General features: G+C 45.8%; 111 protein-coding genes, 3 tRNA genes and 3 pseudogenes (2 of these 117 cut by a window edge). 51 read left to right on the forward strand and 66 right to left on the reverse strand.

Going from position 1 to position 115,343, the window contains the following annotated elements; genetic code table 11:
* The 4 genes in view from pdxA to ACRRSY_RS19275 are tightly spaced (at most 15 nt apart) and all read left to right on the forward strand, a layout consistent with a single transcriptional unit that may run on beyond the window.
* Positions 1-594, forward strand: partial view of a 4-hydroxythreonine-4-phosphate dehydrogenase PdxA gene (pdxA, locus tag ACRRSY_RS19260; protein WP_432455952.1) — the 3' portion only. The gene continues 405 nt to the left of window position 1, outside the view; 594 of the gene's 999 nt are visible here — the last part of the coding sequence; the start codon falls outside the window, past its left edge; its stop codon occupies positions 592-594.
* The gene (gene rsmA, locus ACRRSY_RS19265) at positions 587-1,417 is read left to right on the forward strand and encodes a 16S rRNA (adenine(1518)-N(6)/adenine(1519)-N(6))-dimethyltransferase RsmA (protein WP_432455951.1); all 831 of its coding nucleotides are present in this window, start codon (positions 587-589) and stop codon (positions 1,415-1,417) included. Before pdxA ends, rsmA begins: the two co-directional genes overlap by 8 nt.
* Positions 1,410-1,793, forward strand: a complete 384-nt coding sequence (apaG, locus tag ACRRSY_RS19270; protein WP_432455950.1) for a Co2+/Mg2+ efflux protein ApaG — start codon at positions 1,410-1,412, stop codon at positions 1,791-1,793. The genes rsmA and apaG overlap by 8 nt, the downstream gene beginning before the upstream one ends.
* Before the next feature lie 15 nt (positions 1,794-1,808).
* Positions 1,809-2,639: a symmetrical bis(5'-nucleosyl)-tetraphosphatase gene (locus ACRRSY_RS19275; RefSeq protein WP_432455949.1), complete on the forward strand. Its 831-nt coding sequence runs from the start codon at positions 1,809-1,811 to the stop codon at positions 2,637-2,639.
* Here ACRRSY_RS19275 and folA read toward each other — a convergent pair.
* The 6 genes from folA to rplU form a co-directional block, all read right to left on the reverse strand.
* The gene (gene folA / locus ACRRSY_RS19280) at positions 2,636-3,124 is read right to left on the reverse strand and encodes a type 3 dihydrofolate reductase (RefSeq protein WP_432463827.1); all 489 of its coding nucleotides are present in this window, start codon (positions 3,122-3,124) and stop codon (positions 2,636-2,638) included. The genes ACRRSY_RS19275 and folA overlap by 4 nt on opposite strands.
* Positions 3,125-3,155: 31 nt before the next feature.
* The gene (locus tag ACRRSY_RS19285) at positions 3,156-3,623 is read right to left on the reverse strand and encodes a threonine/serine exporter family protein (protein WP_432455947.1); all 468 of its coding nucleotides are present in this window, start codon (positions 3,621-3,623) and stop codon (positions 3,156-3,158) included.
* 1 nt (position 3,624) lies between these two features.
* The gene (locus tag ACRRSY_RS19290) at positions 3,625-4,449 is read right to left on the reverse strand and encodes a threonine/serine ThrE exporter family protein (RefSeq protein ID WP_432455946.1); all 825 of its coding nucleotides are present in this window, start codon (positions 4,447-4,449) and stop codon (positions 3,625-3,627) included.
* 37 nt (positions 4,450-4,486) lie between these two features.
* Positions 4,487-5,653, reverse strand: coding sequence for an Obg family GTPase CgtA (cgtA, locus tag ACRRSY_RS19295; protein ID WP_432455945.1), 1,167 nt, complete (start codon positions 5,651-5,653; stop codon positions 4,487-4,489).
* A 122-nt stretch (positions 5,654-5,775) separates the two neighbouring features.
* Positions 5,776-6,033, reverse strand: a complete 258-nt coding sequence (gene rpmA / locus ACRRSY_RS19300) for a 50S ribosomal protein L27 (protein WP_248712985.1) — start codon at positions 6,031-6,033, stop codon at positions 5,776-5,778.
* 18 nt (positions 6,034-6,051) lie between these two features.
* A complete protein-coding gene (rplU, locus tag ACRRSY_RS19305) occupies positions 6,052-6,363 on the reverse strand; it encodes a 50S ribosomal protein L21 (RefSeq protein WP_248715663.1) in 312 nt (103 codons plus the stop codon).
* Between the two features lie 243 nt (positions 6,364-6,606).
* On the opposite strand from rplU, the gene ispB reads away from it, so the two are divergent.
* The gene (ispB, locus tag ACRRSY_RS19310; protein ID WP_432455944.1) at positions 6,607-7,578 is read left to right on the forward strand and encodes an octaprenyl diphosphate synthase; all 972 of its coding nucleotides are present in this window, start codon (positions 6,607-6,609) and stop codon (positions 7,576-7,578) included.
* A gap of 67 nt (positions 7,579-7,645) precedes the next feature.
* Here ispB and ACRRSY_RS19315 read toward each other — a convergent pair whose 3' ends face one another.
* The 11 genes from ACRRSY_RS19315 to ACRRSY_RS19365 form a co-directional block, all read right to left on the reverse strand.
* Positions 7,646-8,941, reverse strand: coding sequence for an adenylosuccinate synthase (locus tag ACRRSY_RS19315; RefSeq protein ID WP_432455943.1), 1,296 nt, complete (start codon positions 8,939-8,941; stop codon positions 7,646-7,648).
* Positions 8,942-9,028: 87 nt separating this feature from the next.
* Positions 9,029-9,217, reverse strand: coding sequence for a DUF2065 domain-containing protein (locus tag ACRRSY_RS19320; RefSeq protein WP_432455942.1), 189 nt, complete (start codon positions 9,215-9,217; stop codon positions 9,029-9,031).
* 38 nt (positions 9,218-9,255) lie between these two features.
* On the reverse strand, positions 9,256-10,128 hold the full coding sequence (hflC, locus tag ACRRSY_RS19325; protein WP_432455941.1) for a protease modulator HflC: 873 nt from the start codon (positions 10,126-10,128) through the stop codon (positions 9,256-9,258).
* A 3-nt stretch (positions 10,129-10,131) separates the two neighbouring features.
* Entirely contained in the window at positions 10,132-11,319 is a 1,188-nt protein-coding gene (gene hflK, locus ACRRSY_RS19330; RefSeq protein ID WP_432455940.1) for an FtsH protease activity modulator HflK, read from the reverse strand.
* Positions 11,320-11,347: 28 nt separating this feature from the next.
* A complete protein-coding gene (gene hflX, locus ACRRSY_RS19335; RefSeq protein WP_432455939.1) occupies positions 11,348-12,640 on the reverse strand; it encodes a ribosome rescue GTPase HflX in 1,293 nt (430 codons plus the stop codon).
* Between the two features lie 50 nt (positions 12,641-12,690).
* Complete coding sequence (hfq, locus tag ACRRSY_RS19340) at positions 12,691-12,939, reverse strand: RNA chaperone Hfq (RefSeq protein ID WP_432455938.1); 249 nt, start codon at positions 12,937-12,939, stop codon at positions 12,691-12,693.
* A gap of 86 nt (positions 12,940-13,025) precedes the next feature.
* Positions 13,026-13,952 carry a tRNA (adenosine(37)-N6)-dimethylallyltransferase MiaA gene (gene miaA / locus ACRRSY_RS19345; protein WP_432463828.1) on the reverse strand — a complete coding sequence of 309 codons (927 nt, stop codon included), beginning with the start codon at positions 13,950-13,952 and terminating at the stop codon, positions 13,026-13,028.
* Positions 13,945-15,792 (reverse strand): DNA mismatch repair endonuclease MutL, encoded by a 1,848-nt coding sequence (gene mutL / locus ACRRSY_RS19350; protein ID WP_432463829.1) that lies wholly within the window; start codon positions 15,790-15,792, stop codon positions 13,945-13,947. Before mutL ends, miaA begins: the two co-directional genes overlap by 8 nt.
* A 4-nt stretch (positions 15,793-15,796) precedes the next feature.
* Positions 15,797-17,146, reverse strand: a complete 1,350-nt coding sequence (locus tag ACRRSY_RS19355) for an N-acetylmuramoyl-L-alanine amidase (protein ID WP_432463830.1) — start codon at positions 17,144-17,146, stop codon at positions 15,797-15,799.
* Complete coding sequence (tsaE, locus tag ACRRSY_RS19360) at positions 17,136-17,606, reverse strand: tRNA (adenosine(37)-N6)-threonylcarbamoyltransferase complex ATPase subunit type 1 TsaE (protein ID WP_432463831.1); 471 nt, start codon at positions 17,604-17,606, stop codon at positions 17,136-17,138. Before tsaE ends, ACRRSY_RS19355 begins: the two co-directional genes overlap by 11 nt.
* Positions 17,587-19,125 carry an NAD(P)H-hydrate dehydratase gene (locus ACRRSY_RS19365; RefSeq protein ID WP_432463832.1) on the reverse strand — a complete coding sequence of 513 codons (1,539 nt, stop codon included), beginning with the start codon at positions 19,123-19,125 and terminating at the stop codon, positions 17,587-17,589. Before ACRRSY_RS19365 ends, tsaE begins: the two co-directional genes overlap by 20 nt.
* Here ACRRSY_RS19365 and queG point away from each other — a divergent pair.
* Together queG and ppgK are read left to right on the forward strand one after the other, a co-directional pair.
* Positions 19,124-20,257 (forward strand): tRNA epoxyqueuosine(34) reductase QueG, encoded by a 1,134-nt coding sequence (gene queG, locus ACRRSY_RS19370; RefSeq protein ID WP_432455932.1) that lies wholly within the window; start codon positions 19,124-19,126, stop codon positions 20,255-20,257. The two genes, ACRRSY_RS19365 and queG, sit on opposite strands and share 2 nt — an antisense overlap.
* A 58-nt stretch (positions 20,258-20,315) precedes the next feature.
* Entirely contained in the window at positions 20,316-21,053 is a 738-nt protein-coding gene (ppgK, locus tag ACRRSY_RS19375) for a polyphosphate--glucose phosphotransferase (RefSeq protein ID WP_432463833.1), read from the forward strand.
* A gap of 93 nt (positions 21,054-21,146) precedes the next feature.
* Here the strand turns inward: ppgK and ACRRSY_RS19380 are convergent.
* The 4 genes from ACRRSY_RS19380 to orn all read right to left on the reverse strand — a co-directional run bounded on the left by ACRRSY_RS19380 (position 21,147) and on the right by orn (position 22,809).
* Positions 21,147-21,222, reverse strand: a tRNA-Gly gene (locus ACRRSY_RS19380).
* A 217-nt stretch (positions 21,223-21,439) separates the two neighbouring features.
* Positions 21,440-21,515, reverse strand: a tRNA-Gly gene (locus ACRRSY_RS19385).
* A 216-nt stretch (positions 21,516-21,731) separates the two neighbouring features.
* Positions 21,732-21,807, reverse strand: a tRNA-Gly gene (locus ACRRSY_RS19390).
* A 447-nt stretch (positions 21,808-22,254) separates the two neighbouring features.
* Positions 22,255-22,809 carry an oligoribonuclease gene (gene orn / locus ACRRSY_RS19395; RefSeq protein WP_432455930.1) on the reverse strand — a complete coding sequence of 185 codons (555 nt, stop codon included), beginning with the start codon at positions 22,807-22,809 and terminating at the stop codon, positions 22,255-22,257.
* A gap of 90 nt (positions 22,810-22,899) precedes the next feature.
* Between orn and rsgA the strand changes: the two genes are divergently transcribed.
* From rsgA to ACRRSY_RS19415, 4 genes are all read left to right on the forward strand, one after another.
* Positions 22,900-23,949, forward strand: a complete 1,050-nt coding sequence (gene rsgA / locus ACRRSY_RS19400) for a small ribosomal subunit biogenesis GTPase RsgA (protein WP_432455929.1) — start codon at positions 22,900-22,902, stop codon at positions 23,947-23,949.
* Positions 23,950-23,961: 12 nt separating this feature from the next.
* Positions 23,962-24,807 (forward strand): archaetidylserine decarboxylase, encoded by an 846-nt coding sequence (gene asd, locus ACRRSY_RS19405; protein WP_432463834.1) that lies wholly within the window; start codon positions 23,962-23,964, stop codon positions 24,805-24,807.
* A gap of 115 nt (positions 24,808-24,922) precedes the next feature.
* A complete protein-coding gene (gene mscM, locus ACRRSY_RS19410; protein WP_432463835.1) occupies positions 24,923-28,210 on the forward strand; it encodes a miniconductance mechanosensitive channel MscM in 3,288 nt (1,095 codons plus the stop codon).
* A 346-nt stretch (positions 28,211-28,556) separates the two neighbouring features.
* Entirely contained in the window at positions 28,557-29,960 is a 1,404-nt protein-coding gene (locus ACRRSY_RS19415; RefSeq protein WP_432455926.1) for an SLC13 family permease, read from the forward strand.
* A gap of 91 nt (positions 29,961-30,051) precedes the next feature.
* On the opposite strand, the gene ACRRSY_RS19420 is transcribed toward ACRRSY_RS19415, so the two are convergent.
* Both ACRRSY_RS19420 and epmA read right to left on the reverse strand, forming a co-directional pair.
* A complete protein-coding gene (locus ACRRSY_RS19420; protein ID WP_432463836.1) occupies positions 30,052-30,399 on the reverse strand; it encodes a hypothetical protein in 348 nt (115 codons plus the stop codon).
* A gap of 127 nt (positions 30,400-30,526) precedes the next feature.
* Positions 30,527-31,501, reverse strand: a complete 975-nt coding sequence (epmA, locus tag ACRRSY_RS19425; protein ID WP_432463837.1) for an elongation factor P--(R)-beta-lysine ligase — start codon at positions 31,499-31,501, stop codon at positions 30,527-30,529.
* 196 nt (positions 31,502-31,697) lie between these two features.
* Here epmA and frdA point away from each other — a divergent pair, with 196 nt between their 5' ends.
* Genes frdA through frdD form a run of 4 tightly spaced genes read left to right on the forward strand, consistent with a single transcriptional unit; the run spans position 31,698 to position 34,982 of the window.
* Positions 31,698-33,491: a fumarate reductase (quinol) flavoprotein subunit gene (gene frdA, locus ACRRSY_RS19430; protein WP_432455923.1), complete on the forward strand. Its 1,794-nt coding sequence runs from the start codon at positions 31,698-31,700 to the stop codon at positions 33,489-33,491.
* 1 nt (position 33,492) lies between these two features.
* Positions 33,493-34,227 carry a succinate dehydrogenase/fumarate reductase iron-sulfur subunit gene (locus tag ACRRSY_RS19435; protein WP_432455922.1) on the forward strand — a complete coding sequence of 245 codons (735 nt, stop codon included), beginning with the start codon at positions 33,493-33,495 and terminating at the stop codon, positions 34,225-34,227.
* A 2-nt stretch (positions 34,228-34,229) separates the two neighbouring features.
* A complete protein-coding gene (locus tag ACRRSY_RS19440) occupies positions 34,230-34,619 on the forward strand; it encodes a fumarate reductase subunit C (protein ID WP_432463838.1) in 390 nt (129 codons plus the stop codon).
* A gap of 9 nt (positions 34,620-34,628) precedes the next feature.
* On the forward strand, positions 34,629-34,982 hold the full coding sequence (gene frdD / locus ACRRSY_RS19445; protein ID WP_432455920.1) for a fumarate reductase subunit FrdD: 354 nt from the start codon (positions 34,629-34,631) through the stop codon (positions 34,980-34,982).
* 18 nt (positions 34,983-35,000) lie between these two features.
* Here frdD and ACRRSY_RS19450 read toward each other — a convergent pair whose 3' ends face one another.
* Both ACRRSY_RS19450 and efp read right to left on the reverse strand, forming a co-directional pair.
* Entirely contained in the window at positions 35,001-35,219 is a 219-nt protein-coding gene (locus tag ACRRSY_RS19450; RefSeq protein WP_432455919.1) for a hypothetical protein, read from the reverse strand.
* Positions 35,220-35,574: 355 nt separating this feature from the next.
* Entirely contained in the window at positions 35,575-36,141 is a 567-nt protein-coding gene (gene efp, locus ACRRSY_RS19455; RefSeq protein ID WP_432455918.1) for an elongation factor P, read from the reverse strand.
* A gap of 34 nt (positions 36,142-36,175) precedes the next feature.
* On the opposite strand from efp, the gene epmB reads away from it, so the two are divergent.
* Together epmB and ACRRSY_RS19465 are read left to right on the forward strand one after the other, a co-directional pair.
* Positions 36,176-37,198: an EF-P beta-lysylation protein EpmB gene (epmB, locus tag ACRRSY_RS19460; RefSeq protein WP_432463839.1), complete on the forward strand. Its 1,023-nt coding sequence runs from the start codon at positions 36,176-36,178 to the stop codon at positions 37,196-37,198.
* An 86-nt stretch (positions 37,199-37,284) separates the two neighbouring features.
* A complete protein-coding gene (locus ACRRSY_RS19465) occupies positions 37,285-37,599 on the forward strand; it encodes a hypothetical protein (protein WP_432463840.1) in 315 nt (104 codons plus the stop codon).
* Positions 37,600-37,818: 219 nt separating this feature from the next.
* Here ACRRSY_RS19465 and ACRRSY_RS19470 read toward each other — a convergent pair whose 3' ends face one another.
* The 4 genes from ACRRSY_RS19470 to ACRRSY_RS19485 all read right to left on the reverse strand — a co-directional run bounded on the left by ACRRSY_RS19470 (position 37,819) and on the right by ACRRSY_RS19485 (position 43,242).
* The gene (locus ACRRSY_RS19470; RefSeq protein WP_432463841.1) at positions 37,819-39,723 is read right to left on the reverse strand and encodes a putative bifunctional diguanylate cyclase/phosphodiesterase; all 1,905 of its coding nucleotides are present in this window, start codon (positions 39,721-39,723) and stop codon (positions 37,819-37,821) included.
* Positions 39,724-39,734: 11 nt separating this feature from the next.
* Positions 39,735-40,226: a molybdopterin-binding oxidoreductase gene (locus ACRRSY_RS19475; RefSeq protein ID WP_432455914.1), complete on the reverse strand. Its 492-nt coding sequence runs from the start codon at positions 40,224-40,226 to the stop codon at positions 39,735-39,737.
* 1,022 nt (positions 40,227-41,248) lie between these two features.
* Complete coding sequence (groL, locus tag ACRRSY_RS19480; RefSeq protein ID WP_432455913.1) at positions 41,249-42,904, reverse strand: chaperonin GroEL; 1,656 nt, start codon at positions 42,902-42,904, stop codon at positions 41,249-41,251.
* A 47-nt stretch (positions 42,905-42,951) separates the two neighbouring features.
* Entirely contained in the window at positions 42,952-43,242 is a 291-nt protein-coding gene (locus ACRRSY_RS19485; protein ID WP_432455912.1) for a co-chaperone GroES, read from the reverse strand.
* A gap of 327 nt (positions 43,243-43,569) precedes the next feature.
* Here ACRRSY_RS19485 and ACRRSY_RS19490 point away from each other — a divergent pair, with 327 nt between their 5' ends.
* Entirely contained in the window at positions 43,570-43,752 is a 183-nt protein-coding gene (locus tag ACRRSY_RS19490) for a hypothetical protein (RefSeq protein ID WP_432455911.1), read from the forward strand.
* 55 nt (positions 43,753-43,807) lie between these two features.
* On the opposite strand, the gene ACRRSY_RS19495 is transcribed toward ACRRSY_RS19490, so the two are convergent.
* Entirely contained in the window at positions 43,808-44,290 is a 483-nt protein-coding gene (locus ACRRSY_RS19495) for an FxsA family protein (RefSeq protein ID WP_432455910.1), read from the reverse strand.
* Positions 44,291-44,698: 408 nt separating this feature from the next.
* Here ACRRSY_RS19495 and ACRRSY_RS19500 point away from each other — a divergent pair, with 408 nt between their 5' ends.
* The 6 genes from ACRRSY_RS19500 (at position 44,699) to ACRRSY_RS19525 (ending at position 50,376) form a co-directional block, all read left to right on the forward strand.
* On the forward strand, positions 44,699-46,486 hold the full coding sequence (locus tag ACRRSY_RS19500) for a protein-disulfide reductase DsbD (RefSeq protein ID WP_432455909.1): 1,788 nt from the start codon (positions 44,699-44,701) through the stop codon (positions 46,484-46,486).
* Positions 46,487-46,596: 110 nt separating this feature from the next.
* The gene (locus ACRRSY_RS19505; protein ID WP_432463842.1) at positions 46,597-47,373 is read left to right on the forward strand and encodes a substrate-binding periplasmic protein; all 777 of its coding nucleotides are present in this window, start codon (positions 46,597-46,599) and stop codon (positions 47,371-47,373) included.
* 175 nt (positions 47,374-47,548) lie between these two features.
* Positions 47,549-48,445 (forward strand): LysR family transcriptional regulator, encoded by an 897-nt coding sequence (locus ACRRSY_RS19510; protein WP_432463843.1) that lies wholly within the window; start codon positions 47,549-47,551, stop codon positions 48,443-48,445.
* 70 nt (positions 48,446-48,515) lie between these two features.
* Positions 48,516-48,890: a DUF5522 domain-containing protein gene (locus ACRRSY_RS19515; RefSeq protein ID WP_432463844.1), complete on the forward strand. Its 375-nt coding sequence runs from the start codon at positions 48,516-48,518 to the stop codon at positions 48,888-48,890.
* A gap of 150 nt (positions 48,891-49,040) precedes the next feature.
* Positions 49,041-49,649 (forward strand): LysE family translocator, encoded by a 609-nt coding sequence (locus tag ACRRSY_RS19520; RefSeq protein WP_432455905.1) that lies wholly within the window; start codon positions 49,041-49,043, stop codon positions 49,647-49,649.
* Positions 49,650-49,716: 67 nt separating this feature from the next.
* On the forward strand, positions 49,717-50,376 hold the full coding sequence (locus tag ACRRSY_RS19525; protein WP_432455904.1) for a response regulator: 660 nt from the start codon (positions 49,717-49,719) through the stop codon (positions 50,374-50,376).
* A 51-nt stretch (positions 50,377-50,427) separates the two neighbouring features.
* On the opposite strand, the gene ACRRSY_RS19530 is transcribed toward ACRRSY_RS19525, so the two are convergent.
* Positions 50,428-53,961: a PAS domain-containing hybrid sensor histidine kinase/response regulator gene (locus tag ACRRSY_RS19530; protein WP_432460220.1), complete on the reverse strand. Its 3,534-nt coding sequence runs from the start codon at positions 53,959-53,961 to the stop codon at positions 50,428-50,430.
* 306 nt (positions 53,962-54,267) lie between these two features.
* On the opposite strand from ACRRSY_RS19530, the gene ACRRSY_RS19535 reads away from it, so the two are divergent.
* From ACRRSY_RS19535 to ACRRSY_RS19550, 4 genes are all read left to right on the forward strand, one after another.
* Positions 54,268-56,067: a DUF294 nucleotidyltransferase-like domain-containing protein gene (locus tag ACRRSY_RS19535; protein ID WP_432463845.1), complete on the forward strand. Its 1,800-nt coding sequence runs from the start codon at positions 54,268-54,270 to the stop codon at positions 56,065-56,067.
* An 8-nt stretch (positions 56,068-56,075) separates the two neighbouring features.
* On the forward strand, positions 56,076-56,708 hold the full coding sequence (locus tag ACRRSY_RS19540; RefSeq protein WP_432463846.1) for a 3'-5' exonuclease: 633 nt from the start codon (positions 56,076-56,078) through the stop codon (positions 56,706-56,708).
* 194 nt (positions 56,709-56,902) lie between these two features.
* Positions 56,903-58,855, forward strand: coding sequence for an acetate--CoA ligase (acs, locus tag ACRRSY_RS19545; protein ID WP_432460222.1), 1,953 nt, complete (start codon positions 56,903-56,905; stop codon positions 58,853-58,855).
* A 277-nt stretch (positions 58,856-59,132) separates the two neighbouring features.
* A complete protein-coding gene (locus ACRRSY_RS19550; RefSeq protein WP_432455899.1) occupies positions 59,133-59,498 on the forward strand; it encodes a rhodanese-like domain-containing protein in 366 nt (121 codons plus the stop codon).
* A 174-nt stretch (positions 59,499-59,672) separates the two neighbouring features.
* Here ACRRSY_RS19550 and ACRRSY_RS19555 read toward each other — a convergent pair whose 3' ends face one another.
* A complete protein-coding gene (locus ACRRSY_RS19555) occupies positions 59,673-62,852 on the reverse strand; it encodes an efflux RND transporter permease subunit (RefSeq protein ID WP_432463847.1) in 3,180 nt (1,059 codons plus the stop codon).
* Between the two features lie 5 nt (positions 62,853-62,857).
* Positions 62,858-64,096, reverse strand: a complete 1,239-nt coding sequence (locus ACRRSY_RS19560) for an efflux RND transporter periplasmic adaptor subunit (protein ID WP_432463848.1) — start codon at positions 64,094-64,096, stop codon at positions 62,858-62,860.
* Positions 64,097-64,270: 174 nt separating this feature from the next.
* On the opposite strand from ACRRSY_RS19560, the gene ACRRSY_RS19565 reads away from it, so the two are divergent.
* On the forward strand, positions 64,271-64,900 hold the full coding sequence (locus tag ACRRSY_RS19565) for a TetR/AcrR family transcriptional regulator (RefSeq protein WP_432463849.1): 630 nt from the start codon (positions 64,271-64,273) through the stop codon (positions 64,898-64,900).
* Here the strand turns inward: ACRRSY_RS19565 and ACRRSY_RS19570 are convergent.
* Complete coding sequence (locus ACRRSY_RS19570) at positions 64,897-65,745, reverse strand: AraC family transcriptional regulator (protein ID WP_432463850.1); 849 nt, start codon at positions 65,743-65,745, stop codon at positions 64,897-64,899. The genes ACRRSY_RS19565 and ACRRSY_RS19570 overlap by 4 nt on opposite strands.
* 132 nt (positions 65,746-65,877) lie before the next feature.
* Between ACRRSY_RS19570 and ACRRSY_RS19575 the strand changes: the two genes are divergently transcribed.
* From ACRRSY_RS19575 to fis, 9 genes are all read left to right on the forward strand, one after another.
* Complete coding sequence (locus tag ACRRSY_RS19575) at positions 65,878-67,263, forward strand: MATE family efflux transporter (RefSeq protein ID WP_432463851.1); 1,386 nt, start codon at positions 65,878-65,880, stop codon at positions 67,261-67,263.
* 143 nt (positions 67,264-67,406) lie between these two features.
* On the forward strand, positions 67,407-67,853 hold the full coding sequence (aroQ, locus tag ACRRSY_RS19580) for a type II 3-dehydroquinate dehydratase (protein WP_432455893.1): 447 nt from the start codon (positions 67,407-67,409) through the stop codon (positions 67,851-67,853).
* Positions 67,854-67,890: 37 nt separating this feature from the next.
* Complete coding sequence (accB, locus tag ACRRSY_RS19585) at positions 67,891-68,328, forward strand: acetyl-CoA carboxylase biotin carboxyl carrier protein (protein ID WP_432455892.1); 438 nt, start codon at positions 67,891-67,893, stop codon at positions 68,326-68,328.
* Positions 68,329-68,340: 12 nt separating this feature from the next.
* The gene (gene accC, locus ACRRSY_RS19590; RefSeq protein ID WP_432463852.1) at positions 68,341-69,684 is read left to right on the forward strand and encodes an acetyl-CoA carboxylase biotin carboxylase subunit; all 1,344 of its coding nucleotides are present in this window, start codon (positions 68,341-68,343) and stop codon (positions 69,682-69,684) included.
* A gap of 375 nt (positions 69,685-70,059) precedes the next feature.
* Entirely contained in the window at positions 70,060-70,467 is a 408-nt protein-coding gene (locus tag ACRRSY_RS19595) for a hypothetical protein (RefSeq protein ID WP_432455890.1), read from the forward strand.
* 98 nt (positions 70,468-70,565) lie between these two features.
* Positions 70,566-70,946, forward strand: coding sequence for a hypothetical protein (locus tag ACRRSY_RS19600; RefSeq protein ID WP_432463853.1), 381 nt, complete (start codon positions 70,566-70,568; stop codon positions 70,944-70,946).
* 83 nt (positions 70,947-71,029) lie between these two features.
* Positions 71,030-71,908: a 50S ribosomal protein L11 methyltransferase gene (gene prmA / locus ACRRSY_RS19605; protein WP_432455888.1), complete on the forward strand. Its 879-nt coding sequence runs from the start codon at positions 71,030-71,032 to the stop codon at positions 71,906-71,908.
* Positions 71,909-72,071: 163 nt separating this feature from the next.
* Positions 72,072-73,028, forward strand: coding sequence for a tRNA dihydrouridine synthase DusB (gene dusB / locus ACRRSY_RS19610; RefSeq protein ID WP_432463854.1), 957 nt, complete (start codon positions 72,072-72,074; stop codon positions 73,026-73,028).
* Positions 73,029-73,064: 36 nt separating this feature from the next.
* Entirely contained in the window at positions 73,065-73,364 is a 300-nt protein-coding gene (gene fis, locus ACRRSY_RS19615) for a DNA-binding transcriptional regulator Fis (protein ID WP_016402072.1), read from the forward strand.
* A 434-nt stretch (positions 73,365-73,798) separates the two neighbouring features.
* Here fis and ACRRSY_RS19620 read toward each other — a convergent pair.
* The 9 genes and pseudogenes from ACRRSY_RS19620 to ACRRSY_RS19660 all read right to left on the reverse strand — a co-directional run.
* Positions 73,799-74,883, reverse strand: a protein-coding gene (locus tag ACRRSY_RS19620; RefSeq protein WP_432463855.1) for an IS3 family transposase whose coding sequence is annotated in 2 segments (ribosomal slippage) — positions 73,799-74,634 and positions 74,634-74,883 — 1,086 coding nt in all. Because the reading frame shifts where the segments join, the coding sequence is not laid out codon by codon here.
* A 255-nt stretch (positions 74,884-75,138) separates the two neighbouring features.
* Complete coding sequence (locus tag ACRRSY_RS19625; protein ID WP_432463856.1) at positions 75,139-75,633, reverse strand: YagK/YfjJ domain-containing protein; 495 nt, start codon at positions 75,631-75,633, stop codon at positions 75,139-75,141.
* Between the two features lie 112 nt (positions 75,634-75,745).
* Positions 75,746-75,922, reverse strand: coding sequence for a hypothetical protein (locus tag ACRRSY_RS19630; RefSeq protein WP_432463857.1), 177 nt, complete (start codon positions 75,920-75,922; stop codon positions 75,746-75,748).
* Between the two features lie 80 nt (positions 75,923-76,002).
* Positions 76,003-76,275 (reverse strand): hypothetical protein, encoded by a 273-nt coding sequence (locus tag ACRRSY_RS19635; RefSeq protein WP_432463858.1) that lies wholly within the window; start codon positions 76,273-76,275, stop codon positions 76,003-76,005.
* Positions 76,268-76,462 carry a helix-turn-helix transcriptional regulator gene (locus ACRRSY_RS19640; protein ID WP_432463859.1) on the reverse strand — a complete coding sequence of 65 codons (195 nt, stop codon included), beginning with the start codon at positions 76,460-76,462 and terminating at the stop codon, positions 76,268-76,270. The genes ACRRSY_RS19635 and ACRRSY_RS19640 overlap by 8 nt, the downstream gene beginning before the upstream one ends.
* Before the next feature lie 102 nt (positions 76,463-76,564).
* The gene (locus ACRRSY_RS19645; RefSeq protein WP_432463860.1) at positions 76,565-77,209 is read right to left on the reverse strand and encodes a hypothetical protein; all 645 of its coding nucleotides are present in this window, start codon (positions 77,207-77,209) and stop codon (positions 76,565-76,567) included.
* Positions 77,206-78,477 (reverse strand): tyrosine-type recombinase/integrase, encoded by a 1,272-nt coding sequence (locus ACRRSY_RS19650; RefSeq protein WP_432463861.1) that lies wholly within the window; start codon positions 78,475-78,477, stop codon positions 77,206-77,208. Before ACRRSY_RS19650 ends, ACRRSY_RS19645 begins: the two co-directional genes overlap by 4 nt.
* A 273-nt stretch (positions 78,478-78,750) precedes the next feature.
* Positions 78,751-78,900: pseudogene (locus tag ACRRSY_RS19655) on the reverse strand (transposase); the annotation flags it as partial.
* A 77-nt stretch (positions 78,901-78,977) separates the two neighbouring features.
* Positions 78,978-79,450: pseudogene (locus tag ACRRSY_RS19660) on the reverse strand (IS3 family transposase); the annotation flags it as partial.
* Between the two features lie 250 nt (positions 79,451-79,700).
* On the opposite strand from ACRRSY_RS19660, the gene ACRRSY_RS19665 reads away from it, so the two are divergent.
* From ACRRSY_RS19665 to ACRRSY_RS19675, 3 genes and pseudogenes are all read left to right on the forward strand, one after another.
* A complete protein-coding gene (locus tag ACRRSY_RS19665; protein ID WP_432463862.1) occupies positions 79,701-80,135 on the forward strand; it encodes an IS110 family transposase in 435 nt (144 codons plus the stop codon).
* A 117-nt stretch (positions 80,136-80,252) separates the two neighbouring features.
* Positions 80,253-80,360, forward strand: a pseudogene (locus tag ACRRSY_RS19670) (helix-turn-helix domain-containing protein); the annotation flags it as partial.
* Between the two features lie 274 nt (positions 80,361-80,634).
* Positions 80,635-81,705 (forward strand): Fic family protein, encoded by a 1,071-nt coding sequence (locus ACRRSY_RS19675; protein ID WP_432455868.1) that lies wholly within the window; start codon positions 80,635-80,637, stop codon positions 81,703-81,705.
* A 394-nt stretch (positions 81,706-82,099) separates the two neighbouring features.
* On the opposite strand, the gene ACRRSY_RS19680 is transcribed toward ACRRSY_RS19675, so the two are convergent.
* The 9 genes from ACRRSY_RS19680 to ACRRSY_RS19720 form a co-directional block, all read right to left on the reverse strand.
* A complete protein-coding gene (locus ACRRSY_RS19680) occupies positions 82,100-82,594 on the reverse strand; it encodes a hypothetical protein (protein WP_432463863.1) in 495 nt (164 codons plus the stop codon).
* Between the two features lie 111 nt (positions 82,595-82,705).
* The gene (locus ACRRSY_RS19685; RefSeq protein ID WP_432463864.1) at positions 82,706-82,933 is read right to left on the reverse strand and encodes a hypothetical protein; all 228 of its coding nucleotides are present in this window, start codon (positions 82,931-82,933) and stop codon (positions 82,706-82,708) included.
* A 179-nt stretch (positions 82,934-83,112) separates the two neighbouring features.
* On the reverse strand, positions 83,113-84,477 hold the full coding sequence (locus tag ACRRSY_RS19690; protein ID WP_432463865.1) for an aminotransferase class III-fold pyridoxal phosphate-dependent enzyme: 1,365 nt from the start codon (positions 84,475-84,477) through the stop codon (positions 83,113-83,115).
* Positions 84,478-85,245, reverse strand: coding sequence for a carbon-nitrogen hydrolase family protein (locus tag ACRRSY_RS19695; protein WP_432463866.1), 768 nt, complete (start codon positions 85,243-85,245; stop codon positions 84,478-84,480).
* 28 nt (positions 85,246-85,273) lie between these two features.
* The gene (locus ACRRSY_RS19700; protein WP_432455863.1) at positions 85,274-86,299 is read right to left on the reverse strand and encodes an extracellular solute-binding protein; all 1,026 of its coding nucleotides are present in this window, start codon (positions 86,297-86,299) and stop codon (positions 85,274-85,276) included.
* A 16-nt stretch (positions 86,300-86,315) separates the two neighbouring features.
* The gene (locus ACRRSY_RS19705; RefSeq protein WP_432464695.1) at positions 86,316-87,134 is read right to left on the reverse strand and encodes an ABC transporter permease; all 819 of its coding nucleotides are present in this window, start codon (positions 87,132-87,134) and stop codon (positions 86,316-86,318) included.
* Positions 87,134-88,057: an ABC transporter permease gene (locus ACRRSY_RS19710; protein WP_432463867.1), complete on the reverse strand. Its 924-nt coding sequence runs from the start codon at positions 88,055-88,057 to the stop codon at positions 87,134-87,136. Before ACRRSY_RS19710 ends, ACRRSY_RS19705 begins: the two co-directional genes overlap by 1 nt.
* The gene (locus ACRRSY_RS19715) at positions 88,057-89,127 is read right to left on the reverse strand and encodes an ABC transporter ATP-binding protein (protein ID WP_432455861.1); all 1,071 of its coding nucleotides are present in this window, start codon (positions 89,125-89,127) and stop codon (positions 88,057-88,059) included. The genes ACRRSY_RS19710 and ACRRSY_RS19715 overlap by 1 nt, the downstream gene beginning before the upstream one ends.
* 203 nt (positions 89,128-89,330) lie before the next feature.
* Positions 89,331-90,134, reverse strand: a complete 804-nt coding sequence (locus tag ACRRSY_RS19720) for a helix-turn-helix transcriptional regulator (RefSeq protein ID WP_432463868.1) — start codon at positions 90,132-90,134, stop codon at positions 89,331-89,333.
* Positions 90,135-90,299: 165 nt separating this feature from the next.
* Here ACRRSY_RS19720 and ACRRSY_RS19725 point away from each other — a divergent pair, with 165 nt between their 5' ends.
* Positions 90,300-90,509, forward strand: coding sequence for a hypothetical protein (locus tag ACRRSY_RS19725; RefSeq protein WP_432463869.1), 210 nt, complete (start codon positions 90,300-90,302; stop codon positions 90,507-90,509).
* A 266-nt stretch (positions 90,510-90,775) separates the two neighbouring features.
* Here ACRRSY_RS19725 and ACRRSY_RS19730 read toward each other — a convergent pair whose 3' ends face one another.
* From ACRRSY_RS19730 to udp, 11 genes are all read right to left on the reverse strand, one after another.
* Positions 90,776-91,690 carry a LysR family transcriptional regulator gene (locus ACRRSY_RS19730; RefSeq protein WP_432455858.1) on the reverse strand — a complete coding sequence of 305 codons (915 nt, stop codon included), beginning with the start codon at positions 91,688-91,690 and terminating at the stop codon, positions 90,776-90,778.
* A gap of 152 nt (positions 91,691-91,842) precedes the next feature.
* The gene (locus ACRRSY_RS19735) at positions 91,843-92,844 is read right to left on the reverse strand and encodes an isoaspartyl peptidase/L-asparaginase family protein (RefSeq protein ID WP_432463870.1); all 1,002 of its coding nucleotides are present in this window, start codon (positions 92,842-92,844) and stop codon (positions 91,843-91,845) included.
* A gap of 34 nt (positions 92,845-92,878) precedes the next feature.
* Positions 92,879-93,700 (reverse strand): M55 family metallopeptidase, encoded by an 822-nt coding sequence (locus ACRRSY_RS19740; RefSeq protein WP_432463871.1) that lies wholly within the window; start codon positions 93,698-93,700, stop codon positions 92,879-92,881.
* Entirely contained in the window at positions 93,697-94,764 is a 1,068-nt protein-coding gene (locus ACRRSY_RS19745; RefSeq protein ID WP_432463872.1) for a P1 family peptidase, read from the reverse strand. Before ACRRSY_RS19745 ends, ACRRSY_RS19740 begins: the two co-directional genes overlap by 4 nt.
* Before the next feature lie 99 nt (positions 94,765-94,863).
* Positions 94,864-95,745, reverse strand: coding sequence for an ABC transporter permease subunit (locus tag ACRRSY_RS19750; protein WP_432455854.1), 882 nt, complete (start codon positions 95,743-95,745; stop codon positions 94,864-94,866).
* 9 nt (positions 95,746-95,754) lie between these two features.
* Positions 95,755-96,675, reverse strand: a complete 921-nt coding sequence (locus tag ACRRSY_RS19755; RefSeq protein ID WP_432455853.1) for an ABC transporter permease — start codon at positions 96,673-96,675, stop codon at positions 95,755-95,757.
* 19 nt (positions 96,676-96,694) lie between these two features.
* Positions 96,695-98,239: a glutathione ABC transporter substrate-binding protein gene (locus tag ACRRSY_RS19760; RefSeq protein WP_432455852.1), complete on the reverse strand. Its 1,545-nt coding sequence runs from the start codon at positions 98,237-98,239 to the stop codon at positions 96,695-96,697.
* A 61-nt stretch (positions 98,240-98,300) separates the two neighbouring features.
* Entirely contained in the window at positions 98,301-100,139 is a 1,839-nt protein-coding gene (locus ACRRSY_RS19765; protein WP_432455851.1) for an ABC transporter ATP-binding protein, read from the reverse strand.
* Positions 100,140-100,160: 21 nt separating this feature from the next.
* Positions 100,161-101,138, reverse strand: a complete 978-nt coding sequence (gene dgcA, locus ACRRSY_RS19770) for an N-acetyl-D-Glu racemase DgcA (RefSeq protein WP_432455850.1) — start codon at positions 101,136-101,138, stop codon at positions 100,161-100,163.
* Positions 101,131-102,141 carry an N-acetyltransferase DgcN gene (dgcN, locus tag ACRRSY_RS19775; protein ID WP_432460239.1) on the reverse strand — a complete coding sequence of 337 codons (1,011 nt, stop codon included), beginning with the start codon at positions 102,139-102,141 and terminating at the stop codon, positions 101,131-101,133. Before dgcN ends, dgcA begins: the two co-directional genes overlap by 8 nt.
* A gap of 661 nt (positions 102,142-102,802) precedes the next feature.
* Positions 102,803-103,576 carry a uridine phosphorylase gene (udp, locus tag ACRRSY_RS19780; protein ID WP_432455848.1) on the reverse strand — a complete coding sequence of 258 codons (774 nt, stop codon included), beginning with the start codon at positions 103,574-103,576 and terminating at the stop codon, positions 102,803-102,805.
* A 265-nt stretch (positions 103,577-103,841) separates the two neighbouring features.
* Here udp and ACRRSY_RS19785 point away from each other — a divergent pair, with 265 nt between their 5' ends.
* Complete coding sequence (locus tag ACRRSY_RS19785) at positions 103,842-104,252, forward strand: META domain-containing protein (RefSeq protein WP_432460240.1); 411 nt, start codon at positions 103,842-103,844, stop codon at positions 104,250-104,252.
* A gap of 34 nt (positions 104,253-104,286) precedes the next feature.
* On the opposite strand, the gene ACRRSY_RS19790 is transcribed toward ACRRSY_RS19785, so the two are convergent.
* The 3 genes from ACRRSY_RS19790 to ACRRSY_RS19800 form a co-directional block, all read right to left on the reverse strand.
* The gene (locus ACRRSY_RS19790) at positions 104,287-105,333 is read right to left on the reverse strand and encodes an SO_0444 family Cu/Zn efflux transporter (protein WP_432455846.1); all 1,047 of its coding nucleotides are present in this window, start codon (positions 105,331-105,333) and stop codon (positions 104,287-104,289) included.
* Positions 105,320-105,727: a Zn(2+)-responsive transcriptional regulator gene (gene zntR, locus ACRRSY_RS19795; RefSeq protein WP_432455845.1), complete on the reverse strand. Its 408-nt coding sequence runs from the start codon at positions 105,725-105,727 to the stop codon at positions 105,320-105,322. The genes ACRRSY_RS19790 and zntR overlap by 14 nt, the downstream gene beginning before the upstream one ends.
* 831 nt (positions 105,728-106,558) lie before the next feature.
* A complete protein-coding gene (locus ACRRSY_RS19800) occupies positions 106,559-106,975 on the reverse strand; it encodes a VOC family protein (RefSeq protein ID WP_432455843.1) in 417 nt (138 codons plus the stop codon).
* A gap of 147 nt (positions 106,976-107,122) precedes the next feature.
* On the opposite strand from ACRRSY_RS19800, the gene soxR reads away from it, so the two are divergent.
* The 8 genes from soxR to ACRRSY_RS19840 all read left to right on the forward strand — a co-directional run.
* Positions 107,123-107,572, forward strand: coding sequence for a redox-sensitive transcriptional activator SoxR (gene soxR, locus ACRRSY_RS19805; protein ID WP_432455842.1), 450 nt, complete (start codon positions 107,123-107,125; stop codon positions 107,570-107,572).
* Positions 107,573-107,695: 123 nt separating this feature from the next.
* The gene (locus tag ACRRSY_RS19810) at positions 107,696-107,896 is read left to right on the forward strand and encodes a DUF6435 family protein (protein WP_432455841.1); all 201 of its coding nucleotides are present in this window, start codon (positions 107,696-107,698) and stop codon (positions 107,894-107,896) included.
* Positions 107,897-108,012: 116 nt separating this feature from the next.
* Complete coding sequence (locus ACRRSY_RS19815; RefSeq protein WP_432455839.1) at positions 108,013-109,755, forward strand: diguanylate cyclase; 1,743 nt, start codon at positions 108,013-108,015, stop codon at positions 109,753-109,755.
* Between the two features lie 263 nt (positions 109,756-110,018).
* Positions 110,019-111,611, forward strand: coding sequence for a bifunctional phosphoribosylaminoimidazolecarboxamide formyltransferase/IMP cyclohydrolase (gene purH / locus ACRRSY_RS19820; protein ID WP_432455838.1), 1,593 nt, complete (start codon positions 110,019-110,021; stop codon positions 111,609-111,611).
* Positions 111,612-111,698: 87 nt separating this feature from the next.
* On the forward strand, positions 111,699-112,994 hold the full coding sequence (gene purD / locus ACRRSY_RS19825; protein WP_432460241.1) for a phosphoribosylamine--glycine ligase: 1,296 nt from the start codon (positions 111,699-111,701) through the stop codon (positions 112,992-112,994).
* 148 nt (positions 112,995-113,142) lie between these two features.
* Positions 113,143-113,739: a YitT family protein gene (locus ACRRSY_RS19830; RefSeq protein WP_432455836.1), complete on the forward strand. Its 597-nt coding sequence runs from the start codon at positions 113,143-113,145 to the stop codon at positions 113,737-113,739.
* Between the two features lie 8 nt (positions 113,740-113,747).
* On the forward strand, positions 113,748-114,965 hold the full coding sequence (locus tag ACRRSY_RS19835; RefSeq protein ID WP_432463873.1) for a class I SAM-dependent methyltransferase: 1,218 nt from the start codon (positions 113,748-113,750) through the stop codon (positions 114,963-114,965).
* Between the two features lie 173 nt (positions 114,966-115,138).
* A protein-coding gene (locus tag ACRRSY_RS19840) for a succinylglutamate desuccinylase/aspartoacylase family protein (RefSeq protein WP_432455834.1) crosses the window boundary here: on the forward strand, positions 115,139-115,343 show its 5' portion. Its footprint extends 1,319 nt past the window's final position; the window shows 205 of its 1,524 coding nt (coding positions 1-205); it begins with the start codon at positions 115,139-115,141; the stop codon falls past the right edge of the window.

Raw genomic sequence — 115,343 nt, forward strand, 5'->3', positions numbered from 1 at the left:
GGCCATACTGAGTTTTTTGCTCAACAATCAAGTACCGCCGATGTGGTCATGCTGTTGGCCACCGAAGGTTTGCGGGTTGCTCTGGCGACCACTCACCTCCCGCTGGCTTATGTCGCAAAAGCGATAACTCACGAGCGGCTGTACAATATCATCACGATTTTACATCACGATTTACAAACTAAATTTGCGATTAAGCAGCCGAAAATTTTTGTTTGTGGGCTTAATCCGCATGCCGGAGAAGATGGTCATTTAGGTCGTGAAGAATTAGATATCATTATTCCTTTATTAGATGAAATGCGCAGCGAACATGGCATGAATTTAATCGGGCCACTCCCTGCCGATACCTTGTTCCAATCCAAGTATTTGGACGAGGCTGACGCGGTCTTGGCAATGTACCATGACCAAGGCCTACCAGTAATAAAATATAAAGGGTTTGGCAAATCGGTCAACATTACCTTAGGACTCCCCTTTATTCGAACCTCAGTCGATCATGGAACAGCACTTGAGCTGGCGGGCACTGGGCAAGCCGATCATGGAAGTATGCTAACCGCAATCAAACAAGCCATCGATATGGTAGAGCGAGAACATGAATAAACAAGTCCATCAAGGGCACCGCGCCCGTAAACGCTTCGGCCAAAACTTTCTGAATAACGACTCGGTCATCAGCCAAATTGTCGCCACTATCTATCCTCAGCCCGGCGAAAACCTGGTCGAAATTGGTCCTGGCCTAGGCGCCTTAACCGCCCCTGTAGCGAATGCTGCTGGTCAGCTACAAGTGGTAGAGTTGGATCGCGATTTGGCTCAACGCCTGCGCGAGCATCCAACCCTAGCAGAGAAATTGACCATCCATGAAATTGATGCGCTTAAATTCGACTTCATGCAGTTGAGTCGACCCGAGCAAAAGATGCGTATCTTCGGTAACTTGCCCTATAACATTTCTACACCATTAATTTTTCATTTGCTAAGCTTCACTAGCGCCATTTCCGACATGCACTTTATGCTACAAAAAGAAGTGGTAAAACGGATGGCCGCAGGACCTCACTCGAAGGCCTATGGTCGACTCAGTGTCATGACCCAAATACAATGTAAAGTAATGCCAGCCTTGGAAGTACCTCCAGAAGCCTTCATGCCGCCTCCTAAAGTCGACTCGGCGGTCGTTCGCCTAGAGCCTTATGCCAGCACACTTTACCCTCTGAACTCATTAAAAACCCTCGACACAGTCTGTAAAGAGGCCTTTAATCAGCGACGCAAAACAATCCGAAATGCACTCGGCAACCTGTTAAGCCTTGAGCAACTTGAGGCTTTAGGTTTACAACCAAGCTTGCGGCCAGAAAATTTAACTATTCAGCAGTTTTGTGATATTGCTAACTACATAGATAAAGAACAATTATTGCAGGCTAACGACGTTAATGAGTAACACACCTGAATACCAATTAGATATTGAAGTTGAATCTGGATTCTTGCCTGAGCACTCTGCTCCTGAGGAACATAAATTTGCCTTCTATTACACCGTTACCATTCGTAATTGTGGTAGCCAAGCACTTCAGTTAATGCGTCGTTACTGGCTGATCACCGATGGCAATGGCGATGAGAATGAAGTAACGGGAGACGGTGTGGTCGGTAAACAACCACACCTACAACCAGAAAAGTCATTTACTTATACCAGCAGTGCACTACTCGCAACCGAGGTGGGGGTGATGCAGGGCTACTATACCTTGGTGGATCCAGAAGGTAATGAGTTTGAAGCTGAGATCCCAGCTTTTCGCCTGTCCTTACCGAATAAATTACATTAACCAAGGTAAGTTGTTATGGCTACCTATTTTGTTGGTGATATTCAAGGCTGCCTTGATGAACTCAAGGCGCTACTTGAACAAGTCAAATTTTCTAAAAAACGTGATCAGCTATGGTTAGCAGGCGACTTAGTGGCCCGCGGCCCTCAATCCCTAGCCACGCTGCGTTTTGTGAAACAGCTCGGCGATGCAGCACAAATAGTACTGGGCAACCATGACCTACACTTACTCGCCGTGGCAAACGGTATTCACCGCGCCAAGCGACGAGACAAACTACAAGACTTGCTAGAAGCCCCAGACAAAGACGAGTTACTCGATTGGTTAAGAAAACAACCGCTGATAGTGAAACACCCTGAATTTGACTTAGTCATGGTACATGCAGGCATTTATCCAAAGTGGAAAGTTGGTAAGGCTTTAAAGCTCGGCAAAGAGGTACAAAAGAAACTTTCTGGTGATCACTACCTTGAGTTACTACAAAATATGTATAGTAACGAACCAGCTCACTGGAGCGACGAGCTAGTCGGTTATGATCGACTGCGCTACATAATTAATGTCTTCACCCGCATGCGTTACTGTTTTCCAGATGGCAGTCTCGATTTCGCCCTGAAAATTCCACCAAATAAAAATACTAATCCCAACTTAGTCCCTTGGTTTAATCTTCCAGGAAAGCATCTTAAGCACACCCACATTATCTTTGGTCACTGGGCGGCGTTGATGGGAGAAAGCGCTCACCCCTTGGTTGACGGGCTAGATACTGGTTGTGTTTGGGGGAATCATTTAACGATGCTGCGCTGGGAAGACCAGCGCTTTTTCACCCAAGACTGCTTAAACGAGATAAGCAAAGATTAACGCAAACGATGTAAATGTATAAATTCATAGGGGTGTGGATTTTTATCATCTGCCGGATGCTGTTCGCGAGCCATTTCTTGCCATTGATATTGGGTGTAATCAGGGAAATAAGCATCGCCTTCCAAGTCTTTATCAATCAAAGTTAGATATAACTCATCGGCCAATACTAGGCATTGTTGATAAATATTCGCGCCACCAATAATCATTACTTCCGCTTGATCGGCCACCAATTGAAGCGCGTCTTCAAGTTGATTGACAACTGTCACGCCTTCGATGCTTAAGTGTGGATTACGACTCACCACTATATTCAAACGTCCTGGTAAAGGGCGCCCAATCGACTCATAAGTTAAACGCCCCATCACGACAGGCTTGCCCATTGTGACGGTCTTAAAGTGCTTTAAATCGGCCGGCAAGTGCCATGGCATTTGATTATCTAAGCCTATCACTCGACCCTTTGCCATCGCAGCTATCATTGCAACTTTCACGACTTAACTTTCTCCAAATCTTATAAAATCATTAAACAATAGGGCGCCCTCGATAAATCACCACCGATGGGATCGCGAGACCAAAACTCAAAGCCATTAAAATAAACATGGTTCGTAAACCATTTTCAAGAATGGTTGCTAATAACGGGTCACTATAACCATTACTATATAAACTAATAATGCCAACCATGGTGGTAAACGCATAACTCCCAGGGATCATCGGAATAATTGAAGCCACGGTAAACACTGGTCGAGGAATGATATAGCGTCGTGACCAGTAAACGCCGAGTAAGCCAACACTGGTTGATGCAACTAATGTCGCCCATTCTAAAGGCACCCCCCAATGAATACACAAAGTACGTAAGCTATGCGCAAAAGCACCACCAATCGCGCAAAAGCCAAGCATTCGTGTGGGCACATTAAAGACCATGGCAAAACCAACTGCAGGCACCGAAGCGAACGCCGCATCTTCAAGCAGTAAGAGTATTAAATCGAGCATCTTATAACCACCCACTCACGCCGGTTGCCCACATCGATAAGGCGATCCCCATTGCAACCCCAAGCGTTAACAAGGACGCAAAAAACCAACGGGATATGCCCATGCTAATGTGACCTTTCACCATATCTGAGACCGCATTAATCAAAGGAAACCCAGGAACCAACAACAACACTGATGCAGCCATCACAGTTTGCGGTTGATTACCAATATCATAACGCACCGCTAAGCCCGCAATTGTGGTAGCAACAAATGCAGTCATACCAAAGTTAAGAATTGGATTATGATGGCGGTGCGCCATCTCTTGACGAAAAGTCATCGCCGCCGCAGAAGCAATAAATGTCATACCAAATACAGACCAATCGCCACCAAATAAATGAGCAAAACAAGCGCAAGAAAGGCCAATCATCAATACAACTAACCAGCGATTATGTTTAAACGGAACCAAGCGTTCTAAACGTTTCACCACATCATCTACATCCAGCAGTTGTTTCTCTGCCATGATGGTAATGCGTTGCACCTCACACACCATATGCATGTTAATGCCCCGATCGTAAACTCGACGCGTGGTCGTGATGCAGCGGCTTTGAGCCAAACCAGTTAAAATCAGGGCATTAGCGGTAATGGCCAACTCAACGCTGTCTAAGCCCAGCGCCTTACCTAAACGAACGATGGTTTCTTCGATCAACTTACTTTCGGCACCATGCTGTTGCATGATCCGGCCAGCCTGCACCGCAACACGACAGATCCTTGTCTGTTGCTCGTGAGTAATAACCCGTTCCGGAGCCTGAACAGGCGCCGGAGGTTTTATAATAAAAGAGCGTAACATCTAACAATCCCAGTAAACCAATTACAAAATGAGTTTACTATGGCTGGTAAATAACCTCTACACCATGATCGTCGTCATCATCATCCCAATCATCATCATCCCAGTCTTCTTGATTAGCCTGGTCAATTTGTTCTTGGTGATAATCATCCCATTGGAACTTCACTTCTTCGCGCTCGGCCATCTCTTCTTCAATCATCGGCAATGTTTCGATGAATTGACCGATAGCTTTACAAAGCTCTTTAGTGCCTTTGCCTTCAAGCGCAGACAAAGAAAACACCTCACCCTGCCAATCAAGTGCTTTAATCACCGACTGACGAATTTCTTCGGCTTCGTCTTCCAACACTAAATCTACTTTGTTGAAGATCAACCAGCGTGGTTTTTCGAATAACTTTTCACTGTATTGCGAGAGCTCATTAATAATGGTTATGGCATTCTCAGCAGGATCACTACCATCGGCCGGCAATACATCAACCATATGCAACAATACCCGACAACGTTCCAAGTGCTTCAGGAAGCGAACCCCTAAACCAGCACCTTCGGCAGCACCTTCGATCAGCCCGGGAATATCGGCAATCACAAATCCGCGATTTTCCGATTGGCGTACCACTCCAAGGTTCGGGATCAGTGTGGTAAATGGATAATCAGCAACTTTAGGTCTTGCCGCAGAGACACTACGAATAAAAGTCGATTTACCAGCATTTGGTAAGCCTAACATCCCCACATCCGCCAACAGCAATAACTCTAATTTGAGGTTGCGAACTTCACCAGGCGTACCGTTGGATTTGCGACGAGGCGCTCGATTGGTACTGCTCTTGAAGCGGGTGTTTCCCAAACCATGAAAACCACCTTTTGCCACCATTAAGCGTTGCTTGTGTTGCGTTAAATCACCTAATAATTCGCCAGTATCTTGATCGCGAGCACGAGAACCAACCGGCACTGGCAATTCTAAATCTTCACCGCGTTTACCTGTACAATTAGAGCCCTGACCATTCTCACCGCGTTCCGCTTTATGAAAACGCTCAAAGCGATAATCGATCAAAGTATTCAAATTTTCGTCAGCGACCAGATAAACACTGCCACCGTCACCACCATCACCACCGTCTGGGCCACCTCGTGGCACATATTTTTCACGGCGAAAACTAATGACGCCATTGCCACCGTCTCCGGCGTCAACCTTGATTACTGCTTCATCTACAAATTTCATAATCTACTCCAGTATTATCGCTAACTATAATGCACCGCATTTAATTCGCGACAGCAATACTTAAGCCTTAGAAAAAAAAAGCCCCGCTTATAGCGGGGCTTTAAAAATATTGAGTTGGTTGTTTATTCAGCTACGATGCTAACAAACTTGCGGCTTTTAGCGCCTTTAACCTCAAATTTCACTTTGCCTTCAGCAGTTGCGAAAAGTGTATGGTCTTTACCAATACCAACATTTGAGCCCGCGTGGAATTTAGTACCACGTTGACGAACAATAATACTACCCGCTAAAACAGACTCGCCACCGAAACGTTTAACACCTAGGCGTTTACTTTCTGAATCACGACCGTTACGAGTACTACCACCAGCCTTTTTATGTGCCATGAGTATATTCCTCTAAAATTAACCGTTAATGCCTGTAATGCGAACTTCAGTGAACCACTGACGGTGGCCCTGTTGCTTACGTGAATGCTTACGACGACGGAACTTAACGATTTTAACTTTATCGCCACGACCATGAGATACAACTTCAGCTGTAACTTTGGTACCATCTACATAAGGTGCGCCAACTTGAACATCATCGCCATTAGCAACTAGTAATACGTTATCAAATTCAACTGTTTCACCAGTCTCAACGTCTAGTTTCTCAAGGCGAAGTGTTTGACCTTCGGCCACACGGTGTTGTTTACCACCACTTTGGATAACCGCGTACATTTTTTTCAAACTCCGCTGTACACCTAGTATTTCAAGGTGTATATAATTCTTAACAATGACGGCGGATTCTACGGAAAAAGATCTGTTCTCGCAAGCGGAAAATCAAAAAAGTTTAAAAATCACGCAAGGCCAAGAATTTTACCCAGCTAAAGCTGTGAATAGGCAGGAATTGCGATACTATTGCAACATTATATTATCATCATAAATTGCTGAATCATCGGCATGACAATCTAATAAGACATTATGCAATTGGATGCGATAAAAAAGCTGTCTGAACAAGACATGGCTGCGGTAAACGCACTTATTTTTAAAGAGCTAGAATCAGATGTAGCGCTGATTAACCAAATTTCATTCTATATCGTAAATAGTGGCGGCAAACGGATCCGTCCTTTACTCACCGTATTAGCGGCTAGAGCACTCGGAGACCAGCAACAGCAACATATAAAGTTGGCGGCTATCATCGAGTTTATACATACTTCTACACTGCTTCACGATGATGTTGTGGACGAATCAGAATTGCGGCGCGGTAAAGATACTGCAAATGCTCGATTTGGTAATGCCGCCAGCGTTTTAGTTGGCGACTTCCTTTACTCGCGCTCATTCCAACTAATGACTCAATTGCAAAACTTACAAGTGATGGACATTCTTGCCGACGCAACCAATGTGATTGCCGAAGGAGAAGTCTTACAGCTAATCAATTGCAATGATCCCGACACTGATGAGGCGCGTTATTTTGAAGTGATCTATTGTAAAACAGCCAAGCTATTTGAAGCTGCAACTCGGCTTGCCGCGGTTATCGGTAACCAAGATTCAACCATAGAACTAGCGATGCAAGACTACGGAAAATATCTTGGTACCGCTTTCCAAATTATGGATGATGTCTTGGACTACACCGCTGACAAAGCAGAGATGGGCAAAAATGTTGGTGACGACTTAGCAGAAGGTAAGCCAACACTGCCACTCATTTATGCAATGGAACACGCCAATCCAGCGGATAGAGAGTTAATCGCGAATGCGATTAAACATGGAGGTTCACGCGATCAACTGGAACCGATTTTGCGGATCCTAGATAAGACCAAAGCCTTAGAATATTGTCACTCTCGTGCAGCTGAAGAAGCTCAGAAAGCTATCGACGCCTTAGTGCATATAAATGACGGCGAATATAAGCAAGCCTTAATTAGCCTCGCCAACATTGCAGCTGATCGCGTCGCATAATAAAAAGGGCGACCCACAAACAAAAAAAGCTGCCAATGGCAGCTTTTTTATTCACGATTTGCCTCAACTAAGCAAACGGGTGACGTAGAATCATCGTTTCCAAACGATCAGGACCAGTAGAGATAATATCAACCGGAACTTCCAGTAATTCTTCAATCCGAGCTATATAAGCTAAAGCCGCTTCAGGAAGTTGTTCACGCGCAGTTAAACCGAAAGTATTTTCCGACCAACCAGGCATCGTTTCATAAACAGGAACAGCCACCTCATAACCTTCGGCTGCCATTGGTGGTACTTTAAGCACATCACCGTTTGGCATCTGATAACCAGTACAAATTTTCAATTCAGCTAAGCCGTCAAGCACATCAAGCTTAGTCAGACATAAACCTGAGAGGCTATTAATTTGCACTGCACGACGCATCGCGACGGCATCTAACCAACCGCAGCGACGTTTACGGCCAGTGGTAGCACCAAACTCATGTCCTTTCACACCAAGGTGCTCACCCACATCATCATCAAGCTCGGTAGGGAATGGCCCTGCCCCAACTCGAGTGGTGTAAGCTTTAGTGATACCTAATACATAATCTAAATGACGAGGACCAAAACCGCTGCCCGTGGCTACACCACCCGCTGTGGTATTAGAAGATGTCACATATGGGTAGGTGCCATGATCCACATCGAGTAAAGTCCCTTGAGCACCTTCGAACATTACCGAATCACCACGACGACGCGCCTGATCTAAGAGATCTGCAACATCGGCAACCATAGCAATCAGCACTGGGGCCATCTGAGTCATTTGCTCAAGCACTTCTTCATAACTCACGCTAGGGGCGTCATAGTAATGATTTAATTGGAAGTTATGGTATTCCATCACTTCTTTAAGCTTGCTAGCAAATTGCTCCATGTTGAACAAATCACCAACTCGCAAACCACGACGCGCCACTTTATCTTCGTAAGCGGGACCAATACCTCGGCCGGTGGTTCCGATAGCGTTTTTACCGCGAGCTTTTTCTCGTGCGATATCTAATGCAACATGGTAAGGCAGGATTAATGGACATGCCTCACTAATCACGAGTCGTTCTTTTACCGGAACGCCACGCTCTTCAAGCATCGCCATTTCTTTAAACAGAGCATCTGGAGCCAATACCACGCCGTTGCCAATTACACAGGTAACGTTGTCGCGCAGCACACCAGAAGGTATCAGGTGGAGGACGGTTTTTTCGCCGTCAATAACCAAGGTATGACCCGCATTGTGACCGCCTTGATAGCGAACCACGTAATTTGCTTTGTCAGTAAGTAGATCAACGATCTTACCTTTTCCTTCGTCTCCCCACTGGGAGCCAAGGATAACTACATTCTTTCCCATTGTCTTTTGTCGTCTCAGTTAAAAAGCGATTCTAGCAGAAATCGGACACTCAAGGGGTGCAAAATATACCGATATTAGCTTATTAGGTCAAAGATTGATCACATATATCAGTACGATTGCGGTCCCAACTAAATACAATCCAATTTTTCGGATACTGCTCGCTGGCGATTCAGAAATCATTTTTAATAGATTTTTCCATCGTTTAGGAAACAGTAATGGACCAAGCCCTTCAATTAAACAAACCAGAGCGAGTGCTAATAAAGTGGAATCTTGCATAAGAAAGCCCAGCAATAAACTGGGCCCCCATTCATAGTCTACTGATTAGGTTCTTTCATGTACTGGAAGAATTCACTATTTGGATCTAATACCATCAAGTCTCCTCCATTATCGAAGCTATTACGGTAGGCAGCCATGCTCCGCCAGAATTTATAAAACTCTGGGTTTTTCTGATAAGCATGAGCATAAATCTTGGCGGCTTTTGCATCACCTTCACCACGCATTTCTCGACCCCGCTTATCTGCATCAGCCAGTAACACGTTCACTCTGCGATCCACGTTAGCCCGAATAATCTCAGACTGCTCTTGACCTTGAGAACGATGTTCTTTTGCCACAGCTAAACGCTCTGCTCGCATCCGTTGGTAAATACTGTTACTCACTTCGTCAGGTAAATTGATTTGCTTAATACGTACGTCCGTCACTTCAATACCAATCTCTGAAGAACGCGCCATTTGTTTCAAAGCATCTTCCATTACTTGACCACGTTCGCCAGACACAATATCGCGAATCGTCCGAGCACCAATTTCACTACGTAAACCATTATTAATTTTACGCTTTAGCAAAGACTCAGCTTGTATCACCGAACCGCCAGTAGAGAGATAAAATTTAGAAAAATCTTCAATTCGCCATTTAACATAGGAATCAATGATTAAATCTTTTTTCTCCGAGGTGACAAAACGGTCAGCATTACCATCCAAAGTTTGGATCCGTGAATCCAATACTCTCACCGAATCAATAAACGGAACTTTGAACTGCAAGCCAGGCTCATACACTTTGGTTGCACCATCGTCAGTACGTTTAACTTTCCCGAACTGAATAACAATGCCTCGTTCACCTTCTTTCACAACAAAAATAGATGAGTACGCTACCAACAAGGCCAAAATCACGCCAAAAATAGTAAACTGTTTCATGGCTTAATTTCTCCCCGAATTACTACGGTCGCTGCTTCGAATTGAAGTAGGGCGAGATGGAATAGAGCTACCAGATTCTGAGTTCATCGTTGATGATTTACTCGTATTACCACTAGTGCCAGTACTGGTCGCCGGCTTTTGATTCTGCTCCATTAGTTTATCGATCGGCAAATACAACATGTTGTTATTATTTGAACCATCAATTAATACCTTGTTAGACTTCGCGTAAACTTGCTCCATCGTTTCAAGGTAGAGGCGATGACGCGTCACATCTGGCGCAGCTTCATACTCTGGGAGCAACTGTTCAAAACGAGCAACCTCACCTTGCGCTCTTAACACGATCTGCTCTTGGTAACCTTGCGCTTCTTGTTCAATACGTTGAACTCGGCCACGTGCACGGGGTTCAATTTCCCGTTGATAAGCTTCCGCCTCACGGATAAAGCGCTGCTCATCTTCTTGGGCTGAAATCGCATCATCGAAAGCATCTTTTACTTCCTCCGGCGGACGAGCTGGCAAAAAGTTAACATCAACCACTTGTATACCCAACTTATAAGGTTCGATGATTTTATCAAGTAAAGCCCAAGTCTCACTTCTCACCACTTCACGACCAGTCGTCAAAATATCATCCATGGTCGTATGCCCAATGACATATCGCAGCGCGCTATCGGTGGCTTGCGCTAAGCTATCATCTGGCGAAGTCACGCTAAACAGATAGTTCTTTGGCTCTACGACTCGATATTGCACGTCCATTTCGACCCGTACAACATTCTCATCTTCAGTCAACATAAATCCAGAAGCAGGCAATGAACGAATCGTTTCCACATCCACTGGCAGCACTTCTTGAACAAAAGTTGCTTTCCAATTCAAACCTGGCTGTACTGGGCCGGCTTCATTGTCATACTTACCGAAAGTAAGCTTTACACCACGCTCGGCTTCAGCAATGGTATAAAAGCCGCTGGCAACCCAAATAATACCAAGTATCACCAGAACTACAGCGATCCCAAAACCGCTCACACCACCACTTCCAATTGATGGTTTTTTATTTCCACCGCCAAAAATACCGCCAAACTTACGTGTAAGTTTAGTGATCACTTCATCTAAATCAGGGGGACCCTGATTACCTTTCTTATTGTTATTACCCCAAGGGTCGCGATCACCGCTACCTTTGTTGCCAGGCTCATTCCAGGCCATCTGTGTCTCCAGAAGTTAAAGTAAATGCCTACTCACATTGAGTAATAAAACTATCTAAACTATGGTCAAATTGTTTATCCAAGCGCTGCCATGAAATGGCATCTAATCGGATATCAACAACGATATTTCCAGTATCGTCTAAACGCTCACCTGCTACGCAGTCTAACTGATATAAGCGACTACGCAAGCGGCCTTCACTGGGTGGCAAACGTAAAGTGTGGTTAACCATGTCACCAACTAAACGTTCACTGATCGCCTTATACAATAAAGGCAAACCCTCTCCCGTTAACGCCGATACCCACACTTTCTGAGGTAAGCCTTTTTCGTCGCGTTCAATACGCGGACTCACATCAGCAAGTTGATCAACTTTATTGTATACCTGTAAGAATGGGATCTCACCAGCACCAATTTCGTCTAATACCAGCTCCACTTGTTCAATATTCTCAGCCACTCGTTCATCACTGCAATCGATCACGTGCAACAATAATTGGGCTTCTCGCGTTTCAGTTAATGTCGCTTTAAAAGCCGCAACCAAATCGTGAGGAAGATGACGAATGAAGCCAACTGTATCCGCTAAAATTACCTTACCAACATCTTCTATCTCAATTTTACGCAATGTTGGGTCAAGCGTCGCAAACAACTGATCTGCTGCATATACCTTAGATTCGGTAATTCGATTAAACAAGGTCGATTTACCAGCATTGGTATAACCCGCCAAAGATACGGTTGGTAGTTCCGCCCGTTGGCGAGCTCGCCGACCTTGCTCACGCTGCTTACCCACTTTATCTAAACGCTGAGTAATTTGTTTAATACGCGCCCGTAGCAAGCGTCGATCAGTTTCAAGTTGCGTTTCACCTGGACCACGCAAACCAATCCCACCTTTTTGACGTTCTAAGTGAGTCCATCCGCGAATCAGACGTGTCGACATATGACGCAATTGGGCCAACTCAACCTGCAACTTACCTTCATGGGTACGTGCTCGCTGAGCAAAAATATCTAAAATGAGGGTGGTACGATCAAGTACCCGAGCCTCGCAAAGATGCTCTAAATTACGTTCTTGTGCGGGCGACAAGGCGTGATTAAAAATAATCACGTCGGCTTGAGCACTTTTTACAATTTCTGCGATTTCTTCGGCTTTCCCCGTCCCCACAAAATATTTGGGATGGGGAGAAACCCGACTACCGGTGATAGTAGCAACCGCATTGACCCCAGCCGAACTGACTAGCATCTTCAGTTCTTCTAGGTCCTCACGCTCATCTTCGTCATTAAAATTAACATGAACTAAGATGGCCTGCTCACCAGCTTCATAACGGTCAAACAAGCTAATTTACTCCTTGGCACTTACCAAGGCTAATAAGCCTCAGCAAATTGCTATTCTTCGTTCTTTGCTTCACTAGGTACAGGACTATGGTGTGGCACTGCGCGTGCAGGAACCACGGTGGAGATAGCATGTTTATATACCATTTGGCTGACAGTGTTTTTCAACAAGATAACAAACTGATCAAATGATTCAACTTGGCCTTGTAACTTAATACCGTTTACTAAATAAATTGAAACGGGAATACGCTCACGTCGTAACGCATTCAAAAATGGGTCTTGTAATGATTGCCCCTTCGCCATGTTATTGTTCCTTTTTTCTTATAAATTAATTGGCACAGATCAAATTCGATTATATACCACTAACTTGGAGCCTTATAGAGACATTTTCAAGTGTCACCGAGTGAATTCGCCATTATTTGGCTATTTTCCGATGTTGCACTTCGTAGCCAAGTTAGAGAAGGCCAGCTTTTTAGCCAGTTCATTTGTTTCTTAGCAAGCTGGCGTGTTGCCACAATACCGCGAAACACCATTTCATCATAATCTATTTCTCCGCTAAGGTATTGCCACATCTGGCGATAACCCACACTACGCATCGACGGCAGACTCAAATCTAAATCGCTTCGTTGCATCAGCCCTTCGACCTCAGCTTCGAAGCCAAGTTCCAACATTAAGTGAAAACGCCGCTCAATGAGTTCGTGCAATTGACTTTTTTCGGTCGGTGCAATGGCAAACTGATGCACCTGAAATGGCAAAGGTGGTAAAGGCATACGATTAATTTCGGTGAGCGACTGACCCGTTAAGCGATAAACCTCAACCGCTCGCATCAAGCGCTGATGGTCATTCACACTAATTCTTGCCGCACTCAGCGGATCATAACTTTGCAACTGTGCATGCAAGGCTTGCCACGAGCTCACCGCAGCCTCTTGTTTAATTTGTTCTCTAAGCTGCAGATCTGCTTCAGGTAAGGGCGCAATACCTTCAACCAATGCTTTGAAATACAACATCGAGCCCCCCACCAATAGCGGAATATTACCGCGTTGATGAATCGCCGCGATCTGAGTCAGAGCATCTTGGCGAAAGTCAGCTGCAGAATAGACTTCGGTAGGATCACAAATATCAATCAAAGCATGAGGTGCCAAGGCTTGCTCGGCCGCCGTAGGCTTCGCCGTACCAATATCCATGCCGCGATAGATAAGTGCCGAATCAACACTGATAAGCTCCATTCCAAACTGTTGATGAAGCTCAATGGCTAAGGCGGTTTTACCGGAAGCCGTTGGCCCCATAAGAGTCACAATCGGTAAACGCTTAATCATGACTAAATCCTGCGATAGTTTTGCTTAAATCAACAGATTGCCAAAATCGCTTCGGTAACCCTTGAGGGTACTCACCGCATAACTGCTGGCAACAGTCCAAGGCTTGTGCCCAAGTAAATTGCTGGGGTTTAAGCTGTAGCTTAATCAAGCCACTCAGTAAGGCTTCTGGCTGTTGCCACTCGTCTTGCGGTAATTGCTGCATCGCTGCCAACAAACGCGGAAGCAACTGAGCAAAATCAGCTTTTCTAAACAACTTGGGAACTTGCGTGACGATAAGCTGAGTACGATTTTGCTGATTTAAGGTAAAGCCTAAACGACCCAATACGCTCTGCTGCTGCACCGCAAGAGCACATAAATCATCGCTCATCGTTAACTTTAAGGGGAGCAATAAAGGTACGCTATCTAAACCTTGTTGCCATTGGCTCAAAGCCTGATTAAAACTGAGGTGCTGTAAACTCGCCCATAAATCAATTAAGCCTAACTGGCTGGCTTGCCGCGCTAATAAATAGCCCTCTTCAATCATATGTAATGGATGAAGGCTTAACTCATTTTGTGGCTTTGTGTTTGTCGCAACAGCGCTGTATTCGGCACTTAACTCAGCGCTACGACTGAGCCAATTCTGATTTGCAGCGACTTGACTCACACTCGGTTTATCGGCTCGTTGTAAATGAGACTGGTAGTAATGGCGGTCTTCAGCGACCCGACTCGAATTTGATTCACGCACTTGAACTGGATCTGCACAGCGCGTATTTTCGCTAGCAACAGGGGCTCCTGATGATCGGTGCTCAGGCGCACTCGCAATGTTAATATCTTGCGGTGATACGGACGAAATTGGGGGGTTCGGAACATGGCTTAAAGCTGAACCCAATACCTGTACAATATAATCATGAACTAAGCGAGCCTGATGAAAACGCACCTCATGTTTAGCCGGGTGCACATTCACATCAACCTGGTCAAGCGGCAATTCAAGATACAACACATAGCAAGCATATTGCTGTTCATCCAGATAACTCGCGAAAGCCTGACGAATGGCGTGTTGCAATAACTTATCGCGCATCATTCGACCATTTACATAAAAATACTGCTGATCATTTTGGGCTCTCGCAGCCTCAGGTAAACCCAGCCAGCCATGTAAGCGTAGCTGATCATGTTGATTGTCAATATGCAAACAGTGATGACTAAAAGCAGGGCCTATCACCGACGCCACGCGTTTTAATTGTTTATCAAAATTATCAGCGATACGATATTGTCGGGTCAATTTACCGTTGTGCTTCAGGCTTAAAGCAACATCAAAACGGCTCAAAGCTAAGCGTTTTAGTAACTCATCTATGTGCGAAAATTCAGTTTTCTCGGTACGCAAAAACTTCCGACGCGCAGGAGTGTTAAAAAACAAATCTAAAACTTCAACCGAACAGCCCACCGGATGAGCGCAAGGTTGCAAACTAACCTCCATATCACGGCCTGCCGCCTGAGCCTGCCAAGCCTGAGCTTGTTCAGCAGTTCGAGAGCTCAAACTTAAACGTGATACCGAGCTAATACTAGCCAGAGCCTCGCCACGAAAGCCTAAGGTGGCAATGCAACTTAAATCATCCAAACTATCAATTTTACTAGTCGCATGACGGCTTAGCGCTAAACATAACTGTTGTTGCTCAATGCCTGAGCCATTATCACGGATCAAAATCCGTTTCGCCCCCCCTTTATCGATTTCGACCTCGATACGAGTAGCCCCTGCATCTAGGCAGTTCTCGATCAACTCTTTCACGACTGAAGCAGGGCGTTCCACCACTTCTCCAGCCGCAATTTGGTTGGCTAATTGTGCTGGTAATATTTGAATCGGCATCTAATCAACTATTAGGAATGGTCAAAACCTGACCAATTTTGAGCGTATTTGAAGATAACTTATTGGCTTTTTTTAAACCGGCGACGCTAGTCTTATAACGAGAGGCTAATACCGACAAAGATTCACCTTTTTTAACCGTGTGCTTTTTTACACCATAGGTTTTCGCGTACAAAGTTCCAGATAAAGGTTTCATCTGATAATACTTTTTAATCCCAGATACAATGGCCTTGGCAAGTTTTTGTTGATGGTTACCAGAGCGCAATAAGTTCTCTTCTTTGTGATTCGTAATAAAACCAGCTTCAACCAAAATCGATGGAATGTCGGGCGATTTTAACACCGCCAAACTCGCATGTTCTGGCTTTTTCTTATGTAAAGTAGTGACCTTACCGAGTTGGCTTAAGACCTGTGTTGCCACTTGATAAGCGGTATTCATCGAATAATCCATTTGCATGTCAATCAGGGCAAAGTTGAGATGCGCATCATTGTCAGTATTACTCATTAACTCACCAACCCCTCCCAATAAGTCTGATTCTGCTTCGTGATCTTCCAGATGTCTGCCTACCTCACTCTTTGCACGGCGAGTAGATACGACCCATACCGAAGCCCCCTTAGGCTGCGAAGAAGTAAAGCCGTCGGCATGAATAGAGACCAGAAAATCAGCTTTACTCTTACGTGCGATTTGCGAACGTTTATTTAAATTAACGAAGTAGTCCCCTTGGCGAATTAACACGCCCTTCAATCCCGACTCTTTATCAATTAAACGCTGTACTCGCTTAGCAATGGCTAAAGTGACACTTTTTTCATAAGTTTTACGGCGACCAATCGCCCCAGGATCTTCGCCACCATGGCCAGCATCAATCGCAATGATAATGTCTCGATTCCCTTCCAACTGCTGCTGAGTTTTAGTTTTCGAGATCTGCTGTTGTTTCTTTTTTGTGGCCGCGGAACCTACCTTGTCAGGTAAATCAATCACTAAGCGATGGCCATAATTACCCGTTGGTTTAAGCGCAAATACCACTGGCGTAACTGGCTGATTCAGCTCAACAACCAGCCGATAAGCGTCCTTTTCTTTAGGGGTACTCGCTCGAACTTTTTTAACCAATCGACCAGAGATATCGACTTTGCTCAGTTCAACCTTCATTTGGCTATTCTTTAAATCAAGCACCAAACGATCCGGCTTTTTTAAATTAAAGTAGCTAAACTCAGGTGCGGCTGAAAGGTCGAGCACGATCCGAGTATTATCTGGACCACTCCATACCCTAACCCCCGAGACGGAGCTACCTGCGTAGGCCAAGCAACTCACTAAATAGAGACTGAGCCACAACCAGCGACCAGACAAAACATTAAACCGCATCTTGACTCAACTGCTCCACGATACTCTCTCCTTGAACACTGAGGGCCTTCACTTGGGCGCAACGCTGCTCCCCCTGATATGCCAACTCAACTAGCAAATCTGGCTCGGGTAAAAAACCAAGCCCTTTCTCTGGCCACTCAACGATACATAAACAATCTTCACCAAAATAATCGCGGATCCCTATAAATTCTAGTTCCTCTGGATCGGCTAAGCGATATAAATCGAAATGGTTGACTCGCCACTCACCCAGTTGATAAGGCTCAACCAGAGTGTAAGTTGGACTTTTTACCTTACCTTGATGCCCTTTACCTTGGACAAAGCCTCGCGTGAGTGTTGTTTTACCTGCGCCAAGATCACCCGCCAGATAAATCACCAAGGCTTGCTCACAAGCTTTCGCGAGGCGGACACCTAAAGCAACCGTCGCTTGTGCGTCATTTAATTCAGTTTGCCAGATTTTCATTACTATTTGGATTCACCAGTTGTCTTATATAAGGCATCAAATCGGAGGCTAACATGCCTCTTTCACCTTGCTCCGCAACGAAGTCTGCCGCCATGCCATGAATACTAACGCCAAGGCAGGCAATATCAAATAAACCATACTGCCCACTCAATTGCGCAATCAGACCGCCGATGATACCAGACAATACGTCTCCCATCCCCCCCGATGCCATTCCCGGATTACCGAAGGTCGATATTTTTACCTTCTTACCATCACCCGCAATAATAGTACCAGCACCTTTAAGAACACAAACGCCGCCAAAGCGCTGCTGGATCTTCAGTGCTGCAGCAATCCTATCTTGTTCAACCTCCAACACGGAACACTGCAGCAAGCGCGCCGCCTCGCCTGGATGTGGTGTAAGTACCCAGTTGTCCCGCCTTTCAGGCTGCTGTGCTAACAAATTTAAAGCATCTGCATCAACCAATAAATTGCATTTCCGAGCCAAGGCTTCTGTCCATAGAAAACCAGCCCAACGATCTTGCGCGAGGCCCGGTCCAACGACCAAGCTATTTGCTTTGGCTAATAAATCTTTCAGTAATAACCTCTGTTCAAGCTCAACGCCCATCACCATCAATTCGGGTCGCCCCGCCAACATCAACGCAAGATGTTCTGGTTTAGTGAGCACATTGACCAAACCTGCACCAGTGCGCAAACTTGCTTCTGCAGCCAAACGGATTGCCCCCGGCATACCGAGGTTCCCCCCCAGCAGAGCTAAGCGACCACATTGGCCTTTGTGTGCCACGCGACTGCGTTTCGCTAATAAAGTCCACAATGGAGCGGGTAAATTTCGTTCCACTCGACTGCGATTCATTTGGGAAAAATCATCTCCAATCCCCAATCCAGCGAACACCAAATCTCCCACATAATCAGCAGATTGGCCGGTAAATAAGCCCTGTTTTAAACCAACGAAACTAATCGTTGCGCTAGCTTTGAGTGCAACGCCAAAAATACGCCCTGTATTAGCACACAAACCGGAAGGAAGATCTAAGGCTAACACTGGTGCAGATAATTGGTTAATCTTCGTCAGCAAGCCTGCAATAGGTTCACGTATTTCACCGGCAAGCCCAGTTCCGAATATACCATCAACAATCACATCACATGGGCCCTCAAAGGCCGCCATAGAGTCGAGCGTTCCACCGACCGCTAACCATGCCTGTCGAGCCAATCGGGCCTCTTCAGGCAAGCGTTCGGCCAAACCAAGTTCAATCAATTGAATTTGTAAATAGGCTTGCTTCGCGAGTCGCGCTAATACATAGGCATCCCCACCATTATTACCGCCACCAGCAAATACCAATAAACGCCGTGCATTGGGCCAACGATGTTGCAGAAATGCAAAAGCTGCTTGCCCTGCACGCTCCATCAGCGTGAACAAACTAAGCCCTTGTTTTATGGCCAATACTGCTTCTTGAGCTTTCACCGCTTCGGCTGACCACAAACTTTGTGGTAAACTTGCGGTAAATAAACCGTGCTTTTGCCCCATGCCCCTACCATCCGAAATAGACCTGAATCAGCTGGTTCAACATATCAAGCTCACTGCTAAATCGCTAGGTTTTCAGCAAATTGGCATTACAGATGTGGATCTTAGTCAACATCATCAACAGCTGGAACGCTGGTTAGAAAAAGGCTACCACGGCGAGATGGATTATTTAGCGCGCAATGTCGAGCTTCGCAAGCATCCTGAGTTATTGCATGAAGGCACTATGCGCATCATTTCAGTTCGTATGGATTATTTGCCTGAACACGCCCAATTTGCCCAAAGTTTAAACCATACCGAACAAGCCTATATCAGCCGTTATGCTTTAGGCCGAGATTATCATAAATTAATGCGTAAACGACTCAATCAGCTGGGCAAGGCCATTAGCCAATATTGCGATAGTGAGCTAAACATGCGTCCCTTTGTCGACTCAGCCCCAGTTCTAGAACGTCAACTCGCCACCAAAGCGGGTTTAGGTTGGACCGGCAAGCATAGCTTACTCATTAATCAGGATGCTGGTTCTTGGTTTTTTTTGGGAGAACTGTTTATCAACCTCCCCCTGCCTTGCGACCAGGCGGTTGAACATCAGTGTGGTGATTGTGTGGCTTGCTTAACCATCTGTCCAACTCAGGCCATCGTCGCGCCCTATCAAGTTGATGCTCGGCGCTGTATATCTTATCTCACCATCGAATATGACGGCGTGATCGATGAAGACTTGCGCCCTCTTATGGGCAATCGAATTTATGGCTGCGACGACTGCCAGCTGGCATGTCCTTGGAATCGCTATGCTCAGCTAAGCCAAGAACCAGACTTTGCCAAGCGGGAACAACTCAACCAACCAGACCTCTTAGCTCTATTCGCATGGACTGAAGCGGAATTCTTAAGCAAAACTGAAGGCTCTGCCATTCGACGCATCGGCCATCAACAATGGCTACGTAACATTGCAATTGCATTAGGTAACGCGCCTTACTCCGAGCAAATATTGCAACAACTACAAAATAAACAAGGCGTCACCGAGCAAGTACAACAACATATCGACTGGGCCATCAAACAACAACAAAACAGGGCTGCCCAAGCCTCCCGCAAAACGGCCAGATTGATCCGTATTGTAGAGAAAGGATTATCTCGTGATGCCTGATGTTTCGCTTATGCAACTTCTGTTACACTTTTTGTAACCCATAGAATGGAAGCAACTCATGCATATACTTGGCGTAGATATTGGTGGCACAGGCATTAAAGCCGCCATCGTAGATTCAAAAACTGGACAGTTAATTAGCCAACGACACCGAATCACCACACCGCAACCAGCCACACCTCAAGCCGTTGCTGCTTGCATGAAACAAATGGTAGCTTTTTTTAATTGGCAAGGACCCATTGGTTGTGGCTTTCCCGCCACCGTGCATCACGGCGTCGCCCAAACGGCATCAAACATCGACCAGAGCTGGATTGGCACCAATGTTGAGTCGCTATTTACTGAATATACCGATTGCCCCTGCTATGTACTCAACGACGCGGATGCAGCTGGTATGGCTGAAATGGCCTTTGGTGCTGGGATTCAACACCGCGGTGTCGTACTAGTCGTAACGGTAGGCACCGGCATTGGTAGTGCGGTCTTTGTCAATGGTCAGTTACTCCCAAATACTGAATTGGGTCACCTCATTCTCAATCATCAAGTCGCTGAACATTACATCAGTGCACGAGTGCGTGAGACCGAAGATTTGAGCTGGAAAAAATGGGGAAAGCGCTTCGACCTATATTTACAACGCTTAGCATTTTTAATGTCTCCCGATTGCTTCATTATTGGTGGAGGGGCCAGTAAGAAATTTGAAAAATATTCGGCTCAACTCACGGTAAAAGCGGAAGTATTACCGGCCCAAGGACTCAATCAGGCGGGGATTGTAGGAGCTGCAATGTATGCTCTGCATCAACAGTAGCAAACAAGACTGAAACCGACGTTAGCTGAACAACAGAAGCCGTTTTACTCAGGACATAAAAAAGCCCCACATCATCGATGCAGGGCTTTCATTTGGAGCGGCACATCGGGTTCGAACCGATGACCTCAACCTTGGCAAGGTTGCGCTCTACCAACTGAGCTAGTGCCGCTTAAATCTTTATCACTATTTAATATGAGTGAGTGTCCAACCAAGGTTGCGCTACTCTTTATTCCCACACTGAGCTAGTGTCGCTTAAATCTTTATCACTATTTAATATGAGTGAGTGTTCAACCAAGGTTGCGCTACTCTTTATTCCCACACTGAGCTAGTGCCGCTTAAATCTTTCTTACCGCTTCAATTATCTGTAAATAACTAAAACTTTAAATTGGAGCGGCACATCGGGTTCGAACCGATGACCTCAACCTTGGCAAGGTTGCGCTCTACCAACTGAGCTAGTGCCGCTTAAATCTTTATCACTATTTAATATGAGTGAGTATTCAACCAAGGTTGCGCTACTCTTTATCCCACACTGAGCTAGTGCCGCTTAAAACTTTATCACTATTTAACATGAGAGAGTGTTCAACCAAGGTTGCGCTACTCTTTATTCCCACACTGAGCTAGTGCTGCTTTAATCTTTCTTACTGCTTCAATTATCTGTAAATAACTAAAACTTTAAATTGGAGCGGCACATCGGGTTCGAACCGATGACCTCAACCTTGGCAAGGTTGCGCTCTACCAACTGAGCTAGTGCCGCTTAAATCTTTATCACTATTTAATATGAGTGAGTATTCAACCAAGGTTGCGCTACTCTTTATCCCACACTGAGCTAGTGCCGCTTAAAACTTTATCACTATTTAACATGAGAGAGTATTCAACCAAGGTTGCGCTACTCTTTATTCCCACACTGAGCTAGTGCCGCTTAAATCTTTATCACTATTTAATATGAGAGAGTGTTCAACCAAGGTTGCGCTACTCTTTATTCCCACACTGAGCTAGTGCCGCTTAAATCTTTATCACTATTTAATATGAGTGAGTATTCAACCAAGGTTGCGCTACTCTTTATTCCCACACTGAGCTAGTGCTGCCTACATAAAAACGTGAACCGAAACAGTTCATGTCTTTCAGGGCTGCGAATTATACGAGGAAAATTCGCCTTTGCAATAGTTCCTCGGTAAAAAAACAGCCCGAAGCAACTGTTTGCTTAGTTTTCGCCCAGCTTGAAGAAAGTTTTTTGATAATGACGCATTTCAGCAATCGATTCGCGAATATCATCTAAGGCTAAGTGGGTGCCACTTTTGCTAAAACCATCTAAAATCTCAGGTCGCCAACGACGAGCTAATTCTTTGACCGTACTCACATCAATGTTGCGATAATGAAAAAACTTTTCGAGTTCTGGTAAATAGTGATGCATAAAACGGCGATCCTGACCGATACTATTACCGCACATCGGGGATACCCCCTGAGGCACCCATTGTTTAATAAAATCGATGGTTTGCAAGGCAGCTTGCTGTTCATCAATCGTGCTAGCTCGAACTCGTTTAACCAAACCGGAGCCATTGTGAGTATTAGTGCACCATTCGTCCATCCCCGCCAGTACCGCGTCAGATTGGTAAACAGCTATCACTGGCCCTTCGGCAAGGATATTTAATTGAGCATCGGTCACAATACTCGCAATCTCCAAGACACGATCATTCATGGGCTCGAGACCAGTCATCTCCATGTCCACCCAAATTAAATTCTGTTCACTAACAGTCATGTTGCCCCATTATATTTGGAAATATTTTCCGCAAAGCTTTGTTAAGCGGTATCATAGCGATTTATTACCCTTACTTGAATAGCAGTTTTCGTGACCAAGAGAAAGAAACTGAGCCAAGGACAACTTCGACGTGTACGAAGTAACCAACAAAAGCGCTTAAAAAAAGAAGATAATCACCAATGGTTAGATGAGCAATTAGGCTCTCAACAAGAAGGAACGATCATCAGCCGCTTCGGTCAACATGCCGATGTGGAGGCCAACGACGGAGAAATCTTTCGTTGTAATATGCGCCGCTCAATTGATTCTCTGGTAACTGGTGATGAAGTCGTATGGCGCGCCGGAAACGAAGAACAGTCTGGTATTCGAGGGGTCATTGAAGCCCGCCACGAACGACGCTCGGTACTCACCCGACCTGATTTTTACGACGGTATCAAAGCCATTGCGTCCAATATCGATCAAGTCGTCATCGTCTCCGCGGTACTACCTGAATTTTCAACGAATATCGTCGACCGTTACCTTGTCGCGGTAGAAGATGTCGGTTTAGAACCCGTTATTTTACTGAACAAGATAGATTTATTAGATCCCGAGCAACAAAAAATCATCCATACGCAACTCGAGAACTATCGGCACTTAGGTTACAAAATAATTTATGCCAGTACCAAGCAAGAACAAGGCTTACAAGAGCTAGCCCAACATTTGGTCAACAAAACTAGTATTTTTGTGGGCCAGTCTGGCGTCGGTAAAAGTTCTTTAGTAAATAGTTTACTACCTGAACAAAGTATTGATACCAAAGAAGTATCCGAACAGTCTGGCTTGGGTCAACACACCACCACGACCGCGCGTTTGTATCACTTAAACTGCGGAGGAAGACTCATCGATTCTCCGGGAGTTCGCGAATTTCAACTGTGGCATTTAGAAAAAGAACGAGTGGCATGGGGATTCATCGAATTTCGTCAATGGTTAAATCAATGTCGTTTTCGAGACTGTAAGCACCAAGGAGATCCCGGTTGCGCTATACAAGAAGCCATAGAATCAGGCAAGATCAAACAACAGCGCTTTGACAGTTACCTACGTTTATTAGAAACAATGGAAAATAATAAGCCGCCTCGAACCATTCCCGGAAACAAATTCAATCAATAACGAGAACTCAGAGTGTTAGATAAAATTAAAGTTGCCGCCCAATACTGCTTCCCACAACATGGATTGTCACGTCTAGTCGGCAAGTTGGCTCAAGCTGAAGCTGGCAAATTTAGTCATTGGCTGATTAAAAAATTTATTAGTCGCTATCAAGTTGATATGCAAGACGCCTTAAACCCCGATCCCGCTAGCTATCCAAGTTTTAATGCCTTTTTTACTCGCCCGCTAAAACCTGACGCTCGTCCCATTGTAGATGGAGCGCAAAACCTTGCACATCCAGTCGATGGTGCAGTGAGTCAACTCGGGCCAATTCAGCATGGCCGAATTATTCAAGCGAAGGGTCATGACTATAGTGCCTGCGAACTACTTGGCGGAAATAAAGCCTTAGCGGAAGAATTTTCTGATGGTGATTTTGCAACCATTTACCTCGCACCAAAAGATTATCATCGTATTCACATGCCCTGCGATGGCAAACTGAGAAGTATGATCTACGTCCCTGGTCAGTTATTCTCAGTCAACCCGCTAACTGCCGCCAATGTGCCCAATTTATTCGCCCGTAACGAGCGAGTGGTCGCAATTTTTGACACCGAATTTGGCCCGATGGCGATGGTCTTAGTTGGAGCAACCATTGTTGCCAGCATAGAAACCGTTTGGTCGGGAACCGTCACCCCACCTCGCGGCAAGCAAGTTTTTAGTTGGGATTACCAAGACCTTCACTTCGCTAAAGGCGACGAAATGGGACGATTTAAGCTGGGTTCGACGGTCGTCATGTTGTTCGCTAAAGACGCCATCGAATTTGAATCATCACTGGCAGAAAGTATACCAACGGTCATGGGGCGCCATTTCGCCTCCAAAGCCTAAAATTGAAGCCAAAATATGTTTGACCAGTCATCCCGCATATTTTGGCTTTATCCCATTATTTATTCTGATTAAAAACTTAATGCAAGTTCACTTGCTTTAATCTTGGCGACCAAAAATGAATCTAACTGTTGTCACTCGCAGGCTCATCCTATCGATACTATTATTCAGCGTTAACGTGAGTGCAAATATTGGTGGTGATACTCAACTGCAAGGACTGATTAACTCGATAGACGTTCAGCCAAATAACCTCAATAAGCAACAGCAACAACTCATATACGAAGAATCCTTAGCCCTATTGCATGAGGGAGACAGCTATCGCGAACAGGCCAAGCGATATCGCGATGTGATCAACAATTTTTCAAGCCTACGGTCAGCGCTGCAAAATCAACTCAACCACTATCAAGCGCCCGAACTCGACTTAACGATATTAGATAATAACCAGATTAACCAACAATTAAGTCAATGGCAGAATAAACTCAACCAAACAAATACTCGGATAGACGAACTAAAACAAAATCAGTATCGAATAGATTTAGACGTCAGTGAGAATCACCAGCGTAGTGGACCTCTGAAACAACAGCTTACGAACATACGCAACAAGTTAGAAAAACTTCAATTTGGTGTACTCAGTGACATTGAAGAAGCACAACGAGTCAAAGCGCAAGTTACCGAGGCCAGTTTAACTGCCCAACTGGCAATGCTTGAATTAGCAGCGCAAAGTGCCAATCACCGCAATGAATTGTTGCAACTTGAAATTACTCTAGCGCAACGTAAACAGGTAGCCGAAAAACGCTTAGTAGAACAGCTCAAGAACCAAATGGCTATCGGGCATCGTGCAGAAACCAAGCGTCTCTCCGCCCAATTAGCTTTTGAAGCACCTGAACTGCTCAAACAGGTTTATGTAAAAGACTTAGTCGCACAAAACCAAAACCTTCAAGCCCAACTGGCCGCACTATTCGAGCAAGGCGAACAAATTGCTCAGCAACAACAAGCCGTGAATGATGAGTTAGAACATATCAAGCTCACCTTCGCCAACTTCAAAGAACAAGTCTCGTGGTTAAAAGTTACCCGTTCCTACGGAGAATATTTACGCGAGCAAATCGCCCGCTTACCCAAGCCAAAGACACTCGCGCCCATAGAGCAACAAATCGTAGACGTGCGGATCAACAAACACCGCCAACAAAATGTCTTGTATAGCCAACGAAATCAAGCAGAGGTAAGCGAACGACAAAAGGTATTAGCGCAGTTGAGCCCTTCCCTACAAGACGTGGTTAATCAACAGCTTCGTCTAAATCAACAGCTATCCGACAAGTATCTCTTAGAATTAGACACTCGCCTATTTGAACTCGCTCGTTTAAAACTCGATTATTCCCGCCTCAATGATGAACTGAGTACCATTCACCAAGAAGCTAACCAAGAACTGTTTTGGACCGCGGATGTCAAAGCCATCGATCTTAGTTTTTTTACCGAGCTGCGAGATGCGGTTTTATGGTTACTTCATCCCCAGCAACGCATGCAAGTGGTTCAGGCAATACAACAATTGTCTTGGCTATGGCTAATTTGGTTAAGCACATTAGCTGCCAGCGCAGTCTATGTGGCCTATTTGAAAAAGCATTGGCTAAAAGGTTACCTGCAACGCATCGACTCAAAAACCGGCAATATTACTCGGGATAAATTTGCCTACACCCTCAGTAATATGCTGTTAAGCGCCGCCGTTGCCACGCCTCTCGCTCTATTGATTGGGAGTGTCGGCTTTGCTTTAAGCTATGACTGGCAATATGCCTTTGCTCGTGATTTTGGTAAAGGCTTAATGAGCGTTGCTACGACGCTTTGGTTATTCCATCTGGTGCAACAATTTTGCCAAAAGAATGGCTTACTTAATACCCACTTTAAGTGGCCACTGGTCAACATCAGCCAAGCGATAAACCTGATCCGTCATGTGACCTATATCAGTTTACCGCTCATATTTGTGCTAAAACTGTGTATCGTGCAAACCAGCCAACCCGCTTATAGCGCCTTGGCTCGCCTAGCTTTCATCAGTCTACTCATTTGGCTTGCTTATGGCTTTCATCGACTCTATCGCATCAAGTTACCCGTCAACTACCGTTTAGATATTTTTAAGGCGCCACAATTAGCTCAGAGGCTAATTTGGGGAGCCGTCATAAGTATTCCCTTACTCGCCGCATTCGCTGCAGCGGCTGGTTTTTTTGCCACTGCATATACCGTCTATTGGCAAGTCCTTGTGAGTACTATTATCGCCAGTGTGTTCCTTCTAGCCTATTTCCTGAGTCATCGCTGGATGTTATTACAGCGTCGCAGAATTGCCTTCGAACGTGCCAAAGCTCGCCGCGCAGAGATGATCGCACAACGCCTAGCGGACCAGGGTGAAGACGAAAACCTGCAGCTATCGAATGAAGGCGCATTCGATGCCATTGAAGAGCCAGAAATCGACTTAGATACAATTAGCGCACAATCCTTAGGCCTATTACGGGCGGTACTATTACTCGCCTTGATTTTAGTGTTGCTGTGGAGTTGGTCTGAAATGACCAGTGCCTTTTCGTTTTTAGATAACATCACCCTATGGGAAAGCAATACCAGTCGTGCGGGCGTAGCGATGGTTGACCCGATCACGCTACGTTCGTTAGGCTCCGCCTTATTAGTATTTTTATTTGCAACTCTATTAATTCGCAACTTGCCTGGCCTACTAGAGCTCATGGTATTACAGCATTTATCGCTCAGCCCCGGAACTGGCTTCGCCATTACCACCGTGATCAATTACTTAGTCATTCTATTCAGTATTTTCACTGGATTTGGATTATTAGGCATCGAATGGGCGAAACTACAATGGTTAGTGGCCGCACTAACCGTTGGCTTAGGTTTTGGTTTACAAGAAATCTTTGCCAATTTTATATCTGGTTTAATCATCTTATTTGAAAAACCAATCCGCATCGGTGATACCGTCACCATTCGTGAACTCACAGGGAATATTTCAAATATTGAAACTCGCGCAACAACCATTGTTGATTGGGACAGAAAGGAAATTATCGTTCCAAATAAGGCATTCATTACCGAGCAATTTGTTAACTGGTCACTCACCGATCCCATCACCCGCGTGGTATTAACGGTGCAAGTCAAACAAGGTAGCGATAATCAATTAGTTACTCAGCTATTACAAGACGCAGTCAATCATAATAGTCTGGTACTGGCTAACCCAGCTCCCGAAGTTCACTTTACCGAGTATACAGATCATGGAATGAAATATGAGATGCGAGTCTACGTAAGTGAGATGCGTTATCGTTTACCAATGGCTCACGAGTTTTACACTTTGATCAACGACAAGTTTACGACAAATAACATCGATATCGCCTACCCACAATTAGATGTATCTCTCAATAAGCCATAGGTTGTTTGGGTAATGTAGATGCTGTTCATGGCTTCTGACACTCGATTATTCTCGGGTCGATTAACCTTTACTGGTTGTTTTTTCAGCCGTAGCTTACTCATTTTAACAAGACCGACCGATGCCAATAAGCACCAGAATGAATCGCAGAAGAACGCAGTATATATGAGCAATAAGCGCTACCCGAAGGGTTCGGCCAAAAGCGTTTGAGATCTTCACTTAAATAAGGAAGATTGAGAGGTGTTCACTTAGCTCGCTAAGTAAATATACCTGTCATTTCAAATAAGACGCTTTTATCTCGAACAAAAATTGACCTAAAAGATCAACGGCCCCGAGAGATATATAAAGTATGACCTCATCTAAAAATATAAAGCTTGTTGTTTGTTTCATCATCCCACTCATTATTTTAGCGCTCCCCACGAGCCTGATCCCACTACCTGAACTCACCGTGGTTCAACACCGTATCATCGCCATATTCGTGCTAGCAGCCTTATTATGGATTTTTGAACCGGTGCCAGTATTTGCCACTTCACTTCTAATTATTACACTAGAATTAGTGTTGATCTCCAATCAGGGGATCAGTGCCTTCATTACCGATACAGGCCCAAGCCCCATGGGTGATTTATTGCCCTACACGAGCATTTTTGGCGCTTTTTCTTCGCCCATAATCATGTTATTTATGGGCGGATTTTCGCTCGCTATCGCCGCCTCAAAGTTTGAGCTAGATAACAACCTCGCTCGAGTACTACTGAAACCCTTTGGTAAGCGGATCCCTATGATAATGCTTGGGATTATGTTAATCACTGCAGTCTTCAGTATGTTCATGAGCAATACTGCCACTACGGTAATGATGCTTGCGATTGTGGGGCCTATCATTGCCACAGCGCCACGTACCGACTTAGGGATGAAAGGCTTGGTTCTAGCCATTCCTGTTGCCGCTAATACGGGGGGAATAGGCACCCCCATTGGCACACCACCCAATGCCATCGCCCTACAATATATTCCTGAAGGGCAAATCACATTTGCATCTTGGATGGCCTTTGGCATTCCTTTTGTGGTGATCCAGCTGGCAATTGCCTGGGTCATCTTATGTAAACTTTATCCTTCTAAAACAGGGATATTAGAACTCAAGCTAAGCGGTTGTTTTCAACGCAGTGCTCGCGCTTATATTGTTTATAGTACCTTTGCTCTGACCATTTTATTATGGTTAAGCACCGCTTGGCATGGCATGAATAGTTATGTGGTCGCGATTATCCCACTCGCAATATTTACCCTCACCGGTGTGATCGGTAAAGAAGATTTGAAACTGTTCAACTGGGATGTCTTATGGCTGGTTGCAGGCGGTATCGCCATGGGAATGGCCTTGGAAAAAAGTGGTTTAGCATCCAAAATCGCCACCTCTATCGACTTCACGAGTTTGCCAACCTTAGCGGTGATTGTGGTGTTATCACTCATTTGTGTGGTCATGGCCAACTTCATGTCAAATACCGCGACAGCAAACTTAATCATGCCCATTGCTGCAGCAGTAGCCACCAGCTTAAACGGATTAGACGGCGACGCTGGTATTACAACACTGCTAATCATTGTCGCCTTATCAGCCTCACTCGGCATGATGCTTCCGGTTAGTACACCACCAAATGCTTTAGCCTACTCAACTGGCTTTATCGAAACCAAAGACCTAATTAAAGTTGGCGGGATTATTGGAGCAACCGGACTTAGCCTGCTCTACATCGCAATGATGCTGTTCCTGTAATATTAACGCCTCAAACAACGGATTGGTAAAGTTGACGGCTTTTTGGAACAAAAAAGGTGACCGCTTTACCAAGTCCGCGCGCTTTGATTTGTTACATTTTGACCGTAAAACCATTGCAAATTACCTCTAGTTGCCCGTTACCGTTAAAATTGAACTTGAAGTGTTTGCACTCTTCTTGCTCTCCGACTTCACCTTGCTTTATATGCTCAGCCAGCCAAGATGAATCTTTAATCAAATGGCTTCTATCGTATTCTTCGCCTTCGATGAAGGTTTCGATCGTTTGCCATTTAAAGGCAACAACATCAGAAAAGAAAACTTCACGTTGGACTTCTTGCCAATCTTTGAATCTCAGGACTAAATCCCCCTCAACTATATAAATGTCTGGGAATTCAGAATCAGCGGTGGAAAACCCTGAATCGATTATTTCTGCTCGTTCCATGCTCGCTCATTTTTGAAATGTAACAGCATACTTGCACGCTTCTAAAACGCTTAAACAAGTAGATAAGTACCTACCAGAATAAATATTAAACCGATAAGCGGGAATTTAAGTGAATGAGTATATTGAACTAGGCACGCTCAATACTAAAGCTTTGCACCTGCTGGATATGGGTTTGCCCAAACGCTAACATCAACAAACGGTCGATGCCCAGAGCGACACCAGCACAAGCTGGCAAACCAGCTGCTAGGCCCGCTAAAAATCGTTGGTCAAGCTCAGCTTCAGCTAAGCCATTTACTTTTCGATAAGCCTGATCGTTCGCGAAGCGTTCTGCTTGTTCTTGGGCGTCGGTCAACTCATGAAAACCATTGGCTAATTCTATCCCCTTGTAATACAGCTCAAAACGCTCAGCCACTTGCGGATCAGTACTAGATATTTTAGCTAAGGCAGCTTGTGAGGCTGGAAAATGGTATACAAAACAGGGACGCTGCTGCGCAATATGAGGCTCTACGCCGAGACTAAACAACAACTGTAAAATCGTATCGCGTTCAGGTTCTTTAGCCACCAAGTCAGCCACGCCTAATTCTTTCGCCGCCACCATAAATTGAACGTGCTCAGCCTCCAGAGGATTAAAACCTAAGTGTCGCTCAAAAGCCTGCCGATAGCTTAAGCGCTCACAAGAACCACAGCCTAATACCAACTCCAACAACTGTTCCATTTCATCCATTAACGCGAAATGGTTATAACCAACGCGATACCACTCCAGCATCGTAAATTCAGGGTTATGGTAGCGCCCAGCTTCTTCATTTCGAAATGCCTTGGCAATTTGATAAATACAACCACTCCCCGCAGCCAGCAGACGCTTCATATGAAATTCAGGCGAAGTTTGTAAATATAAAGGCATAGTTTTTGGCGCGGCAGGGCCGCTTAAAGTGGTGCAAAAACTATGTAAATGGATATCACTCACACAGGCTTGACTCAATGCTGGAGTATCCACTTCCATCACCTGACGCTGATAAAAAAAATGTCTTATTTTACTAATAATTTCAGAACGTTGTTTTAATAATTCTACACTTGCAGAGGGTTGCCAAAGAGCTTCAGACATGCAATCTATTCCTAAAATAAGTTATTTTTTGAGCGCCATTTTCTGGCATTTTCGCATCTAAATCGGGAGTTATATCGCAAAAGCCAAATTATCTCCACTGAGCACCCAAAGTAGCGCTACTTTTTGATTTTAGTCAAACGGCAAAAACTCAATAGCTTCACAATCAACTGTAGGCTTATTTCGTATGGAGAAAAGCGTGGAAGTAATCAAAACCGATGTCGCCATTGTTGGCGCTGGGGGAGCAGGCTTAAGAGCTGCGATAGAAGTTGCCGAGCAACACCCCGAATTACAAGTAGCTTTAATTTCTAAAGTATATCCAATGCGCAGTCATACAGTTGCCGCCGAAGGAGGGGCTGCAGGTGTTGCTCAGGATCACGATAGTTTCGATAATCACTTTAACGACACCGTCTCTGGTGGCGATTGGTTATGTGAGCAAGACGTCGTCGATTTTTTCGTTGAACGAGCCCCTAAAGAGCTCACCCAACTGGAACATTGGGGTTGTCCTTGGTCTCGTCGCCCGGATGGGAGCGTCAATGTACGACGTTTCGGTGGCATGAAAATAGAACGCACCTGGTTTGCCGCCGATAAAAGTGGTTTCCATATCCTGCACACCTTATTTCAAACTTCAACCAAATATCCCAGCATTAAACGTTTCGATGAACATTTCGTGCTCGACTTAATTGTTGAAGACGGGCAAGTGAAAGGTGTCATTGCATTGGATATCGCTGAAGGTGTCGCTAAACTCATCCAGGCAAAATCGGTGATCATTGCCACTGGTGGTGCTGGCAGAGTTTATCGTTTCAATACCAATGGCGGGATTGTAACTGGCGACGGTATGGCCTTAGCCTATCGTCATGGCGTGCCGCTACGCGACATGGAATTTGTCCAGTATCACCCAACTGGTTTACCCGGTTCAGGCATCTTAATGACCGAAGGTTGTCGAGGCGAAGGTGGGATCCTTACCAATAAAGATGGTTATCGTTATCTACAAGACTACGGTTTAGGGCCAGAAACACCTGTCGGCGAACCTAAAAACAAGTATATGGAATTAGGCCCTCGAGACCGACTCAGCCAATGTTTTTGGCAAGAAGCACAAAAAGGCCGCACTATCGAAGGACCGAATGGCGACTATGTGAACCTCGATCTCACTCACTTAGGCGAAACTTACCTGCACGAGCGCCTCCCCTTTATCTGTGAACTAGCCAAAGCCTATATGGGTGTTGATCCCGTAAAAGAACCGATCCCGGTTCGCCCAACGGTGCATTACACCATGGGTGGGATTGAAACCAACGGTCGTTGTGCAACCTCCATGAAAGGCCTTTATGCCGCTGGAGAATGTTCTTCGGTTGGTTTACACGGTGCCAATCGTCTGGGCTCAAACTCTCTGACCGAAATCACCGTATTTGGCCAGGTGGCCGGTGAAGAAGCAGCCAAGCATGCAATAAGCAGTGAACATAGCGACAGCAGCAGTTTACTGGTGCAAGCGGAGCAAACGCTCGCCAAGTATCAAGCGCTAAAACAAACTCAAGGAAGTGAAAAACCAACTGATATTCGCAATGAACTAGGCAGAACCATGGAAGCGGGAGTGGGTATTTACCGCACCGAAGAAACCATGCAACAAACTATCGATAAAATTGCAGAATTAAAACAGCGCTACAAAAATATTCAATTAGTGGATGATAGTGAAGTATTTAATACAGAATGGCTGTATGCCATTGAACTGGGTTACTTACTAGACGTAGCTGAAACAATGGCGATATCTGCAATTAATCGGAAAGAAAGTCGTGGATCTCACCAACGGATCGACGGATACGAGCAGCGCGACGATCAAAACTACCTCAAACATACCCTCGCGAAATATCGTGCCGATATGGCACCCGAAATTAGCTATAGCGATGTGAAAATTACCAAGTCAGCTCCCGCGGAACGCGTTTATGGTGCGGCGGCCGATGCCCAAGATGCAGCGAACAAAAAAACGGAGGCAAACTAATATGGCTGAAGTGATGAAAATTAACATTCTTCGGTATCGCCCCGAAACCGATAACGAACCCGTGTGGCAAAGCTATGATGTTCCCTATACTCAGGAAATGTCGGTATTAGAAGCCTTGGCATATATTAAAGATGAATTGGACCCAAGCCTTAGCTATCGCTGGTCTTGCCGAATGGCTATTTGTGGTAGTTGCGGCATGATGGTCAATGGCATTCCAAAGTTAGGCTGCAAAACTTTTTTGCGAGACTACCCCAAAGGAATGAAACTGGAAGCTTTAGCGAACTTCCCAATCGAGCGCGACCTAATCGTTGATATGAGTGACTTCATCGCGAAACTTGAAGCCATTAAACCCTATATTATTAATGACCAAACTCGCGCTATTGAAGATGGTTGCCACAATCAGTCACCCAAACAAGTGGCGCAATATCGTCAATTCTCGATGTGTATCAACTGTGGTTTATGTTATGCCGCCTGCCCTCAATATGGTTTGAATAAATCCTTCACAGGACCTGCCGCTCTAGCGTTATTGCACCGCTATAACCAAGACAGTCGTGATGCAGGTAAAGCTGAACGGATGAAAATTGTAAACGCTGAAGAAGGCGCTTGGGGATGTACTTTTGTGGGTTATTGCTCCCAAGTTTGTCCTAAAGATGTCGATCCCGCAGCAGCCATTCAACTCGGTAAAGTCGACAGTGCGAAAGACTATGTCATTGCCATGTTCAAGCCAGGAGAATAGTCATGACAAAACGTAAACCTTATGAACGTAAGATGGGCGCGACCTGGTGGCTAAAAAATACCTTTCACACTAAATACATCATTCGTGAAGGCTCCAGTTTAGTCATCGCTATCTATAGCTTTGTCTTGTTATTTGGCCTATTTCGCTTAAGCCAAGGCAGCGAAGCCTTCAATGGTTGGTTGGACACCATGAGCCACCCCTTATGGCTAGCATTTCATCTGCTCACGCTGGTATGGACGCTCTACCATAGTATGACTTGGTTTAGTTTAGCACCTAAAGCTGCAAACCTTTGGCTGGGACAGAAACGAGTACCCGACAGCTGGATCATCTCCAGCTTGTATGCTGGATTAGCCGTCGTCAGCTTAATTGGTTTAATCTTAGTTTTGATATAGGAGACAACAATGAAACGTTCAAACGAACCAGTGTTTTGGGGCATGTTTGGAGCCGGCGGCATGGTTGCAGCTCTGTTCACTCCCATCGCTATTTTAATTACCGGAATACTGGTTCCAATGGGAATCATCCCAGTCGAGCAGTTTTCCTATGAAAGACTACTCGGCTTTTCACAAAACTGGATTGGAGCAGCCGTTATTTGGCTTGTGATTAGTTTACCACTATGGCTATGTATGCACCGCCTCTACCATACCTTACACGACTTTGGTATTCATGCCGGGAACTTGGTTAAGGCGATATTTTACGGAGTGGCTTTTGCTGGCTCGGTAGTCTGTGCAACCTTATTACTACTCGGTTTGTTGTAGAAAAAGCGGGCTAATAATTTAGCCCGCCTTTATATCTCGCTGACAATTGATTTTAAGAGAGGCAATTTCCAAAGCTAACTTTCGTTCTCGCTGCTTGAGCATATCCAACTCAGCTTCCTTACAAGCTAACTGTTCAAATACTCCGGTCGGATAATCACCCGAGTAATTAGCAAAACTGATTTTATTTGAGTACCTTCTATTCACATGGCCAATGGACGAATCAGACACAACTTTCATTAGGTAACCTTTTTATCATTAAAATGCCGTGAGTTAATCATTGCAGACAATGCTGAATTACGCAAAGTACAAAATTGATCTAAATCAAAAATATTTTATTCGCAAATTTTTTCAGCTGGCAAAGATAATTTTCTACTAAGAAGCCAGTTTATTTCACTAGATGTATTTATCTTTGAAGGGCATCTAACAGCGCTTAAGGCAAGGTAAATTGTGCGCGGTTCATAAGCTATCAGCAGCAAGCACCACACCGTCCGAAATTTTTTCTAAAGCATTGAATACATTATATTTAAAGAGAAACAAAAAATATAAAAAAAAGGAGCATCAAGCTCCTTTAAATCCAACCTTAAGAAGGCTCTTATTTCACTCGTCCAACATACTCAGCACTACGCGTGTCGACTTTAACCACTTCACCAATTTGAATAAACAAAGGAACTCGCACCACGGCACCCGTACTCAGGGTTGCGGGTTTGCCGCCAGTACCAGCTGTATCGCCTTTAAGGCCAGGATCTGTTTCAGTGACTTCAAGCTCCACAAAATTAGGAGGAGTCACTGCAATAGGGTTTTCATTCCAAGTCGTAATAACGCAAAGATCTTGTTCAACCAACCATTTGGCTGTATCCCCAACCGCTTTTTCGTCAGCCGCAACTTGCTCAAAAGTATCATTATTCATGAAATGCCAAAACTCACCATCGCTGTACAAAAATGCAAGCTCGTGATCCATGACATCGGCGGCTTCCACCGACTCACCTGATTTAAAGGTTTTCTCCAATACTTTTCCGGTTAACAGACGACGCAGTTTAACTCGGTTAAACGCCTGCCCTTTACCGGGTTTGACAAACTCGTTTTCCAAAATTGCATAAGGCTCGCCGTCGAGCATTAATTTTAGCCCGCCGCGGAATTCACTGGTACTATATGACGCCATTTAGTCCTCTACATACAAGGTTATTTCAAATTCAATGCTGCGAATAATAACGCGAAACGACTCAACTGTGCAGGTTAATTGGCAAAAAGAACTTGCAAATGCAGTAACAGATCCCAAACAGCTGTTGCAATACTTAGATCTGGACCCTGAAAATTACCAGCAACACTTCGCTGCACGTAAGTTATTCCCGGTACGAGTCCCCTTGAACTTTGTGAAACGGATGCAAAAAGGTAATCCAGAGGATCCGCTGCTACGTCAGGTTATGCCCTGTAGCGATGAGTTTCTCGACAGTCCAGGATTTAGCATCGATCCTCTCGGAGAACATCAAGCCGCGCTTCCCGGTCTATTACATAAATACACAAGCCGAGTGCTATTTATTGTTCGCGGTGGTTGCGCGATAAACTGCCGCTATTGCTTTCGCCGTCATTTCCCTTATCAAGATAACAGTCCTAACAAAGCAGGTTGGCAACAGGCACTTGAATATATTCGCCAAGATAGCGCAATTAATGAAGTCATTTTTAGTGGGGGCGATCCGCTAATGGCCAACGACCATCAACTGGCTTGGTTAATTAAACAACTAGAACAAATTCCACACCTTAAACGTTTACGGATCCATAGTCGTTTGCCGGTTGTGATCCCTTCTCGCATTACCGATGAATTGGTAACATTACTTGCAAGTTCTCGCTTAAGGTGCATCGTGGTAAGCCACATTAATCACCCCAACGAGCTAAACCAAGAACTCAGCCAAGCATTTTTAAAATTGCACGATGCTGGGATTTGCTTACTCAACCAAGCGGTATTGTTGAACGGGGTGAACAACGATGCGCAAGTCTTAAGTGAGCTAAGCGAAGCCTTATTTGCCGCACATATCATGCCCTACTATTTATTTTTATTGGATAAAGTCTCGGGTGCGGCCCACTTCGACGTTGACCAAGCGCAGGCGATTGCTATTATGCAGCAACTTTATCAAAGACTGCCTGGATTTTTGGTTCCACGACTCGCTCGCGAACAAGCCGGAAAAGCCAGTAAAACACCGATAGACATCGGCTTAGATTAAACAAAAACAGTGCTCGCTTTGTTGAATAGGCACATTTTAGTGCTTCAAGCTAAGCTATATTAAACACCAAGATAGTGATAAAACTCATGGATAAAACCAAGCTCATTAAACAGATCCAGCAAAATTTAAAAGATATTTACCACAAAGCCATTGATGCAGATGAACTGCTTAAGCAACAACAAGAACAAGGAAAAGCAAAGTTTAGCGCCCTCTTTAAAGAAAGTTTATTTAAACTGCAGCATCGGCATTTTCTACCTTATGTTGAAGAGCTTGCCAGTGACTTATTGTTATTACAAGAATGCGAAGACGACGAACATTTTGTGACTCAGCTTAAACTCATCGTCGCCAAACTCGAACAACTACATAGCTTACTTGCAAAATTTAAATTCCTTACTCATTAGAGCCGTTCGCACTTTTCTGGGCATCATGGTTAGAGACAGAACAAGTTACATGTGCAGCCCCTCGAAATCAGCTAAGTCAGTACTGCTAGTTTTACCTAGGCAAGAAGTTCTAGGGCCACTTAAAATCGCACTTATAACAAGTGGCCCCATAATTTACATGTGATCTGCATGGCTTTAGCTCAATAAACTAGCCATAACAGTAAAACCAATGACCGAGGCTCAACGGTCTGCCGTAAAATCATCACCTAAGTTAGCTTGAAACCGTTCAGCTGGTGCCCAATCCGCGAAAGCCGCACCTAATACAAAAACGTCTTTGGTTATCGCTTTTAGGTGGGCTAAATGTTGTTCATTATCAACTGCCGATACGATCAACTTCACCCCTAAACGATTCGCAAACAACACTGTCGCGGTCAGTAATGGTTGTTCATCGACAGCGCTTAAAAGCTCAGACATCAGAGACTCCGCTCCCCGTAAATATTGCACCGGAAGATGATTCAGTAATTCAAGAGGACACTCTGCACTGCCAAAGTTGTCTAACGACAAACTCACCCCTATACGACGTAATTCACGGATCGCTTCCACACTATCCAATAACATATGTTGATTACTATCGATAATATTGATGATCAAGCGATGGGGTAAGATCCGACTCTCAACCAAGACTTTATTCACCAATACTAAAAAATCGTTATGGAGCGTACTGGATGAAATAGAAACCGCTAGCTGCAAGTTAGCACTATACTCATGTTGCCAAAGTTTCAACTGTTGGGTCGCTTCTCGAAGCACCCATGACTCTAAAGCCACCACACAACCACAGGCTTGTGCAAGCTCGAGCAATTCAGTTTGTTTGACCATCCCATAGACTGGGTGCTGCCAACGCACCTGAACTTCAGCACCAACAACCTGCAATTTAGACAAGTCAACGATCGCTTGATAGAACAAACAAAGCTGATGCTGCTCCAATGCCTCTCGTAGCTGACTCAGCAACAATTGTTCTCGCTCTTGAGCTAATTGCATCTCCCCTGCAAAAAACTGCCAAGAACTCCCACGCGACTGCTGCTTTGCCAAATACATCGCAGTATCGGCCTGACCCAGTATCGTTAACCAATCATAGTCATTCTCTAGCGCTAAACTAATGCCGATACTGGTTCCCACAAAACATTCTCGCCCTTTTAAAGACATCGGTTTTTCAATTACTTCAATTAAGCGCTGGGCAAAACCAGCGCTATCCTCTTGCAAACGCACTCGCGTTTGCACAATCGCAAACTCATCGCCTCCCAAGCGGACCGCAAAATCACACTGGCGCATTTGTCCCTGTAAACGCTGCCCGACCAAATTTAAAATCTGATCGCCGTATTGATGGCCATAGCTATCGTTAATACCTTTGAAGCCATTCAAATCCATCACCATAATGGCGTAATCACGACGATTGTTTTCCAAGCTAGTAATAAATTCGCGTAAACCAGCCCGATTAGGCAAACCCGTTAAGATGTCATGATTCGCTAAATAGCGATTCAAATGATTCTCTCGAACAATCCAAATAATCAAGATCGAGCCACAGATCAGTAAAGCACCAATCGAAAAAGACAGAATTAATTGCAACTGCAGTAAGCGAATATCCGTTTTATAATCAAATTCGCTATTACGTTGAAATTCTTTATTCACAAGAGAGTTGAGAGGTGTTGAATAAGACTTCAGGCGCTCCACCAAGCGTCCAAGTTTGGTATTATCGGGAGTAAAGGCTTGCAATAAAGGCTCAATTCGCTGGATCTCTTTAAATAGCTCTCTGACCAACTGAGTGGCATTTTTATCGCTTTGAAATCCAGCAGTTTCCTCACCTTCCAAAAGCACAGGGATCCGACTCCATAGGATGTCATAACGCAACATCAGCTCATCTTTCTCTATCCCTCCCAAACGATAAAGCCGCAATGCGCTAATAAAGCGCCGGTGTTCGCTTTGCAACTGCACCACTGACCACGAGGTGGTTGATTTAGGGGACTCTAATAAACGAATAATATGGCGTAGCTGGTAAACACAAACCAATGCGCTCACGATAAACAGCATAATCACCAATGATAGTAAAAAGCTCTTATACTGTTTGGGTAATCGAAGTAACCAATTCACAAGTCAGCAACTCACTTAACAATAATTTTGCGTAATTGCCAAATCATAAAATCATTATATGGCATTTGTAACAGCTCTGGATGCTGATCAATCGGTAACATTAACCATAGCGGGCCTTTCTCGCGCACTCGCATAAGATGTTCGTTATCAGACCAAGCTAAGATTGGATCAAACTGACTGATATCGGAGAAATCAATTTCCACCTCATAGTCATTTAAAGCAACCATGATCAAACGAGTCGACTCCGCGCCAACAAGCTCAAGTATGTCCGCCACTCGAGGGCCTCGATAATGGTGACGACTTTCAACCCAAGGATTACGCGTCACGATAGAGTATTGCGGTAAGTCCTGTAACATCTTTAAGTCAAAATCAGCAGCGCCTTGATTGTTACCTTGTGTAATGGCACCAGCCAGAGTCAATACCGGTGGGCCATTCGGTTTGGCTAAATCAGCAGACACCATCACTGAGTACAACAACATACTTAATGCCATCAGATATCGCATAACTCGTCCTCCTTAACGTGCTTGGTAATGCGCTTACAATATGAACTGTTTTAGCCTGACAATCCACACAGGCCGCAGTCATCGTACCATTGAGTATGGATGAACAATACTCAATAAAAAAGGCAAGCCAGCCCCTACTGAAGATTATTCATTGTTTTCCAGCAAGCGGGAGCAATGCACCACGACACAAAGTAAAATTAGCTAAGGTTAGCGCGAGTTAGGTAAACACTTATGTAAAGAGGCCTTTAAGATGAGTGAGTATAGCACTCAAAGCTGATAGGTAAGTTTGATAACTTATTAAACCAGAACTTAAATCTTGTTACAGCTAAGCAAGTTTGGACAGCACAGGATAGGCAAGCTATTTAAGCGCAGATGAAACTTGGATGTCCTCGCTCTGGTCATCTATTTGTATTCCCGCCGTGTCGTTGCTGGGCATATTGATAAACGCATGACGATTGACTTGGTGATCTCCTCCATTTTCATTCTTTAATCATCGCATAGACACTATCGTCAGTTTCCTCCTTGAATAAACGAGTGAAATGGAACTTCGACAAATGGAAATAGCGCGCTACATCTTCTACTTTTAATTCATTCTCAAGGTTATCAACGATGTAATCTATTCCTCTATTTACATATTTGTTTTTAATTTCTACCGGCTCTCCAAGAAAACAGTCTATTAAACTACGACGCACGCGATTAGTGACTTAGCAATATACCGCTAGCAACAAATAGAAAGAAGCGTTTCTTGAAGAAAGCAATACAACAGCAAATAGTATAAAAGAGAGCAAATATAAAAGGCTCCCTCAGCAACTGAGTCAATTTATTTGACTTACTCAACATGCTTTAGGATACCTTCTGTTACCCACAGGCCGCTGGGCATTGCTAGTTCATTCTTAAAGCTTTCACTCCAGGGCACCCAGCCTTTGAAAGAGCAAAGACTTAAGAAACAAAAAAGCCCGTAAAGCAATGCCTTACGGGCTTTCTGAAACTTTATGAGTTTCTATGGATAGCTGGCGCTATGATTACATCATGCCGCCCATACCGCCCATTCCACCCATACCGCCCATGCCACCCATATCAGGTGCACCAGCAGCTTTATCTTCAGGCTTATCAGTGATCATGCACTCAGTGGTGATCATTAAGCCTGCAATCGATGCAGCGAATTGAAGGGCACTACGAGTCACTTTAGTTGGGTCAAGAATACCCATTGCTAACATGTCACCATATTCACCAGTACCAGCATTGTAGCCGTAGTTAGCTTCACCTTCTTTCACGTTGTTACATACCACTGATGATTCATCACCTGCGTTATCAACGATTTGACGAAGTGGGGCTTCCATCGCGCGAAGCGCAACACGAATACCAACGTTTTGCTCTTCATTATCACCTTTAAGGTCAATAATTTTAGCCGCAGCTCGAACCAACGCAACACCACCACCGGCAACCACACCTTCTTCAACCGCAGCGCGAGTCGCATGTAGCGCATCTTCAACACGCGCTTTCTTCTCTTTCATTTCAACTTCAGTCGCAGCGCCCACTTTAATCACGGCAACACCGCCAGCAAGTTTAGCAACACGTTCTTGAAGTTTTTCACGGTCGTAGTCAGAAGAGGTATCTTCAATTTGTTGACGAATTTGTACAACACGTCCTTCAATCGCAGCTTCTTCACCTAAACCATCAATAATGGTGGTGTTATCTTTAGTAATCACTACACGCTTAGCGCTACCAAGATCTTCTAAAGTCGCTTTTTCAAGTTCCAAACCAACTTCTTCTGAAATCACTGTACCGTTGGTTAGGATCGCAATGTCTTGTAACATCGCTTTACGACGGTCACCAAACCCAGGGGCTTTTACTGCTGAAACTTTCACAATACCACGCATGTTGTTAACAACTAGTGTGGCTAAGGCTTCGCCTTCAACATCTTCGGCAATAATCAGTAAAGGTTTGCCCGCTTTCGCCAAAGCTTCTAACAATGGAAGTAACTCACGGATGTTAGAAATTTTCTTATCAGCCAATAAAATGTAAGGGCTATCTAGCTCTACGCTGCCATTTTCTTGGTTATTGATGAAGTAAGGAGACAGGTAACCGCGATCGAACTGCATTCCTTCAACAACGTCTAGCTCATCAGTCAGAGCTTGACCTTCTTCTACAGTAATAACGCCTTCTTTACCTACTTTTTCCATTGCTTCTGCAATGATATTACCCACGGTGGTATCAGAGTTAGCAGAGATAGTCCCAACTTGAGCAATCGCCTTAGTATCGGCACAAGGTGCAGACAAGTTTTTAAGCTCAGCCACAGCTGCAACAACAGCTTTGTCGATACCGCGCTTCAGATCCATTGGATTCATACCTGCGGCAACGGCTTTTAGGCCTTCGTTAACGATACACTGCGCAAGTACAGTTGCAGTAGTTGTTCCATCACCAGCGGCATCATTGGCTTGAGAAGCAACTTCTTTCACCATTTGAGCGCCCATGTTTTCAAACTTATCTTCTAGCTCAATTTCTTTTGCAACCGAAACACCATCTTTAGTGATAGTCGGTGCTCCAAAAGATTTGTCTAAAACAACATTACGACCTTTCGGACCTAAAGTTACTTTTACTGCGTCTGCTAGAATGTTTACGCCCGCTAACATTTTGCCGCGAGAATCATTACCAAATAATACGTCTTTAGCTGCCATGATTTTTTCCTAAAATGAGTTCTGTTTTCTCTATCGAAAAAGGGAGATTATTCTACAATTGCAAGAATGTCTGATTCAGACATAATCAATACTTCTTCACCGTCAACTTTCTCAGTTTTAGTGCCGTAGCCTTCGTTAAATATAACGGTGTCACCCACTTTTACATCTAGGGCAAGTAACTCACCATTTTCTAGCATACGACCTTTACCTACAGCGAGTATTTCGCCACGGCTTGATTTTTCTGCTGCAGATCCTGTAAGCACGATGCCACCAGCTGATTTACTTTCTTGATCTTTACGTTTGATGATAACGCGGTCATGCAACGGACGGATATTCATTGCGATCTCTCCTTTAAAAAAACAATCGTGTTTTGTTCATGTATATGTAACTCAGAGTTACAAACTTAATCTTGCAAATAAGATGGGGGTCGTTAGTTGCGCATACAAGGGGGGATAGAAAATTTTTTATTTTTTTATCGAAAAAATATAACTGAAATCAATCTGAAAACATTTTCATCGACAAGTTGTACAAAAAACGCTTGAATTTAAGCTGAAATTTGAGCAGGATCACACCGACTGGTCATACAAAACATCATTTAACACAAAACTATAACAACTTAATAACAACCAGTTCAGTTTATTAGCGTAATAACGGGAGCACTAAGCATGCAGCCAATTTATATTGCCTTCGAGCGTTTAAGCGGTTTCTTTTCTAAAGAAAAAACCGTCTATGTACCTTTTCAAGGTAGCGTAGCAGAAGCGGAAGAACATCTTCGCTCCGACGAGTTTGGTAGTTTTTTGTCAACGAGCATGGGGATGAACCCTAGAGTCGTAACCACTAAACACTAACATCGATTGCTCAACCAAGCATACTCAAAAATAAGGGCTATAAGCCCTTATTTTTTTAATCATCTTTTCTTTCGAACTCACCTTCAATCACATTTCCAGACTTGTCGACATCTTTGATATTGGCTGGCCCCGTTTCTTGTTCTTGCCCAAAGTCTGGTGATTGATTTCTCATGGTTTGCATTTTTAATAGTTGCGATTTCAAAAATCGAGCCGCCAAAGCTGCGCGTAGTGGCGGGAACAATAACAATAAACCGAAGAAATCAGTAATAAATCCCGGCATCACCAACATCACGCCAGCAACAATCAGCATCAGGCCTTCAAACATTTGTTGCGCAGGTGTTTCGCCTCGCTCCATCGCCGCTCGTGCTTGGAAGGCGGTTTGTAGGCCTTGACTACGAACTAAAGAGGCTCCGACGACTGCGGTGAGGATCGTCAATCCAATCGCAGGAAGCGCTCCCATCAAACTACCCACCTTAATTAGTACAAAGATTTCAGCGTATGACAGACCCGCAAATAACAAAAAAATATATAAAAACAAGGGAGAAATCCTCTTCAAATGGCAAAGCACTAAACAATGCTTTATCTGCTAAGACTAAAATATGGGGAGCATCAGCGCAAATTTAAAGGCTGTCTGCTTGATATCGTCAGTGCTATTTATCTTGAATGATACACATTATTACGCTAAGAAATGAATACCTCGAAAAATGAACAAGCCACATTTATAAAACCAATCAGCAAAATGCAACGATTTCGAACAAAATCCTCAGCAAGCAAAAAAATCAGGGTTTGTGTTATTATTTTGTCGCAACTGAGGTCTGTCTATCATGAGTCGTAAAAAAGTACTTCCAAGACCGATGCTCTCGTAAGTATTGATTGAACGGCATACTGATTTTCGGATGACCTTTATAGGGTTGTATATTGATTAGGGAGCGAGAAAAGACCTCACATGGCAAAACGAATTTTTATCATCATACTGGCATTTTACTTCAGCTCTACACTGCATGCCGAAAGTCTGCTTAATCAATTACCAGGACTCAAGCCTTCGGTGACGAGTAATGCAGAAGAATTCTTGCCCGTCGATAGTGCCTTTGCCTTTAATTTTCTAGAACAAGATGGTGGCTTGCAACTTAACTGGCAAGTGGCCCCTCACTACTATCTTTATCAGCGGCAATTTAGCGTGAAGGTCAATGATAAGCCAATCGAGCTCAGTCACTACTTACCTCAAGCACAGCCCTATGATGACCCCTATTTTGGCCAAGTGCAGATTTACCCACAGGATGTGAGCTTCACCATCCCACTCGCACAACTCGGCGATGCCTCTCGCATTGAAGTCAGTTATCAAGGCTGTGCAAAAGCCGGTTTATGTTATCCACCGCAAATCAAAGAAGCCTTTCTTAGCAATCATATCGAGCCATCCACCACAGTTCCTGTAGCGCAAGCAACGCCAAGCCCCTCCGGCCTCAAGGTAAGTGAGCCGATTAGCCAGCAATGGGTATTGGCCGAGCGACTCACCAACAACAACATTTGGTTGAATATATTACTCTTCTTTATTTTGGGGCTCGGTTTAGCATTTACCCCCTGCGTTTTCCCCATGTACCCTATTTTAACTGGGATTATTGCTGGCCCGGGTAAACAACTTAGCACTCAGCGCGCTTTTCGCCTATCTTTGGCGTACGTGCAAGGCATGGCGCTCACCTTTACGAGCTTAGGTTTAGTGGTTGCCAGTGCTGGCCTACAGTTTCAAGCCGCGCTACAACATCCTGCTATTTTGGCTAGTTTAGCATTGTTATTTGTACTATTAGCCCTGTCCATGTTTGGCGTTTTTACCCTACAACTCCCCGGTCGCATCCAACAAAAACTCAACCAGCTCAGCCATCAGCAACAAGCTGGCTCTCTCTCCGGTGCTGCTATCATGGGCATGATATCGGGTTTAGTGGCGTCTCCTTGCACTGCTGCGCCCTTATCAGGGGTTCTCATTTATGTGGCACAAACAGGGGATCTCGCGCTCGGGGCTCTGATCCTTTATAGTTTAAGTCTTGGTATGGGCCTGCCCTTACTGTTACTAGGCGCCAGCAGTGGCAAATTATTACCCAAAGTCGGCGCTTGGATGGTACACGTGAAGACCTTCTTTGGAGTGATGTTATTAGCCGTAGCTATTTTGCTATTGGAACGCTTTATTCCCGAATCACTCGTTCAAGGGCTATGGCTGTTGCTGATTCTCGGGGCCAGTGGCTATTACTACCATCAAAATCGGCTGAGCCCGCTCAGCCCTTGGCAAACACTGCGCCAATTACTGCTTCTTGGTTGCATGCTGATTAGCCTATTGTGGGCCAGCCAAACTTGGTGGCATGAAGCGCCCAATATGCCACAGGGGAAATTTATTCAAGTGGCTAATTTGCAGGAAATGCAACAGCAGCTCGATTTAGCCGCGGCCCAGGCAAAACCAGTACTAGTTGATTTTTATGCTGACTGGTGCACCGCCTGTAAGGCCTTTGAAAAAGAGACTTTTAGTGATCCATTGGTCGCTGCACAGCTCAACAACATGGTATTGCTACAAGCCGATGTCACAACAACCGACGCCACTTCGATCAAATTACTCACACATTACCAAGTATTAGGCTTGCCCACTCTGCTATTATTTAATGCAAGCGGAGAAGAGCTACAGCAAGCGCGCATCACTGGATTTATGAACGCCGAAGCTTTTAATGCGCATTTACTGCTAAACGGCTTATAAATTAAGCTAAATGAGCAGCACAACAGCCCCGTAATGATCCGTAATTGCAGTGCAAGGGCTGTGGCGCTGGCGTAAACCAAAAGGCCGGCGCACAAGTAACAGGATGGTATATGCGCATAAAATTACTCCTTTTGATATGGCTATGCTGTAGCAATATTGCGCTGTCTGTCGCCACTGACAAACCAGGCATGCTACTGGTAACCGAGGAATGGGCTCCGTTTAATTACCAAGAAAATGGCAAACTGGTAGGCTTCTCTACCGAAATAGTAGCAGGCATCCTCAAGCTACTGAACGAAGACTATCAGATCCAACTGCTACCAAGCCTGAGGAGCACCCGCGTCCTTAATTCCCGTCCTCAAACCATGATGTTTTCGCTGTTTCGCACCCCCAGCAGGGAACAGCAATACAAATGGATTGGTCCACTCAGTGACGGCAGCATTTACTTCTATAAGCGCAGAGGCCATCGCATTCCTGTAGACAGTTTAGCCGACCTTAAACGCGTTAAACGTATTGCGACTCGCCATCAAGGCATCATCCCCAGTCTGTTATTAGAGCAGGGCTTCGAGAACCTTGATATGACAGCCACCAGCAGCATGCAGGTGTATCAGAAACTCCTGCTAGGGCGCGCAGATATTGCCATAAGCGATACCGACTTAGGGGTAAGCCATAACATGCGTATGCTGGCCGTCGATATGCGGCGCATCGAGAAAATACCGATTCAGGTATTTCGCTCCGACTTATATATCGCCGCTCACAAAGACCTGCCGGATAGTGAAATTCAGCGCTGGCAAGCCGCTCTGGACCCCCTAAAAGCCAACGGTAGTTATCAAGCTATTTTTGATAAGTACATGCAAACAAGCTTAGCAACCTCTCGCCCTACTCAGTGACAGGCTGTATATTTATTTTGGCTGATGCCGTCAGGGGGCGGTCAGCTGCTTGCTCGAACAAACCAGGCGCGTGACAAGCAGCCCTGGCGAGCCACTCATTGGCGGAATTCAAGCGCACTATACAGCGAACCGCGAGCCAGTTAAGCTAAGCCCCCATCCCTACTTGAGGCGACCTATGCAACCTGGAAGAATTAATTTAAACCTGCTCAGTGCCTTATATTATCTGTTGCAAGAACAAAGTGTGACTCGTGCAGCCGAAAAAATGCACCTGAGTCAATCAGCCATGAGCAAGCATTTAGCCAAATTACGCGATGTTTTTGGCGATCCCCTATTAGTTCGGGTGCAAGGACAATTACAAACCACGCCTAAGGGCCTCGAATTAAAAGCACAAGTAGCCCCGTTATTAGATTCAGTAGAAAGCCTGTTGCATCAACAAGCCTTTGAGCCCAGCCTTTGCCAACGTACTTTTTGTATTGCAACCTCTGACTATGTCAGCGAACATTTATTACCCAAAGTCTTAAGTAAAATTTACCAGCAAGCCCCCCAACTCAATGTTGAACTATGTAACTGGGACCACACCACCAGCCGTTTATTACATAGCGGTGAAGTTGACCTAGGTTTAACCTTGCCACCACAAGATAGCAGTGAGTTGCACGCCATCACTTTAGGCAGCGATCATCTCGTCTGTTTGATGCATAAACATCATCCTTACCTCGATATCAGTTCGCCCAGCGCAGCCGATTATTGCCGTTATCCACATGCAATCATCACCACTGGCGCCGATAAAAACTCGCAAATCGACCGTTACCTCAATCAACAAGGTTTACAACGGCAAATACAGCTCAAAGCTTCATCGTACTTCGCCACCCTGCAGATCTTAACCGAGACTCGTTTCATTCTAACCATGCCAGCCCAAATTGCTGAGCAGTTAATCAAACAACGTCCGCTAGCGATTGTCGACTTACCTTTTACTGCGAGCGGCTTCGACTACTCACTGATTTGGCACCATCGTAACCATCACGATCCCGCCCATAGCTGGTTTAGGCACCAACTACACCAAGCAATGACTTAGCCCAGAGAAGCCGTTAAGCTAAAACAAGCCACTGGGCCACATTTATAAGTTAATCGAGTAGAGAACAGATATGAGCCAGCACACTTGTCCCGGCTGTGGACAAGCCCTCAATTGCAGTGCCGACAAAAATTGCTGGTGTATGAAGATGCCCAGTATCTTGCCAGTGAGTGCCGATTTAAGTGAGCAAAGCTGTTATTGCGCCCCTTGTTTGGCTAAAAAACTCAGCCAAAAACTAGACCAATTATGCCAAACCATGCCACACCATGAATTATTAGCCTTAGCTCAACGCTACCAAAATAATCAAAGCCCGCTACAGCAGCACATCGATTATCAAGAAAAAGACGGATTAATGGTGTTTAGTGCTTGGTATCATCTAAAGCGAGGCAGTTGCTGTGGCAATGGCTGTAGAAACTGTCCCTATCCTAAGCGCCAACGGCCAAAATAAATACCCAGCCAACACCAACCCTCTAAGCCTCACCAAAGAATTCCAAAATGGAATACTTTAGATATCAATAATTCCATTTTAATATTTCACTTAAGTTCTTACACTAGCCGCTGTTTCATCTGTAGCTCTTTAATTGCAAGGATTAATCCGGTGTTCGAAGCCTTAAGTGCATTATTATTAATTAACCTACTCGGCATGCTCAGCCCCGGCCCAGACATGGTGATGGTGCTTCGCCACGCGACCCAAAGTAAGCGCCAAGCCAGTCTATGTGCATGTGGTGTGTTATTAGGCTTTAGCATTCACATTTGCTTCGCTATCGCGGGTTTATCACTGCTCATCCAACAATCCCCGCTACTATTTGAAATCCTGCGTTGGAGTGGCGCAGGTTTCTTGATCTTCATCGGTCTTAAAACCCTACTCAGTCGCCCACAAGGACTTAAAATTGGCAAAGCTTCACAGCCCCAGGCGGGTAAAAAAGTCATCCTGAGTGGCATTGCCTGTAATTTGCTAAATCCTAAAATTCTGGTCTTTGTGGTCAGTGTCTTTAGCCAGTTTATCGGTCGCGAGACCGCGTTTAGCGACAAGTTGATTTTGGCTGCCGCCTTACTACTCGAAACCAGCCTGTTGTGGTGTTTGTTGGTACATTTGTTATCTCATCATCGAGTACAAATGAAACTGCAGCGCTACCAACAATGGGTTAATCGTTTTAGCGGTTCAAGCTTACTCGGGATGGGAACTTTGCTCGGCCTTCACAGTTAACCAGTAAGCAAATTGAATCCACAAGCGCTTGGTGCTATGGTCAAAAAAAAGGCTGAAACACCTGATTATGGACGATACCTACAAGATCATTATTGCGGATGACCACCCCTTGTTTCGTAGTGCGCTGCAGCAGGCGGTGCATACCGCCGTTCCCGATGCACGATTGCTCGAAGCAGAAAACGTAAGTGATTTACTTGAATTGCTCGATAGCCAACGCGAGCCCGACTTATTATTACTCGATTTAAAAATGCCCGGAGCAAATGGTTTTTCGGCATTTACTCACTTACATGGCCAATATCCTGATTTACCGATTGTTGTGATATCTGCCAGTGAAGAAACGAGCGTTGTACAAAAAGCCAAGCAACTTGGGGCGACAGGCTTTATTCCAAAATCGACCCCCTTGCAGCAATTGGTTGCGGCGATCCAACATATTATCGAAGGGGATGATTGGTACCCCGAAGGTATTAGTTTTGCAAAAAGTGCCGAACAAGATCCACTTGCGGAGCGTTTGGCCAGCTTAACGCCTCAGCAATACAAAGTTTTGGTGATGCTCAATGAAGGCTTGCTAAATAAACAAATTGCCTATGAGCTGAATGTCTCTGAAGCGACAATTAAAGCGCACGTGACCGCGATTTTCCGCAAACTCAATGTAAAAAACCGGACTCAAGCCGTGATCGCCCTACAGCAATTAGAACTAGAGCCTAGACCCGAAGATAGCCCTCTTTAAGCCGAAGAGATAACATCCCCCCAAATCATCCGACTCGATGATATTCGGGGCTTAGGCATTTGGTTTCAGCCAATAGTTGGCTGCGGTTTTACTGTTCAGCAATTGTTGGCATAATTTCTTCAAACGCAAAGGTCGTAGTGGTTTACTTAAGTAAGCAAAGCCCTGAGCGCGCACCCGGTCAATCAAGTCGGTATGACGATCGGCACTAATCACAATGCCATGACAGGACAGCTTCCCTTGATGGATCAGCCGCTGTAGCGCCTCGAGACCCGTTTTATCATGATCAAGATGGTAGTCACTTAGAATCAGCTCAGGGATCCAACCATCGGCAATCAACGCTTCCGCTTCTTCGACCGCTTCACAACACAGCACTTGGTAACCCCAACGACTCAGCAAACTTTCCATGCCAACTAAGATCTCGGGCTCATTATCGATGCACAGCACCTTGGCCCCTTGGGTAACATTAATATTGTCATGTTCAACGGGGCTTAATTTGTGGACATTAAGCGCCTCCACAACGGGCACTGTCACATAGAACACCGAGCCTTTGCCGGGGGTTGATTCTACCCCAATCGGAATTTCTAATAATTCAGCAAATCCTTGAGCAATCGCCAAACCAAGACCCAAGCCTTCATCTCTCGCTCGGCCCGATTTATTGAGCTGTTGAAATTCTTCAAAAATTTGCTGCTGCTTGCTTTTCTCGATACCGGGACCGTTATCCCAGACTTCCAAGCGCAGGTAATTACCTTTGCGGCGAGCGCCCAATAGTACTTTCCCTTGAGGGTTGTAACGTAAGGCATTGGTTAAAAAGTTTTGTAAGATCCGCCGCAGCAACTTGCTATCGGTACTCACCGTTAGTCTGCTGGCTTGCAACTTCAACTCAACCCCTTGTTGTTGCGCTAAAGGCAAAAATTCTGCATGAATATGGTCCAGCAAGTGGCCAACCTCAAACTGTTCATTACTCACCTCCACCCGACCCGATTCCAAACGCGAAATATCTAGTAAATCACTAATGATCTCTTCCGCCGAATACAACGACTTATCAATGCTTGCCGCTAAAAATTCGGCTTCTTTACTCATCTCTGATTCCAGTAAGGAACCCACAAATAGTTTGGCCGCGTTCAGCGGTTGCATCAGATCATGGCTGACCGCCGCTAAAAACCGAGACTTGGATTGATTTGCCTGCTCAGCCGACAGTGTCGCCTGTACCAATTGCTGGTTGATCGAAGACAATTGCTGAGTTCGCTGAGCAACTCGCGCCTCCAATATTTCATTGGCCTGCTTGAGCATATCTTCGGCCTGCCTGAAGGTTGTGATATCACTAAAGGTCATCACATAACCACCGTTAGGCATCGGGTTCCCCTGCACCTGAATCACGCGTCCATCTAAACGGACACGTGAAGAAGTATGGCTGGAGCCACGACGTAAATGTTCCACCCGCCGCTCAACATGTTCTTCAATATCACCCGGCCCACACAAACCATTAATCGCATTATGACGGATCACCTCTTCAATAGGACGCCCGACCACTAATAGGCCATGAGGAAATTCAAACAATTCGGTATAACGACGATTCCAAGAAACCAACTTCAACTCGATATCAACGATAGCAATCCCTTGGTCGATATGTTCTATCGCCCCCTGCAACAAATGTTTGTTGTATTGCAACAATCCAGATGCTTCTTCAGCGATTGAAGCAAACTCTTCCAGCTGAACTTGCTTCCCCTGTAATACCGAACCAAGCACTAAACGAGCCGAAGAAGAGCCAAATACCCCGCCCAACATCCGCTCCGTTTCAGCAATTAATTCTACTGGGGCCTGTTGGTTAGGGCTCAGTTGCAAGCCTCGAGAAGCCGCGTACTTTTGAAAGCTCTCGTTAACGCGCTGTGTCCCAAGGAAACGAGACGACAGCATGTGCAGCTCTTCAACACTCACCTTCGACTGATAGAGCGCCCCAGCATCATCCGTCTTACCAAGTTGCCCCACAAAGCTGCTGGCCTGTAGCCATTCAGAAACCGCCGGACTGGATAATTTAGAGCCGAGTAAATAGGCCAGCAAATTACACACTAAGCTCAGTACAACCCCCCAGTTATTATTCGAGATTAAGGGTTGACCATCCCACTGTGGAGCGGTCAGTCCCTCGACAATACTCTGCATTAGCCACCAATTTGGCCATAGATGCGGCAAACTATCGGTAATATTCAATAAATTGAGCAACCACAACAGCATGCCCACCGATAAACCAGCATACACACCAGTGCGGTTGCCTTCTCGCCAATACAAACCAAAAACCAAGGGGATCGCTAACTGAGCGATCGCGGCAAACGACAAGAAGCCAATATCGGCCAAATTCCCGACCTCTCCAAGGATCAAGAATGCGCCCCAGGCCAATAACAAGATCACTAAGATAGTGGTACGGCGTACGTTTAATAACAACTCACTAAACTGAGCAAAGTTACGTTGACTTAATCCGCCTTGTTTCAGTAATAAGGGCAACACCAGATCGTTGCTTACCATAATCGCTAAGGCGATGGTCGACACCACCACCATACCGCTGGCCGCAGAAGTCCCACCCAAAAAGGCCGCCATCCCAAGGATCTTATGCCCAGCCGCCAGCGGCAGGCTAATCACAAAATTATCGGCAGGAGTTCCCGCAGGCAATAAATAGTCTCCAGCAAAAGCGATCGGCAATACAAAAACCGCCAACAGCAATAAATAAGCGGGAAATAACCAGCGTGCGGTCTGTAGGTCGTTCACCTGATTATTTTCAACCACCGTGACATGAAACTGCCTCGGCAGACAAATTACCGCCGACATAGCCAACAATGTCGCCACCACCAAATCGCTCACATTGGCGATACTCAGTTGCTGCCATTTATTGCCCATTGAGGCGCCTACCGCCTGCTGAGCCTCTACAGGTAAATCCCACAGCAGGCTAATAGCCAACAGCCCGACACAAACAAAGGCCAGCAATTTAATCAAAGACTCGAAGGCGATCGCGACAATGACTCCGCGGTGATGCTCCGTCGCATCAATATGGCGGGTTCCAAACAACATGGTAAAAATCGCCAGCGCGATGCTCACAAACAAGGCAATTTGTGAGCTACTGCCCTCGCCGACCGCTTGTCGCATTGGCTCGCCACCAAACAAATCCAAACCCATCACAATAGCCCTCAGCTGCAACGAGATATAGGGCAAAATACCAATGATACAAATTAAGGAAATCACCACAGCCAGAGTTTGCGATTTACCGTAACGGGCAGCAATAAAATCAGCGATGGTGGTAATATGTTCACGCTTGGCAATTAAGATCAGCCGCGCTAACAGCTTCCAGCCAAATAGAAACAACAAGATTGGACCAAGGTAAATAGGAATAAACGATAGCAGGTTTTCGCTAGCTTGCCCCACCGTGCCGTAAAACGTCCAGGAGGTACAGTAGACCGCGATCGAAAAGCTATAAAAAGCCGGTTGCCAACGCAGCCGCTCACTCTGGTTTTTATCGGTATAGTAGGCAATGACAAACAAAGCCCCCAAGTAAACCAACGACAGCGGAATCACTAACCAACCTTCGCTTACCATTTCCATCTTGAATCCGTTCCTTGTGACTCGCAGAGATCCTATCTAGCCCTAAAGCTGGCTATCTTTGGTGGTCGATTTTAATTCGACATAAAAGCACTTTTATCACGGCAAAAATGCGACGGCCTCAAAAACCAAACAAATCCCTCACTCATTCCTAACAAGGGGCAGGGGCTGGCGCAAATCGCTATCGCGCCCCCCTTTCAGGCCGCGCTTTAGCATGATTTAGACTAAAGTCGTCTAGGTAAAACTAACAAAAAAAGACATGCTTATCTGTGACCAAGACATAGAGTTATCCTACCCCATGGTGAGGCGATGAGCACAGATTTCAACTTCCAGCACCCACCTTTTGACCAACTAGAGCCTCAGCAACGGCAACTGGTCAGCAGCAATTTAGATATTCATTATTTTCAAAGTCAGCAGAAAATAGTGACTGCTGGCACCGAAGCAGAAGCGCTGTTTATTATTATTAAGGGGCAGGTTGAAGAGCGAGCGGACAACAATGATGAAGTGTTCGCTCACTATACCCATGAAGATTGGTTCGACGTACGCTCACAGTTTGGTGGTTACGCCAAACATGACTACCTCGCCTTAGAGGAAACCCTCTGTTATGCCTTGCCCAGCCGTATTTTTCGTCAGCTAGTCAGCGAAAACAGTGATTTTGGTGATTACTTTCAGCGCGATTTGGCGACTCGCCATCAATTAGTAGAATCCCGTGAAGGCAATAAAAATCTAGCCGAATTCATTTTAACCTGCATCGATGAGCGTAACGTGCAGCCAGCGGTGGTGATTGAAGGGGAAACCTCACTCCAACAAGCCACTTTTATCATGCGTGAACAAAAACTCGAATCTCTATTAGTTAATCACGATGGTTGCTTCGGTATGTTAACTGGTACTGATTTACTACACGCTGCAGTATTAGTGCAGCAATCGCTGGATACACCAGTTAGCCAGTTAGCTAATTTCAACTTAATTAGTGTCAATAAAGGCGATTTTTTATTTAATGCCATGTTGTTGATGACTCGTAATAACATCGAACGAGTCGTGGTAAAAGATGAGCAAAAAATCATTGGCGTGATGGAAATGTCTCACCTGCTCAGCCTCTTCTCCACTCATTCCCATGTATTAGCCTTACGTATTGCACGAGCCTCAAGCATTGAAGAACTCAGCGAAGCGGCCCTCACTCTCAACCGCCTCGTGGAAAATCTCTGCAATAATGGTATTCGCACCTTATTTGTGATGAAGCTATTGGCCACCATGAATGAACAAATCATTCATCGGGTATTTGATTTATCCATCGACCCAGAGCATCACAGCCATGTGTGTTTAATGGTGATGGGGAGTGAAGGGCGCGCAGAGCAAATCATTAAGACCGACCAAGACAACGGTCTGGTGCTCGAAGATGGTTACGATTGGCCGGAAAAACAACAGCAGCTAGAGCAGTTCAGCGATTACCTGCTACAACTAGGTTATCCGCCTTGTCCTGGCAAGATCATGGTCAACAATCCGCAATGGGTACAAAGTCAAAGTCAATGGAGTGAAACCATCGCCAACTGGGTTGAAATTGGCCACGGTGAAGCCATGATGAACATCGCCATTATCTTGGATGCCCATGCCATTGCTGGCAATAAAAGCCTATTACGGCATATGCGTAAAGATTTAATGGCGCAAATGGCCAAACGCAGCGTGACTCTGGCGTTTTTTGCTCAACCGGCCTTAAAATTTCACACGCCACTAACCCTATTTGGCAAGATCAAATCGAAACACGCTGGTTTAGACATCAAGAAAGGCGGCATCTTCCCCATTGTTCATGGCGTGAGAGCTCTCGCCCTAGAGCAATCAGTCATCCCCACCAATACCCTAGAGCGAATTGAATGTTTGGCTCAACTTAAGATCCTAGAAGCCGACATGGCCGCTAATCTCACCGAAGCTCTCTTATTGTTTTTCAAATTACGTATTCAACAGCTATTCCCGATCGACGAAGAGCATGACTATCACACCCTTAAACTGGAACAATTGAATCATAGTCAACGGGATCTATTGCGCCACGGTTTACATGTGGTGAAAAAGTTTAAGCAGCAATTGGCCTTACACTTCAATATCCGCGATTACTAGGCGAAGTAATGCTGCAACGTTTTCTGTATCAGCGTAAATATAAACACAGCGACTTCGCCGAGTTATTTCAACGTTATCGTGGTCAGCAATATGTCGCGCTCGATCTGGAAACCACCAGCTTAGACACCCGCCAAGCCGACATTGTTTCGATAGGTGCGATACTGATCGATGAAAATAAAATCTTAACTAGTCAGCCCTTCGAAGCGAAGATCCAAGCCACCGATAAACTGGCTGGTGACTCAATTAAAATTCACCTGCTACGTCATCGTGATTTACAGCAAGGTTGTCGTATCGAAGACGCTCTGCCAGCCTTGCTCAAATTTATTGGCCCACGAGCCATCGTGGGTTACAACATCGGCTATGACCAACGCATTCTCAATCGCCATTGTCGACAATTGTACGGTTTTAAATTACTCAATCCACTCATCGATGTGGGCAGAATGTTTGCCGACAAGGTACATGTCGAGCATGTGGGGATCAGTCCCAACCTCGACTTAGAACATATTTGTAATAGCCTGAATATTCCGCTGTCGGGACGTCATCAAGCGATTGACGATGCAATAACCGCCGCGATGATTTATTTACGTTTAACCTACGGCCCCCGCCCCACCATGGCACTCCCCAAGCTAAGGTCTGGTTAGCACCGTGAGCAGGCTCTCAATTATCACCGATAACAATCAGAAGCACTTTGATTAATAAAACATTTCACTATTCTTTACAAATAATTAACCAAAAGTCTAATTGTCGACACGCGACGTCAGTGCGAATCTTATATCAAAATCCGAAACGTCATTGACGATATCCCGCCTCATCATGAGGAAGCAAGGAGAGGAACATGAGTGAACACAAGCTGTACCCAGTTAAAGCAAATATCGCTGAAGACTGCCTACTAGACAATCAACAATACTTAGACATGTACCAACAATCAATTGAACAGCCCGAACTGTTCTGGGGCAAGTACGGTAAAGAACTACTGGATTGGATCGAACCCTTCAGCAAAGTGAAAAATAGCAGCTTCGATCCCGGACACGTCAGCATTAAATGGTTCGAAGATGGTCTACTAAATGTCAGCGCTAACTGTATCGACCGTCACTTACAACAACGCGGTAACGAAGTCGCAATTATTTGGGAAGGTGATAGCCCAGACGAAGACAGCAAGCTCACCTACCAAGAACTCTATGAGCAAGTCTGCAAATTTTCCAATGCACTAAAAGCCCAAGGCGTAAAAAAAGGTGAAGTGGTTTGCCTGTATATGCCAATGGTTCCCGAAGCCGCGGTGGCCATGCTGGCTTGTACCCGAATTGGCGCAGTACATTCCATCGTGTTTGGTGGTTTCTCTCCAGAAGCGCTTGCAGGACGCATTATCGACTCGAATTCAAAATACGTGATTACTGCCGACGAAGGTTTGCGGGGTGGTCGTGGTGTACCTCTCAAAGCAAACGTTGACCAAGCTTTGGAGCACCCCGAGTGTGAGTTTGTGAAAAGCGTGGTGGTCCTCAAACGAACCGGTGCAGAAGTCGGCTGGCACGACAAGCGCGACGTTTGGTGGCACGAAGCCTGCGAAAATCAAGCCGCCGAGTGTCCACCAGAACCCATGAACGCGGAAGATCCTTTATTTATCTTATATACCTCGGGTTCAACGGGTAAGCCCAAAGGCGTACTGCACACCACTGGCGGCTATTTACTGTATGCCACCATGACCTTTAAGTATGTTTTTGATTATCACCCAGGTGACATCTATTGGTGTACCGCCGACGTTGGCTGGATCACAGGTCACAGCTATTTGGTTTATGGCCCGCTTGCCAATGGCGCAACCACCATTTTGTTTGAAGGGGTGCCAAACTACCCAACTTCGGCACGCATGAGCGAAGTCTGCGACAAACATCAGGTAAGTATTTTATACACCGCTCCCACCGCAATCCGGGCCCTAATGGCTCAGGGCGATGCGGCGATCGAAGGCACCAGCCGCAGTAGCCTACGGATTATGGGCTCGGTGGGTGAGCCCATCAACCCAGAGGCTTGGGAGTGGTATTACCGTACCATTGGCGATCAACGCTGCCCAATTGTTGATACTTGGTGGCAAACCGAAACTGGCGGGATCCTAATTACGCCCCTTCCAGGAGCCACCGAACTCAAACCGGGCTCTGCGACTCGCCCCTTCTTTGGCGTTCAACCTGCTTTGGTCGATAATGAAGGCAATGAGCTGAGCGGTGCCGCCGAAGGAAACTTGATCATCAAAGACAGCTGGCCAGGACAAATGCGCACCGTTTATGGTGATCATGAACGGTTTGAACAAACCTACTTCTCCACATTCCCCGGCTCCTATACCACTGGTGATGGCGCTCGCCGCGACGAAGATGGTTATTATTGGATCACTGGTCGGGTCGATGATGTATTAAACGTGAGTGGACACCGAATGGGCACTGCCGAAATTGAAAGTGCCTTGGTCGCGCATCCGAAGATTTCAGAGGCCGCTGTGGTAGGCGTGCCCCACGAAATCAAAGGACAAGGCATCTATGCCTACATCACCCTCATGGCTGGCGAAGAACCCAGCGCCGAGCTACACAAAGAGGTCAAAGCTTGGGTGCGCAAAGAAATTGGGCCAATTGCCACCCCCGATATCCTGCACTGGGCAGAAGCACTACCAAAAACCCGCTCTGGTAAAATTATGCGTCGTATTTTGCGTAAAATTGCCACCAACGAAACCGACTCTTTGGGGGATACTTCAACCTTGGCGGATCCATCGGTGGTTGATAAGTTAATTCAGGAAAAATCGAACGCAGCTTAAATCTAAGTGCGATATTCAGCCGTTTGCATCGACTGCAAACGGCTTTTTTGTTCATAAGAGAAAACCACAGCGTAGAAACTGGCATTTCTACAAAACAGCCTCCTATTTTTAAACGACTCACCACTATCAACCTAAGGCTTGGGATCAAAATCCAGCGGCCAAGCTAAACCTGCTGTAGTGGAACCAGATCAAACTATCCGCGGTCACTTAAGATTAAACTGAAACCAAATCAAAATTGATGTTTTTATATAGGACTCACTTCATGGTAGGGAAAAATATGAACAAGACTAAAATTGTGGCAATTCTGCTGCTGTTATCCAGTAGCGTTGTAAGCTTTACCAGCTTAGCCACTGAACGAGCCGAGCAGGCCTGGCAATACATCACCGATAAACAGGCATTGCTAATTGATGTCCGTAGCCCTCATGAATTCCAACAAGGACACTTAAACGGCGCCCAAAATATGCCTCATCAAACTGTCGCCGCCCATATTGAACAACTCACCACAGACAGAAACCAAGCGATAGTCGTTTATTGTCGCTCAGGAAATCGGGCCAATTACGCCTTACAGGTATTACAACAAATGGGCTACCAGCAAGTGGTTAATGGCGGCGGCCTACAAGAAATGCTGGCTGAAAAGCCCTAAACGGCGTTGCTCGATAACGGCTGGTTGATACTACTCTGCATCTTAGATGCTTGATTCAGTCTAACTTCAGACAATAAACCCGCTGCGCCAGTAAACCATCCTTAAAGATCAGTCGTTCAGTAATAACAAAGGCAGGCGATTTAGCCTGCCTTTAGTGAATGATACAACAAGCGCTTATTTTGCGATCAAATGAGTCTCATCGAATACTGCCGATTGACTATCCACGCTTACCTTAGGTACTCGCCGCGCGAGTAAATAGTAAAATAAGGGGGTGAGTAACAAACCAAATACAGTGACCCCAACCATGCCATAAAATACTGCCACACCAATTGCCTGACGCATCTCAGCCCCTTCTCCAGTAGAATAGACCATCGGCACCACCCCCATAATAAAGGCGATGGATGTCATTAATATTGGCCGCAAGCGCAGGTGAGCCGCTTCCAAGATGGCGTCCATCACCGTACGACCTTGATCCTGCAATTCTTTGGCAAATTCGACAATTAGGATCGCGTTTTTGGTGGCTAAAGCAACCAACACAATTAAACCTATTTGAGTAAAGATATTGTTGTCCCCTCCCGATAACAATACCCCACTAATTGCCGAAAGTAAGGTCATCGGAATAATCAAAATAATGGCCATCGGCAAGCGTAAACTTTCGTATTGCGCGGCTAATACCATAAACACCAACAAAATAACCAAGGGATAAACAAACATCGCGGTATTCCCAGAAAGCTGCTGCTGATAACTTAGCTCGGTCCACTCATAACTCATCCCTATCGGTAGCGTCTCCGCTAAGATTTTCTCAATCGCGGCCTGCGCTTCCCCCGAACTGTAACCCGCTGCCGCACTACCGTTGATTTCAGCAGTGGTATAGGCGTTGTAATGCATCACCCGATCGGGGCCCGTAACCGAGTCTATTGACATAAACGATCCAAGGGGGATCATCACACCATCACGATTACGCAACTTAAGCTGGCTAATCTGCTCTGGCGACTGCCGGAACTGCTCATCTGCTTGCATATTTACCTGATAGGTACGTCCAAATTTATTGAAGTCATTCACATAGACCGAGCCCATATAAGCTTGCAAGGTAGTAAAGACCTCATCCAGAGACACTCCCAGCTGCATCGCCTTGGTTCTGTCTAAATCCAACTGTAACTGGGGCACCTTCACCTGATAACTCGAAAATATCCCCGCTAAGGCCGGATCCGCCCAAGCTTTTTGCATCACTTGCATGGTGACATTCGCCAGCGCTTCATAACCTAAGTTGGCGCGATCTTGGATCTGCAACCTAAAACCACCAATGCTGCCTAAACCTTGCACTGGCGGCGGCGGGAAAATCGCAATAAAGGCTTCTTGGATGCCCGCAAATTTTTGATTCAACGCGCCAGCAATCGCATTCGCACTCAAACTCGGATCTTGGCGTTGAGAAAAATCAGTTAAAGGCGTAAACACAATCGCACTATTCGGGCTATTGGTGAAACCATTAATACTTAAACCAGGAAAAGCCACCGCGTGCGCAACTCCCGGCTGGGCGAGAACTATGTCTGTCATTTGTTTCACCACGGCTTCGGTGCGCTGTAGTGATGCCGCATCGGGCAATTGAGCAAAGGCAACTAAATATTGCTTATCTTGGCTAGGTACATAACCAGTTGGCGTATTCATAAATTTATAGCCAGTCAACCCGAGCAAAGCCACATAGATAATCCCAACCAGTGCCGCTAAGCGAATGATTTTTTTAATCATCACCGCATAGACGCTGGCGCCTTTATCAAACAGTCGATTAAACGGTGCAAAAATCAATTTACCGAACAGACCGTCCATGATCCGAGTCAAACGGTCTTTAGGCTGATCATGCCCTTTCAATAATAAGGCCGACAAGGCAGGGCTCAAGGTCAATGAGTTTAGCGCGGAAATAAAGGTCGAAATGGTAATGGTCAAGGCAAATTGCCGATAAAACTGTCCTGTTAAACCAGACATAAAGGCCGTCGGAATAAATACCGCCGCCAAAACCAAAGTGGTCGCGACAATCGGGCCCGTCACTTCCTTCATCGCTTGCTGAGTTGCAGCAACCGGGCTTAAGCCATTGGCAATATTTCGCTGGACATTTTCCACCACGACAATCGCGTCATCTACCACAATACCGATGGCCAGCACTAAACCAAATAAAGACAGCGCGTTTAGCGAAAAACCCAGCAAATGCATGAAGGCAAAAGTTCCCACCAGCGATACCGGTACCGCCACCAAAGGAATAATTGAAGCGCGCCAAGTTTGTAAGAACAAGACCACCACAAACACCACCAGCAACAGAGCTTCAAACAGTGTTTTAACCACCGCCTTAATTGAGCCACGAACAAATACCGTGGGATCATAAACCGTGGCGTAGCTTAAACCCTGCGGAAATCCCTTCGCCAATTCGACCATTCTCGCTCGTACATCTTCCGAAATTTGAATCGCATTGGAACCCGAAGCCTGAAATACCCCAATTGCAATAGCATCCTTATTATCCAACATCGACCCCAGCGCATAGCTACTGGCACCTAATTCCACCCGAGCCACATCTCTTAAGCGGCTAATCTCGCCCTGATCGCCCACTTTGATGATGATGTTTTCAAATTCGTCTACATTGTCTAAGCGCCCCTTCACATTGATTAACAACTGAAAGTCAGACTCGCCGCTGGGTTGTGCTCCTAAACTGCCTGCTGCAGCTTGTTGGTTTTGCTGACGAATCGCGGTGATAATTTGGCTGGGGTTTAAACCTAAAGCCGCCACTTTATTAGGATCGAGCCAAACTCTTAAACTGTATTCTCCAGCACCGAATAGACGCACCGCGCCCACTCCTTCGATGCGCGCCAGCTCATCTCGAACATTTAATGCCGCATAATTAGATAAATAGAGTAAGTCATAACGTTCATCCGGCGAAGTCAGGTGAACGACCATGGTCAGATCAGGCGAAGACTTTTCGGTGGTGATCCCTAAACGTTGCACCACTTCTGGCAAACGCGGGGTGGCTCGGTCAACCCGACTTTGCACTTGGGCTTGCGCCTGTTCGACATCACTGCCAATGGCAAAAGTCACAGTGAGGGTCATTCGGCCATCGGAGGTGGCTTGAGAAGACATATACAGCATGTTTTCCACACCGTTAATTTCTTGCTCCAGCGGAGAGGCGACAGTGTCAGCAATCACCTTCGGATTGGCTCCAGGATAATTGGCCGTCACCACCACCGTAGGAGGTACAACTTCCGGATATTCAGTAATTGGCAATTGCCACACCGCAATAGCGCCCGCAATAAACACCAATAACGATAACACCGCCGCAAATATCGGTCGTTTGATAAAAAACTGAGAAAACATGGGGGCTATCCTTGCTGAGCAGAAATATCAGGATTTGAACTTAAGCGTTGATACTGTTGCTGAAATAAACGCTGAGAGTCATGCAGGGTGGAGAGCACCGCTTCACTAGCCATGCTACGCGCCACCGGAGTGACCTGCATTTGTGGGCGAACTCGTTGTAAACCATTTACCACGATCCGCTCTGAGCCCGACAAACCTTGGCTGACGATTCGTAAGCCATTGATCTCTTCGCCCAGAACCACTGGACGATACTGCACCACATTGTGCTCATCTAACACCAATACAAACTGATTGTTCAAATCAGTGCCCACCGCTCTATCATCGATCAATGTTGCCTGATAACTATTGCTGCCTGCGATCCGTAAACGGGTATACATGCCCGGTAATAACGCGCCATCTGGATTCGCAAAACGAGCCCGCAAACGGATCGTACCAGTGTTTTGACTCAACGCATTATCAATAAAGTCAATCTGCCCTAGATGACTAAATTGAGACTCATTCGCCAAAGCCATTTGCACCACCGCGACACTATCTGCGTTTCCAGCTCGTGGTAAGACACCCGTTAACTGTTGATACTTGAGAAAGCTCTGTTCATCCACATCAAAGTAAGCATACATATGCTGGGTTGAGACAATACGTGTGAGTGACGTTTCACCCAAATTGACATAGTTGCCTGCCGTAATAAGAGCATTCGAAACGCGCCCCGAAATCGGCGCACGCACGTCACAAAAGGCGAGGTCTAGACGCGCTCTTGATAAAGCAGCATTAATCGAGGCCACCGACGCAGCGCCTTGCTCTTGAGCAGAAAACCGACTGTCGAGCAATTCATCGGCTATCGCTTGTTGACGACTCAAGGCCTGCGCTCGCTGGTAGTTTTTCTTGGCTAAGGCAAAACTACTTTTAGCGCTGGCCAATTCGGCCTCTAAGCGAGCCACTTCTGCAGCAAAGACGCGGGCATCAATTTTAAATAACACCTCGCCCTTTTTCACCACACTACCTTCCGTAAATAACACCTGCTCGATATAGCCAGAAACCCGTGGCATCACCATCACGGTTTGCGGCGCTTGCAGACGACCGGTATATAAGTCTGTTTCGGTAATTTTCTCTAGCAACACCTTAGCCACCTCAACAGAGGGTGGTGGAGGTGCAACATCACCTGCGGCCTCAGACTTTCCACATGCGACGAGGCTAATACTAAGTACGCCCATGCAGAACAATTTGACTAAATCGAAAACAGAAGCCATGGCAGGTCCCTCAAATAATAAATGTGGTGAGATAAATCCATTTTGTACTGCTCGGTATAATAGTATTGAAACGTGACCGGGTTCAAGCTGTTTTTTGTACCGAGTGGTATTTAATTGTTTGAACCGCTTAAAGTGGTAAGATGAGAACGATTAATAAAAACTTAAGGATCATTGATGTCATTGAAATGCTGTGGCAATCCAGGTCGCCCCCGTAATTTTGACCCGGCGAAAGCTTTAGCCGCTGCACTACAAGTGTTCTGGGAAAAAGGTTATGAAGGCGCATCCTTAAATGAATTAACTCAGGCCATGGGGATTAACAAACCCAGTATGTACGCCACTTTTGGTAATAAAGAACAGCTTTTTTTTAAAGCCATCGAACTTTATGAGCAGCGGCCTAACGCCTATTTCTATCCAGCCTTAGCAAAAGCAACAGCTTATCAGGTGGCTGAACATATATTGCAGGGGGCGATTACCAACCTTAGCGACCCCACACAACCTCAGGGTTGCGTTGTCATACAAGCGGCCCTGTCTTGTGGACAATCAGCCAATAGCATTAAAGAAGCCCTCAAAGACCGACGTAACCAAGCAGGAGCAGCCTTATTACAACGCTTTCAACGAGCCCAACAAGAACAAGACCTAAGGGCCGACGCGAGCCCCGAAGCATTAGCGCATTATTTAGCAACAGTACTACAAGGTTTGAACGTACATGCCACCAACGGTGCCAGCATCCAACAACTAGAACTAATTGCAAAGCTCACACTGGCAACCTTTCAAAACGCCACTCGAGATCCTGCTACAGACTAAGTATTCGCTTGTTTATCACGACGATAACGTCCTGGAGAAATAGAAAAGTACTTTTTGAAACGATGTGCAAAGGCAAAACCATCTTGATAGCCCAGTTGACTCGCGATGACCTCTATCGACCAGTTACTCTCACGCAATAGATATCGAGCATGCTCCAAACGCAAACGGGTTAAATATTGCTTAGGGCTGGTTTGAAATTCTTGTCGGAACAAACGGTAACAATGGGCTTCTGATACCGACAAACGCTGCGCCATATCAGTCACCGACCAAGGGTAATGTAGCGAAGAACGCAACTGTTGCTCTAAATTATGCAAAGGATTGGGCGCTTCGCCCTTTAGTGGTTTAAGTAACTGCAATAAATAACGTTTGAGTAGCTGGGTTAAGGCTGCCTCAACCAAAGGATCGGCCTGTTGTTTTACTTCTTCATCCAGTAATAGCTTTAAACACTGATCGATACTTTGGCCAGAATCTATTTGTATTACTTTCGCTTGCGGTGGGAAACGATACCAACTCAGATCAGCCGAAAATAATAACCAATTATGTCGCCAAAAGTGACTCGCCAGGCTAATCGAATAATGTGCCCCCGCAGGTAACAACAGCATTTCATTCGGACCGATCCGCTGCTGGCCTTGCGGGGTATGCAGGCGTCCGGCCCCCGCCATCGATAACACCAACAAATGTTCCTTGGGTGCCCGCCGACTCACAAAATATTCCCCACGAAGATAAGAAACCCCGGCTAAACTCACCTGTAATTCAGCCAACTCCGAAAATCGTTCGGTGGTGAGGAAGCGCTCGACACAACGAGGGCCGATGTCGAGCTTGTCTTGCCAATGACGAAGATTCATAAATGATAGTTTTAAACATATTATGGATAGCTTCAATTATGTGTCATGCGGAGCAAATAAGATAGGATCCCGCTGTCTATCGTTACTTGCTAGATAGCTTCAATCAGATGAAGCTCACGTTTTGAGGTTTTTATGCACACATCTTCCAATTCATTAAATCGCGCTTGGTTAGAGCAGTTTTGGCGTCTCGCTTGGCCGATTTCGCTACAAGCTGTATTGCTCAGCTTATTAAGCTTAGTCGATGTGCTCATGGTAGCGACCATCGGAGACGCCGAAGTGGCTGCGGTCGGTTATGCTGGCCGCGCTTTTTTTGTTGCGATTATTATTTTAAACGGTTTCTCTACCGCCTGTGCCACACTCAGTGCCCAGCATTGGGGCTCAAAAAACTGGCCCGCCATTGGCCGTACCGTAGCGCTGTCGTTTTACGCAGGATTACTGTTTACCGCTATCGCTCTTGGCCTCATGCTGCTAAGCCCAACAACCATTATGCAATGGGGAAGCAGCGATGCCCAGCTCATCGCAATTGGTGCCGATTACATTCAAGTCACCGCGCTGATGCTGTTATTTACCTTACCGGTCACTCTCGTTGAATCCGCCTTACGGGCGAGCGGAAACACCAAACTGCCACTGTATATTAGTATGTTTGCGGTCGTGACTAATATCGCATTAAATCAAATATTGATCTTCGGTTTAGGGCCAATTCCAGCAATGGGCGTTGTCGGCGCAGGGATCGCCACAGTTGTCGCTCGAGCATTACAACTACTGATTCTATCCGTTATTTTAAAGTTACAAGACCACCCGCTACTGAAGGTGAGTTTCATCGGCTTCTGGCAACTCCATAAAACCGAATGGCTCAACTATGCCAAACTGGCTGTCCCCTTAGTTATCAATTTTGGTATTTGGTCGATTGGGGTATTTGTTTATGCCACCTTATATGGGCAACTGGGAACAAATGCTCTAGCAGCGATGAGTTTAATTAGCCCGATTGAAGGGATCGCAATTTCTTGCTTTATTGGCTTTTCAGCTGCCTGCTCGATCATGATTGGCAATAAATTAGGTGTAAACCAATTTACTCAAGCATGGAAAGATGCTCGCGCGTCGCTCATCGTAAGCCCTATTGCAGCGATGGGAATTGGCGTGCTGGTATGGTTACTAAGCTATCCATTACTCAACTTATTTGGAGCCCTAGAAAGTGACACCCTAAACTTGGCTCGACAGTTAATATTAATACTCGCGGCAACCACCTGGATCCGAATATTTAATATGGTGTTAATTAATGGGATCCTGCGTAGTGGTGGCGACAATGGATTTTGTCTGATGTCCGATACATTTTGCCAATGGGGCGTGGGCTTAATGGCCACATCTATTGCCATTTTAGTGTTTGATGTTAGCCTGTTAACCGCCTATTGCATCGCTCTAAGTGAAGAAGTTTGTAAGGCTCTCCTGTGTTTTTGGCGGATGAATAAGAAAAAATGGTTGCGCAACCTAACTACCGGTTCATTTGCCGAAACGAACTGATTAGACCAGAAAAATGCTGCCATTTTCTGCGAAAACACTATAATCATCGAAAATTAGAGTTAGTTAGCATATTTATTTTCAAAAAATGTGCTAATCTTTCTTAAATCACCAGTTCGATAACTTAAGTAGAGTTTTCAACGAAAATGTCTAACAAATTCTCTATTTTGCTGCTCAATGGTCCAAATCTAAACTTACTCGGAAAACGAGAGCCAGAAATTTATGGCCGACAAACTTTAGACGATATTGTGCAGCTCTTACGTACCCAAGCCGAAGCGCAGGGTGCCAGCCTTGATGATTTTCAGTCCAATACTGAAGGCGAACTAATTAACCGGATCCATCAAGCCATGGGAGAAGTTGATTTTATCTTAATCAACCCTGCGGCGTTTACCCATACCAGTGTAGCACTACGTGATGCCTTGCTCGGTGTAAACATCCCATTTATAGAAATCCATCTATCTAACGTGCATGCACGTGAGCCCTTTCGCCATCATTCTTATCTTGCTGATAAGGCCGAAGGCGTGATCTGTGGTCTAGGTAGCCAAGGATACCAATTTGCTTTAACTGCTGCGCTCGCCCAGTTGCAGCAGTAGCCATTTAATTAACCTAATACGATAAAAGAGAGCCCCTATGGATATTCGCAAGATTAAAAAATTAATCGAATTAGTAGAAGAGTCAGGTGTTGCCGAATTAGAAATTACCGAAGGTGAAGAATCGGTACGCATTAGCCGCAATTTTAGTGGTGCTGCGCAACAAACAATCTATGCGCCAGCCCCCGTAGCTGCGCCAGTTTCCGCACCAAGCGCAGCCCCAGCAGAAAAAGAAGCCTCATCAGGTCATCAACTGCTATCGCCTATGGTTGGCACTTTTTACCGCTCGTCTTCTCCAGAAGCACAACCATTTGTACAAGAAGGTCAGCAAGTGAATGTGGGTGACACACTTTGCATTATTGAAGCGATGAAGATGATGAATCAAATCGACTCTGACAAAGCCGGTGTTGTGAAGGCGATATTAGTTGAAGACGGTAATCCTGTAGAGTTTGATGAACCGCTATTCATCATCGAATAAAGAGGCATTTGTATGCTAGATAAAGTTGTTATCGCTAACCGTGGTGAAATTGCCCTACGGATTTTGCGCGCCTGTAAAGAGCTCGGTATTAAGACTGTTGCCGTACACTCAACCGCAGACCGCGATTTAAAGCACGTCTTATTAGCCGATGAATCCATTTGTATTGGTAAACCCGCTGCAAGTGAAAGTTACTTAGATATTCCACGCATTATTGCCGCAGCTGAAGTCACCGATGCAGTCGCTATTCACCCGGGTTATGGTTTTCTATCAGAGAATGCCGAATTCTCTGAAATCGTCGAGAAAAGTGGTTTCATTTTTATTGGCCCCACAGCTGAGACCATCCGCATGATGGGTGATAAGGTTGAAGCGATTAAGGCGATGAAAAAAGCGGGTGTTCCCTGTGTACCTGGCTCAGACGGCCCGCTTAGTGAAGATGAAAAGAAAAATATTCAAATCGCCAAGCGAATTGGTTACCCAGTAATCATTAAAGCCGCTGGTGGTGGTGGTGGTCGTGGTATGCGCGTGGTTCATCAAGAAAGTGAATTAGTACAAAGCATTGCGATGACCAAAGCTGAAGCCGGAGCGGCCTTTAATAATGATATCGTCTACATGGAAAAATACTTGGAAAATCCTCGCCATGTAGAGGTTCAAATATTATCCGACGGTCAAGGCAACGCAATTCACTTAGGTGAACGAGACTGTTCGATGCAACGCCGTCACCAGAAAGTCGTAGAAGAAGCACCAGCGCCGGGTATTACCGAAGACATGCGGCGCTACATTGGTGAACGTTGTACCCGTGCTTGTTTAGAAATTAACTATCGTGGTGCTGGTACTTTTGAATTCTTATATGAGAATGGTGAGTTCTACTTCATCGAGATGAATACCCGTATTCAGGTTGAACACCCCGTCACCGAGATGGTTACAGGCATCGACTTAATTAAAGAACAACTGCGGATTGCAGCAGGTCAACCGCTGTCCTTTAGTCAAGATCAGGTGAAAATTACGGGTCACGCCATCGAATGTCGGATTAATGCCGAAGATCCAGTAAGCTTCATTCCTTCACCGGGTCGCATTAACCGCTTCCATCCTCCGGGTGGCATGGGGATCCGTTGGGACTCTCACGTATATGCCGGTTACTCAGTGCCGCCTTATTACGACTCAATGATTGGTAAGTTGATTACCTACGGCGAGAATCGTGATATTGCGATTGCACGCATGAAAAATGCCTTATCGGAGTTAGTTATCGATGGTATAAAAACCAACGTGCCTTTACAGCAAAAAATCATGCAAGACGAAAATTTCCAATTTGGTGGTGCCAACATCCACTACCTTGAGAAAAAACTCGGTCTTCAGTAAACGTAAATGAATAGAAAATAACAAGCCCTCGAATTAATACGGGGGCTTTTTTTTGCCCAAGTCCCCCTTAAAAACATAAACTTTGATCCCATTAAAAATCGATTTTCGTTGATTATATGCTGGTTATCCAAGCTTTAAACCATTGACTATTAGCTAAATAAACCAAGCCATCGGCTATACATATCGCGTGGCTAAACCCTCGAGCTGCGTCGCATAAGTGTAAGGCAATTGTTACACTCAGGTTAAGCGTTGTGGCATTTGTAAACGGCGGCATCTATATTTATGGCTTACACTAAGAATGCGGTAACTCAAATTGGGTGGCGCATAGATTATTGATGTTTTTATTACTGAATCAAGGACTGATAGCTTTAGGTCATGATTATTAAGCCAATATACGAAATACTGCCAAGCCTTTACCTGACTGCTGGCTCAGGTTCAGTGATCTGGCTAGACTCTACCCTTGGAATCGCAGGCGGTATATTGCTATTTTGTTTGGGGGCCATCGTTTGGGTAATGCGCTCCAACTGCCGCCGTTTAGATGAGGTAACCACTCTCTCGAAACGCATCACTCTGCCAGAGTCTTTATACGAGTTTACCCCCTTCTTTTTAATTGGTATCGCCTTAAGTCTTATTTCCAGCCAACAGCATATTTGGGCCTATATTCTTGCCGTATTTTGCTTATATCGCGGCACACAACTACTGTATCTGCGACATCGCTATCGCAGCTACGCTTGGCAGAAAGCCCAAAGCAGCTCAGTCGCAAATAAAAGAGCACAACCATAAGTGAAGCAAATTTTACAACCAAGAACGACGTACGACCCTTTTCTTTGGGAAGTACTAATATTTAAGTAAGTGTATCAACCAACAGATAGGAGTGTTCAATGCTACCCAAAGTTATATACGAATTACTTCCTAGCGGCTATTTATCTGCTGGTACCGGGTCGATCTTATTGCTAGACCCATGGTTAGCCAATCTTGGCGGTGCAATACTATTTGCCATGGGCGCTCTCATTTGGGTGATACGCTCAAATTATCGGCGAGACGACCGCGACCGCAAATCATTTATTACTAAACATAAAGTACTGCCAGAAGCGCTCTACGAATTCATCCCCTTTGCCTATTTAGCAAGCGCAGTATTGCTACTCAGTCTACTCTCCAATACTCCTTCGCTATTTTTAGCGCTCGTAGCCTGTTATCGGGGCCTGAAATTGCTTTATAAGCGCTCACAGTATCGAAACCATAGACTAAGCAGAGCCAATTAGACTGAGGCACCCGCACAATTTTTAGATGCTAAGCACAATCTAACGCAGTACACTGGCCGGCTAATCGACTAGAGGAGCGGACGATGCCTTGGATCCAGCTAAAAATTAACGCCACAAAAGACAGTGCCGAACAGATCGGCGACTTATTAATGGAGACCGGCTGCCAAGCCGTCACCTTTTTAGACCGTCATGACACCCCTGTATTTGAGCCCCTATTAGGAGAAACACCACTTTGGGGCGATACCGACGTGCAAGGCTTGTACGACGCATCCGCCGACATGGCACCAGTTCTCGACTTTTTGCGTCAAGCCAAAGTCGTGGATGACAACAACTACAAACTCGACCAGCTTGAGGATAAAGATTGGGAGCGCGAGTGGATGAAAGACTTCCACCCGATGCAGTTTGGCGAACGCCTATGGGTATGCCCAAGCTGGACCGATGTGCCCGATCCCAAGGCCGTTAATGTGCTGCTAGACCCTGGACTTGCCTTTGGTACAGGCACCCACCCCACCACTGCTCTCTGTTTAAAATGGCTCGACCAGCTCGATCTCAGTGGTAAAACCGTGGTCGACTTTGGTTGCGGTAGTGGCATCCTCGCCATTGCAGCCATCAAACTAGGTGCCGAGCGGGTGGTTGGCATCGACATTGATCCTCAAGCGCTGCTGGCCAGTAAAGATAACGCCGAGCGTAATGCTGTGGCCGAAAAACTCGAACTTTACCTGCCCAAAGATCAACCCAGCGACTTTAAAGCCGACATAGTGGTGGCTAATATTCTCGCTGGGCCACTCAAAGAACTATCGGATATCATTCTTGCCTACTTAAAACCGAAGGGCAGCATTGCGCTCTCAGGCATCTTAGAAGAACAAAGCGAAGCGGTATTAGCAGCCTACCAAACACAATGTGATATGGATGCCGTTGTTCTTGATCAAGAATGGTGTCGTTTAAGCGGAATAAAGCGCTAAGTTCACCTTTTATGTGGTAGGTTCCTCGTTTTACCGAGCTTCCTGCCATATTATCCAACTAAAAATCCAGCTTTTTTTTTAAGAAATGTTCAAATAATAGCCTTTTCAGCGTGCTCAAAAAGTCGTAAACTACGCCGCCCTGAGATTGAGAAGAACGCGAGTCATGAGAATAGGTCGTTATCAACTGGACAATCCGGTGATATTAGCACCCATGGCTGGCATTACCGATCAACCCTTTAGGCGTTTGTGTTGGCGCCTAGGCGCGGGGCTTACGGTTTCAGAGATGTTGTCGAGTAACCCTCGGGTATGGAACAGCAAAAAATCGCTGAACCGAATGGTTCACCTAGATGAATGCGGCATACGCAGTATTCAGATAGCTGGAGCGGATCCAGAATTGATGGCGCTAGCTGCCCAGCACAATGTGGCAAATGGTGCGCAAATTATTGACATCAACATGGGTTGCCCAGCAAAGAAAGTAAATAAAAAATTAGCTGGCTCGGCGTTGTTACAGCAACCCGAACTAGTCGCAAAAATCCTTAATGCTGTTGTACAGGCCGTTGATGTACCAGTGACCTTAAAAATCCGTACTGGATGGTCACCCGCACATCGCAATGCTTTGGCGATTGCCAAACTTGCAGAGGCGGCGGGAATTCAAGCCCTAGCGATTCATGGTCGGACGCGAGCATGTATGTATAAAGGTTTGGCTGAATACGACACCATAAAAGCAGTAAAACAAGAAGTCTCGATACCTATTGTGGCAAATGGCGACATCACCACACCGGAGCAAGCCAAGCATGTCTTGGATTACACTGGCGCGGACGCCATCATGATCGGTCGTGGAGCTCAAGGTAACCCTTGGCTTTTCAGAGAAATTAACCACTACTTAACCAGTGGCGAGCACTTAAGTGCTCCTGCGGTTGAAGAAGTGAAGGAAGTCATGCTTCACCACTTAGACAACCTATATTCGTTTTATGGGGAGTACCAAGGGGTTCGTATCGCCCGCAAACATGTGGGCTGGTACTTGAAGCAAATCGCGGACACGGACAAGTTTCGTTGTCAGTTTAACCAGCTTGAATCAGCCCTGGCACAAACGTCCGCAATTGAGCAGTTTTTCGAATAATTGTTGATCATTAATTAAATAAAAAGAGCGTCAAGTATGTTTGATTCAAATACCACCACAAACACACTTTCTACTATGACTAGCAGTGCTACGAGTACTGAAGTGAAAGAACGTCCATTGCGCGATTCTGTTGAGCAAGCTTTGCGCAACTACTTTGCCCAGTTAAATGGCGAAGATGTGTCTGAATTGTACGAATTAGTACTATCTGAAGTTGAAGCCCCGTTGCTTGACGTAGTTATGCAATATACCCGCGGCAACCAGACCCGTGCTTCAATCATGTTAGGTATCAACCGCGGTACTTTACGTAAAAAACTAAAAAAATACGGCATGAACTAGGATAAAAATCCTAATTTATTGTTTTAAAAGGGCTTAACTGAATTGTTAAGCCCTTTTTATTTTCATAGTTACACACCGAGTTACACACCTGCCAAAGTCACCTATCTAATTCGCATTAGAATAATTTTGATAACGAGCATCAAACCACGCGCTACATCGCTCCCAATAGACTCGCTCTAACTCGTTTAACCGCTGTAGCTTTCTAGTAAACGTTTGCCAGTGCATTCCCTTTGGTTTATCAAAACGCCTATTAGATGACAATGCGAATAAGTTGCAGTCTGTATTATCCCCCCAAATATCGCGCCGTAGCTTGAGTATTCTTTTGCGTCCTCGCTCCAATATGCCAGAACTTTGTGCCGCATAACTCAAGCCTAAGCAGCTAACGCAAGCCCAGCGGTAATCCTCCCATTATTAACCGCATTTATTCGTAGAATTCATGCTGCCGTTTTTAGTGGTGGGAACCCTCCATTTGCAAGGTGTGGTCGTTGATGATTGTAGAACCATAACCATTGGGTCGCCCGCTCTTGAACCTCTTCAAGTGTGTCAAACAAATACTTACTCACTAAGCCAAACCTCATAGTACGGTTGAACCTTTCTATATACGCGTTTTGTTGTGGGTTCCCTGGCTGAATATAATCGATTCGAATGTCGTGGTTGTTGGCCCATTTAATAAACGCATGGCTAATGAACTCAGGACCATTGTCGCAGCGGATCGCAACAGGTTTGGTTCGTTGTTCGATGAGCTGCTCTAAGATCCGAGTGACTCGTACTGTGGGCATTGAAAAATCAGGTTCTGACGCCAGACCTTCACGTTTGTAATCATCTATCACATTGAATAAACGGTACTTCCGGCCATCAGATAGCTGATCATGCATAAAGTCCACGGACCAAACTTGGTTTGTTTTAATCGGCTCTTTAAGAGGCTCTGGCGTATGGCGATTCAGGCGTCGTTTTGGCCTAATACGTAAGTTTAGAGCCAATTCGCAGTAGATCCGATAAACCCGCTTATGGTTCCATGTATACCCTTTAACGTTCCGCAAATGGTGAAAACACAGGCCAAAGCCCCAGTCAGAGCAGTCTTCACTGTTGCACAGCGTTACTAACTCTTGAGCTATCAACTCATTCTCAGGTTGAAGCTTCGATTTATAGCGATAGCAGGTCTCGCTGATCCCAAACCAATAGCATGCACTTTTAATGCTGATGTGATAGTTCGCCACCGAACGCTGAGCCATCAATCGACGCTCACAGGGCTTCACCACTTTTTTGCCATCGCCTCTGAGATCACCTCTGCTTTAAGGCGTTCTTCCGCATACATCTTTTTAAGCCGTCGATTTTCATCTTCGAGTTCTTTCATCCGCGCCATAAGGGATGCGTCCATACCACCGTATTTCGAACGCCACTTGTAAAAGGTTGCGTTGCTCATTCCATGCTCACGACAGAGCTCAGGAACAGGTGTACCAGCCTCAGCCTGCTTGAGAATAGATAAGATCTGACTGTCCGTGTAACGTGACTTTTTCATGTTGAATCTCCTGTATTTACTATACGAGAAAATTCTACTTTTGCATGCGATTAATTTTCGGGGGGATTACCCGTATCGAGCGTGCGGCTTTACAGTAAATCTATTTGCCACTCCAGAAAAAGCAAAACTGTAGTTAATACCATATTGCTCAACAAAAGGCTTAAACAGCTTAGCCGACAATTTGGGATGCTGTTCTTGATACTGCCTAGTTTTAGTTCTTGAAAGCCAACAACCTGTAGCCATACGAAAACCTATTTAAATTGGGGGGTAATTTTCCATATTTAGCTTAAGCCTACTTGCGCCGTAGTCTTTAGATTGTGCAGACCGATAGCCTTTACCTCGCGCTTTAGTTAAGTAACTAATGTGGTAAACCGCTTTACTCAGCTCTGCTAGCTCCCCCCTAATTAGATTGTAATGCCTGTTGGGAAACCAACAAGCGCCTCCCATTTGCTGCCATACTTCGCTTACAAGCATATTTACCCCCCACGCCTCTCTAACTAATCGACCATCTAACATAAGTACAAAATGGTAGTGCTGCGCCTTGGCCTTTTCCTGCTCCCTGCACCAAGCAAAACCCACCTTTTTCACACCGTATTTGGTCGCTAACCGCTTCTTTAGCCTTCGATTAAATTGAGTAATACGCTTGCTATTTGCTGTATTAATTGGCTGGTGAAGATCAAAGCGAATAACCGTTACCCGCTTGTAATAAGTAAGCATTGCCAGCGCTTGGCCGATCATCGTTTTAAGCATCGGTGTGTAACACCCTGACTTATGCGAGTTAATTAGCCAAAGCTGGCCGCCATGCTCAAATACCCTTTGATGGGTGACATACATAAATAAGAACCAACATAGATATTATTATTTACCCCCAACCAAGTAAGTAAGTACTTACAGGGAAAGCCTTACAGCAAAAGCCACTCAAGTAATGCTCTAAGGATTCGTTAAGGTAAGAAACCAGTAAGTGATGTATTTGTTTGTTAAGCTCAATACCAGAGGCGAACACAAGGATAGTAAACGCTAACTTGTATTTTCTTATCATCTTGATGTACCTTTGAAAAGGCTGCGGTGCTAGGTCGCCAAACTTGCGCACCGCTGCTAGGTTTATGAAGCCCGTTTAGGTTAGCCCTGCTCGGGCTTTTCTATTTGAACTAAACGCCAATAGTGCGATTTACAGCGCCCCTCTACAGGCCGTTTATCAAACCTCCACCCAAGCAATGCCAGCCGAGTCTTTAAACGATAAGAGTTGCTATGAACATTGTTACAGGGCAAGAATAAGCCAACAATGTCATGCGTTTTAATATCAGGGAAATTCCACACGGCTAATAGTAGTATTCGGCCTTTACCTCTAATGCTATCCAGTTCAGCGGGAAGATTTAGTTCAAATTTATGCATCAGCTTTCCCCTTCCATTCACCGCGAACAAACTGTTCGTGTAAATCAGCACGAAAACGCACACAGCGAGGGGTTAAGCGCACACCTTGAGGATAGCGGCCTTGTTTTTCAGCAAGATAAAGCCAAGTGCGAGATACACCTAGAGAAGAGCAAACTTGTTTGATAGATAGTAGAGACTGAGTATTCATGTAACGGCCTTGTATTTGTTTAGGACTGTTACAATATTAAATGAGTTGTTGTTGAAAGCAGGTGATAAAAAGATCGAAATACGCCCTTGTTTTATCCCTTAGCTATTTATTTAAGGTCTTCACTATCTTTCCGTTTTCATAATGAATAGGTTCAAGTGATGTTGTTCCTTTTTTCTTCCAGCCACTAATTTGTCGCCGTACATCGCCAGCCTTATTAAGATCATCAAAAAGCATGATTGCTAAAAATGACATGTAATCAGAAGTATCTGAAAAACTTTCACGTTGTCCTGTTGACGCCCAAGCACTCCCTAACTTATGAATAAAGTGCATTTGGTTATGAGAGTCTTTTCGTGCGTGAAATCCTTCCCCAGGACTATGATAAACCCTGTAATTAGATTTGTTAATAGTTAAAGCTTCATGCATTGTCTCAAGTTCTTCAATTATTGTTTTTCTCCCCCCACTATCTTTGGGTGTTCTGCAATAATTCATTGTGTCATCGTGTTTTAATGCTGTAAAACTTCTAAAGTTTTGATCCAAATCGTCAACATGAAGTGAGTACTGATTCCTAGCTGCTTTTAGTTTTGTTACAGCTGTTTGTATTGCTGAGGCAGCCTCAGCAATACGCTGATTTTGCTCTGTCAAATCACCTTTCTTAATAGGATAACCTTCTCTTAACTCTATTAAATACTTAACATCTTCTTGACTAAACCCTTTAGAAAATAACCATTTCTTGTTTTCTTCAATCATAACTCCCCCATTAGTCTGACAACATTATTTTGCTCTCCAATTCTAAGACTCTCTAACTTATGACACCACAAACCTAAAGCTTGCCGTTTCTCAGGTAGATACTGGCTACGGTTGTAAATCCCACCCACCCCTTGAATTGAGTGGCCTAGTAAAGACTCCACCACATGCGGCGCAACACCTAAATCATTAAGCCCTGTTGCCACCGTTCGGCGTAAGTCATGCAAGCGCCATTTTTCCTCGTGGCCGAGCTTTTTCCATACTCCCCCGCCCCATGAAGATACGGCTGTAGCTTCTTTTAGCTCACCAAGTAAATAACCGTCCTTGTTAGCCTCACACAGCGCAACTAATAATGGTTTAATACCATCGGGTATTGGCCGCTTTATCTCGCCGCTATCACCGCGAGTTTGGTCTTTATCTTTAGTTTTGTTGTGTTCTGCTGGCACTGTCCAGACACCCGTTTCAAAATTAAACTCTTTAGGCTTAGCCAGTCGTACTTCTTGAGTTCTCGCGCCAAAGGTAATTAATAACGTAAGCAGGTGTTTGTAGTAAGGCAGCATTCGCCCTTCATCTAGCCAATTAAGCAGGTCTATTAACCGTTGCCAAGAATCATCTTCTACAAGCCGTTGCGAACGCTTAGCTTGGTGTTTTGCGCCTATGTCGTCAAAATCAATATCAAACACGGAGCGGTCAAGTTCATGCCCAGACTTAGCACACCACTTAATGGCTTGCTGTAAGTTTCTTAGCACATAGCCTGCCGCTACAGGGTATTTACGCGAGCGTTTTTTAAATGCGGCTATCCAGTGAGGCTTTTTGATTTCGGCTAAAGGTAGTGTGCCAAGGTGGGGAATAATCCAGCGGTCAAACTGCTGTTTATGCTTGACGGCATTCACTCTTTTCCCTGTTGCGTAGTCATCAATCCAATTATCTAGTGCCTCAGCCACAGTTAAGGGTTTAACCGCATTATTTAGCTCAAGCTCTAATTGAGTTTTCGGATCTTTTCCTTCGGCAATCCAAGCTTTGCAACGGTCGCGCTTCTCTCTCGCACCAGCCAATTGCAAGTTAGGGTATTTACCAAAAACAATCGTTCTTTGTGGGGTCTCTCGCCCTCCCATTCGATAACGAAAGATCCACAAAACATTATTACCTTTACCGCCTTTCTTTGGGGTAGCCCTAACCGCTAAGCCTTCGCTATCACTTTGAGTTGTAGGCTTAGATAAAGGCTTACTAGTAAGACTTTGAAGCACCGTATTGGTTATGTTCTTTTTCATTGCCACAAAGCCTCATAGTTACACACCGAGTTACACACCACTCAGAGTCTAACCCAAAACTTAGGTAAACAACATAGAACACAATAGGCAGGTAAGCCCTTTAAAAATAAAGGATTAGCTAAAATTATCTGAATATTAAAAAACAACAAAAAACATCGAATGAGGTTCTACGGCATGAACTAAACACCTGTTCATAAGTTATTGATTAAAAAGCCAAAGTGGTTAATTTCACTTTGGCTTTTTTGTGTTTGCTACACACGGAAAAGTGCTTAAATTAACTAGTAGAGATACATTCGTTCTGATTAATAGTATCCCTAGAGATTTTGCAGCATCAGCAACACTGTAACCTTGCTCCAACACCATCAGTACCGCTTCATCTTTAAATTCTTGTGGATAGCTCTTGTGTGATTTTTTCAAACTCATATAGACCTCTTAATTCATTAACATACTGTCTCAAAATTAAGTGTCCGATGGAATTAAACCAGAACACACTGTACTGGTCAACCCAAACTGAACACTTTTAGTTGAGAATTTTCAAACGCCACTGGTGATAAATCACCATTGGCCGAATGAAGCCGCTCTAAGTTGTAATACTTCATATAAGCAGCCACATCTTGCTTCATAAATTCTCGTGTTGGCTGATTAACTTTAAACAACCAATCGTGTTTTAAACTTCCGAAGAATCGTTCAACAACGGCATTGACGCTCCTACATCGCCCATACTGGCTCGAATGTCAAAATCCGCTAATAGCTTACGGTATTGCTTACTGGTGTACTGTGAGCCTCTATCACTGTGAAAGACTAGGCCTTTAGGTGGTTGACGTAAGTTGTAGGCTTTAATGAGTGCTTTGGAGATTAAGTCTGTGGTCATCCGTTTATCAATATGCCAGCCAACAATTCTGCGAGAATGTAAATCCATCACGATGGCTAAATACATCCAACCCTCGCCTGTTTTTAGGTAGGTCACATCACCAGTGCCAGTGACCTAATAGGAGCATTGTGTTGCATCATCTGTGTCCAGTCCTGTTACTGAAACAATGAGGGTGACAGATATGTATCAAAATGAAACTACCAACAATTTGACATTAGGCGTCGATACTCACCTTGATAGTCATGTTGCAGTTCTTGTGAATGGAATAGGTCAAGTTGTAGATACTCAAGAGTTTACAGTTAACTTAAGAGGCTATAACGAATTGCATAAATGGTGTTGATCTTTTGGCATTGTGAAACAAGCAGGTTTAGAAGGAACTGGCACTTATGGAGCAGGCCTTTGTAAGTTCTTACAAAGTAAAGAAATTGAAGTATTCGAGGTCAACAGACCAAACAGAGCAATGCGCAGGTTAAGAGGGAAATCAGACCCAACTGATGCTGAAAGTGCAGCACGCTCAGTGCTAGCAAACGAATCAACTGCTATTCCTAAATCACATGATGGTATTGTCGAAGCAATGAGATTTCTGGTTATCGCGAGAAAAAGCTCAGTTAAAGCTAAGACACAAGCCATGAATCAAATACGTGCCCTACTGGTTACGGCGCCAGAGCATATCCGAACGAAGTGTTACGTACCATCTAGTTATCAATGCGCTTTGGCATGTAAAGGGCTTACAGCAGCTTTTGATAGCTTGATTGAAGAAACATTAGTAGCAATGTTGAAATTGTAACTAGAGCCGCGTTCAACATGCAAGTGCACCATTACAACTAACTTATTGAAGAGACAGTCATCCTGAAGCTTCTGCTAATGTTTATGTGCGACCATAACACAGCAAAGGAACTCCAAAATGACTTACACTCACCTTAACATGTCTGACAGAAAAGCTATTTACTATCGATATAATTCAGGGGACAGTTTCAGAGAAATCGGACGGCTTATAGGGCGACACCATACTCGATGAGCTAAATGAGTACCTTTGGCAAGCCAGCTAGTAACTCACTAAGGGGCTTCTACAAGTTTTAACGACTTATATAGTCTTTGGCCGTTTACTATATAGGTTTTGGCGACATGTATAGTGTTCAGCTGTTTACTATATAGGTTCTGGCAACATGCATAGTGATTGGCTATTTACTATATACGTTTTGACAATATATATAATAATAGCCAAAATCTATACATATCAACGAATGAACGCTAAATCTGGCGCTGAACCTACAACTAGGATCAACATGTACCCAATAGAAAGCTTGCCTCTACCAGAGCCAGAAAGGCTTGAGACCAGAGTTGTGCTCAAAAAGCTGGCAACCGCTCATCGTTACCTAGCAGAATTAAAAGGCGTAGCAGCAAGTATTCCTAATGAGAATATTCTGATCAGCACCCTAACGATGCAAGAAGCAAAAGACAGCTCAGCCGTTGAAAATATTATCACCACCCATGATGAGTTATTTAAAGCAGAGCTTATATCTGAACAAACCAGCATCGCAGCAAAAGAAGTTCGCGATTACTCTGCAGCACTACGACAGAGCTTTACCATGGTGCGTCAGCACAAATTATTACGGCTAAGTGATATTTTAGAGGTACAACTTGCCCTCGAAAAAAATCGAGCAGGATTTCGAAAAGTACCAGGAACGGCACTAAAAAATTCGGCTACCGGGGAAGTTATCTATACGCCGCCGCAAGATGCTAATCAAGTACAGGCTTTGATGGAAAACTTAGTTAACTACATCAATGACGATGAATGCTGCGAGTTAGACCCATTAGTCAAAATGGCGCTCATCCACCATCAGTTTGAGAGTATCCACCCTTTCTATGATGGCAATGGTCGCACCGGGCGCATCATCAATATTCTTTACTTGGTAGCAAAAGGTTTATTAGATCTGCCCGTGCTTTACCTAAGTCGTTACATTATTCAAAACAAGGCTGATTACTATCGTCACTTGCAAACGGTTCGCGAAGACAATAATTGGGAACCATGGTTGCTGTTTATCCTTGAAGGCATAGCCCAAACCGCGCAACAAACTATCGCCCTAATTGAACAAATTAAACTGCAAATGGCACAGGTAAAACACAATATGCGCACTCAGTTGCCAAATATCTATCGCCAAGAGCTGTTAAACAACATTTTTAGCCACCCCTACACCAAAATCGACTTTGTCATGCAAGACCTTAGCGTAAGCCGCATCACCGCAACTAAATACCTCGAACAACTGGTTGAGCATAGCTTTTTAGTCAAAGCAAAAATCGGGCGCAGCAATTACTATATCAACCAACCCTTATTTGCCTTGTTTGCGGTAAATTAGCGCTTAAGCAAAAGCAGAATAAAAGGGGTCAGAGTCTGAGGGCTCCCCACGAATAATTACATAAAATCAGGTGTTTATTTTCTAAGCTAGGGAACATTCACAGCATTTAGTGATCAGATCAATCGCCAAACATCACTAAGCGCTAAACACCATGAATGCTCAGCACGTTTTATCAAACTGCCTTCAACTCGTCACCCCAAGCATGCATAAAGTGCGTCGCTCTAGCCTTCTTGCAACGCTTCAAAGCGTAATGGGAGGAGCGGCTTTTTCTGTTACTAGCATCGGGCGTAACTTGGCAGGGAAAGCCTTTGAAAAGCACCGTATTAAGCGGGTTGACCGTTTATGTAGTAACCCTCATCTATATGCTGAAACCGACTTTAGTTCAGCAATAGAGCTATAGATTGAGCTGTTTAATAATCGCAAGTAAATCAAAAGGTTTGTTAAGCTGAGGCTCTTTTAGAAAAGCGATTAGCTCTTCAGAGTTAAGCGCGTCGATATCATTCGCTAGCTCTTCGGGTTTAAAATTCTGTTTTAACTTAAGCCACTCTTCGAGTTGTTTTTTATCTTCAGTTTGAGCCGCATATTCAACGAGTGATAGAGAGTATTCATCGGCCTGCACTTGAGTACAACGCTCCATCGCTTCGTGGCTGGCAATCAGCAATACGACCTTTTTACTTTCTGAAGGTAGGCCTGCAAACCATTTACTAGTGACTTTATCTACTTCTATCTGGCTTCTACGGCCTTCTCTGCAAATCTCAGTTTTAGCATTTAAGGCTTGGTACTTAAGCTCCAAATCTTTTGCTAGATCTTCATTGCTTGTAAGCAAAGACGCAGAGGTAGCAGCCGCTGAAAACGTAAGAGTTAAGCACATTGTTAATAATTTAAGCATATAGAGCATTGTATACGCACTCCCAAAAACGCCTTTCTTTACCGTGAGTGTAAATAGATGCGGTGCCTGCAATGTCTTCTAGCTTTTTCCGTTTTATTTCGGGAATACTTTTTAAAGCGTTGGCGTACAACTCCCAGTTGTAATTTGATAACCCGTAGAGCTCAACTCTGCCGTTTTATAGGTGCCTCGACCTGCAAATATCTGAAAAAACGGTACGATGCTGATGAGCTTATCCAACAAACTCGCCATCTCAACGGTATCGTTCATCTGCGCGATGTATCGTAGCGTTCTATCGCTAGGCTCAAAGCCCTGCAAATGACAAAAACTTCCCTTATTCATAAGGCCGCCATAAAATAATTGTCAATCCTATCAGTAGCTCGCCTCCCAATCAATTTAAATGTGTCTGACGATTTAGTTTTGCTTTATCTTGTGAGTTGGCAGCAAAACGATTGGATATACCTCTATATGGTTAACATAGCAGGGCACCTTATGATGCCCTGCTATTTATTAGCCCCCATCTATATGCTAGAACTCACTTCAATGATGCTTTCTCGCAAGATGTCATAAATGCTAGCAATGATCTTCTCATCAAGAATTAGCGGTGGCGAGAGGATCAGACAATTGCCCAGAGGACGGGCGATAAGACCGCGCTTCTGGGCCGCCTGCGCTACTTTCATTCCCACCATCTCCTGCTCTGCAAATGGCGTTTTATTCGCTTTATCTTTAATAAATTCGATGCCAATCATGAAGTGGCTACCACGAACTTCGCCGACCAGCTCAAGGCTCGCTAATTCTTTTAGTGAATGCTCAAATAGCTTGCCTGTTACTCGAACTTGCTCTGGGATCCGTTGCTGCTCCATCAATGCGATGTTTGCCAATCCGGCCGCAGCGGCTGCAGGATGACCAGAATATGTCATACCGTGTAAAAAGGTCTCGCCTGGCCGAGAAATCACCTCATGAATTTCATCGGAAATAATCGTCGCCGACAAGGGCTGGTAACCAGACGTTAAACCTTTTGCGGTGGTAATGATGTCTGGCGTAATACCAAACACATCCTTAGATGCGAAAAAGTGACCCAGTCGACCAAAGGCGGTCACCACTTCATCGGAAATATATTTAATATCGTTTGCTGCACACACTTCTGCCATACGCACATGATAACCGTCTGGCGCGGTGATCACCCCCCCCGCCCCCATAATCGGCTCCGCAATAAATGCTGCTATATTTTCGGCGCCGATGTCGTGAATATTCACTTTAAGATCGGTGATCAAGCTGTCAAGGAATTCGGCTTCAGTCATGTCACCGCCTTCCTTCCAAAAATGCGGGCATTTAATATGATGAACTAACTCCGAAGCACTGTCCCAGCCCTTACTGTAAGCGGGCGTGGTCATCGCCATTGATAGGTGCGTAGACCCATGATAGGCACCGATGCGACTGAGTACTTTTTTCTTGTTCGGGCGACCGAGGCGATTATTGTAGTGATGCAGCATCCGAATGGCGGAATCATTGGCAACAGAACCTGAGTTGGCGAAATACACATGGTTAAGATGACCGGGGGCAAGTTCGGCAACTTTCGCAGCTAGTTTTGCGGCTGTCGGGTGGGTAAAATTGTAGAAAGTCGAGTAGTAATCCAGGGTATTAAGCTGCTCGCTAATCGCATCGATAATTTCTTTACGCTTGTGCCCAACATTCACACACCACAAGCCGCCGATTCCGTCGATGAGCTGGTTTCCGTCACTTTCTTTAACGTAATACCCTTCTGCCTCAGTAATCACCGTCAACGAGTCTTGGTCTTTTAAGCTATTTAGATCGGCAAAAGACTGGATCAAGTGTTCATCTGCAGCCAGAACTGCCCTTCTGTCTGTCGGTAGATTAATTGTCATTTATATAACCTCTAGGTAATCTTCAAGCTGTGTCGAGTTGGCATTCATCGCAGCTTTAATTGGGCTGAGATCGGTGATAAACAGAGTCTCGGTCGATCCGGCCATCGCTATCGGCTGTGAATCTGAGCCAACAATCAAAGACAGGCCGGCGTACTGCAGTCCCTGCTCGATTCCGCAGTAATTTGCATAAACGATGGTGAGTCCCATTTCTGCCGCTCTGGCTGGAACCAAGGTTCGGGACACGTGTTCGAATCCCATCGGGTTTGCTGTCGGAACTAAAATAAGCGTAACGCCTTGCTCAGCTAAAGCCCGGCAATGCTGTGGAAACTCAATGTCGTAACAAATCAGCAATGCAACTTTTTGTCCGTTCCAGTCAAAAGTTTGATACGCCTCTCCTGCGGTAAAGCTTTGCTTTTCCATTTCGCCAAACAGCTGAATTTTTCGATAATGAGCCAGAACTTTCCCTTTTTGATCGAAACAACTGGCTGAGTTATAAACCTTATTTCCGCTGGCTTCGGCCCAACCCAGAGTCAGACCACAACTATATTTTTGGGTCAGTTCAGACAATGTTTCGATCCAGATGCCATCGACCGTTTGTGCCAACGGTCGATGTAAGTCAGGCTGGTTGTAACCGGGGAAATAAAGCTCAGGGAATACAAGCATCTCGGCTCCGCCTTTGGCGGCGACTGAAAGACAATTTTCTACAGTCGAAAATCCTTTTTCGATATCGCCGTTGATAGGTAAACTCTGACAAAGACCAATTCTCATGGTTGATTCCCTTATTACTTTTAATTATTTATTTCTTTAAACGAGTCCAGATAGCGTCGTACATCTCTTGTACTTTTTGATCGCAGACTTGGATAAACACCCCTTTAGAGCCTTTCGGCGGGTTAGATTCGGGTGAGTTTTTCACCGCATCAGAGAGATAAGGCGTGGTCCCTTTTACTCCAGAAGAATATTGCGCATAATTTGTCACAGCGGCCGCGTTTTCCGGCTCAAGTAAGAAGTTCATAAACTTCAGCGCATTGTCGCGATTCGGGGCATCTTTCAGCAGCACGACGTTGTCCATCCAGACAATGTAGCCTTCTTTGGGAAATGCATATTCAATGTTTGCGCCTTCGGCTCTAGCTCTGGCGGAAAATCCAGACCAGATCATACCGACCGCAGCATCACCGGAAACCAGTACATCTTTCGCCACATCGGAACCAAAAGATGCCCAGTCTTTCTTGGCTTTGTTGACTAACTGGCTTAACTGTTTTAACTGGGATTTATCGGTACTACATTGCGGAATACCGAGGTGTAAGGAAGCAAGAGTGAGGGTTTCTCCTGCGGTATCGAGAACATTAATTTTGCCTTTCAGTGCTTCGGGTGGCTCAAAGATAAGTGCCGTTGAATCGATAGGGCCTTGATAAACATCTCGATTCACTGAAAATGAGGTGGTTCCCCACTGATAAGGAATAGAGCTTTTCCTTCCGGGATCAAAAGAAACCTCAAGCCACTGCTTATCAATATTGCTAAAGTTAGGCAATTCCTCTGGTTTAAAGGTGTCGAGCATCCCTTCACCTTGCATAATTTTAACCATGTAATCGCCTGGTACCGCGACATCATAGCTGCCTAATTTCCCAGCTTTAAGTGAGGCCAATAAGGCTTCATTGCTGTCGAAGGTGTCCATCGTTACTTCGACATCATATTCTTTTGAGAATTTGTCCAATAATTCCTGAGGAATATACTCAAACCAATGGTAAATCGATAATTTTCCGGCTGCTTGCACATTCGCAGAAAGTGCCAGCAATAACATAGATGCAATCGTTGTTTTTTTCATAAGTCTTTCTTCCCTGTTAAGATTTTGATGTTTTTTCTGGTCCTGTGCGTCCAATAAACCAGGACAGAGCAACCAGAATCACCGATACGCCGAGCATGAGTGTGGAAATGGCCATAATATTTGGCTTAATTCCCTGTTTAACCGAGCCAAAAATGGCCGTTGGCAGGGTTTCTACGCCCGCACCTTTTACAAAATTGGTAATCAAAAAGTCGTCTAAAGAGATAATGAAGGCCAGTAGAAATCCAGACAAAATACCGGGCATCATCATCGGCAAAAGTATTTTAGTGAACGCCTCTTTGGGAGTTGCGTATAAATCCATTGCTGCCTGTTCATACATCGAAGGAATACTCTGCATCCGGGCAGAAATAGGCAAATAAGCGAAAGGAATGCAAAACACAATATGAGCGAGAAGGATCGTGAGTAAGCCTCCTTTAAAGCCAATTGCTGAAAAGAAAACCAAGCTAGCCACTGCGGTAACGACTTCTGGCACCATCAGCGGTAGGTTAATCAAAGCAAAACCGGCTATTTTGCCTCTAAATTTGCCTGCTCTTGTCATGGCAACGGCGGCGGCCAATGCAATCATGGTTGCAACACTTGCAGCACAGATAGCAATTACAATTGAATTAATTGCCGCCATTTTGAATTTAGGTGCTTCTGGGCCGGTAAAAACGTCCCGGTACCAATTCAACGACACGCCTCCCCAATTGGTTATGGAAGGGGATGCATTGAACGAATAAATCGCAACGATAACCAGCGGTGCATAAAGAATCACTAGGCAAACAAGGGTGATTTCCCGAAAGCCTGCGAATCGTTTTAAATCCGTCATTCCTTTCATCACTTCTGCTCCTGTTTATACTGACTTCTGGCGTAAATAATAAGAACCACCATCACGATGGTTAATAAAATCATCGAAATTGCTGCACCAAAGGGCCAATTCCCTGCCGCACCTTTGAACTGCTCTTCAATGAGAGAGCCGATCATGAAGTTTTTTGCGCCGCCCAAGAGGTCCGGTGCTAAAAAGGCACCCAAAGATGGAACAAATACAAGGATGCAACCTGCAATGATCCCCGGTTTTACGACCGGGAGAATGATCAGTCGCAATGTGGTCCAAGCACCGGCATAAAGATCTGCTGCGGCTTCGGATAAGCTGAAATCATAACGCTCTACAGACGCGTAAATCGGAAGTACCATAAACGGCAGATAGCTATAAAATAGTCCTAGCTGCACCGCGAAATCGGTGTTGATTAAGCCCAAAGGCTCCGATATCAGCCCGGTCCAAAGTAAAAACTCGTTCAAAGGTCCGCTGTCTCTAATCAGAAACTTCATTGATACGGTGCGGATCAGCAAGTTTACCCAGTACGGAATGGTGATGAGAAACAGCCATACCGGTCTCGACTTTTCGTTACGGGTGGCGATAAACCATGCGGTAGGAAAGCCGATGAGCAAACACAGAAAGGTGGCTATCGCGGCTTGTTGTATCGAACGGAAAAAGATATTGATATAGGTCCATTCGATGGTGGGTGGTTCATCACCAAACAACCCTCGATCGAGGAAAAATTGGTCATAGGACGCGATGGAAAAATCCCACAGCACGCCACCGCGAAACTCTTTAGTAAGAAAGGAGTAAACACCGATTAAAATCACTGGGATCAATAAAAAGATACCGATCATCACCCAGCTTGGAAGCATAAGGCGTAAGGCCTTACCTTTATATATATTTGAAGAGAGGTTAGCGCCTAAAGACGCACCAGCAGCCATTAGTCAATCAACAGGCTTGCAGCACCTGCCTCCAGCTTTAAGCCGACCAATTGACCAACCGCAGGAATTGCCAACGCTGCAGAGTTTTGCATTCGAATGGTCATCTCCTCGCCATCAATCAATTTTAGCTGCACATGGGTGTCGGTTCCCAGATAGATTTGAGCCGTAACCGCGCCTTGTAAATCACTTTGCTCTGCTGAACACAAGCTGATTCGCTCCGGCCTAACAGATAAATGTCCGCTCCCCTGACCCACTTTGGCAGCCGCAGGACAAGAAAATGAATGCCCTCCAGGCAGGATGATCTGTGCAGTTCCATTGGTAACCGATTGCACCTCAACATCCAGAAGATTCGTTTCACCGATAAAATCAGCCACAAACCGGTTAACGGGTACTTCATAAACCTCTTTCGGTGTTCCGACCTGCTGAACATGTCCGTTCGACATCACAGCAATGCGATCCGACATCGTTAATGCCTCTTCTTGATCATGAGTCACAAACACAAAAGCAATACCAGTTTCCCGCTGGATCTCTTTGAGCTGAACACGCACAGCCTGACGTAACTTCAGATCGAGAGCCGAGAGAGGTTCATCAAGAAGCAATATTTTAGGGCGAGGCGCCAGAGCACGGGCCAAAGCGACCCGTTGCTGTTGGCCACCAGATAATTGGGTAGGTTTACGATCGGCATATTCGGCCAGTTGAACCAGCTTCAACATGTCATCTGCTCGGCGAACGGCCTCTCGTCGATCCCAGCCACTACACAACAGACCAAACATCACATTCTGTTCTACCGTCATATGCGGAAACAGAGCGTATTGTTGAAAAACCGTATTAACCGGGCGTTGATGCGCTTGCAAACCAGTAAGATCTTTATTATGCAGGCGAATGCTCCCCTCACTGACATCTTCAAAGCCAGCGATACACCTTAATAAAGTTGTTTTTCCGCAGCCGGATGGTCCAAGCAGGGTAAAGAACTCGTTTTCCCGTATATCGAGAGAAACGCCATGTAAAGCAGTGAAGGATCCATAGCGCTTAACCACATTATCAATCCCCACCGATACATTGTGTGCCATCGTCAATTATCCCCTTGATACCCCTTAGATTCATGTTTTAACGATATAGCAACTGAATTTAGGGGTATATAACCCTAGAGGGTTATGAAACATATTGAGCAAACATTAAACAGCGGTAATTCAATGAGGAAAGGACTGACAGATATGGCTAGCAAACGAAGGAACAAGCACCACTCACCATCAAGTGGCATGAATATTGGGGTCTAAAGGGTTGAAATAACCGGCATTAACAATGCAAACAATTCTGCTTGTGAACTAATTTTGCATTTAGAGTACAGTTGTTTACGAAATACTTTCACGGTCTCTTTACTGATACTGAGGTTGAGAGAGATGGATAACGATGAGTGCCCCTGTAATATATAGAAGGCAACTTCTGCTTGGCGAGGACTAAGTGTGATGCGATACTGGCTTGCCATTGCATCGCGAAGACGCTCGGTGACAGGAGGTAAAACAACATTTTTGCCCTCTTTGGGCTGATAGCCTTTCCAATGTTGTGAACATAGCGCAGACAATACGTTTTCAAGTGATTTTATATACTTCAACTCGACTTTACTATACGGGATCCCTCGTACTTTATCCCTTCCAAAACAAGCCGTTAAAGTCGATTCATGCCCAAGCCGGGCAAGTAAAGCAAATTCATCGATCAGAGTGGTTTGATTATAATATTCACTGAAATAACTAGTATGTTTAAACTGATCTGGCGCAAGATCAAAAATATTATGGATACCCGTTTGAATACCTCTGCATACAACATGATAAAACGGATCCAACATATAGGCACCGCTTAAATAATGGGTCTGCATTTTTTCGTATACTTGTGGATTATTTGACTCTCTGTAGAGCTCTTCTGGAGTATGGTCCTTGTGGTATACAATGATGATAAGGTTGTCAAAATTAACCAACTTACCTACAAAATGACTCAGAGCCTCAGGAAAACTAGCACTACCTAAAGAACAGACTAAATCAGCCAGTGCTTTATCATGCTTGGCACCAAATATCTTGCTCATATTTAGTCTTCTCCTGAAATGCCTTCGCCACTATTTAAGCATACTATGCTGGAGTTATATCCCCCCAAGATTGCATGTTTTATGACTTTTTAACGAGTTTACAGCTTATATAACCAGCAACAAACATAGAGTTGATGTGATTAGCCCTAATCATAGAGCCAAGCGATGGCTGCCAACACTATTGAGTCAAATTCTCAGTTCGGTAGAAAACGCCGCAACAACATCATCGAAGAACTGGCTCATCTTGTCGCTCACAATAGCACTCCTGGCAATCAGAAAGCGGTTCAATCTAACATCAAAAAAGCTTACCAAGCAGTTCTCGGTGTAAATCAAACCATTGCTCGAAGCCAAGGAAGTGACGACCTTACGATTTAAACTCAGGAATACAATTAAGCTGACCATCATCGCCATATGATCTCAGCCATTGGTGACCACACGCTTATCTTAAAAATCACTGCAATAGATGTGGCTGAATGATTTCCCGCAAGAATATACGACAAGCCCAGCAGTAAATACCGTTGCAAGAAGACCTGCCGGAACACTTCACGGATGATGAGTTGAGCGAAGTAAGTCGGTGACGCCTATGACACGAAAGCCGCTTTCCAGCCAAGCGTCATTTCCACTTGGCAAATTGAAAAACCTTAACTGGCAAGTTCTAATACGCTAGCTAAGGCTTGCTGTGCCACCAATTGGCACTGCATTTTGAGTTGCTGTTTCAACTTAAGCGTAGCGGGAGATTGCGGGCTCCCCACACGGCTAAGAAACATCACTTCAAAGGGTAAGGCTTGCGCTATTGGTACAATCTTTAATTTTTGTTCATAACAGCGGGCAGTGAACACATCCACGATCCCAACCCCTCCGCCTGATAACACCATGTCAGCAATCACCGAATAGGTTTTCACGTGTAGTGCCGAACGCGGGGTAAGTTTTTTATCATCGAGGGCACGATGCAATACTCGACCTAAGGGGTCATCACGTTGCATCATGATTAAGTCATGTTCACACAACCAAGATAAACTGACCACCGGAGGCGAAGGCATCTCCTCTGGCAATACCGCAACCATCACCGACTGAAACAAGGGCTCAGCAAACAGCTTCGGTGCCACATGCTGGCCAAATACCAGCGCAAAATCTAATTCCTTCGAGAGTACCAATTGGCTGAGCGCGGCAAAATGCTCGGTTACTAAGTTAACCTGCACCGCATGATCTTGCTTACAAAAGGCAACCATACTGGGTGCAACCACCATTTGACCAAAAGCATGCGCTGCACCAATTTTGACCGTCTGCACCTTATTTTTGCGCAATGACAGTGCTAATTCAGAAATTGATTGTAGCTTATCGTAAACCTGTTCAATTTCGGGCAACAACATCTGCCCTTCTTCCGTCATGCGCATCCCTTGGGCATGCCGCTCAAACAAGCTGAAGCCCAATTGCTGTTCGGTATGATTCAAGATGCGACTCACATTGGGCTGAGAGACATTAAGTAAACGGGCTGCCCCGCTAATAGTTCCAGCCTGAACAATAGCCTGAAAAATTTCAATTTGGCGTAATCTCATATTGCTTTACCCTCAACGGCAGGGAATACCACTCACAATCAATGGTTTGTTAAAGCAATAATTAGACCGATAAAACGTGATTTTGTTATTAATACGACACGCGATTAAAGGCGGAATATCCGCCTTCTAGATATTCAAGGCCCTTAAATAAGCTAGCTTTCAGGATCGCCATAGATCCCTACTTTCGGTAAGCCACCAACATAACCATAGCCACGATACATCCCCTCACTATTAAACGGTAAGGCGATGTTGCCAGCAGCATCAACCGCGATCATCCCGCCACTTCCATCCAGTTTAAGTAATTTATCCATCACCACTCGCTGCGTTGCCTCAGCCAAAGACAAATCCGCATATTCCATCAAGGCCGACACATCATAGGCGGCAACAGCTCGCATAAATGCTTCTCCGGTACCGGTACTGGAAACCGCCACCGTTTGATTGTTTGCATAACACCCCGCCCCCACGATTGGTGAATCGCCGATCCGCCCAAGCATTTTATTGGTCATGCCCCCAGTGGAGGTTGCCGCTGCGAGATTTCCCTTGGCATCAATCGCCACGGCTCCCACCGTACCGTATTTCTTATCTGGGTCTAAAGGCTCATCATGATCGTCCAAACCACGAATAGTGCTCTCACTGAGGCGCTGACCATCATGATCTAAAGCGATTTGATATGTATCGCTGGCTTGCACTCGAATGAGCTGTTGCAAGCGCTCATCTGTAGAAAAAAAGTTTTCGTCGACCATTGCCAGACCTTGCGCAGCGGCGAAGTCTTCTGCACCTTGAGCGCTCAGCAGCAGGTGAGGACTGTGTTCCATCACCGCCCTCGCGGCTAAAATAGGATGACGAATACGCGCCACACCACACACCGCTCCGGCTTGCAGATTTCGTCCATCCATCACACAAGCGTCTAGTTCATGGGTTTGCTGATGGGTAAACACCGAGCCGTAACCGGCATTAAATAAGGGATCTTCTTCCAGTAAACGCACCGCTTCGGTCACTGCATCGAGCGCGCTACAGCCCGCTGCGAGTATGGCTTGTCCGGCGGCTACTATCTGCGCCAGCGACTGCCGATAGGTTTGCTCTTTTTGCGAGCTCATGCTGTTACGCGATAAAGCGCCTGCGCCACCATGGATAACAATCACTGGTGTTGTCATACCGTCTTCCTCAACCTTGTCATTTCTACTTCAACTAATTTTGGCTGCTTGCCATATACGAAAACACACTCAGTAAGCTCACTAGCTCGCCCATTGAATCACTGGTAAATGACACCGTGCGCGCATCCAACATTTTAACTCCAGGAACTAAACTAAATAGATCGGCAAATACCGGTCTGCTAGTCGCCAACTCCAAACAATAAGGAGCAGATAGCCGTGAGGTCTGACTTGAATTAGCCTCGATAACCGCTAACCGAGCCTGTTCACGGATCAAGGCTTGGGCGGTTTGCGGGCTCAACGAGTCCGCAGCGGTACTTGAAATCATCCGTTTCACGCAAGCGTAATGGGCCGTGGGATAATACTGTTGGACCCATGTTTGTAGCTGATCATCGCCACTCACTAACCACAGCGGTGTATTATGCTCAGCCGCAGCAGCGGCATAGATATCGGCCTCAGCCATCGCTTCACCGTTGATCTTAAGCTGATAAAAAGCGCGACCATTGATGGTATGCGCCAATACGCCAGCCTGACCTGCGCCGCTATGAAAACCAATGAAAAAAGCGCCATCATAGTGATGCCGTTCCAGTCCGTCAACCATCGAGAGTGGCCGTGGTTTACTCTGCACTAATCGAGCGCGAGCATCGATCTGGGCAGCCCGCAGATTTGTCATACTGGCGTGACTATCAGCCACCACCACTTCGCTGGCCCCACCGTCAAATGCGCCAGCAATCGCCGCATTCACTTCTTGCTCCATCAATGCCCGAGCCAACTCATGCTCGCGATGACCCGGACTACATTGCTCGGGGCTGACCACCCCGGCAATCCCTTCAATATCTGCTGAAATAAAAATTTTCATGACTGCTCCTGAAACTGCGCCGCTAGCTCATCTAAGAGCTGAGCCAGTGCGGGGCGAAAATGCCCCTCAAATCCAACGACTGAAGTGGCCTGCATGAGGGCGTCTAAAACGGCAAACTCAGTGGCATCTGCCGCAGCACACAACATTTGTTCCAGATCTTGATCGGCGATCGATTCACCAAGCGAATGGGCGGTAGAAAACGCCAATGCAATATCCCCGGAACCATGCCCCCAATAACTGCCTAAACGACCTAAACCTGCTCCAGCTCGTTTTGCCACGCGCTTCAATTGGCGAGCACTGAGCGGCGCATCGGTCGCCATAATAATAATGATTGAACCTGCGTCGCGTTGCGCCGCTAAATCGGGTAAATGCGGGGCAATCGCCTCCCCCATCACAACCCCATCCAGGGTCAGCGAGGATAAGCTACCAAAATTGGCCAATACCAACACCCCCAAAGTGGCCGCCAGCGATTCAAGTCGACGCGAACTGGTGCCGATCCCACCTTTCAGGCCGAAACAGCTCATGCCTCGCCCTGCACCCACACTACCTCTCGCAAATTCGGCACTGGCCTGGTAAATCGCTTGCTCGGCAAATGCCTCACTCACCGCGATGTTTTGAATATCGTTTAAGAAACCATCGTTACATTCGAGCACCACTGGATTCACCGTGGCTTGCTGGCGACCTAATTGCGGATTGGCGCGTTTACAATGCGCCACCAAAGCGCTAAACATCCGCCCCACCGCCAAAGTATTCCCCAGCAAAATTGGGGTTTGTAACTGACCTAACTCTTCTATTTGGGTCAAACCTGCTGGTTTAGCAAAACCATTCAATACCGCCGCGCCACAGGGCAAAGGATGGGTAAATAGATTATCAGAACTGGGGACGATCGCCGTCACCCCGGTTTGCAACTCTGCTTGAGCCAGGGTCTGATGCCCTACACTCACCCCCGGCACATCGCTGATGCGGTTATACTGGCCACAGGGTAAACGCGGATGACCGATGGTCCGCTCCGTTTGCCAACGCTGTAACAATAGTGCGACTCGTTGGGCTTGATATTGATCCATAATTCATTCACTCACTTATTACTTGGCCGCACTCTGCTCTGGCGACGCCACGAGTCGGCCCACTCATCACCCGACGCTCAGATTTAAAGCGATCTCTGGCTAAACCTTCAATTTGGGGTCGAGAGTATCACGCAAGGCATCCCCCAACAGGTTAAATGCTAAAACGCTGAGGAAAATAGCCAGACCAGGGAACATACTCACATGCCATACGCCAGCCATCATCATACTGCGCCCCATCGCCAGAATATTACCCCATTCAGGCACATCTGGTTCGGGCCCTAAACCAATAAAACTCAAGCTAGCTGCAGTTAAAATACTGGAGCCTATGCGCATCGTAAAAAACACAATCACGTTGGCCAGAGTACCCGGTAAGATATGACGTAGCAGGATTAGCCGATCATTGGCTCCTGCACAACGCACCGCTTCAACATAAGGGGCTTCTTTCAAGGCCAGGGTGGAAGCTCGTACAATTCGAGCGAACACTGGCACACTAAACACCGCAACTGCCACAATCACATTATTCAATCCGGGACCTAAAATAGCCACCACAGCTATCGCGAGCAACATCCCAGGAAAAGCAAATAATACATCGGCGCCCCGCATAATAAACATGTCCAGCCAGCCACCATAATACCCCGCAAACAGGCCAAGCAAAATGCCAAAAATCATCCCGAGAGTGACCGACAGCAGGCCAATATAAAGGGAGATCCGAGCCCCATAAATAATCCGGCTGAGCACATCTCTGCCAAGGTCATCGGTGCCCATCCAGTGCTGAAAATTAGGCCCCGTGGATAGAGCCGACCAGTCCGACTGCATCGGATCCCAAGGTGCTAACAGAGGGGCAAACAGAGCAATCAGCACTAAGATTGCAACAAAACCACCCGAAAACAAGGCCATCGGATTGCTAAAAAAGCGTTGCCAAAAATCTCGCCAGGGGGAGCGAATAGGTCCCTGCTGCTCTAGCTCCGTTAATACTTCCATCACTGATTCCTAACGCAAACGAATGACTGGGTTAATCACCGCATAAAGCAGATCAACCAACAAATTAATCACAATAAATTCCAATACAAACAGCATCACCAATGCTTGAATCACCGGTTGGTCTTGGGTCTGGATCGATTGAATCAATAGCCACCCTAAACCAGGCCAGCTAAAAACACTTTCCACCACTATCGAGCCGCCCAGCAAGAATCCAAACTGTAGTCCCAGCATCGTTACCACCGGGATCAAGGCATTACGCATAATATGCTTCCACGTCACCAAGCGGGCCCGTAGCCCCTTCGATTTCGCAGTACGCACATAGTCTTCTTGGGCCACTTCTAAAAAGGCTGAACGAGTAAAACGCGCCATCACCGAGGCAACCGAGGCACCTAAGGTAAAGGCAGGCAAAATGATATCCGAGGGTTGATTAAACCCACTCACCGAAAAGATCCCAAAGGGCATCGCCACAAATTGGATCAGCAATAAACCCAGCCAAAATGGCGGCAACGAGATCCCGCCAATCGCCAAGCTCATTAAGGTCCAATCTTGCCATTTACCGCGCTTCAGCGCCGACAATACGCCAACCAGCAAGCCCAAGATCACCGACCAAACAAAGCCAGCTAAGGCCAACCATAAGGTAGGCATAAAGCTTCTGCCAATCACTTCGGTCACCGGTTGCTGAGTTCGGAAAGTCACCCCCAGTTCGCCATGGAATAAATCACCCAACCAGTTCACATACTGGGTGGCTAAGGGTTTATCTAAACCAAGATGCACCCGAGCCTCTTCAATCGCTTCGATGGGGGCGTCTATCCCGGCATAGATCCGTGCCGGGTCGCCAGGCAAGAGCTTAATAAAAGCAAACACCAGAAGGGAGACCACCAGCAGCACAGGGATCATTTCCAGAATTCGGCGGACCACATAAGCTAACATCGTGTTCTCCCTCTATCTCTTACTTATACTGCGCTTGTGCAAACAACAACGAGCCATCGGCTAACATCGACACCCCTTGTAGGTTTTTCTGTTTACCCACTAAATTATCTGGGGTGCCCAAAAAGGCAATTGGCGCATCCTGCCAAATTAGCTGCTGAGCAGACGCATAAGCCTTGGCGCGTAACTCAGGATCAGCGGTCTCTAATCCACCCATGATGGCTTTGTCCACAGCGGCATTGCTGTAGTAAGACACGTTATAGGCTGTTGGGACCCAAGATTCTGTGGCAAATAGTGGACGTAACGCCCAATCGGCATCACCCGTTGAAGGCGACCAGCCACCATAGTAGAGGTCGTACTCGGCTTTCTTCGGATCACTCACACTCCATAACTTGTCGTTACGAGTACCGGAGTCCATCGGAACTACGGTCACTTTAATACCGACTTGGCCTAGCTGCTGTTTTAAGAACTGAGCGCTACGAACCGAGGCAGTGGCATTCGATACCCATAGTTTTAAGTTCAAACCATCCGCGTAACCCGCTTCTTTGAGTAGTTGTTTGGCAGTACTTAATTTATAGCTGTAATCCGGTGAGCTTTGCTTCGCGAAGAACTGCACATTAGGTGCAATCACCGATTGTGCCGCCACACCCATTCCAGCAAAACCAACTTTTAACCACAGTTGACGATCGATTGCATAGTTTATCGCTTGACGTACTTTTAACTTCGCCAAGGGTTTATGCTGGGTATTTAGCGCCATGTAGTACATGTAAATACTTGGGTCACGCTGTACCGCTAATTGACTATCGTCAGCAACGGTTTTTACCAAATCGGCAGGCAAAGGATAAATCGCATTGACTTGTCCCGATTTAAGCGCTGCGACCCGGGTGGCGTCTTCCGGCGCTGGATAGAAAGTCACACTGTCGACCTTTGGCCAACCCGCCTTCCAGTAATGTTGGTTTTTCACTAACAAAACTTCTTTACCCGGTTGCCAGTCTTTAAACTCAAACGGCCCAGTCCCTACAGGGTGTTTACGCAAATCGGCTTCTTTGTCATATTTAGCCAATACTGCGGGGCTCCACATCACTGCAGACGGGTGAGCCAAGGTATTGATAAAGGCACCAAAGGATTGATTGAGCACCACACTTACGGTATCTGGTGACAGTACATTCACCTGCTTGACCATTTTGAATAGGCTATTTCTTCTCAGCCCAAGCGACTGATCGGCTAAACGCTCCAAGTTAGCCTTAACCGCAGCCGCGTCAAAAACCGTCCCATCCTGAAAGGTCACCCCTTGACGCAAATGCAACACAAACTCAGTTGCATCCTCGTTACTGGTGTAACTGGTCGCCAACTGGGAGACTAACTTCATGCTAGCGTCAAATTGGAAGAGCCGTTCAAAAATACCACTTTGTACCGAGTAACTGACGTTATCAGAGGTATCATGTGGGTCGAGGCCGGTAATATCGGCGTACATTGAAATTTTTAAGTCCTCAGCATGGGCAACAGAGCCTAAACTTAGCGCTAAGCCCAAAGCCACAGCAGTATGGCGAACTAGTGGTGTCATCATATTTCTCCTGATCGTTCATTATTCAAACAAGTAGCAACCTACAATCTCAGTTTTTCCCTCACTAAGATCCTTCAGCCACCCAGTGTTGTGGCACTACCTCTCGGTAGCATAATTTGGCCACTTCCGCGCCCACCGGACGCATCGGGGAAGGGGCCAATTCGGTATCGTCCAACAGACGCAAACCTCGGCGTGCCGGGTCTGCAACTGGAACAGAAGCTAATAAACGTTGGGTATAAGGGTGTTGAGGATTGTTAAATACCGCTTGGCGACTCCCTTGCTCAACAATTTGCCCCAAATACATCACTGCAACTCGGTTGGCGATACGTTCAACCACTGCCATATCGTGAGAAATAAAAATCCACGACACGCCAGTTTGCTGTTGCAAGTCCATCATCAAATTGATCACCTGAGCTTGAATCGAGACATCTAAAGCCGATACCGCCTCGTCTGCTATAATCACCTTCGGCTTCAGCGCCATGGCTCGGGCAATCGCTATCCGTTGCCGCTGTCCACCGGAAAACTCATGTGGGTAACGACGAGCATGTTCAGCCTTAAGGCCAACACTCACCAATAGGGCTTCTACCTGAGGCGTCGCTTCGGCCAATGACTTGACCAAGCCATGAATTAACAGCGGTTCAGCAATCGTAAAACCAACCGTTAAACGAGGATTTAACGAGGCATAGGGATCTTGAAACACCATCTGCATCTCACGACGCAAGGGCTTAAAGGCGGCATCGCTTAGTAAGGAGATCTCTTTCCCCTGAAAATGAATCGTTTCACTATTACCATCCACCAGCCGCAACAAAGCCCGACCTGTGGTCGACTTCCCACAACCGCTCTCCCCCACGATGGCTAAGGTTTCCCCGGGATATATTTTGAGGTCAATTTGCTCAACAGCATGAATATGGTGAGTCACCGCAGACAACCAGCCATGACGGAGTGGGTAATAGACTTTTAGGCCTCGCACATCCAGTAAGGGTTTTTGCGAATAGTCTGCAGTACGGTGATCTTCCGGGGCTTGCTGCGCGGCATCACCAACTATCGGGAAACGAGCAGGCCAAGCGCGCTTACTCATATCCCCCAATTTGGGCACTGCGGCCAGCAAAGACTGGGTATAAGGATGCTGCGGTGCCTTAAAAATTTGTTCAACCGTACCCGTTTCAACCACTTTACCGCGTAGCATCACCACCACCCGATCAGCGATTTCTGCCACCACCCCCATATCATGGGTAATAAACATCACCGCCATATCTCGCTGCTGCTGTAACTCGCGTAATATCTGTAATATTCTCGCTTGCACCGTGACATCTAAGGCGGTGGTTGGCTCGTCGGCAATTAAGATACTGGGGTCACAAGCCAGTGCTTGCGCAATCATCACCCGTTGCCGCATGCCGCCAGAGAGCGATTGCGGATAGCTTTTCATCACCCGTTCCACATCGGCAATCCGTACTCGCTGTAATAACTCACAGGCTTTTTGATAAGCACTGCTTTGATCGCATAGCTGATGATCACGCAGCGCTTCGGTGAGCTGATCCCCCACCTTTAACACGGGATTTAAGGAGGTCATTGGCTCTTGAAAAATCATTGCCAAAGATTGACCTCGTAACTTGCGACGCGGTTCTTCACCGAGGGTCAGTAGATCGTAGCCAGGCTTATCCAGGTGTGGTTGGTAAATCACTTTACCTTGCTCTATCTCGGCGTTATCGGCCAATAAACCCATCAACGATAAGGAGGTCACCGACTTACCGGAGCCACTCTCTCCTACCACAGCCACCACTTCCCCTCGATATAACTCAAAGGAAACGCGGCTCAAAGCTTGCTGATTTCCACTGCGACTGCGAAAGCTAACGCTGAGATCTTGAATACTTAATAGTGGTGGTGTTTGCTTCGCTTGCGGCATCTTCATCACTCCTTGATTGTGTTACGGGTATATACAGCCATTTTGATAAACTAAGTGGGGCGCGCTATCGGCGGCTAACCAAAGCGGGCCATCGAGGTCGACAAATTCAGCATCGGTAGCCACTGGCAATGCAGCTTCCATGGCCAGCGATGATCCCAACATGCATCCCACCATCACCCCCATTTCTCGCCGCTGGGCAACTTTAACCATTGCCAAGGCTTCACTGAGGCCGCCACATTTATCCAGCTTGATATTAATCAGCTCATAACGACCACTAAGCCCCGCAATGTCGTGACGATCATGGCAACTTTCGTCGGCACATAGGGGGATTGGATGCTGAAACTTACTTAAGGCTTGGTCTTGCCCTGCGGGCAATGGTTGTTCAACCATTGCAATCTGATGATATTGAAGCGCCACCAGCAATGGCTCTAAATCCAGACTGCCCCAAGCTTCGTTAGCATCAATAATTAATACCGTGAGAGGAGCGACCGCTCGAATTGCCGCCACTTTTTCCAAGACCTGTTGAGCATCCAGCTTAATTTTTAGTAGTTTGGCGCCACGAGCCACGGCTTCACGAGCGGCCTCCACCATCGCCTCCAGCGAAGCGAGGCTTAAGGTCTCGGCCGCCACAATCAATCGAGGCTGAGCCCGTTGAGTCAAAGACCATAGGGAAGTGCCAGATTGAGCCGCAGTTAGCCGCCATAATGCACAATCAAGAGCATTTCTCGCCGAACCTCGGGGTAATAAATCGGCTAACTGTTGCCGAGTCGCCCCCGCTTCAATTGCGGCTTGCACTCCTTTTAACTGTGCCACCACGGTTTCTGCCGACTGCTGATAGTGGGCTGTGGGCGTACATTCCCCCAAGCCAATCAGGCCTCCTTCTTCGATGGCGACTCTCACCACCGTGACGGCATTACGAGTTCCGCGTGAAATCGCGAAGGGCTTCGCCAGCGGCAATTCCACGACCTCGATTTGTAGGCTGCGAGTCAATTTATTCATGAGCGTTGCGTAAGTAACAAGCGATATCGTCAATCCCATAACGCACCGGATCGGTCGCAGGCACACCAAAACGTTCACTCAGTTGCTGACAGAACTCTCGAGCTTCCTGGTCCGAAAACTGCGAAGTATTAATCGCAAAACCAGCGAGTTGAATCTCAGGACTGGTGACTTTGGCAACTCGTAGGTTTTCAGCAACACATTCTGCGATGTCGACCAAGGGGTGATGCGGCAGATGACGCGTGTGAGGACGCCCCATTTCATGGCACATCACCAACCACTGTGGTTGAGCGCCATGCAATAAACCGAGGCTCACGCCTGCATAAGAAGGGTGAAACAGCGAGCCCTGCCCTTCGATAATGTCCCAGTGATCCGGCTCGTTCGCGGGTGCGATTTGTTCCACCGCACCGGAAATGAAATCGGCTACCACCGCATCAATCGACAAACCTTCACCAGAAACCAATACCCCGGTTTGACCGGTCGCACGAAATTGCGCCTTCATTCCTAGTTGAAGCATGGCTTTTTCTAAAGCCAACGAGGTATACATCTTGCCAACAGCACAGTCGGTCCCCACGGTGAGTACACGATGACCAGTCCGTGGCAATCCAGTCCCCACCCGGAGCGCCTGTTCACTATGGCGCACATCAAATAACTGCACCTGATGGGTCTTGGCTAGGTCCCGTAATTCAGCAATATCGTTTAAGCGCTGATGTAAACCACTGGCCACATTCATACCGGCACAAATCGCTTGGCGAATCGTCTGTTGCCAGTGCTCAGGCAAAAATCCGCCCGCATTGGCAGTTCCCAGAACTAGGGTTTTGGCGCCTGCGCTCTTCGCTTGTTCGATGCTCACATCGGGAAGGTCTAAGGCGACGGTCGCACTTGCTAAACGCAATTGACCAATACATTGCTCGGGGCGCCAGGCAAAAATACCTCGTGCCGTTTTCGCCGCCAAAGGGTCGGTAACATCACCAATAAATAAAAGATAGGGTTGCGGTATTTGCATTCTCGTTCACTCACAATCACGCTGCTCATTGAATGAATTTGATTGTTCCATAGCCCTCAAGGCCATGACGAATGCTAATATGTGGCAAGGGTATAACCCTTAGGTTATAGCCAACCGACAGCCCCCATAATGACTAACTCCAACTGAAAACCAGAGCTCAATAAAAGAGCTACAAATTATAAAATTGGTTCAGGATCGACGCTTGTTATCGGCATACATAGGAAGATTGATGAGCTAAACCGAGCCATCCAATGAGTGGCCAGAAAACGATTAGGCGAGCATATGCAGACCATTGTTCAAGTCAGCGTGTTGCAAAAATGAGGCTTGTAAACATGTCACGATGGTGAAGAACATACCACTAGCGGTGTTTCTACGGTGGAACTTAGAAGCAAACCAATATGCAGGAACACTCGGCTTAGTGAACATTTAAGCAACAGATGTTGCTCCAGATGAGAGTTTTTTATTGTGGTAACAAATAGCGCCCCTGTGAGTGAAGCAAATACAACTTAGCCTTCCACTCAAAGATGAAAGGCCCAAATGATCTGAGCCCACCTTTAAGCCGCATTTGTGGCTCATCGTTTTAACCCCCAATGGATCTCAATCGCATCGGTTCGGCCTTGCTGAATAAGCCGCAAATGACTGTCTTCAAACGGCTGAAGTATTAAACCGTAGCGAGTAACTTACGCGCGGCCTCTACTACAATACTAACCGCTTTATGTTCGGTGTTTTTCATTAAGCTTTCATCGGGAATTTCTTGTTGAGTCCGATTCACAATCACCCCAGCAACACAGCCAGCCTTAAGACCCTGCGAGGCACACATGGTAAATAAGGTCGCACTCTCCATTTCAAAGTTAAGTACCCCCATGGCTTGCCATTCTTCCATCGAACCCTGCAAGGCTTTGGTTACTCGACCAGAAAAAGTGTCGTAGCGCTCTTGGCCCGGGTAAAAGGTATCGCTGGATGCAGTAACCCCCACATGACAGTTTGCCTTGGCTTCTAAGGCTGCACTATGCAAAGCTTGCATACACGAAAAATCGGCCACGGCGGGAAACGTCATCGGCGCAAAATGTTGGCTGGCGCCATCTAAACGAACCGAAGCCGTGGTGACAATGACGTCCCCCACATTGATGTGGTTCTGGATCGCGCCAGTGGTGCCCACACGTAAAAAAGTTCGCACCCCTAATTGTGCTAACTCTTCCACAGCTATAGAGGTAGAAGGCCCACCAATCCCGGTGGAGCATACCACCACGGGGGTTCCATCCAATTCACCCAGATAAGAGGTAAATTCTCGCTGAGAGGCTAATAACTGCGGATTATCTAATAACGAAGCGATCCGCTCGACCCGCTGAGGATCACCGGGAATAATCGCCAAGCTGGCTCCTTTTAACATCTCAGGGTTTAACCCTAAATGAAATACACTTGCGGCTTGATTCATGCTGACTTCCCTAATTGAGTCGAATAATTAATGCCCTGAGCATAGGGGCTGAACTGCTGAATAAGTGTGAAACATCTCGCATTTAGCTGTAAGTGAAGCTAAAAACAGCTCATTATCACCGCTTATGTTGAAATAACTTTCACCTTTGTAACCTGATCTAAAACGCAACAATCCACCGATTTAAACCATAAACAAATGAATCATTAGCATGTCTATAAGCCGCTGTTCTACAATCAGTAGAATTATTTTAGCCAGAGAAGTAACAATGAAAAATCTGCGTGTTATTTATGTAGCGATATTACTGGGTTTAAGTGGCTGTGTCAGTCATCAATCGGAAGGAAATATGAACTTGGCCAATAGCCGCTGGTATATGAGCGCCGACGACTACCAAATAGCCGATATCAAACTGCCCGCCTTTCACTTAGAAGAAACCCAACAAGGCTACAAAATTTCTGGAACCACGGGTTGCAATAACTTTTTTGCCAGCGCAAGTTGGGATGGCAAGCAACTCAGCCTCACCCAACCGATTGCGATGACACGGATGATCTGTGCTGCTCCTCTGAACAAGATTGAAATGGAATTTATGCAAGCCGTAGAGCAGCCAATCATCAGAGATGGCGAAACACTGCGCTTAACTAATGGCGCGGTATTTAAGCGCATTCCAAACAAATCCTAACCACCATCAGTAAGCGAAGCACTTCGCTTACTCGTTAAGCCCTTTTTCTAAACCAGCTTTGCCGTAAGTCTTGCCAACTCGCATAAGCCACCAGTGCCGCAATCATACTACTGCTAGCGAGTACCCAAGTGGTGGCAATGAACTGTTGTTGTTGCCAAGCCACCGGATCCACCGGCCAATGCCAATAGCCAATAGCCCAATCCAGGCTCCAACCAAAGGCCATCGCTGTCACAATCACCCCACTTAAATAGGCGACCAAGGCTCGCATGCCCATCTCCTGGCGTACTAACATCAGCGTTGCAATATTGGTCGCTGGCCCGGCTAACATAAACACCAAAGCTGCCCCCGGTGAAATGCCAGCGATAATCAAGCCCGCGGCTATCGGTGTCGAGGCCGTTGCGCAGATATACATAGGGATCCCGACTAAGACCATCACCACCATGGTGCCCCACCCCTGCCCCCACCGGGTCATAAAGCTTTCTGGCAAATAAGTTTGAATCAATGCAGCAAATGCCAAACCCACAAACAACCATAGGTAGCTATCCCGTACCATCTCAAGCAAGGCATCTGCCCAGCGCCGTAAACTGCTACGCCAGTCTGCTGTGGGAGTCTCGGCGGGCGATGATTGACTAGCGCACTGACCACCGCTGCAGCAACTCTTAACCACAGTTTTTGGCGCTTGACCAGCTTCACTATTACCAACTAAAAGGCCCGCTACGATGGCACTCACAATCGCCGCAATAGGACGAATAATTGCCATCACCGGCCCCAACAGCGCATAGGAAATGGCCACCGAATCAACTCCAGTTTCCGGTGTTGCGATTAGAAAAGAGGTGGTGGCACTATTCGAAGCCCCAGCACGGCGTAGACCCAGCGCAGCGGGGATCACCCCACAAGAGCACAATGGCAAAGGCGCGCCAATAAACGCTGCTTTTATTGTTGTACTCGGTCGGTTATTACCTAAATGCTTAGCCAACCAACGACTCGGTAAGCCCAGTTTCAAGCTGGCGGCAATCACAAAGCCTAGTAATAACCAAGGCGCAGCACTTAGAAATAATCCAATAAAATTAGTCAATAACATCTTCTAAAGCCTTTAATATTGAACACTGGGCAGCACTTTCACTGCCACCACAACAAGTCTCATGTAATTGGCGCAAAGTCGCTTCAAAAGCCTGTAGCTGAGCGAGTTGCTGCTGTACCTTGACCAACTTTTGTTCGATAAGGACGCTCACATCGTGACAACTCACCTGCTCGGCTCGCTCTCGCAGGTTCAGTAATTCAGCGATATCTTTAATTGATAAACCAGATTGCTTTGCCCGCTGCACAAAGCGCAATCGAGCTACATCTGTCTCACTATAAATACGATATTGGTTGGCCTCGCGCGCGGGCGTTTTCAGTAGCCCCTTGCGCTCATAAAAACGCAAGGCCTCGACACTTAAGCCACTTAGCTTGGCTAATTCCCCGATCCGATACATAAATACCTCCCATTCACTACAGGATAAACCCTATAGCTAGGTTTAGGGTCAACCTTTTTTTTCTGGAATGATAAAAATCTCTTGGTTCAATGCAGAGTCTAAGCCTGCTGACGGGATAATTTTATTACAGTATATGATGCAAGTTGATGACTTTTAGTGCACCAGCTAAAGTGGCACATACAAATATCTGCCAGAGTGACCATGCTCAAGCTGTTACTTTGCTGCCTTCTCTTAATTAAGGGCCACTGCAATTAGTATCAATGCTAAGGCAATCCAAGTATTCAGAGCCACATTTTCGTTAGCAAAGATAACACCGATCAAGACACCGAATGTGGGGACTAGATCGTTGGTGAGTGAGGTACATACTGGCCTGTTTCCGATATGAGAAGCATATAAAGAAAGTAAACAACTCCGGCCCACATAGCCCCAGATAGATAATAAAAAGAATCGTATCTAAAGTTACATGGCTTAGGAGTTGGCTATCAGAAAACAAGAATATAAGTAATATCTGTAGGCTGGCTGCACCCAATACATTCCTTGCCACAATCAGAGGGGGCTCGTCCCCACATTTGAGTGTTCGTGGAAAATCCGGCGAGCATTGCCGAGCTTATTTAAAAAACCATTGATACTAAATAAAGCAATGCCAATACCAAACTCTAGTGTTTAAACAGAGTTCATATTTACGCCACATAGGACGATAGCATTTTATTTCAGTTAGTCTGGGATGTAGGCAATCAACCGAGAATTGCCGCCAGCTAAGCCTACATCTACGGCTAGACAAATCATCCAAATAAACCAAGTGATGAGAGTCTCCGCCCACAGCTGACAGATTTATAAATATTGATTTCGCTCTGCGGGAATATCGGACAGATATTGTACAAATTCAAGCTCAAAACCATCGGGATCTAGGAAGTATACATTTTTACGATATTGTGTCGCCGCGCCCTGGTTGTGAATCGGAAAACCAGCTTGCAGCAAACGCTGGCTCAACGCCTCGATATTATCGGTAACAAAAGCGAAATGTGCCAAGCCCAGTTGGTTACTTGTCAAAGACCGATTTTCCCCTCGACCACTATCGTTAAAAGTTAAGTAATGCGTTTCATCACCAAAGTGAACCCAATTTCTTGGGGTTCCATGCCATAACTGATGACCTTGTCCTCTAATATACCAGTGGGGAAAAGCGGCCCCGTAAAACTTAAGCGTAGCATCAAGATCGCTCACCACTAAATTCAAATGTTCTAAATACATTGTGATTTCCTTCGTTATTGATCATTGCTGTGAACACCAGCGAATCGACGACTCGGTGATATTTGTGTTTAGCATAAAAGCTCAAGTTAACTTGAGGTAAAGGAGTTTTTTTCTTATCCTCAAACAATATTCATTTGAGGAAAAGCGATGACCAGCACTCCACCAAAAGCCCTATCGGTAGGTTTTGTCGCCAAACGCTGTGGCGTGAAAATATCGACACTGCATTTTTACGAAAGTAAAGGGCTGATCCAAAGTTGGCGTAACCAGGGCAACCAACGCCGTTATCGGGCCGATGTACTACGACGGGTCTCGGTGATCAAAGCCGCACAAAAATTGGGGATCAGTTTACAAGACATTAAGCTGGCCCTCGCCAGCCTGCCCGATCAACGCACTCCAACCAAACAAGACTGGCAGCAGCTGTCAAAGGTCTGGCGCCAACAATTAAATCAACGGATCCATCAACTAGAAAAGCTTAGGGATTCTCTCAACGGCTGTATTGGTTGTGGTTGCCTCTCCATGCAGAATTGTCCGCTCTACAATCCCGATGACATCCTAGCTGAACAAGCGCAAGGACCTGTTCTATTAGACCGAGCATAAACTTGCACCATAGCGACCAAAATCGCAGCTTGAATCAAAAGCGCCCTTTATCGATAAAAATAAGCATGCCCAAAGAACTTTTTTAATACTTGCAACGTTATTCCTTTTAACCGAGGAGTAACTATGTTTAATTTTTTAAAAGTAAATCCATTGAAACGTAAACGAAAAAAATATGATGTTTTACTGGAATCGGCAATGCTCGCGCAAAGACGAGGCGACATTATGAGCTATTCGATGCTAAGTGCCGATGCGGAGCAACTATGGAAAGAAATCAAAGAGTTAGAGTTGAAAAATCAGTTGCCCAATACACCAAGTGAAAAGTGACAAGTAAATCATTAAAGCATCAGGCTATTGACAGGAAAATTATTAAATATCAGTAATTTGAGCTAAACAGAGTCGGCGTCCATACTTAATGAACGCCGGCCAAATTAGCGACGAACATGCCAAATAAAGTCAGTCAAGTTATCAACAAGCGAACGAAGCCCAACGTGGTTAAGCTCGGCTTGGGTGCTGCCTTATTAGCCTTTTTCAGCCTCGCGATCCTCGCCATTGTATTTACTGCGCTAAACAATGTTGATCGTGAAATTAAAAACAAGGTAAAAAAATCTCTATTAACCACTCTGCATACCACCCAACAAGCTCAGCATATTTGGCTACAACACCGACTGACAGAATTAGATAACATCACCCGCTCTCAATCACTGCGCAGCATTGCGCAGACCTTCACTCGCAGTAAACCTAGTCCATCGCAGTTTGCCAAAGCAGAACAACAGCTGGCACAAAGTCTGCGTTTTATTATGGAAAGTTATCAAGATCAGAACTATTGGCTGACGCGCCGCAATGGCCAAATCCTCAGTTCGAACCTCACGCAGCAAACCACACGCCACCCTTTATTTGAATTAAGCTCACAAGCGATACAACGGGTATTAGCTGGTGAAACTCGTTTTATCACAGGCTCAGTCAAAACCGAGCGCGCCCCCCAAAGTCACATTTACTTTTGTTCACCAGTGTTCGATGAACAACGACAGGTGATTGCCGTTCTGATCATCGGTGCCGATCAACATAAACACTTTAATACGATCACCCAACTTGGCAACATCTGGGACAGCGGTGCAACTTATGCCTTTGATCAAAATGGTGTAATGCTTTCAAATTCTCGTTCCGACGAGCAACTTCATCGAGTCGGTTTGTTAGCGCCCGCACAAAGTGCCATCAACACCATTCGAATCACCGATCCCGGTAGCAATATCTTGGAGAGGCGAGACCAAAAACTATCTAAACTACCACTCACACTGATGGCACAAAGCGCCACTCGAGGGCAAACGGACTTCAATATAGAAGGTTACCGAGACTACCGAGGTATATTGGTATTAGGCGCTTGGAGTTGGCAAGCCAACTATGGCTTTGGCCTTGCCACCGAAATCGACAAATCCGAGGCATATAACGTTTATGGTAGAACCAAAAACATCGTATTAATTGGCATCATTAGTTCTTTAGTGGTGACTTTTAGCCTATTTATGTTGCTGTATATCAGCCTCCGTAACGGCAAGCGCAGCTTATATCAAGCCCAACTGGTATTAGAAGATAGGGTTAAACAACGAACCGCCAACCTAGAGGCGGCTCAGCAGCAACTGCGCGCCGCCTACCAAGAACTCGAGCAAGTATCTATCACTGATAGCCTCACCGGCATCCCCAATCGACGCTGCGCCGATACTTTTTTAAATAGTGAGTGGCGCCGCGCACAACGCGATGGATATCCGATCACTATTATGCTGATCGACATCGACCATTTTAAGCAATATAACGATCACTATGGTCATCCCGCGGGCGATATTTGCCTGGAGCTTGTCGCTAGAACCCTAATCGACAGCCAAATTTGTAAACGTCCGGGGGATCTAATTGCACGCTATGGTGGCGAAGAATTTATCGCCATATTAAGTAATAGCGATCAACAATATGCCACACTTGCCGCGAACAACTTACTTGAAGCCATCCGTAAAGCTGCCATCCCCCATAATTTCACTTTAGTTGAAGATCAAACCATGCTGACCATCAGTATTGGGGTATCCATTGCAGAAAACATCGACACCAGCCTTGAAAAAGTTGTGAGTTTAGCTGACCAAGCGCTGTACATCAGTAAACAAACTGGACGTAATCGCTATCACCTGAAACTCCCCCAATAGTGCAACTGAGCGGCTCCCCCAAGCTAAAATAAACCAATCCGTCCATTAATCACCACCTTGAACAGCAATCGAAGTTGCTGTTTTCACATAAATTTCAATAAAAAATAAGGACTAAACAATGCTACCTACGGATGATTAATCTACTAAAAATTGCACATTCTTAAGACTTTTCCTGTAAAATGCGCGCCTCAAACCTAAGTTGTTTATTTTTCGGGCAACTTGTACCGCTAGCGCACATAACTGCTAATGAGGATAAAACCCCAATGGAAAACGCTCGACCGATTCGACGTGCACTGATCAGTGTTTCAGATAAAACAGGCATCATCGAATTCTCTCGATCTTTAGCCCACCAAGGCGTAGAGATCTTATCTACTGGTGGCACCGCTAAATTACTGGCTGATAACGGCATCGCCGTGATTGAAGTCTCAAACTACACAGGCTTCCCAGAAATGATGGATGGACGGGTAAAAACACTCCATCCTAAAGTACACGGTGGCATTTTAGGTCGACGCGGCACCGATGACCAAGTCATGGCTGAACACGACATCAATGCCATTGATATGGTGGTGGTCAACCTTTACCCATTTGCAGCAACCGTGGCAAACCCAGATTGCAGCCTGGCCGATGCGGTAGAAAACATCGACATTGGCGGACCAACCATGGTGCGCAGTGCAGCGAAAAACCATAAAGACGTGACCATCGTGGTGAACGCTTCGGATTACGACCGCGTATTGGCAGAAATGGCTAATAACGATAAATCGTTAACTCAAGCCACTCGATTCGACCTCGCCATTGCCGCTTTCGAACACACCGCCGCCTACGACGGGATGATTGCAAACTACTTCGGTACCATGGTCCCAAGCTACGGCGACAACACCGAAGGTGATGAAGAAAGTAAGTTTCCACGAACATTTAATAGCCAATTCATTAAAAAGCAAGATATGCGCTATGGCGAAAACAGCCACCAAGCAGCCGCTTTTTATGTAGAAAAAAACATTGAAGAAGCCTCGGTATCGACTGCCACTCAGCTACAGGGTAAAGCCTTGTCATTCAACAACATCGCCGATACAGACGCCGCCCTTGAGTGTGTAAAAGAATTTGCTGAGCCATGTTGTGTCATCGTGAAACACGCCAATCCTTGCGGCGTTGCTTTAGGAGATGACATTCTGCAAGCTTACCAGCGCGCTTATCAAACCGATCCAACTTCAGCCTTTGGTGGCATTATCGCTTTTAACCGAGAACTCGATGCCGATACCGCCGAAGCCATTGTCTCTCGCCAATTTGTGGAAGTGATCATTGCACCTAAAGTTTCTGAAGCAGCAGCACAAATTGTTGCCGCGAAGAAGAATGTGCGTCTGCTGCAATGTGGCGAGTGGTCAACTAAAACCACCGGTTTACAACTGAAACGGGTAAATGGTGGTTTATTGGTGCAAGACCGCGATCAAGGCATGGTCGGTCAAGAAGAGCTAAGCGTCGTCAGCAAACGTCAACCCTCAGCAGAAGAACTACGTGACGCGCTATTCTGCTGGAAAGTGGCTAAATTCGTGAAATCGAATGCCATCGTTTACGCCAAAGGGAACATGACGATTGGGGTCGGTGCTGGCCAAATGAGCCGTGTATACAGTGCTAAAATCGCTGGTATCAAAGCCGCCGATGAAAATCTGGAAGTCGCCGGAAGCGTGATGGCATCCGATGCCTTCTTCCCGTTCCGCGATGGCATCGATGCCGCTGCCGAAGCGGGCATCACCTGCGTCATTCAACCCGGTGGCTCAATGCGTGATGACGAAGTCATCGCGGCTGCGGATGAACACGGCATGGCCATGCTATTCACCGGCATGCGCCACTTCTACCACTAAACGAATAACAGCCAGCCTTACGCTGGCTGTTTTATATTGTGGCTTGGCGTGACCAAGCCAGGTTTGCTCAGTATTGGATAAACAAAAATGAACGTACTTGTGATTGGCGGCGGTGGCCGTGAACATGCGCTGGCTTGGAAGGCCGCCCAGTCTCCTTTAGTTGATAAAGTCTTTGTGGCTCCCGGCAACGCTGGTTCGGCGCTTGAGCCAAAGCTGGAAAATGTTGCAATTAATGTTGAAGATATTGCCGGCCTACTGAGCTTTGCGCAACAGAACCAAGTTGAACTGACCATTGTCGGCCCTGAAGGCCCCTTAGTGATTGGCGTGGTGGATGCTTTTCGCGCTGCGGGTCTAAAGATCTTCGGCCCCACCGAAAAAGCAGCACAGCTTGAAGGCTCTAAATCTTTTACCAAAGATTTTTTAGCCCGTCACAACATCCCAACGGGTTACTACCAAACCTTTACCGAAGTTGAACCTGCCATTGCTTATGTTAAGCAGCAGGGCGCTCCCATCGTGGTAAAAGCCGATGGCTTAGCAGCAGGTAAAGGCGTGATTGTGGCGATGACCGAAGCCGAAGCAATCGCGGCAATCGAAGATATGCTCGCCGATAACGTCTTTGGTGAAGCAGGTTCACGCGTGGTAATTGAAGAGTTCTTAGATGGCGAAGAAGCTAGCTTCATCGTGATGGTGGATGGCAGCAACGTATTAGCCATGGCCACCAGCCAAGATCATAAACGAGTTGGCGACGGTGACAGCGGCTTAAATACCGGCGGCATGGGGGCTTACTCACCCGCACCAGTAGTAACGCCTGAAATTCACCAACGCATTATGGATCAAGTGATCATGCCGACAGTAAAAGGCATGGCTGCTGAAGGCAACGAATACACTGGTTTCTTATATGCTGGTTTGATGATCATGGCTGATGGCATGCCAAAAATCATCGAATATAACTGTCGCTTCGGAGATCCAGAAACCCAACCGATAATGATGCGAATGCAATCTGATATCGTTGAGCTATGTTTAGCCGCCGTTGATCGTAAACTCGATAGTAAAACTGCCGAATTTGACTCTCGTGCAGCCATGGGTGTGGTCCTCGCCGCTGCAGGCTACCCAGGTGATTACCCGAAAGGGGATGTGATTAACCTACCCAGCTTGAGCGAAGAAAGCCTAGACGCCAAAGTATTCCACGCAGGGACTAGCGAAAAAGACGGTCAGCTCCTGACTAGTGGCGGTCGAGTGCTGTGTGCTACCGCCTTAGGCAACAGCGTGACAGAGGCTCAAGCCAATGCCTACGCCTTAGTCAAAAAAGTGTCTTGGAACGGTATGTTCTATCGTCACGACATCGGCTACCGCGCTATCGCCCGAGAAAAAAGCCAAGGCTAAGCCTTAAGCTGAATGCTAATAACATATAAAACCACTAAATGATCGATATTTAGTGGTTTTTTTTGTATTTTTCACATGATGCAAAGCTTAATCTCAATATTACTCAAGCAGTGCTATTATTCACTGTCATCATTGCGAAGAGCGTAACATGGAAAAGCATAATTTATTAGAAGATGGTTTAGCCCTATTAATTGGCAGCCTGATGGTTTCCTTAGGACTATTTTTCTTTAAACAGACTCAATTACTCACTGGTGGTACCGCGGGTTTGGCTCTGTTATCCAGTCAATTTTTTAAGTTAAGCTTTGGTCAAATATTTTTACTCATTAACTTACCCTTTTTTATTTTGGGTTTTGCCAAGATGGGCAAAAGCTTCACTTTTCGCACCGTCGCTTGTGTATTGCTGGTCTCTTTGTTTACCGATTATATGCATCTGGTCCTCAGTGTTTCACATATTGAGAGAAGTTATGCATCACTCTGTGGCGGTTTCTTAATTGGCACTGGTATGCTGATCCTGATCCGCCATAAAGGCAGCTTAGGCGGGGTGAATATTCTAGCCTTATATTTACAACAACGTTTTAATATTCGTGCAGGTCAGGTGCAAATGGGGCTCGATATTATGATTGTTGCTGCCTCTTACTTCCTCGTCCCATTAAGCGTTTTACTATGGTCCATTGTTGGCGCGGTCGCGCTCAATATCGTGATATCATTGAATCACAAAAGTGGACGCTACCAAGGTCTATCTTAATTAAACCAATGACATTTACTTCTGCGTTCATCTCGGTAAAACAAACTCAGCGTTTGTTTGCTTGCTATGATCAATGGCTTACAGATTACCAAGACTATTGGCAATTCAGTCCTTTTGCCCATCACACATTCCCTTGGCCAAAGCCCTCACTCAAACACAGCTTAGAACAACTAAGCCTTGAGCAGCTGACCCAATTTGAACAACAGCCCACGCTGGCTAGAAGCTATTTTGCTGAGTATTTCCCAGAACTAACGCAAAACCAAGAATCATGGCCCTTAACGGTTCCTCAAACGCGCAGTTTAATCAGCCCATTTTGGTTGAGTAACGGTATTAAAGGCCGTAAATTGGAACAAATTGCAGCCTTTTGCCAACAATTACACGGCGAGACAAGACCAGTATTGGAGTGGTGTGCAGGCAAAGGTCACTTGGGGCGCTTCATTAGTTACCATCACCAGCTGCCCGTCACCAGCCTAGAGTGGCAGGCACCGCTCTGTGAAGAGGGGCAACAGTTGGCCCAAAAATTAAACTTAAGCCAACATTTTGAACACTGTGATGTATTAGCTGAGCCTCCCCAAGCCACGCTCAACAAGCAACAACATGTGGTGGCCTTACACGCTTGCGGTGAGTTGCACCTACAGCTACTTCGCTTAGCCAGTCAGCAGCGACCACAACGACTCAGCCTATGCCCCTGCTGCTATCACCTCATTAGTACTCCTTACTATCAGCCGCTCTCCGAGCAGGCTCAACAAAGCTCCCTTCAATTGAGTAAAGCGGACTTACGCTTGGCCGTGGCTCAGTCGGTTACCTCGGGTCAGCGGGTGCAAAACCTACGTCAAACCGAGATCCATTGGCGCTTAAGTTACCAATGTTTACGCGAGCAAGTGACTGGGCAAAGCGACTACCAAGCGTTGCCGTCGGTGGCGAAACACTGGTTTGCTCAAGGGAGTAGCTTTGCCGATTTTGCCCAATGGGCGAGTCAACAACACCAACTGGCGCTGCCAGAGTCCATCGACTGGGCAGATTATTTAAACCTAGGACGAGAGCGCCATCTTCAAGTACGTAAAAGTGAACTGATACAACAACTATTTAGACCCATCTTAGAGCGCTGGCTGATTCTGGACCGTTGCTTATTTTTACAAAAGCATGGCTATCAGCTAAAACTCGTGGAACTTTTCCCCTTTCAAACTAGTCCACGTAATGTACTCATTCAAGCCGAGTTGCCTTAGGGCGCTTCAACCGTAAGGCTCTAATCAATACCTTAAGTACTGTTTATTGGTTTTTAACCCTTGCGATATAGCCTCTGATCTAATAAGCAATAAGGCCTTTTACTGTGATAATTGTTACACTTACCAATATTGGATAGGTATCTATCCTTGACTCATTGATAACTGGAAACTTTATGTTGCTTCGTATCCCGCTATGCTTCACCTTGCTTTGCGTTAGTTCTATGCTGTTTGCCACCGAACAAGAAGAACAATATGAAGAAGCGCTCAATCCCGCACTTATTGAAAACGACACGGCATCGAGTGAACCACAACCAATCCCCGAGCCTAAACCAAACATCCTCCCAGAAACCGAGTCGAAGGGAAAGTCAGTCGAAGCAA

The sequence above is a fragment of the Agarivorans sp. QJM3NY_33 genome (assembly GCF_050870865.2).
Classification (GTDB): domain Bacteria; phylum Pseudomonadota; class Gammaproteobacteria; order Enterobacterales; family Celerinatantimonadaceae; genus Agarivorans.

Coding starts and splice junctions, on each gene's coding strand:
- rsmA (WP_432455951.1), top strand. CDS start 587: ATGAATAAACAAGTCCATCAAGGGCACCGCGCCCGTAAACGCTTCGGC.
- apaG (WP_432455950.1), top strand. CDS start 1,410: ATGAGTAACACACCTGAATACCAATTAGATATTGAAGTTGAATCTGGA.
- ACRRSY_RS19275 (WP_432455949.1), top strand. CDS start 1,809: ATGGCTACCTATTTTGTTGGTGATATTCAAGGCTGCCTTGATGAACTC.
- ACRRSY_RS19285 (WP_432455947.1), bottom strand. CDS start 3,623: ATGCTCGATTTAATACTCTTACTGCTTGAAGATGCGGCGTTCGCTTCG.
- ACRRSY_RS19290 (WP_432455946.1), bottom strand. CDS start 4,449: ATGTTACGCTCTTTTATTATAAAACCTCCGGCGCCTGTTCAGGCTCCG.
- cgtA (WP_432455945.1), bottom strand. CDS start 5,653: ATGAAATTTGTAGATGAAGCAGTAATCAAGGTTGACGCCGGAGACGGT.
- rpmA (WP_248712985.1), bottom strand. CDS start 6,033: ATGGCACATAAAAAGGCTGGTGGTAGTACTCGTAACGGTCGTGATTCA.
- rplU (WP_248715663.1), bottom strand. CDS start 6,363: ATGTACGCGGTTATCCAAAGTGGTGGTAAACAACACCGTGTGGCCGAA.
- ispB (WP_432455944.1), top strand. CDS start 6,607: ATGCAATTGGATGCGATAAAAAAGCTGTCTGAACAAGACATGGCTGCG.
- ACRRSY_RS19315 (WP_432455943.1), bottom strand. CDS start 8,941: ATGGGAAAGAATGTAGTTATCCTTGGCTCCCAGTGGGGAGACGAAGGA.
- ACRRSY_RS19320 (WP_432455942.1), bottom strand. CDS start 9,217: ATGCAAGATTCCACTTTATTAGCACTCGCTCTGGTTTGTTTAATTGAA.
- hflC (WP_432455941.1), bottom strand. CDS start 10,128: ATGAAACAGTTTACTATTTTTGGCGTGATTTTGGCCTTGTTGGTAGCG.
- hflK (WP_432455940.1), bottom strand. CDS start 11,319: ATGGCCTGGAATGAGCCTGGCAACAAAGGTAGCGGTGATCGCGACCCT.
- hfq (WP_432455938.1), bottom strand. CDS start 12,939: ATGGCGAAGGGGCAATCATTACAAGACCCATTTTTGAATGCGTTACGA.
- miaA (WP_432463828.1), bottom strand. CDS start 13,952: ATGATTAAGCGTTTACCGATTGTGACTCTTATGGGGCCAACGGCTTCC.
- mutL (WP_432463829.1), bottom strand. CDS start 15,792: ATGCCGATTCAAATATTACCAGCACAATTAGCCAACCAAATTGCGGCT.
- ACRRSY_RS19355 (WP_432463830.1), bottom strand. CDS start 17,146: ATGCGGTTTAATGTTTTGTCTGGTCGCTGGTTGTGGCTCAGTCTCTAT.
- tsaE (WP_432463831.1), bottom strand. CDS start 17,606: ATGAAAATCTGGCAAACTGAATTAAATGACGCACAAGCGACGGTTGCT.
- queG (WP_432455932.1), top strand. CDS start 19,124: ATGCCCCTACCATCCGAAATAGACCTGAATCAGCTGGTTCAACATATC.
- ACRRSY_RS19365 (WP_432463832.1), bottom strand. CDS start 19,125: ATGGGGCAAAAGCACGGTTTATTTACCGCAAGTTTACCACAAAGTTTG.
- ppgK (WP_432463833.1), top strand. CDS start 20,316: ATGCATATACTTGGCGTAGATATTGGTGGCACAGGCATTAAAGCCGCC.
- orn (WP_432455930.1), bottom strand. CDS start 22,809: ATGACTGTTAGTGAACAGAATTTAATTTGGGTGGACATGGAGATGACT.
- mscM (WP_432463835.1), top strand. CDS start 24,923: ATGAATCTAACTGTTGTCACTCGCAGGCTCATCCTATCGATACTATTA.
- ACRRSY_RS19415 (WP_432455926.1), top strand. CDS start 28,557: ATGACCTCATCTAAAAATATAAAGCTTGTTGTTTGTTTCATCATCCCA.
- ACRRSY_RS19420 (WP_432463836.1), bottom strand. CDS start 30,399: ATGGAACGAGCAGAAATAATCGATTCAGGGTTTTCCACCGCTGATTCT.
- epmA (WP_432463837.1), bottom strand. CDS start 31,501: ATGTCTGAAGCTCTTTGGCAACCCTCTGCAAGTGTAGAATTATTAAAA.
- ACRRSY_RS19435 (WP_432455922.1), top strand. CDS start 33,493: ATGGCTGAAGTGATGAAAATTAACATTCTTCGGTATCGCCCCGAAACC.
- ACRRSY_RS19440 (WP_432463838.1), top strand. CDS start 34,230: ATGACAAAACGTAAACCTTATGAACGTAAGATGGGCGCGACCTGGTGG.
- frdD (WP_432455920.1), top strand. CDS start 34,629: ATGAAACGTTCAAACGAACCAGTGTTTTGGGGCATGTTTGGAGCCGGC.
- ACRRSY_RS19450 (WP_432455919.1), bottom strand. CDS start 35,219: ATGAAAGTTGTGTCTGATTCGTCCATTGGCCATGTGAATAGAAGGTAC.
- efp (WP_432455918.1), bottom strand. CDS start 36,141: ATGGCGTCATATAGTACCAGTGAATTCCGCGGCGGGCTAAAATTAATG.
- epmB (WP_432463839.1), top strand. CDS start 36,176: ATGCTGCGAATAATAACGCGAAACGACTCAACTGTGCAGGTTAATTGG.
- ACRRSY_RS19465 (WP_432463840.1), top strand. CDS start 37,285: ATGGATAAAACCAAGCTCATTAAACAGATCCAGCAAAATTTAAAAGAT.
- ACRRSY_RS19475 (WP_432455914.1), bottom strand. CDS start 40,226: ATGCGATATCTGATGGCATTAAGTATGTTGTTGTACTCAGTGATGGTG.
- groL (WP_432455913.1), bottom strand. CDS start 42,904: ATGGCAGCTAAAGACGTATTATTTGGTAATGATTCTCGCGGCAAAATG.
- ACRRSY_RS19485 (WP_432455912.1), bottom strand. CDS start 43,242: ATGAATATCCGTCCGTTGCATGACCGCGTTATCATCAAACGTAAAGAT.
- ACRRSY_RS19490 (WP_432455911.1), top strand. CDS start 43,570: ATGCAGCCAATTTATATTGCCTTCGAGCGTTTAAGCGGTTTCTTTTCT.
- ACRRSY_RS19500 (WP_432455909.1), top strand. CDS start 44,699: ATGGCAAAACGAATTTTTATCATCATACTGGCATTTTACTTCAGCTCT.
- ACRRSY_RS19505 (WP_432463842.1), top strand. CDS start 46,597: ATGCGCATAAAATTACTCCTTTTGATATGGCTATGCTGTAGCAATATT.
- ACRRSY_RS19510 (WP_432463843.1), top strand. CDS start 47,549: ATGCAACCTGGAAGAATTAATTTAAACCTGCTCAGTGCCTTATATTAT.
- ACRRSY_RS19515 (WP_432463844.1), top strand. CDS start 48,516: ATGAGCCAGCACACTTGTCCCGGCTGTGGACAAGCCCTCAATTGCAGT.
- ACRRSY_RS19525 (WP_432455904.1), top strand. CDS start 49,717: ATGGACGATACCTACAAGATCATTATTGCGGATGACCACCCCTTGTTT.
- ACRRSY_RS19530 (WP_432460220.1), bottom strand. CDS start 53,961: ATGGAAATGGTAAGCGAAGGTTGGTTAGTGATTCCGCTGTCGTTGGTT.
- ACRRSY_RS19535 (WP_432463845.1), top strand. CDS start 54,268: ATGAGCACAGATTTCAACTTCCAGCACCCACCTTTTGACCAACTAGAG.
- ACRRSY_RS19540 (WP_432463846.1), top strand. CDS start 56,076: ATGCTGCAACGTTTTCTGTATCAGCGTAAATATAAACACAGCGACTTC.
- acs (WP_432460222.1), top strand. CDS start 56,903: ATGAGTGAACACAAGCTGTACCCAGTTAAAGCAAATATCGCTGAAGAC.
- ACRRSY_RS19550 (WP_432455899.1), top strand. CDS start 59,133: ATGAACAAGACTAAAATTGTGGCAATTCTGCTGCTGTTATCCAGTAGC.
- ACRRSY_RS19555 (WP_432463847.1), bottom strand. CDS start 62,852: ATGTTTTCTCAGTTTTTTATCAAACGACCGATATTTGCGGCGGTGTTA.
- ACRRSY_RS19560 (WP_432463848.1), bottom strand. CDS start 64,096: ATGGCTTCTGTTTTCGATTTAGTCAAATTGTTCTGCATGGGCGTACTT.
- ACRRSY_RS19565 (WP_432463849.1), top strand. CDS start 64,271: ATGTCATTGAAATGCTGTGGCAATCCAGGTCGCCCCCGTAATTTTGAC.
- ACRRSY_RS19570 (WP_432463850.1), bottom strand. CDS start 65,745: ATGAATCTTCGTCATTGGCAAGACAAGCTCGACATCGGCCCTCGTTGT.
- ACRRSY_RS19575 (WP_432463851.1), top strand. CDS start 65,878: ATGCACACATCTTCCAATTCATTAAATCGCGCTTGGTTAGAGCAGTTT.
- aroQ (WP_432455893.1), top strand. CDS start 67,407: ATGTCTAACAAATTCTCTATTTTGCTGCTCAATGGTCCAAATCTAAAC.
- accB (WP_432455892.1), top strand. CDS start 67,891: ATGGATATTCGCAAGATTAAAAAATTAATCGAATTAGTAGAAGAGTCA.
- accC (WP_432463852.1), top strand. CDS start 68,341: ATGCTAGATAAAGTTGTTATCGCTAACCGTGGTGAAATTGCCCTACGG.
- ACRRSY_RS19595 (WP_432455890.1), top strand. CDS start 70,060: ATGATTATTAAGCCAATATACGAAATACTGCCAAGCCTTTACCTGACT.
- ACRRSY_RS19600 (WP_432463853.1), top strand. CDS start 70,566: ATGCTACCCAAAGTTATATACGAATTACTTCCTAGCGGCTATTTATCT.
- prmA (WP_432455888.1), top strand. CDS start 71,030: ATGCCTTGGATCCAGCTAAAAATTAACGCCACAAAAGACAGTGCCGAA.
- dusB (WP_432463854.1), top strand. CDS start 72,072: ATGAGAATAGGTCGTTATCAACTGGACAATCCGGTGATATTAGCACCC.
- fis (WP_016402072.1), top strand. CDS start 73,065: ATGTTTGATTCAAATACCACCACAAACACACTTTCTACTATGACTAGC.
- ACRRSY_RS19625 (WP_432463856.1), bottom strand. CDS start 75,633: ATGCTTAAAACGATGATCGGCCAAGCGCTGGCAATGCTTACTTATTAC.
- ACRRSY_RS19630 (WP_432463857.1), bottom strand. CDS start 75,922: ATGATAAGAAAATACAAGTTAGCGTTTACTATCCTTGTGTTCGCCTCT.
- ACRRSY_RS19635 (WP_432463858.1), bottom strand. CDS start 76,275: ATGCATAAATTTGAACTAAATCTTCCCGCTGAACTGGATAGCATTAGA.
- ACRRSY_RS19640 (WP_432463859.1), bottom strand. CDS start 76,462: ATGAATACTCAGTCTCTACTATCTATCAAACAAGTTTGCTCTTCTCTA.
- ACRRSY_RS19645 (WP_432463860.1), bottom strand. CDS start 77,209: ATGATTGAAGAAAACAAGAAATGGTTATTTTCTAAAGGGTTTAGTCAA.
- ACRRSY_RS19650 (WP_432463861.1), bottom strand. CDS start 78,477: ATGAAAAAGAACATAACCAATACGGTGCTTCAAAGTCTTACTAGTAAG.
- ACRRSY_RS19675 (WP_432455868.1), top strand. CDS start 80,635: ATGTACCCAATAGAAAGCTTGCCTCTACCAGAGCCAGAAAGGCTTGAG.
- ACRRSY_RS19680 (WP_432463863.1), bottom strand. CDS start 82,594: ATGCTTAAATTATTAACAATGTGCTTAACTCTTACGTTTTCAGCGGCT.
- ACRRSY_RS19685 (WP_432463864.1), bottom strand. CDS start 82,933: ATGAATAAGGGAAGTTTTTGTCATTTGCAGGGCTTTGAGCCTAGCGAT.
- ACRRSY_RS19690 (WP_432463865.1), bottom strand. CDS start 84,477: ATGACAATTAATCTACCGACAGACAGAAGGGCAGTTCTGGCTGCAGAT.
- ACRRSY_RS19695 (WP_432463866.1), bottom strand. CDS start 85,245: ATGAGAATTGGTCTTTGTCAGAGTTTACCTATCAACGGCGATATCGAA.
- ACRRSY_RS19700 (WP_432455863.1), bottom strand. CDS start 86,299: ATGAAAAAAACAACGATTGCATCTATGTTATTGCTGGCACTTTCTGCG.
- ACRRSY_RS19705 (WP_432464695.1), bottom strand. CDS start 87,134: ATGAAAGGAATGACGGATTTAAAACGATTCGCAGGCTTTCGGGAAATC.
- ACRRSY_RS19710 (WP_432463867.1), bottom strand. CDS start 88,057: ATGGCTGCTGGTGCGTCTTTAGGCGCTAACCTCTCTTCAAATATATAT.
- ACRRSY_RS19715 (WP_432455861.1), bottom strand. CDS start 89,127: ATGGCACACAATGTATCGGTGGGGATTGATAATGTGGTTAAGCGCTAT.
- ACRRSY_RS19720 (WP_432463868.1), bottom strand. CDS start 90,134: ATGAGCAAGATATTTGGTGCCAAGCATGATAAAGCACTGGCTGATTTA.
- ACRRSY_RS19725 (WP_432463869.1), top strand. CDS start 90,300: ATGGCTGCCAACACTATTGAGTCAAATTCTCAGTTCGGTAGAAAACGC.
- ACRRSY_RS19730 (WP_432455858.1), bottom strand. CDS start 91,690: ATGAGATTACGCCAAATTGAAATTTTTCAGGCTATTGTTCAGGCTGGA.
- ACRRSY_RS19735 (WP_432463870.1), bottom strand. CDS start 92,844: ATGACAACACCAGTGATTGTTATCCATGGTGGCGCAGGCGCTTTATCG.
- ACRRSY_RS19740 (WP_432463871.1), bottom strand. CDS start 93,700: ATGAAAATTTTTATTTCAGCAGATATTGAAGGGATTGCCGGGGTGGTC.
- ACRRSY_RS19745 (WP_432463872.1), bottom strand. CDS start 94,764: ATGGATCAATATCAAGCCCAACGAGTCGCACTATTGTTACAGCGTTGG.
- ACRRSY_RS19750 (WP_432455854.1), bottom strand. CDS start 95,745: ATGGAAGTATTAACGGAGCTAGAGCAGCAGGGACCTATTCGCTCCCCC.
- ACRRSY_RS19755 (WP_432455853.1), bottom strand. CDS start 96,675: ATGTTAGCTTATGTGGTCCGCCGAATTCTGGAAATGATCCCTGTGCTG.
- ACRRSY_RS19760 (WP_432455852.1), bottom strand. CDS start 98,239: ATGATGACACCACTAGTTCGCCATACTGCTGTGGCTTTGGGCTTAGCG.
- ACRRSY_RS19765 (WP_432455851.1), bottom strand. CDS start 100,139: ATGCCGCAAGCGAAGCAAACACCACCACTATTAAGTATTCAAGATCTC.
- dgcA (WP_432455850.1), bottom strand. CDS start 101,138: ATGAATAAATTGACTCGCAGCCTACAAATCGAGGTCGTGGAATTGCCG.
- dgcN (WP_432460239.1), bottom strand. CDS start 102,141: ATGCAAATACCGCAACCCTATCTTTTATTTATTGGTGATGTTACCGAC.
- udp (WP_432455848.1), bottom strand. CDS start 103,576: ATGAATCAAGCCGCAAGTGTATTTCATTTAGGGTTAAACCCTGAGATG.
- ACRRSY_RS19785 (WP_432460240.1), top strand. CDS start 103,842: ATGAAAAATCTGCGTGTTATTTATGTAGCGATATTACTGGGTTTAAGT.
- ACRRSY_RS19790 (WP_432455846.1), bottom strand. CDS start 105,333: ATGTTATTGACTAATTTTATTGGATTATTTCTAAGTGCTGCGCCTTGG.
- zntR (WP_432455845.1), bottom strand. CDS start 105,727: ATGTATCGGATCGGGGAATTAGCCAAGCTAAGTGGCTTAAGTGTCGAG.
- ACRRSY_RS19800 (WP_432455843.1), bottom strand. CDS start 106,975: ATGTATTTAGAACATTTGAATTTAGTGGTGAGCGATCTTGATGCTACG.
- soxR (WP_432455842.1), top strand. CDS start 107,123: ATGACCAGCACTCCACCAAAAGCCCTATCGGTAGGTTTTGTCGCCAAA.
- ACRRSY_RS19810 (WP_432455841.1), top strand. CDS start 107,696: ATGTTTAATTTTTTAAAAGTAAATCCATTGAAACGTAAACGAAAAAAA.
- ACRRSY_RS19815 (WP_432455839.1), top strand. CDS start 108,013: ATGCCAAATAAAGTCAGTCAAGTTATCAACAAGCGAACGAAGCCCAAC.
- purH (WP_432455838.1), top strand. CDS start 110,019: ATGGAAAACGCTCGACCGATTCGACGTGCACTGATCAGTGTTTCAGAT.
- purD (WP_432460241.1), top strand. CDS start 111,699: ATGAACGTACTTGTGATTGGCGGCGGTGGCCGTGAACATGCGCTGGCT.
- ACRRSY_RS19830 (WP_432455836.1), top strand. CDS start 113,143: ATGGAAAAGCATAATTTATTAGAAGATGGTTTAGCCCTATTAATTGGC.
- ACRRSY_RS19835 (WP_432463873.1), top strand. CDS start 113,748: ATGACATTTACTTCTGCGTTCATCTCGGTAAAACAAACTCAGCGTTTG.